98 protein-coding genes, 2 pseudogenes, 2 riboswitches and 1 other annotated feature (1 of these 103 running past the window's edge) are annotated in these 115,343 nt (G+C 31.0%); of the genes and pseudogenes, 72 read left to right on the top strand and 28 right to left on the bottom strand.

All coding sequences use genetic code 11. The features are described from left to right. On the bottom strand, window positions 1–1,630 hold the 5' portion of the coding sequence (locus tag CLHOM_RS00580; protein WP_052219728.1) for an urease accessory protein UreH domain-containing protein. Its footprint begins 197 nt before the window's first position; only the first 1,630 of its 1,827 coding nucleotides appear in the window; the start codon lies at window positions 1,628–1,630; its stop codon lies off the left edge, out of view. Window positions 1,631–1,787: 157 nt separating this feature from the next. After that, the gene (locus tag CLHOM_RS00575) at window positions 1,788–3,503 is read right to left on the bottom strand and encodes a methyl-accepting chemotaxis protein (protein WP_052219727.1); all 1,716 of its coding nucleotides are present in this window, start codon (window positions 3,501–3,503) and stop codon (window positions 1,788–1,790) included. Between the two features lie 223 nt (window positions 3,504–3,726). Between CLHOM_RS00575 and CLHOM_RS00570 the strand changes: the two genes are divergently transcribed. Continuing rightward, window positions 3,727–4,383, top strand: coding sequence for a DedA family protein (locus tag CLHOM_RS00570; protein ID WP_052219726.1), 657 nt, complete (start codon window positions 3,727–3,729; stop codon window positions 4,381–4,383). 116 nt (window positions 4,384–4,499) lie between these two features. Here the strand turns inward: CLHOM_RS00570 and CLHOM_RS00565 are convergent, their stop codons facing one another. Continuing rightward, window positions 4,500–5,495, bottom strand: a complete 996-nt coding sequence (locus CLHOM_RS00565; protein WP_052219725.1) for an aldo/keto reductase — start codon at window positions 5,493–5,495, stop codon at window positions 4,500–4,502. Window positions 5,496–5,611: 116 nt separating this feature from the next. Beyond that, on the bottom strand, window positions 5,612–6,736 hold the full coding sequence (locus CLHOM_RS00560; protein ID WP_052219724.1) for an MGDG synthase family glycosyltransferase: 1,125 nt from the start codon (window positions 6,734–6,736) through the stop codon (window positions 5,612–5,614). Window positions 6,737–6,884: 148 nt separating this feature from the next. On the opposite strand from CLHOM_RS00560, the gene CLHOM_RS00555 reads away from it, so the two are divergent. From CLHOM_RS00555 to CLHOM_RS00545, 3 genes are all read left to right on the top strand, one after another. Then, complete coding sequence (locus CLHOM_RS00555; protein ID WP_175478651.1) at window positions 6,885–8,285, top strand: MFS transporter; 1,401 nt, start codon at window positions 6,885–6,887, stop codon at window positions 8,283–8,285. 159 nt (window positions 8,286–8,444) lie between these two features. Further along, a complete protein-coding gene (locus CLHOM_RS00550; protein WP_052219723.1) occupies window positions 8,445–9,008 on the top strand; it encodes a class I SAM-dependent methyltransferase in 564 nt (187 codons plus the stop codon). A 98-nt stretch (window positions 9,009–9,106) separates the two neighbouring features. Then, window positions 9,107–9,634 (top strand): ferritin-like domain-containing protein, encoded by a 528-nt coding sequence (locus CLHOM_RS00545; RefSeq protein WP_052219722.1) that lies wholly within the window; start codon window positions 9,107–9,109, stop codon window positions 9,632–9,634. A 45-nt stretch (window positions 9,635–9,679) separates the two neighbouring features. Here CLHOM_RS00545 and CLHOM_RS00540 read toward each other — a convergent pair whose 3' ends face one another. After that, window positions 9,680–10,066, bottom strand: a complete 387-nt coding sequence (locus tag CLHOM_RS00540) for a PaaI family thioesterase (protein WP_052219721.1) — start codon at window positions 10,064–10,066, stop codon at window positions 9,680–9,682. Window positions 10,067–10,236: 170 nt separating this feature from the next. Between CLHOM_RS00540 and CLHOM_RS00535 the strand changes: the two genes are divergently transcribed. After that, a complete protein-coding gene (locus CLHOM_RS00535) occupies window positions 10,237–10,698 on the top strand; it encodes a metal-dependent transcriptional regulator (protein ID WP_052219720.1) in 462 nt (153 codons plus the stop codon). A 76-nt stretch (window positions 10,699–10,774) separates the two neighbouring features. Here the strand turns inward: CLHOM_RS00535 and CLHOM_RS00530 are convergent, their stop codons facing one another. The 3 genes from CLHOM_RS00530 to CLHOM_RS00520 form a co-directional block, all read right to left on the bottom strand. Beyond that, entirely contained in the window at window positions 10,775–12,130 is a 1,356-nt protein-coding gene (locus CLHOM_RS00530) for a GntP family permease (protein ID WP_052219719.1), read from the bottom strand. Window positions 12,131–12,194: 64 nt separating this feature from the next. Continuing rightward, complete coding sequence (locus CLHOM_RS00525) at window positions 12,195–13,325, bottom strand: glycerate kinase family protein (protein ID WP_052219718.1); 1,131 nt, start codon at window positions 13,323–13,325, stop codon at window positions 12,195–12,197. Between the two features lie 145 nt (window positions 13,326–13,470). Then, window positions 13,471–14,523, bottom strand: a complete 1,053-nt coding sequence (locus CLHOM_RS00520) for a CdaR family transcriptional regulator (protein ID WP_052219717.1) — start codon at window positions 14,521–14,523, stop codon at window positions 13,471–13,473. Window positions 14,524–14,741: 218 nt separating this feature from the next. On the opposite strand from CLHOM_RS00520, the gene CLHOM_RS00515 reads away from it, so the two are divergent. The 9 genes and pseudogenes from CLHOM_RS00515 to CLHOM_RS00490 all read left to right on the top strand — a co-directional run. Beyond that, entirely contained in the window at window positions 14,742–22,286 is a 7,545-nt protein-coding gene (locus tag CLHOM_RS00515; RefSeq protein WP_052219716.1) for an Ig-like domain-containing protein, read from the top strand. 73 nt (window positions 22,287–22,359) lie between these two features. Further along, a complete protein-coding gene (locus CLHOM_RS00510) occupies window positions 22,360–22,956 on the top strand; it encodes a class D sortase (RefSeq protein ID WP_052219715.1) in 597 nt (198 codons plus the stop codon). Further along, window positions 22,957–23,187 (top strand): integrase core domain-containing protein, encoded by a 231-nt coding sequence (locus CLHOM_RS18900; RefSeq protein WP_082204318.1) that lies wholly within the window; start codon window positions 22,957–22,959, stop codon window positions 23,185–23,187. Between the two features lie 90 nt (window positions 23,188–23,277). Next, a complete protein-coding gene (locus CLHOM_RS00505) occupies window positions 23,278–24,240 on the top strand; it encodes a P1 family peptidase (RefSeq protein ID WP_052219714.1) in 963 nt (320 codons plus the stop codon). A gap of 87 nt (window positions 24,241–24,327) precedes the next feature. Further along, window positions 24,328–25,830 carry an arylsulfotransferase family protein gene (locus tag CLHOM_RS00500; RefSeq protein ID WP_052219713.1) on the top strand — a complete coding sequence of 501 codons (1,503 nt, stop codon included), beginning with the start codon at window positions 24,328–24,330 and terminating at the stop codon, window positions 25,828–25,830. Between the two features lie 282 nt (window positions 25,831–26,112). Next, a riboswitch (Fluoride riboswitch) is annotated at window positions 26,113–26,172 on the top strand. Window positions 26,173–26,239: 67 nt separating this feature from the next. Beyond that, complete coding sequence (locus CLHOM_RS00495) at window positions 26,240–26,413, top strand: hypothetical protein (RefSeq protein ID WP_161803184.1); 174 nt, start codon at window positions 26,240–26,242, stop codon at window positions 26,411–26,413. A gap of 201 nt (window positions 26,414–26,614) precedes the next feature. Next, window positions 26,615–26,728, top strand: a complete 114-nt coding sequence (locus CLHOM_RS18895; protein WP_074782817.1) for a DUF190 domain-containing protein — start codon at window positions 26,615–26,617, stop codon at window positions 26,726–26,728. A gap of 58 nt (window positions 26,729–26,786) precedes the next feature. Then, window positions 26,787–26,848: riboswitch (Fluoride riboswitch) on the top strand. Window positions 26,849–26,916: 68 nt separating this feature from the next. Further along, window positions 26,917–27,090, top strand: a pseudogene (locus tag CLHOM_RS17745) (GGGtGRT protein); the annotation flags it as partial. A 162-nt stretch (window positions 27,091–27,252) separates the two neighbouring features. Then, window positions 27,253–27,417 (top strand): annotated as a pseudogene (locus tag CLHOM_RS00490) (DUF255 domain-containing protein); the annotation flags it as partial. 408 nt (window positions 27,418–27,825) lie between these two features. Here CLHOM_RS00490 and CLHOM_RS00485 read toward each other — a convergent pair. Continuing rightward, window positions 27,826–30,033: a multicopper oxidase family protein gene (locus tag CLHOM_RS00485; RefSeq protein WP_074782805.1), complete on the bottom strand. Its 2,208-nt coding sequence runs from the start codon at window positions 30,031–30,033 to the stop codon at window positions 27,826–27,828. 331 nt (window positions 30,034–30,364) lie between these two features. Next, on the bottom strand, window positions 30,365–31,681 hold the full coding sequence (locus tag CLHOM_RS00480) for an FAD-binding oxidoreductase (RefSeq protein ID WP_052219711.1): 1,317 nt from the start codon (window positions 31,679–31,681) through the stop codon (window positions 30,365–30,367). 254 nt (window positions 31,682–31,935) lie between these two features. Between CLHOM_RS00480 and CLHOM_RS00475 the strand changes: the two genes are divergently transcribed. The 4 genes from CLHOM_RS00475 (at window position 31,936) to CLHOM_RS00460 (ending at window position 37,457) form a co-directional block, all read left to right on the top strand. Further along, window positions 31,936–33,990: a thioredoxin domain-containing protein gene (locus CLHOM_RS00475; protein WP_052219710.1), complete on the top strand. Its 2,055-nt coding sequence runs from the start codon at window positions 31,936–31,938 to the stop codon at window positions 33,988–33,990. Between the two features lie 77 nt (window positions 33,991–34,067). Next, window positions 34,068–34,283, top strand: a binding site (T-box leader). Between the two features lie 215 nt (window positions 34,284–34,498). Then, window positions 34,499–36,190 (top strand): arginine--tRNA ligase, encoded by a 1,692-nt coding sequence (gene argS, locus CLHOM_RS00470; RefSeq protein WP_052219709.1) that lies wholly within the window; start codon window positions 34,499–34,501, stop codon window positions 36,188–36,190. Window positions 36,191–36,209: 19 nt separating this feature from the next. Next, window positions 36,210–37,004, top strand: coding sequence for a ribonuclease H-like domain-containing protein (locus CLHOM_RS00465; protein WP_052219708.1), 795 nt, complete (start codon window positions 36,210–36,212; stop codon window positions 37,002–37,004). Window positions 37,005–37,076: 72 nt separating this feature from the next. Further along, the gene (locus CLHOM_RS00460; RefSeq protein WP_052219707.1) at window positions 37,077–37,457 is read left to right on the top strand and encodes a CBS domain-containing protein; all 381 of its coding nucleotides are present in this window, start codon (window positions 37,077–37,079) and stop codon (window positions 37,455–37,457) included. A gap of 83 nt (window positions 37,458–37,540) precedes the next feature. Here CLHOM_RS00460 and CLHOM_RS17740 read toward each other — a convergent pair whose 3' ends face one another. Genes CLHOM_RS17740 through CLHOM_RS00450 form a run of 3 tightly spaced genes read right to left on the bottom strand, consistent with a single transcriptional unit; the run spans window position 37,541 to window position 39,702 of the window. Further along, on the bottom strand, window positions 37,541–37,687 hold the full coding sequence (locus tag CLHOM_RS17740) for a FeoB-associated Cys-rich membrane protein (RefSeq protein WP_074782807.1): 147 nt from the start codon (window positions 37,685–37,687) through the stop codon (window positions 37,541–37,543). A gap of 13 nt (window positions 37,688–37,700) precedes the next feature. After that, on the bottom strand, window positions 37,701–39,476 hold the full coding sequence (gene feoB, locus CLHOM_RS00455; RefSeq protein ID WP_052219706.1) for a ferrous iron transport protein B: 1,776 nt from the start codon (window positions 39,474–39,476) through the stop codon (window positions 37,701–37,703). A gap of 1 nt (window position 39,477) precedes the next feature. Further along, window positions 39,478–39,702, bottom strand: a complete 225-nt coding sequence (locus CLHOM_RS00450; RefSeq protein WP_052219705.1) for a FeoA family protein — start codon at window positions 39,700–39,702, stop codon at window positions 39,478–39,480. A gap of 239 nt (window positions 39,703–39,941) precedes the next feature. Here CLHOM_RS00450 and CLHOM_RS00445 point away from each other — a divergent pair, with 239 nt between their 5' ends. The 19 genes from CLHOM_RS00445 (at window position 39,942) to larB (ending at window position 61,819) form a co-directional block, all read left to right on the top strand. Then, window positions 39,942–40,595 (top strand): ribonuclease H-like domain-containing protein, encoded by a 654-nt coding sequence (locus CLHOM_RS00445; protein ID WP_052219704.1) that lies wholly within the window; start codon window positions 39,942–39,944, stop codon window positions 40,593–40,595. Window positions 40,596–40,847: 252 nt separating this feature from the next. Further along, entirely contained in the window at window positions 40,848–42,533 is a 1,686-nt protein-coding gene (locus tag CLHOM_RS00440; RefSeq protein WP_052219703.1) for a GspE/PulE family protein, read from the top strand. Between the two features lie 36 nt (window positions 42,534–42,569). Then, on the top strand, window positions 42,570–43,778 hold the full coding sequence (locus CLHOM_RS00435; protein ID WP_052219702.1) for a type II secretion system F family protein: 1,209 nt from the start codon (window positions 42,570–42,572) through the stop codon (window positions 43,776–43,778). A gap of 323 nt (window positions 43,779–44,101) precedes the next feature. Then, the gene (locus CLHOM_RS18775; protein WP_052219701.1) at window positions 44,102–44,545 is read left to right on the top strand and encodes a type II secretion system protein; all 444 of its coding nucleotides are present in this window, start codon (window positions 44,102–44,104) and stop codon (window positions 44,543–44,545) included. A gap of 243 nt (window positions 44,546–44,788) precedes the next feature. Next, window positions 44,789–45,361 (top strand): PilN domain-containing protein, encoded by a 573-nt coding sequence (locus CLHOM_RS00425; protein WP_052219700.1) that lies wholly within the window; start codon window positions 44,789–44,791, stop codon window positions 45,359–45,361. Window positions 45,362–45,364: 3 nt separating this feature from the next. Continuing rightward, window positions 45,365–46,666, top strand: a complete 1,302-nt coding sequence (locus CLHOM_RS00420) for a hypothetical protein (RefSeq protein WP_052219699.1) — start codon at window positions 45,365–45,367, stop codon at window positions 46,664–46,666. A 14-nt stretch (window positions 46,667–46,680) separates the two neighbouring features. Continuing rightward, window positions 46,681–47,559, top strand: coding sequence for a prepilin-type N-terminal cleavage/methylation domain-containing protein (locus CLHOM_RS00415; RefSeq protein ID WP_052219698.1), 879 nt, complete (start codon window positions 46,681–46,683; stop codon window positions 47,557–47,559). Between the two features lie 14 nt (window positions 47,560–47,573). Then, a complete protein-coding gene (locus tag CLHOM_RS00410; protein ID WP_052219697.1) occupies window positions 47,574–49,655 on the top strand; it encodes a pilus assembly PilX N-terminal domain-containing protein in 2,082 nt (693 codons plus the stop codon). A gap of 20 nt (window positions 49,656–49,675) precedes the next feature. Further along, window positions 49,676–50,242, top strand: a complete 567-nt coding sequence (locus CLHOM_RS00405) for a PilW family protein (protein ID WP_052219696.1) — start codon at window positions 49,676–49,678, stop codon at window positions 50,240–50,242. Between the two features lie 15 nt (window positions 50,243–50,257). Further along, window positions 50,258–53,380, top strand: a complete 3,123-nt coding sequence (locus tag CLHOM_RS00400) for a vWA domain-containing protein (protein ID WP_052219695.1) — start codon at window positions 50,258–50,260, stop codon at window positions 53,378–53,380. Window positions 53,381–53,449: 69 nt separating this feature from the next. Further along, window positions 53,450–54,205 (top strand): prepilin peptidase, encoded by a 756-nt coding sequence (locus CLHOM_RS00395; protein WP_052219694.1) that lies wholly within the window; start codon window positions 53,450–53,452, stop codon window positions 54,203–54,205. A 27-nt stretch (window positions 54,206–54,232) separates the two neighbouring features. Then, complete coding sequence (pilM, locus tag CLHOM_RS00390) at window positions 54,233–55,327, top strand: type IV pilus assembly protein PilM (protein ID WP_052219693.1); 1,095 nt, start codon at window positions 54,233–54,235, stop codon at window positions 55,325–55,327. Between the two features lie 114 nt (window positions 55,328–55,441). Further along, window positions 55,442–56,143: a FadR/GntR family transcriptional regulator gene (locus CLHOM_RS00385; protein WP_052219692.1), complete on the top strand. Its 702-nt coding sequence runs from the start codon at window positions 55,442–55,444 to the stop codon at window positions 56,141–56,143. Between the two features lie 304 nt (window positions 56,144–56,447). Then, window positions 56,448–57,416, top strand: a complete 969-nt coding sequence (cbiM, locus tag CLHOM_RS00380) for a cobalt transporter CbiM (protein ID WP_052219691.1) — start codon at window positions 56,448–56,450, stop codon at window positions 57,414–57,416. A gap of 10 nt (window positions 57,417–57,426) precedes the next feature. Further along, the gene (locus CLHOM_RS00375; protein WP_052219690.1) at window positions 57,427–58,218 is read left to right on the top strand and encodes an energy-coupling factor transporter transmembrane component T family protein; all 792 of its coding nucleotides are present in this window, start codon (window positions 57,427–57,429) and stop codon (window positions 58,216–58,218) included. A gap of 18 nt (window positions 58,219–58,236) precedes the next feature. Further along, window positions 58,237–58,962 (top strand): energy-coupling factor ABC transporter ATP-binding protein, encoded by a 726-nt coding sequence (locus CLHOM_RS00370; protein ID WP_052219689.1) that lies wholly within the window; start codon window positions 58,237–58,239, stop codon window positions 58,960–58,962. A gap of 19 nt (window positions 58,963–58,981) precedes the next feature. After that, complete coding sequence (larC, locus tag CLHOM_RS00365) at window positions 58,982–60,268, top strand: nickel pincer cofactor biosynthesis protein LarC (RefSeq protein ID WP_052219688.1); 1,287 nt, start codon at window positions 58,982–58,984, stop codon at window positions 60,266–60,268. Continuing rightward, complete coding sequence (larE, locus tag CLHOM_RS00360) at window positions 60,264–61,070, top strand: ATP-dependent sacrificial sulfur transferase LarE (protein WP_175478652.1); 807 nt, start codon at window positions 60,264–60,266, stop codon at window positions 61,068–61,070. The genes larC and larE overlap by 5 nt, the downstream gene beginning before the upstream one ends. A 2-nt stretch (window positions 61,071–61,072) precedes the next feature. Beyond that, a complete protein-coding gene (larB, locus tag CLHOM_RS00355; RefSeq protein ID WP_052219687.1) occupies window positions 61,073–61,819 on the top strand; it encodes a nickel pincer cofactor biosynthesis protein LarB in 747 nt (248 codons plus the stop codon). A 242-nt stretch (window positions 61,820–62,061) separates the two neighbouring features. On the opposite strand, the gene gltX is transcribed toward larB, so the two are convergent. From gltX to CLHOM_RS00330, 5 genes are all read right to left on the bottom strand, one after another. Beyond that, entirely contained in the window at window positions 62,062–63,513 is a 1,452-nt protein-coding gene (gene gltX / locus CLHOM_RS00350; RefSeq protein WP_052219686.1) for a glutamate--tRNA ligase, read from the bottom strand. Between the two features lie 115 nt (window positions 63,514–63,628). Then, complete coding sequence (locus CLHOM_RS00345; protein ID WP_052219685.1) at window positions 63,629–64,288, bottom strand: ABC-2 transporter permease; 660 nt, start codon at window positions 64,286–64,288, stop codon at window positions 63,629–63,631. Window positions 64,289–64,303: 15 nt separating this feature from the next. Next, the gene (locus CLHOM_RS00340; protein WP_052219684.1) at window positions 64,304–64,957 is read right to left on the bottom strand and encodes an ABC-2 transporter permease; all 654 of its coding nucleotides are present in this window, start codon (window positions 64,955–64,957) and stop codon (window positions 64,304–64,306) included. A 4-nt stretch (window positions 64,958–64,961) separates the two neighbouring features. Next, the gene (locus CLHOM_RS00335; protein ID WP_052219683.1) at window positions 64,962–65,816 is read right to left on the bottom strand and encodes an ABC transporter ATP-binding protein; all 855 of its coding nucleotides are present in this window, start codon (window positions 65,814–65,816) and stop codon (window positions 64,962–64,964) included. Between the two features lie 14 nt (window positions 65,817–65,830). Continuing rightward, on the bottom strand, window positions 65,831–66,205 hold the full coding sequence (locus tag CLHOM_RS00330; RefSeq protein WP_052219682.1) for a GntR family transcriptional regulator: 375 nt from the start codon (window positions 66,203–66,205) through the stop codon (window positions 65,831–65,833). Window positions 66,206–66,380: 175 nt separating this feature from the next. Here CLHOM_RS00330 and CLHOM_RS00325 point away from each other — a divergent pair, with 175 nt between their 5' ends. The 3 genes from CLHOM_RS00325 (at window position 66,381) to CLHOM_RS00315 (ending at window position 69,180) form a co-directional block, all read left to right on the top strand. Continuing rightward, on the top strand, window positions 66,381–67,625 hold the full coding sequence (locus tag CLHOM_RS00325; protein ID WP_052219681.1) for a M48 family metallopeptidase: 1,245 nt from the start codon (window positions 66,381–66,383) through the stop codon (window positions 67,623–67,625). A gap of 23 nt (window positions 67,626–67,648) precedes the next feature. Next, complete coding sequence (locus tag CLHOM_RS00320; protein ID WP_052219680.1) at window positions 67,649–68,350, top strand: phosphatase PAP2 family protein; 702 nt, start codon at window positions 67,649–67,651, stop codon at window positions 68,348–68,350. 155 nt (window positions 68,351–68,505) lie between these two features. After that, the gene (locus tag CLHOM_RS00315) at window positions 68,506–69,180 is read left to right on the top strand and encodes a hypothetical protein (RefSeq protein WP_052219679.1); all 675 of its coding nucleotides are present in this window, start codon (window positions 68,506–68,508) and stop codon (window positions 69,178–69,180) included. A gap of 94 nt (window positions 69,181–69,274) precedes the next feature. On the opposite strand, the gene CLHOM_RS00310 is transcribed toward CLHOM_RS00315, so the two are convergent. Then, window positions 69,275–69,907, bottom strand: a complete 633-nt coding sequence (locus CLHOM_RS00310) for a DUF4397 domain-containing protein (protein ID WP_052219678.1) — start codon at window positions 69,905–69,907, stop codon at window positions 69,275–69,277. 211 nt (window positions 69,908–70,118) lie between these two features. On the opposite strand from CLHOM_RS00310, the gene CLHOM_RS00305 reads away from it, so the two are divergent. Both CLHOM_RS00305 and CLHOM_RS00300 read left to right on the top strand, forming a co-directional pair. Beyond that, entirely contained in the window at window positions 70,119–70,478 is a 360-nt protein-coding gene (locus CLHOM_RS00305) for a response regulator (protein WP_052219677.1), read from the top strand. A 36-nt stretch (window positions 70,479–70,514) separates the two neighbouring features. Then, complete coding sequence (locus CLHOM_RS00300) at window positions 70,515–71,618, top strand: aminopeptidase (protein ID WP_052219676.1); 1,104 nt, start codon at window positions 70,515–70,517, stop codon at window positions 71,616–71,618. A 69-nt stretch (window positions 71,619–71,687) separates the two neighbouring features. On the opposite strand, the gene CLHOM_RS00295 is transcribed toward CLHOM_RS00300, so the two are convergent. From CLHOM_RS00295 to CLHOM_RS00280, 4 genes are all read right to left on the bottom strand, one after another. Then, window positions 71,688–73,046 carry an FAD-dependent oxidoreductase gene (locus CLHOM_RS00295; RefSeq protein ID WP_052219675.1) on the bottom strand — a complete coding sequence of 453 codons (1,359 nt, stop codon included), beginning with the start codon at window positions 73,044–73,046 and terminating at the stop codon, window positions 71,688–71,690. A gap of 115 nt (window positions 73,047–73,161) precedes the next feature. Further along, window positions 73,162–75,618 carry an FAD-dependent oxidoreductase gene (locus CLHOM_RS00290; protein ID WP_052219674.1) on the bottom strand — a complete coding sequence of 819 codons (2,457 nt, stop codon included), beginning with the start codon at window positions 75,616–75,618 and terminating at the stop codon, window positions 73,162–73,164. 78 nt (window positions 75,619–75,696) lie between these two features. Beyond that, on the bottom strand, window positions 75,697–75,975 hold the full coding sequence (locus CLHOM_RS00285; RefSeq protein ID WP_074782809.1) for an ArsR/SmtB family transcription factor: 279 nt from the start codon (window positions 75,973–75,975) through the stop codon (window positions 75,697–75,699). Window positions 75,976–76,200: 225 nt separating this feature from the next. After that, window positions 76,201–77,541, bottom strand: coding sequence for a D-alanyl-D-alanine carboxypeptidase family protein (locus CLHOM_RS00280; RefSeq protein ID WP_052219673.1), 1,341 nt, complete (start codon window positions 77,539–77,541; stop codon window positions 76,201–76,203). 169 nt (window positions 77,542–77,710) lie between these two features. On the opposite strand from CLHOM_RS00280, the gene CLHOM_RS00275 reads away from it, so the two are divergent. Together CLHOM_RS00275 and CLHOM_RS00270 are read left to right on the top strand one after the other, a co-directional pair. Continuing rightward, window positions 77,711–78,322, top strand: a complete 612-nt coding sequence (locus CLHOM_RS00275) for an NUDIX hydrolase (RefSeq protein WP_052219672.1) — start codon at window positions 77,711–77,713, stop codon at window positions 78,320–78,322. Window positions 78,323–78,388: 66 nt separating this feature from the next. Further along, the gene (locus CLHOM_RS00270) at window positions 78,389–79,615 is read left to right on the top strand and encodes a serine hydrolase (RefSeq protein WP_074782811.1); all 1,227 of its coding nucleotides are present in this window, start codon (window positions 78,389–78,391) and stop codon (window positions 79,613–79,615) included. Between the two features lie 10 nt (window positions 79,616–79,625). On the opposite strand, the gene CLHOM_RS00265 is transcribed toward CLHOM_RS00270, so the two are convergent. Further along, window positions 79,626–79,982, bottom strand: a complete 357-nt coding sequence (locus CLHOM_RS00265; protein WP_052219671.1) for a hypothetical protein — start codon at window positions 79,980–79,982, stop codon at window positions 79,626–79,628. Between the two features lie 164 nt (window positions 79,983–80,146). Between CLHOM_RS00265 and CLHOM_RS00260 the strand changes: the two genes are divergently transcribed. Together CLHOM_RS00260 and CLHOM_RS00255 are read left to right on the top strand one after the other, a co-directional pair. Continuing rightward, on the top strand, window positions 80,147–80,788 hold the full coding sequence (locus CLHOM_RS00260; protein ID WP_082204324.1) for a lactate utilization protein: 642 nt from the start codon (window positions 80,147–80,149) through the stop codon (window positions 80,786–80,788). A gap of 116 nt (window positions 80,789–80,904) precedes the next feature. After that, window positions 80,905–81,150 (top strand): hypothetical protein, encoded by a 246-nt coding sequence (locus CLHOM_RS00255; protein WP_052219669.1) that lies wholly within the window; start codon window positions 80,905–80,907, stop codon window positions 81,148–81,150. Between the two features lie 65 nt (window positions 81,151–81,215). On the opposite strand, the gene CLHOM_RS00250 is transcribed toward CLHOM_RS00255, so the two are convergent. Further along, the gene (locus CLHOM_RS00250; RefSeq protein ID WP_052219668.1) at window positions 81,216–82,688 is read right to left on the bottom strand and encodes a nicotinate phosphoribosyltransferase; all 1,473 of its coding nucleotides are present in this window, start codon (window positions 82,686–82,688) and stop codon (window positions 81,216–81,218) included. A gap of 171 nt (window positions 82,689–82,859) precedes the next feature. On the opposite strand from CLHOM_RS00250, the gene CLHOM_RS00245 reads away from it, so the two are divergent. The 5 genes from CLHOM_RS00245 (at window position 82,860) to CLHOM_RS00225 (ending at window position 91,124) form a co-directional block, all read left to right on the top strand. After that, a complete protein-coding gene (locus tag CLHOM_RS00245; RefSeq protein WP_423230619.1) occupies window positions 82,860–85,034 on the top strand; it encodes an ATP-dependent helicase in 2,175 nt (724 codons plus the stop codon). 113 nt (window positions 85,035–85,147) lie between these two features. After that, window positions 85,148–87,217: a cell division protein FtsA gene (locus CLHOM_RS00240; protein ID WP_052219666.1), complete on the top strand. Its 2,070-nt coding sequence runs from the start codon at window positions 85,148–85,150 to the stop codon at window positions 87,215–87,217. A gap of 14 nt (window positions 87,218–87,231) precedes the next feature. Further along, the gene (locus tag CLHOM_RS00235; RefSeq protein ID WP_052219665.1) at window positions 87,232–88,401 is read left to right on the top strand and encodes a M20 metallopeptidase family protein; all 1,170 of its coding nucleotides are present in this window, start codon (window positions 87,232–87,234) and stop codon (window positions 88,399–88,401) included. Window positions 88,402–88,535: 134 nt separating this feature from the next. Continuing rightward, window positions 88,536–89,498 carry an RluA family pseudouridine synthase gene (locus CLHOM_RS00230; protein ID WP_052219664.1) on the top strand — a complete coding sequence of 321 codons (963 nt, stop codon included), beginning with the start codon at window positions 88,536–88,538 and terminating at the stop codon, window positions 89,496–89,498. Between the two features lie 12 nt (window positions 89,499–89,510). Next, a complete protein-coding gene (locus tag CLHOM_RS00225; RefSeq protein WP_052219663.1) occupies window positions 89,511–91,124 on the top strand; it encodes a putative polysaccharide biosynthesis protein in 1,614 nt (537 codons plus the stop codon). Between the two features lie 33 nt (window positions 91,125–91,157). Here CLHOM_RS00225 and spoVB read toward each other — a convergent pair whose 3' ends face one another. Further along, window positions 91,158–92,681 carry a stage V sporulation protein B gene (spoVB, locus tag CLHOM_RS00220; protein ID WP_074782813.1) on the bottom strand — a complete coding sequence of 508 codons (1,524 nt, stop codon included), beginning with the start codon at window positions 92,679–92,681 and terminating at the stop codon, window positions 91,158–91,160. A gap of 188 nt (window positions 92,682–92,869) precedes the next feature. Between spoVB and CLHOM_RS00215 the strand changes: the two genes are divergently transcribed. Beyond that, entirely contained in the window at window positions 92,870–93,181 is a 312-nt protein-coding gene (locus CLHOM_RS00215; protein WP_052219662.1) for a hypothetical protein, read from the top strand. 36 nt (window positions 93,182–93,217) lie between these two features. Next, the gene (locus tag CLHOM_RS00210; RefSeq protein ID WP_052219661.1) at window positions 93,218–94,036 is read left to right on the top strand and encodes a hypothetical protein; all 819 of its coding nucleotides are present in this window, start codon (window positions 93,218–93,220) and stop codon (window positions 94,034–94,036) included. An 89-nt stretch (window positions 94,037–94,125) separates the two neighbouring features. Here the strand turns inward: CLHOM_RS00210 and CLHOM_RS00205 are convergent, their stop codons facing one another. Next, the gene (locus tag CLHOM_RS00205) at window positions 94,126–95,139 is read right to left on the bottom strand and encodes a LysM peptidoglycan-binding domain-containing protein (protein ID WP_052219660.1); all 1,014 of its coding nucleotides are present in this window, start codon (window positions 95,137–95,139) and stop codon (window positions 94,126–94,128) included. A 173-nt stretch (window positions 95,140–95,312) separates the two neighbouring features. On the opposite strand from CLHOM_RS00205, the gene CLHOM_RS00200 reads away from it, so the two are divergent. From CLHOM_RS00200 to CLHOM_RS00110, 19 genes are all read left to right on the top strand, one after another. Continuing rightward, entirely contained in the window at window positions 95,313–95,870 is a 558-nt protein-coding gene (locus CLHOM_RS00200) for a ferritin family protein (RefSeq protein ID WP_052219659.1), read from the top strand. Between the two features lie 89 nt (window positions 95,871–95,959). Then, the gene (locus tag CLHOM_RS00195) at window positions 95,960–97,162 is read left to right on the top strand and encodes a PQQ-dependent sugar dehydrogenase family protein (RefSeq protein ID WP_052219658.1); all 1,203 of its coding nucleotides are present in this window, start codon (window positions 95,960–95,962) and stop codon (window positions 97,160–97,162) included. 43 nt (window positions 97,163–97,205) lie between these two features. Further along, window positions 97,206–97,919 (top strand): zinc dependent phospholipase C family protein, encoded by a 714-nt coding sequence (locus tag CLHOM_RS00190; protein WP_052219657.1) that lies wholly within the window; start codon window positions 97,206–97,208, stop codon window positions 97,917–97,919. Between the two features lie 112 nt (window positions 97,920–98,031). Then, on the top strand, window positions 98,032–98,577 hold the full coding sequence (locus CLHOM_RS00185) for a hypothetical protein (RefSeq protein WP_074782815.1): 546 nt from the start codon (window positions 98,032–98,034) through the stop codon (window positions 98,575–98,577). Beyond that, complete coding sequence (locus CLHOM_RS00180; protein WP_052219656.1) at window positions 98,543–100,273, top strand: B12-binding domain-containing radical SAM protein; 1,731 nt, start codon at window positions 98,543–98,545, stop codon at window positions 100,271–100,273. Before CLHOM_RS00185 ends, CLHOM_RS00180 begins: the two co-directional genes overlap by 35 nt. 226 nt (window positions 100,274–100,499) lie before the next feature. Continuing rightward, window positions 100,500–100,826 (top strand): ATPase, encoded by a 327-nt coding sequence (locus CLHOM_RS00175; protein WP_052219655.1) that lies wholly within the window; start codon window positions 100,500–100,502, stop codon window positions 100,824–100,826. Further along, window positions 100,813–102,762: a V-type ATP synthase subunit I gene (locus CLHOM_RS00170; protein ID WP_052219654.1), complete on the top strand. Its 1,950-nt coding sequence runs from the start codon at window positions 100,813–100,815 to the stop codon at window positions 102,760–102,762. Before CLHOM_RS00175 ends, CLHOM_RS00170 begins: the two co-directional genes overlap by 14 nt. Before the next feature lie 44 nt (window positions 102,763–102,806). Next, a complete protein-coding gene (locus CLHOM_RS00165) occupies window positions 102,807–103,304 on the top strand; it encodes a V-type ATP synthase subunit K (RefSeq protein WP_052219653.1) in 498 nt (165 codons plus the stop codon). 22 nt (window positions 103,305–103,326) lie between these two features. Beyond that, complete coding sequence (locus CLHOM_RS00160) at window positions 103,327–103,917, top strand: V-type ATP synthase subunit E (RefSeq protein WP_052219652.1); 591 nt, start codon at window positions 103,327–103,329, stop codon at window positions 103,915–103,917. 13 nt (window positions 103,918–103,930) lie between these two features. Next, a complete protein-coding gene (locus CLHOM_RS00155) occupies window positions 103,931–104,932 on the top strand; it encodes a V-type ATP synthase subunit C (RefSeq protein ID WP_052219651.1) in 1,002 nt (333 codons plus the stop codon). Then, window positions 104,919–105,233 (top strand): V-type ATP synthase subunit F, encoded by a 315-nt coding sequence (locus tag CLHOM_RS00150; RefSeq protein WP_175478653.1) that lies wholly within the window; start codon window positions 104,919–104,921, stop codon window positions 105,231–105,233. Before CLHOM_RS00155 ends, CLHOM_RS00150 begins: the two co-directional genes overlap by 14 nt. A gap of 18 nt (window positions 105,234–105,251) precedes the next feature. Continuing rightward, window positions 105,252–107,027 (top strand): V-type ATP synthase subunit A, encoded by a 1,776-nt coding sequence (locus CLHOM_RS00145; RefSeq protein WP_052219650.1) that lies wholly within the window; start codon window positions 105,252–105,254, stop codon window positions 107,025–107,027. Then, window positions 107,020–108,405 carry a V-type ATP synthase subunit B gene (locus tag CLHOM_RS00140; RefSeq protein WP_052219649.1) on the top strand — a complete coding sequence of 462 codons (1,386 nt, stop codon included), beginning with the start codon at window positions 107,020–107,022 and terminating at the stop codon, window positions 108,403–108,405. The genes CLHOM_RS00145 and CLHOM_RS00140 overlap by 8 nt, the downstream gene beginning before the upstream one ends. A gap of 2 nt (window positions 108,406–108,407) precedes the next feature. Further along, window positions 108,408–109,088, top strand: a complete 681-nt coding sequence (locus CLHOM_RS00135) for a V-type ATP synthase subunit D (RefSeq protein ID WP_052219648.1) — start codon at window positions 108,408–108,410, stop codon at window positions 109,086–109,088. Window positions 109,089–109,327: 239 nt separating this feature from the next. Further along, window positions 109,328–109,834, top strand: coding sequence for a hypothetical protein (locus CLHOM_RS00130; RefSeq protein ID WP_052219647.1), 507 nt, complete (start codon window positions 109,328–109,330; stop codon window positions 109,832–109,834). A 137-nt stretch (window positions 109,835–109,971) separates the two neighbouring features. Next, window positions 109,972–110,310 (top strand): hypothetical protein, encoded by a 339-nt coding sequence (locus CLHOM_RS00125; protein ID WP_242846715.1) that lies wholly within the window; start codon window positions 109,972–109,974, stop codon window positions 110,308–110,310. Window positions 110,311–110,391: 81 nt separating this feature from the next. Then, a complete protein-coding gene (helD, locus tag CLHOM_RS00120) occupies window positions 110,392–112,674 on the top strand; it encodes an RNA polymerase recycling motor HelD (RefSeq protein WP_052219646.1) in 2,283 nt (760 codons plus the stop codon). A gap of 143 nt (window positions 112,675–112,817) precedes the next feature. Then, a complete protein-coding gene (locus tag CLHOM_RS00115; RefSeq protein ID WP_052219645.1) occupies window positions 112,818–113,999 on the top strand; it encodes an FprA family A-type flavoprotein in 1,182 nt (393 codons plus the stop codon). Between the two features lie 198 nt (window positions 114,000–114,197). After that, window positions 114,198–114,587, top strand: coding sequence for a hypothetical protein (locus CLHOM_RS00110; protein ID WP_052219644.1), 390 nt, complete (start codon window positions 114,198–114,200; stop codon window positions 114,585–114,587). A gap of 41 nt (window positions 114,588–114,628) precedes the next feature. Here the strand turns inward: CLHOM_RS00110 and CLHOM_RS00105 are convergent, their stop codons facing one another. Further along, complete coding sequence (locus CLHOM_RS00105; RefSeq protein WP_052219643.1) at window positions 114,629–114,820, bottom strand: aspartyl-phosphate phosphatase Spo0E family protein; 192 nt, start codon at window positions 114,818–114,820, stop codon at window positions 114,629–114,631. Window positions 114,821–115,343: the final 523 nt, after the last annotated feature.

The following is a 115,343-nucleotide window of genomic DNA, read 5'->3' as shown; positions in this document are numbered from 1 at the left end:
CAAATTTACCTTCTGCATTATCAAAGGAATTTAAATCAAAATTTACCTTTGTTTTGAGACTTGTTCCCGTTACAATAATTAATGGTTTAAATTCATAACCAATACCTTTAAATACTGAGTTATAATATTTTTCGCTTGGAGAGGCTTTATTTATTAAGGTTTCTGTTGGAACCTTTGTAATATCGCTTCCATAAATACTTTCTTGTGTAGAAGCTCCAGAATCAGAACTTTCATCTAAAGGTACCGCACAGCAGCTTGGGCCATTACTAGCAGGAGGTAAAGAAGAATCTGCTTTTGAAGTATCGACAGAGTCAAGCTTATCTACTACTTTTATAACTCCTCTTATCATTCCCATCCAGCAGCTAAAATTTATATCTTTATCACCTGGTGTGAATTCAATAATGTTTTCACCTTTATTCAGTTTTTTTTCAAGATTAAGAGATTGAGCTACAATAGCATTATTACAGGAGTTTAATTCTTTTCCGTCAATTATCCATTTAACGGGGATTCCCTTTTGAACGTAAAAAGCATTAGGTGTATAACCATTATTATCAGCAGTCATGTTTATTATTTGGATCCCTTCTTTTAATGTAGCCTTAGAAACATTCGCACTTGAAGAATTATTAGAAGCTTTACCTAATAAGTCCTTTGAAGTACTAGCCAATGCTGTTAACGGATTTATATTTATTCCAGCTAATGCAAGGCCTCTATTTTCCATAATTAGACCAAGAACAATAATAAGAACTCCGCTAAATTTAAGAATTTTTTGTGTGTAACCTTTGCTGAGTAATCCTGATACTGCACCGAAAGTAAGCATTAAGGGTATTGTTCCAACTGAAAACATAAACATGGATAAGGCACCTTTAAAAGCACTGCCTGTACCAAGGGCAAAAAGCTGCATAGTTTGAAGAGGTCCGCAAGGCATTAGACCATTTAAAACTCCTACAAAAAAAGGTGAACCAGATTTATTTTTGATTTTACAAGCTGAAATTGGAAGTTTAATACTAAGCTTTCTTAAAGCACTAAAACCAGCCATATTAAAGCCCATAATAATCATAAATATTCCAGCAAACATTTGAAGAGCTGCCTTTGCGGTAATTGAGAGATAAAAAACTGAACCAAGAGCACCAATTATACCGCCTAGGATAGTATAGGATACAACTCTTCCTAAGTTATATAAAATTGATGGTATTAGGGCTTCAAATTTACTGTTACTTTCTTTTGATAGACTTTGAGAAAGCATTATTCCACCGCACATTCCCACACAGTGTAGAGAGGTGAGAACCCCTACTACAAAAAGAATTGCATATGATGCATTAGTGAGTTTTGCCTCCATATCGAAGCCACTGGTTTTCATTCCAAGAAGTACTACTGCAGCTACTATTATAAGTATGCCCATAATTTTATAGTCATTAGAATTTTCAGTACTGTAACCAGCATTATTAATGGCAGATTTAATATTTTCTAATGTACATTTTTCAGAGTCCAATTCAATCTCTGCACACTGCTTGTTATAACTAGCTTTTACACTTATAATTCCAGACAAGTTTTTAATAGCCTTTTCAACTCGATTTTCACATGAGGAGCAAGTCATATTATACACTTTTAATCTTATTTTTTTAATTTTCATAAATTTCCTCCTACTTAAACTTAAAAGAACATTAAATTAATTATATGTAGAGTATATGATATAGATATGTGGATTTTATGAAGATTTAGATTTGAAAATTATTTTTCATGAAAAAAATATCCTAAGATAGAATTTAACTTAGGATATTTAGAGTTAACTAGATTTTAAATTTTTTTACTAATACTACAAGCTTATCAGATAGGGCGGATTGTACCTGAATGGATTTTGAAATCTCTTCCATAGCAACTGTAGTTTCTTCTATACTGCTTAATATTTCTTCTGTGCTGGCAGAGGATTCTTCAGCAGTAGCTGATACATTTTGAATTGCTTGACTTACTTCCCCAATAGTATTTAACATAGTTGATGAGGAGGATGCAATATTTTCAGATATACTATTTACGAATTGGGCATCTTTTTCATATTGTACTCCAGTATTTATTAATAAATCATAATCAGATTTTACATTAGTAGTTAAGTAATTTAACATATCTCGAGCATTTTCTGAAAGCTGCTTGAAAGCCTCTTCTATTTCAGTAATTACACTTTGTATTTCAGAAACTGCACCAGAAGACTCTTCAGCTAATTTTCTAACTTCATCAGCTACAACGGCAAAGCCTTTTCCTTGTTCTCCAGCTCTTGCAGCCTCTATTGCAGCATTTAGAGCTAAAAGATTTGTTTGCTCAGCTATAGATGCTATTGTTTCGGACATAACTCTTACTTGACTAACTACTTTTCCTGTTTCAATTGCTTTTTCTATATTAGCTTCCTTTTCCTCATGTATTGCCGCAGAAGTTTTACTTGAGTTAGAACCTTGCTCTTTAATTTGAGCAGCTCTGGTTTTTATTTCATTTGAGGAAGTAGCACTGTTACCTGCCATATTAGAAAGCTCATTTGAAGAAGTAGAAATTTCTTCTGTAGAGGCTGTAATTTCTGCTATAGTTGAAGAAAGGTCTTCCGAAGCTTTGGAAATTTGTTTTGTAGATTCATTTATTAATTCCATTTTGGAGGTGATTTCTTCAACGGTAGCAGATACTTCTTCGCTAGTGGAACTCAATTCTCCAGTGCTAGAGATTATTTCTGAAATTAGGTGCCTTATGTTATCAGTAGATTTATTAAGAGCCGATGCTAATAAACCTATTTCATCCTTAGATTGAAGATCAAATTTTTGAGTAAAATCTCCTTCGCCCAGTTTTTCAGCATAAACTAAAGCCTTATTAATTTGTTTTTTAATTAAAGTAGATATAATAATTCCAAATAAAAGTGAGAGTATAAAACTGACAAATAGAGTTATAGTAATAAGATTTTTTGTACTTGTATATGTATTATTGTTATTTACATTTGTTTGAGCTGAAAGCTGTTCATGGGTTGTAATTATAGCGTTTATTGAATTAGTAAGCTTAGCTCTTGCATCAGCAACCTTATTACTTAGAATTAATGCTTCGTCAAATTTCCCTTCCTTTGACAAGGCCAGTATATTATCAGTTTGCTTACGGAATTCAGCTAAATTTGTTTTTACTTCAGCAAAAGGATCTGTTTGATCACCTGAACCCATATCTTTTGCTTCAAGGGATTTTAAAATTTCATCATTTGTGGTTCTTAGTGCTTTAATTGCATTTTCTGTTTCAGAAGTCTTATTGGCATTTTTACTATTAATTAATTCAAGTACATCTAATCTTATTTGTAAAGTATTAGTATTTACTTTTTGAAGTCCAACTAAAGTTGATAAACCCATGTTGTATAGTGCATTAGAATTTGTATTGATTTTTGACATTCCATAAATTCCAAAGGCACCCATACAAGCAATGAAAATTGAACTAATAATAAATGCAGAAATAAGTTTTTGAGATATTTTTAGATTGTGAAACCACTTCATTGAATTAGACCTCCTTTAATTTTGATAATATTTAATAATGTTATATAATTTCCAAAAACCGTACTAATTTTATTTATTACTAAAATTATACTATAAAAAAATTGATTGTTAAAGTCGAAAAAAACTTTGTGTCTTTTAAGCTAAATTTAATATATAATATTTATAATGTATATATAGTCATAGGATGGCTTAAAAATACATTGAAAAATAAGGAGATAAAAGAATGGACATTTTAATAAAGTTTATAAACGTGATACTGCATATTGATACATATTTAAATTTAATAGTGCAACAATATGGAGTATTAACCTATGCTGTTTTATTTTTGATTATATTCTTAGAAACAGGACTAGTAATTACACCATTTTTGCCAGGAGATTCGATGTTGTTTGCCGCAGGAGCATTAGCGGCAATAAGCTCACTAAATATAGCTACCTTATTAATTATTATTTTTTTAGCAGCATTTCTTGGAGATACAGCAAATTATCATATAGGTAAAAAAATTGGAGTAAAGATATTAGAGAGAGAGCATACGAGATTTATTAATAAGGAACATTTAATAGAAGCTCAAAACTTTTATAAAAAACATGGATCAATGACTATAGTTATAGCAAGATTTATTCCTATTATAAGAACCTTTGCACCATTCGTAGCTGGAATTGGGAAAATGAAATATAAGAAATTTATTTCCTACAATATGGTTGGCGGAGCATTATGGGTAACATTATTTTTAAGTGGCGGTTATTTCTTTGGAAATTTACCTTTCATTAAAGAAAATTTTTCTTATGTATTGATTGCTATAATATTAATTTCTCTAATGCCTGGAGTTATAGTTTTTATAAATGAAAAGAGAAATGGTAGAGGTAATGAAGCGTTTTAGATAAGTACAATTATTTTTGTTTAATAGTAGTCATAAAAAGGCATGGTTTATCAAGAAAGCTTCTTGTCAAGCCATGCCTTAAATATTTCATTATTTATTAATAAAAATCCTTATTTTTAAGCATTAGAAGCAGAAATAGCTTCATTAGCATCTCTAGTCATTCTCTTAATATCAGATGCTTGTAAATAAATATTAGCTGCCTTAACATTCTCCTCAACCTGATGGATCTTTCTTGCACCACATAATACGTTGATATTATTGCTTTGAAGCATTGTCCATTTAATAACAAGGTTTCCTAAGGTGCAGTTGTACTTTTCAGTTAAATCAGTCCATTTTGAAAGCATTTCAATTGCAAGCTTTCTGTTTTCAGGAAGCCACCATTTCTTATTTTCTCTTACCTCACCGGGTTTTATTTCATAATCTGCTTTTATTTTTCCAGTTAAAAGTCCCTGCTCAATAGGAGAATAGGTTTGTAGAGTTATACCATTTTTTTCGCAAAAAGGCAATAGTTCTTTTTCAATCCTTCTATCAAGAATACTATATTTTTCTTGTATAACATCTAGCTGGCCGTATTTTACGTATTCTTTTAAGTTGTCAAGTGAAACGTTAGATGTACCGATGGCACGAATTTTACCCTCTTTTTTCATTTTCATTAACTCATTCATTGTATCTTCAATAGGCACAAATACTGGAGCGGCACTTTGCCAATGGGTATAATAAACATCTATATAATCAGTGTCCAAACGTTTTAAGCTGTACTCTAAATCTCTTCTTATGCCTTCAGGGGATAAGTCACGATAAACCTCATGGCCATCTCTAGTAAAGTGTTTTGAACCTTTTTTATTATACCATTGTAAACCGCATTTGGTTGAAAGGATTGCTTTATCTCTTTTGCCCTTTAATGCTTTACCTACAATCTCTTCACTGTGACCAAATCCGTATACAGGGGCTGTATCAATCCAGTTAACACCATATTCTAATGATTTGTGGATTGCTTTAATCGACATTTCGTCATCATTTTCTCCCCACCAGGATCCACCACCTATTGCCCATGAACCCATTGATAATACAGATGCATCTAATTGAGATTTTCCAATCTTACGTGTTTCCATTTGAATTCCATCCTTCCATAACAGAATACTTTAACAAGATTATGTATTTTCATATTATTATACAACCTGTTTGTTAAATATACAAATTATACAATACTGCACTAGTAATTTTATAACTAGTGCAGCTTAGTATTATCAATATTCAAAAGAAAGTTCACGATGTTTTCAGCAATGTATGGGTTGCTGTATGATTTTTGAGAGCTTTTAATTTTATTTAATTTTTCACCATTATTTGAGATTAGGCTATTTATAATATTTTTAATTTCATTTACATCAGTGCATACTACTCCAAGATTATATTTTTCAGCATATTCAGGATTTTCTTTTTCTTGACCAGGTAGGGCTCCAGTAATGATTAAAGGGACATTACATGCAATAGCTTCCATCATAACATTTGGGCTTCCTCTAGTAAAAGCAATATCAGAAGCTTGCATTAGATCCTGTATATTTCTTGTAAAACCATAAATTTCTACCCTGTCCCCATATTTTTCTGCTAAGGTTTCTTGAAGCTTTATTTTCAGTGATGTATTTCTTCCTGCAACAATTTTTACCGTACTGTTAAAGTTATCAAGAAGAGTTTCAGCAATTCTATGCATATTTCCCACACCTTCACCTCCACTCATTATTAAACAATTCAAAGGCTTATATGTATTGTAATATTTATTATCAATATCATTTATATTAGGACTATAAAATCTTGATCGTACTGGAAAACCTAGAATTTCTACGTTCTTGTCTGGAATACCAAAATCAATGCATCTTTCTTTAGCTTCTTTGGTTGGACTTATAATGAAACTATCTCTAGGGTCAACCCATAATGGAGATATACTTACTAAATCAGCAATAAGTGTAACCACAGGTATTTTAATATGATACTTTTCAAGTATATTTAAAATAGACCCATTAAAATTAGGATGTATAGTCAATATTAAATCTGGTTTTACTTTATTTAAAAGCTCTAAAAAGTTATTTCTAATTTTCAATTCGATAATTTCATTAATAAGTGATGGCTTTGCAACCGATATATCCCATATTAGCTCCCATAAGCTTTCTGCCTTTCTAGTAATAGGTCCATAGGCTTTACCCACTTTTAATAGTGTGTTTCCGCCTAAAGAAAATCCATCAACTATATGAATTTTAACATTTTTATTCTCTTTAAATTTTTCTAATAAAGATTCCGAGATGCTTTTGTGCCCATGACCTGTAAAATCTGATGAGATAATAAGTATGTTATTGATCATAGTATAATTCCTTTCAATAATTAAGTTCTAAATATTAGGATGTATTTTTTATATAAATATATACATTTTTATGTGAAACATATAATTACATATAAATAAATGGTTAGAATATATTACATCAAACTTAACAAGGGAGCTGAAATAATTTATGAGTATATCTAATGTGAAAATGGCGTATACAATTTTTATTTTTGTTGCTTTGGCGGCATTTGACAATATAATAATTGGTTTATTTCCACCACTTTTTTCATCAATAGCAAAAGAGATAAAAGTACCTATTTCTTCATTAGGAATTGTTTCAGCTGCCAATATACTGGTTACTGCTTTATCAGCTATTCTTTGGGGTTACCTTGCTGGAAAATTCAATAGGAAGAGACTTATTATTATAGGTACTATCTTCTGGTCTGTATCAGTATTTCTGACAGCACATTGCAGCAGCTATATTCAGTTGTTTATTTTTCAAGTTTTCACCGGTATTGGTCTTGGATGTATATCTTCAATAGGATTTAGTGTTTTAACTGATTATATACCTCATAAATTTCGTGGAATGTTATTAAGTCTTTGGGGCATGTCGCAGGGATTTGGAGGAATAGCAGGAGCGCTAATCGCATCACTTCTTGCTACTTCTACTAGTTGGAGAACCCCTTTTGAAATTGTTAGCTTTATAGGATTATTATTAGCTGTTTTATACTTTTTTATTAAGGAACCTACATTAGGTGAGTCAGAGCCGGAATTGCAGGAACTTCTTAATAGAGGTTTTGAATATAATTACAACATCCAATTAAAAAATATATATAACATTATTTCTAGAAAGAGTAATATTTTATTGTTTTTACAGGCATTTTTTATGAATATTACAACGGGAACTTTAATATGGCTTCCAACAATGTATATTTCAAAAATTCAGCATGAAGGATATAGTTTAAAGATCGCAATTATAGCCTCAGGATATCTTTTTGCTTTGTTTCAGCTTGGTGGGCTAACATCTACAATTTTTGGTTATCTGGGAGATTTAGTTCAAAATAAAACCTATAAAGGCAGGGCCATACTTACATCTTTTTTTGTATTTGCTATGATGCCTCTTTATATAGTAATGTTCACGATTCCTATGAATAAATTGGTACTTTCTAGCAGCGATAATGCAGCTTTAGTATTTTTAGAGTTGTTAAAGCAAATTATTACAAATCCTTGGATATTTGCAATATTCATTTTATCGTTACTTGCGAGCGCAGCACAATCGGCAAATACACCTAATTGGCTAGCATTAATAACAGATGTAAACCTTCCAGAAAATAGGGGTGCAGCTTTTAGTATAGCTAATCTTGCCAATGGTTTAGGAAGAACTATTGGTAATGCAGGAGTTAGTATATTGCTTTCCTATATTTCTGTAAAGAGTGGAGAACCTGAAAATTACATAATTACTTTAGCTATATTCCAATTATTTCTAATACCTTCATCTCTGTTATATATTAAGATGGCAAAAAACAATGAGGAAGATATTAATGAAGTCAAGTGCATATTAAATAAAAGGGCTAAAAGTATACGCTAATATAAATACCAAGTATATATAGATTAAATTAAAATTATAGAAACAATACTTTTCATATATACCCCTACATAGTATACTGTTATTATTTAGGTAGAGTGTGAAAAGTTGATTGTAATATGAAAATTTTAATTAATGGATAATGAAAAAAGGAGAGATAAAATGCATAAGTTTAATATTAAAAGTATTGAAAAACTAGATAATCCAGAGAGAAGGAGAATTATGCCACCAGAAGAGACTTTAGCAAAGTTCAATATTAAAGATGATGGTACTCTATTAGACATAGGGTGCGGAATAGGATATTTTACAATACCAGCTGTAAATCTTGTTAAAAATCATAAAGTTATTGGAATTGACATAGTAAGAGAGATTTTAGAGGTAGCAGAAGAGAGAGCCAAAGGAATAAGTAATATTGAATTTAGACAGAGTGAAGAGTACTCTTTTCCCGTGGAAAACAATTCTATTAAATATTCATTTATCTGTAATGTTATTCATGAAATAGAAGATAAAGAAATGTATCTTAATGAAATAGAAAGAGTATTATTAGAAGGTGGATACCTTCTAATAATTGATTGGGATAAAAAAGAAATGCCTGTAGGTCCTCCAATTAATGATAGAATTTCTAAAAATGAAATGATAGAATTATGCAATAGTACAGGGTTAAAGTTTATTGGAGATATAGATGTTTCTTCTAATAATTATGGATTAATTCTAAAAAAGGTATAATGGGATATTTAAGAGTTTTGTAATAAAAAATAGAAAAACCGTAATATTTTTAATTTAATTTAATAATATATGATATATCTATTTTTTAGGAGGCAAAGATGCCAGGGGATATTTCAAAACATACAAAATATATTGTAAATGAACCTTATCCAGAGCCTAAGGTAAAAAGTCCTAATGTATATTATGCTAATATTCTTTTAAAGGATTACGCAGGAGGTATAAGCGAGCTAACGGCAATCAATCTATATATCTATCAACACATGGTAAGCGAAGGAGAACATAAAGATTATGCAGAACTTATAGGTGGAGTGTCTATGGCAGAAATGAAGCATTTAGAGCTTTTAGGAGAAACTATTAAGTTACTTGGTGTTAAGCCTATTTATATGGATAATGCTTGCCCACCAGGACGAATTTGGACACCTTGTTTTGTTAATTTCACTACCTATATAAAAGATATGCTTATTGAAGATATTAAATCTGAACAGAAAGCTATAGACAATTATAAGTATCATATTACTTTAATAGATGATATTTATATAAAGAAACTTCTTGAGAGAATAATTGTTGATGAAGAACTTCACCTTAAGTTATTTAAAAAGTTATATGATAAATATTTTAGTAGATAATTATATATGTATAACATCCTAAGGATTTTTCCTAGGATGTTTTATTTATCTTTTAATAAAGCCTGTTGAAGAGAGAGTTGCTATTAAAGTATTGTCTTCATCAAATACATCAATATTATATATACATATACTTTTGCTAGAAGATATTTCTTTAGCTTCAGCAGTTAATATTTTACCTATTGGCGACTTCAAGAAGGAGATATTTGTATTTATACTTACCGTAGCAAAGCCTTTTGAATTTGAAGCAGCTGCAAAGGCATAATCTGCAAGGGTAAATATTGCACCGCCTTGAACTAAATTTAATCCATTTAAATGATTCTCTGTAATTTCCATTTGAGCTATCGCATATGCTGGTCGAACTTCAATAAGCTTTATTCCGATAAATTTAGCAAATCTATCATTTTCTACGAATTTAAGCATATCAGTGTTCATTATTAAACCCTTCTTTCTAAAATTATATAGTAATATTATAATATATATTATATTACTATAATTTAAGTAACCACAAATAAATCTTTATTATTATCTAAAAGTAATTTTTTGCCTGATTTATACATAAAATTTACTATGCATCTATGAACTTAAAGAGCAGGTGAATAATTATGAATAATAACGATTTTCGTACTTTTAGCGAATATATGAAAAATGATGAAAATATTCTTACAGCTTCCATGGAGGACTACCTTGAAATGATATATAGATTATCAATGAATACAGGTTTTACAAGAGTTCATGAATTGTCTAAAGCACTTAATGTTCATCCACCATCTGCTACCAGAATGGTACAAAAGCTAGGTGAACTTGACCTCTTACAATATGAAAAGTACGGTGTAATCATTTTAAAAGAAAGTGGAAGAAAACTTGGGGAATTACTATTAAAACGACATTATATTATAGAATCTTTTTTAAGATTGCTTGGAATACCAGAAGATAAGATTTTAAAGGAAACAGAAAAAGTTGAGCATACAATAAGTGATGAAACCACTAAATGCTTTGAAAAGTATATTTACTTTATAAAAGATAACCCTGATGTGGCTAGAAGATTTAATGCTTATAGAAAGTAAAATATAAAGGTATATTCTCACTTGGGGGAATATACCTTTTTTGTAGTTTATTTATGAGCTTGAGCTAGTTTTTTATTTATAAAAGGAATAGTGATAATATAAATATAGTTAATATAGTTGCAAGGCCTTGAAGAAGAGTTGCCACAGTTTGAGTTTTATAAGCTGTTTTTACATCCATGCCTCCAAATTGAGAAACTACCCAGAAGAAACTATCGTTAGCATGAGAAACGGTCATTGCACCTGCTCCAATTGCAGCAACTACAAGTACCTTTGCTATTTCTGTAGTAAATCCAAAGGCAGGAAGAAGTGGAAGCATTAAAGCTGAAGTTGTAACAAGTGAAACTGTTGAGGAACCTTGAGCAGTTTTTAAAGCAGCTGCTATTATAAATGGTACGAAGATACCTAGATTTAAACTTTGTAAGCTTTGACCTAAATAATCTCCTACCTTAATTTCTTTTATTACAGCACCTAAAGCTCCACCTGCTGCAGTTACTACTAATATTGTGGCTGCATCCTTTAGAGCTATCCCTACCCAACCACTTAAAGTTTCTTCATTTAACTTTGGAACTAAAAGGAAAGCAAAGAATACGCCTATTATAAGTGCATTAACTGGAGTTCCAACAAATACAGATAACTTTTGTGCAAAGCCAGTACCAAATGGATTTCCTGGGAATTTTGCAACTGAGCCAAGTGCCATTAGAAGTATTGGTACTACTATTGGACTAAATGCTTTCCAACCAGAAGGTAATGTTCCATATTTTTTTATTTCTTCTTCATAGGATAACCCACTTTCTGCTGCCTCGGCTACTGGAGCAAATTTTGAAGCATATTTAGTTGCAAAGATATTTCCAACTAAAGCTCCAGGAATTGCTACAAGTGCTCCAATTATAATAACTAGAAGTAAATTATCTAGTTTAAGGTTAGCAGCTGCAGCAATAGGACCTGGAGTTGGAGGAACTAGTGTATGAGTAGCATAAAGACCTGTGGCAAGTGCTACGGATAGTGCAACTAAAGAAGTCTTAGTTTTTTTAGCTATTGTTTTGTTTAATGACGACAAAATTATAAAGCCTGAATCACAAAATACAGGAATTGATACAATGTATCCTATGATACTCATTGCTAAAGTAGGTCTTTTTTCACCTACTAAGTTGATAATAACCTCTGCCATTTTAATAGCGGCTCCTGATTTTTCAAGAATTGTACCTATAATGCACCCTGCAAGTATTACTATACCTATACTTGTTAAGGTACCTCCAAATCCACCTGTTATAACAGTGGATATTTTATCAGCAGGAACACCTGCTGCAAAAGCAAGACCATATGCAGCCAGTATTAATGATAAAAATGGATGAAGTTTAAGCTTTGATGTAGTCAGTACAATAAATATGATTGCTAAAATTAATACTACTACTAACATTGGACCTTGAAGCATAAATAATCCCCCTTTAATTAAATAATTTATATAAAATACTTGAAGAGTATCTTATAACTAAGTTTTATAATAAATTTAACAATCTTACTATATTTTCAGATGTTCTTTCTACATTCTCCTTACCTTCAGATAGTGCTTCTTCTATAGATGCTGCACCTTTCATAATTCCGAATATAGAGTCTATTCCCTTTTCATATAAAACTTCTATATCAGCACCAATTCTGCCTGCTAGAGCAATTACTGGTTTATTGTATTTCTTTGCAATCTGGGCAACACCTAAAGGAGTTTTACCATACTGCGTTTGAAAATCTATACTTCCTTCACCAGTCCAAACCATGTCACAATCTTTAATTTTTTCTTCTAAACCTGCATATTCAATTACCATCTTAATACCTTTTTTCAAAGTACCATTTAAGAATACCATTAACCCTGCCCCTAGACCTCCAGCTGCCCCAGCACCAGGTATATTAAGTACTTTTTTATTAAATTGTTTTTCAATTATATGTGCATAATGAGCTAAATTTTTATCTAATATTCTAATCGTTTCTGGAGTTGCTCCCTTTTGGGGGCCAAAAACGTTAGAGGCACCTTTTTCTCCACAAAGAGGATTTGATACATCACAAGCTACTTCTACAATAATATTTTCTAGACGTTTATCAAGATTACTTAAATCTATATAATCTAGCTTATCTAATTCTCCTCCACCAAAGCTCAGTTCATTTCCATTCTTGTCAAGAAATCTTCCTCCAAGGGCTTGAATAGCGCCAACCCCTCCATCATTAGTGGCACTGCCTCCAATACCAATTAGCAGCTTTTTTATCCCATGATCAAGACAAGCCTTAATTAGTTGTCCTGTTCCGTATGTGGTTGACTTAAGGGGATTTCTTTCTTCTGGTGATATTAACTGAATTCCACTGGCACTGGCCATTTCAAGTATTCCAGTATCATTATCTCCAAGTATGCCATACATTGCATCAACTTCTCTGCCAAGAGGTCCAACAACCTTTAAAGAATATATCTTTCCATTGGTAGCATCTATAAGTGACTGCATTGTACCTTCGCCTCCATCAGCCATTGGGACATGAATACAGTCTACTTCACTATTTGCTTTTTTAATGCCTTTTTCCATTGCTTGACACACTTCTTTGGCTGTCATACTTTCCTTAAATGAATCTGGTGCTAAAACAAATTTCATAGGCTTTTCCTCCTCTAAAAATATTTTTAATCTATATATTAAAACAGATGAATACGATTACTAACTGTATTATATAACAGTCATAAAATCATTTTCATCGGCTGTTTGTTTAAAATTAATTAAATATTATTGTGCAATTGCACAGTTAGTTTAATTTATATAAAATACATGCTGAAAAAATCTCTAGTAAGTCTACTAAATTTCTTGGATTTTTGCCTGTAATATTTTTTATTTTATTAAGTCTATAATTTAAACTATTTCTATGTATATGTAGTTCATTGGCTACAGTAGTCGTTTCTCCGTTATGTATAATATAAGCTATTAGTGTATCAATTAAATCCAAACCTTTTCCTTCATCCTTAAGCTTATTAATTAAAGAATAAAACTTTTCTTTATCTAGGGTATTTGTTATTGAATCTATAAAAGCTAAGTCTCCATAATTACAAATAGCTCTGTCTATTCCAAGCTTTTCTACAATTTCAATTGCTCTTAAGGCTTGCTGAACAGATTTTGATAATATATCTTCATCACTTCCAACGCCTATTTTTGATACATTCTCTAAGGTGTCGTAAATATTTAAAATTCTTTTTTGAAGATTTATATTGGACTTCATAATTATTAGTACCTTATTAAGATTTATCCTTAAAATATACTCATCTACATGTAAAAACTTATTAAGCTTATCTTTTATATCTTTTCCATTACTGTTTATAATTACCGCAGTTCTCTTTAAATTTAAATCAATATGAAGTACCTCTGCCATACGTATAAAATTTGCATCAGAGTTTTCGTTGTAAGTCCATTGATATAAGAATTCTTCTTTCATTCTCTCTCTTACTCTTTTCTCATTAAAAGCATATTCCTGGTTAATAAGAAGCTCTGCAGTTACTTTCACAATGGAGGCAAAGGCTTCAACAATCATAGGGTCGCCGCTTATTCCTATAACTCCCATGATATTATTGTTTAAGTATATTGGCATATTAACCCCAGGTTTTGCTCCACCGGAAATTTCATGAATGGCAATAAGCCTATCTTCAATGATAGCCTTAACAGCACCTTGATGAAGTTGGCCGATTCTATTTTTATCTCCACTGCCAATTATTATACCTTCGTTGTTCATGATGTTTACATTATAAGGTATTACATTCATCATTTTATCAACTATATTTTGGGCAAGTTGGTTTGTTAAAATAATCATATTAGTAGCTCCTCTTATACTATTATTGTATGTTACTATTTACTATATAATAACATAAAATACTGATACTAGTGGTTTATAAATTTTATATAAATTATAAAGCTTAAGTTTCTAAAATTAAAAACTTAAGCTTTTTTGTGAGAATTTTGAGAGATATATATATTAAAATTTAAATACAATTTGGAAAGTTTATATAGAAATATGAAAGGATGAGTGTATTGCTTAGAAAGAAAATTAAGATTATGGGGTTAGTTGCCATTTGCTCTGTAATATACGGTACGACTAATAAAGATAATATAGCTATGGCAGCTGGAGGAGGCAGCGTTACTGTTATTGATAAAACTACTGAAACAAGTGAAGTACCTTGGCCAACAACATTTTATTCATATACTAAGGTTGATGGAACGTTGATTTTAGATCCTTATGAGAAGTATAACAGTGGAACAGATATTGTAAGCAGTAATACAAATATTAATGGTGTTGCAGGAATGCTTCCATCTGTGTATGTAGCTTCAGACGAAACAACACTTTTTATTAGACTAAGACTTGATAATGATCCAAGAGATGCCAGTGCTGGTGGATTTGGTTCATCAGCATGGCTATTAGATATAGCTGCAGAAGAATTAACACAAGGTAATCCTAATTATGGTAAATACATGCATAGGGTATCTATTGGTATTGATGGAAAAGATCCTGCTAAAGATTACGTGTATATTACTGATGCTCAAGGTTCTTATGTTTATAAGTTATTTCAAACAACAGGAGCGAAAGGAAGTCAATCAGTACCTGGTACAAGAATAGTACCAGCTGAAGGTAATTCTGGCTTTAATAGTGGAACAGTTGGTACCGGTCCTTGTTTTTTAGATATTCAGGTTCCCATAAGCCTTGTAACGCAACTTGAAAAAAATGAATTAAAAATAGCATCACCTATTATGGGAAGCACATCGGTTAAATTATATTTTGGAACAAGCCAAGCAGCAAATCTTGCTGTAATAAATAAGGATTATATGTCTGGTAATGCTGTAAGTTTTGATGGATTATCGATAGTAAAGCTAGATAGTATTTCTGAAACTGTAGCAACAATCAGTATAGATGGTGGCAGCAGCGTAACGGTTAATACTTGGACACCAACTATAACAGGAACTACAAATGCAGAAAATGGAAGCAGTGTCATTGTTACTGTTGATGGAAAAACTTATACAACAACTGCTAATAATGGAGTGTGGATTGTAAATGTCACTAATCCACTTTCAAATGGGACATATACTGTAACAGCTCAAGTAACAAATACCTTAGGAAACTCTGCTACTTCAATGCAATCTTTAACAATATTTAACACAGCACCAACAGCAACAGGAGTAAATATAAGTGGAACAACCCAGGTAGGGTCAACATTAACAGGAAGCTACACATACGGAGATGTGGATAGCGACGAAGAAGCAGGAAGCAGCTTCAAGTGGTATCGTTCAGATGATGCAGAGGGAACAAATAAAATAGAAATAGCAGGAGCAACAAGTATAAGTTATATATTAACATCAGAAGACAAAGGAAAATATATAAGCTTTAAAGTTACGCCAAAAGCAGCCGCAGGAGTGACCACAGGAACAGCAGTAGAAAGTGCAAGAGTAGGTGCTGTAGCGGCAGCGCCAGTGGTGAATACAGCACCAACAGCAACAATTGGAGTCTTAACAGTAAATGAAGATGAAACAGAAAATGGAACACTTCAAGGAAATGACGTAGATGGAGATGCATTAACTTATATTATAGTAAGCGGGCCTAGCCATGGGAAAGTGGAACTTGGGGTTAATGGAGCATACACATATACACCAGAGGCAAATTATAATGGAGAAGACAGCTTCACTTACAAATTAAATGATGGAAAAGAAGATTCAAATACAGCGCAAATTAGTATAACGGTAAAAGCAGTAAATGATGCACCAACAGCTACAGGAGTAAGTATGAATGGAACAGCACAGGTAGGCTCAACTCTTACAGGAAGCTACACATACGGAGATGTAGATAGCGACGAAGAAGCAGGAAGCAGTTACAAGTGGTACCGCTCGGATGATGCAGATGGAACAAATAAGGCAGAAATATCAGGAGCAACAAGTATAAGCTATATCTTAACATCAGAAGACAAAGGAAAGTATATAAGTTTTGAAGTAACACCAAGAGCTGCCACAGGAGTAACTACAGGAACAGCAGTAGAAAGTGCAAGAGTAGGAGCAGTAGAGGCAGCACCAGTAGTAAATACACCGCCAACAGCAGCAAGTGGAATCTTAACAGTAAATGAAGATGAAACAGGAAATGGAACACTTCAAGGAAGTGACGTAGATGGAGATGAATTAACTTATACTATTGTAAGCGTACCTAGTCATGGAAAAGTGAAACTCGGGGTTGATGGAGCATACACATATACACCAGAGGCAAATTATAATGGAGAAGATAGCTTCACTTACAAAGTTAATGATGGGAAAGTAGATTCAAATACAGCACAAGTTAGCATAACAGTAAAAGCAGTAAATGATGCACCAACAGCTACAAACGGAGACTTAACAGTAAATGAAGATGAAGCAGGTAGTGGAACATTACAAGGAAATGATGTAGATGGAGATGACTTAAATTATATTATAGTAAGCGGCCCTAGCCATGGGAAAGTAGAACTTGGAGTTAATGGAGCATACACATATACACCAACGGCAAATTACAATGGAGAAGATAGCTTCACTTACAAAGTGAATGATGGAAAAGCAGATTCTAATACAGCGCAAATTAGTATAACAGTAAAAGCGGTAAATGATGCGCCAACAGCAGAAGGAGTAAGTATAAGTGGAACAGCCCAGGTAGGCTCAACTCTTACAGGAAGTTACACATACGGAGATGTGGATAGTGACGAAGAAGCAGGAAGCAGTTACAAGTGGTATCGTTCAGATGATGCAGAGGGAACAAATAAAATAGAAATAGCAGGAGCAACAAGTATAAGTTATATATTAACATCAGAAGACAAAGGAAAATATATAAGCTTTGAAGTAACACCAAAGGCAGCTACAGGAGTAACTACAGGAATAGCAGTAGAAAGTGCAAGAGTAGGAGCAGTAGCTACAGCACCAGTGGTGAATACTTCACCAACAGCAGCAATTGGAGACTTAACAGTAAATGAAGATGAAACAGGAAATGGAACACTTCAAGGAAGTGATGTAGATGGAGATGAATTAATTTATACTATAGTAAGCGGCCCTAGCCATGGAACAGTGAATCTTGGAGTTAATGGAGAATACACATATACACCAGTATCAAATTACAATGGAGAAGACAGTTTTACTTACAAAGTGAATGATGGGAAAGTAGATTCAAATACAGCACAAGTTAGCATAACGGTAAAAGAGGTGAATGATGCACCAACAGCCACAAACGGAGCTTTAACAGTAAATGAAGATGAAATAGAAAATGGAACCCTTCAAGGAAATGATGTAGATGGAGATGAATTAACTTATGCTATAGTAAGCGGTCCTAGTCATGGAACAGTGAATCTTGGGGTTAATGGAGCATACACATATACACCAACATCAAATTATAATGGAGAAGACAACTTCATTTACAAAGTAAATGATGGAAAAGAAGATTCAAATACAGGGCAAGTTAGTATAACAATAAAGGCAGTAAATGATGCACCTATAGCAACAGAATTAAGTATAAGTGGAACAACCCAGGTAGGATCAACATTAATAGGAAGCTACACATATGGAGATGCAGATAGTGACCAAGAAGCAGGAAGCAGCTACAAGTGGTATCGCGCAGATGATGCAGAGGGAACAAATAAAACAGAAATAACAGGATCAACAAGTATAAGCTATACCTTAACATCAGAAGACAAAGGAAAATATATAAGCTTTGAAGTAACACCAAAGGCAGCTACAGGAGTAACTACAGGAACAGCAGTGGAAAGTGCAAGAGTAGGTGCGGTAGCGGCAGCGCCAGTAGTGAACACAGTGCCAACAGCAATAAGCGGAAGCTTGACACTAAATGAAGATGAAGCAGGAAACGGAACACTTCAAGGAAGTGATGTAGATGGAGATGAATTAACTTATAGTATAGTAAGCGGCCCTAGCCATGGAAAAGTGGAACTTGGAGTTAATGGAGAATACACATATACACCAGCAGCAAATTACAATGGAGAAGATAGCTTCACATATAAAGTGAATGATGGAAAAGAAGATTCGAATACAGCACAAATTAGTATAACGGTGAAAGCTATAAATGATGCACCAACAGCCACAGAAGTAAGTATAAGTGGAACAGCCCAGGTAGGATTAACCTTAACAGGAAGTTACACATACGGAGATGTGGATAGTGACCAAGAATCAGGAAGCAGCTTCAAATGGTATCGTTCAGATGATGTAAATGGAACAAACAAGACAGAAATTGTTGGAGCAACAAGTATAAGCTATATATTAACGTCAGAAGACAAAGGGAAATATATAAGCTTTGAAGTAACACCAAGAGCGGCAGCAGGAGTGACCACAGGGATAGCAGTGGAAAGTGCAAGAGTTGGAGCCGTAGTAGCAGCGCCAGTGGTTAATACTCCACCAACAGCTACAAGCGGAGTCTTAACAATAAATGAAGATGAAGAAGGAAATGGAGCACTTCAAGGAAGTGACGTAGATGGAGATGACTTAAATTATATTATAGTAAGCGGCCCTAGCCATGGGAAAGTAGAACTTGGAGTTAATGGAGCATACACATATATACCAACGGCAAATTACAATGGAGAAGATAGCTTCACTTACAAAGTGAATGATGGAAAAGAAGATTCAAACACAGCACAAATTAGTATAACTGTAAAAGCAGTAAATGATGCGCCAACAGCCACAGAAGTAAGTATAAGTGGAACTGTTCAAGTAGGGTCAACATTAACAGGAAGCTACACATATGGAGATGTAGATAGCGACGAAGAAGCAGGAAGCAGCTACAAGTGGTATCGTTCAGATGATGAAGAGGGAACAAATAAAACAGAAATTTCAGGAGCAATAAATATAAGCTATATCTTAACATCAGAAGACAAAAGGAAATATATAAGCTTTGAAGTAACACCAAGAGCGGCAGCAGGAGTAACCACAGGAACAGCAGTAGAAAGTGCAAGAGTAGGAGCAGTAGCAGCAGTACCAGTAGTAAATATGCCTCCAACAGTAGAAAACTACAATGTGGAAACAGATTATAATAAGCAAGTATCAGGTACAGTAGTTGGAAGTGATCCAAATAAGGATACACTAACATACTCAGTATCAGAAGCAAATAAACCTGTACACGGGACAGTAACAATAAGTGAGAGCACAGGAGCTTGGGTATATACACCTTCAGATGGCTATAGTGGAAGTGACAGCTTTAAAGTAATAGTAAGTGATGGAAAAGGTGGAAATGCGACCTCAACAATAAATATAAAAGTAAATCCTCAGACAACCATTAACGTAATTGGTACAATCACAAATGAGAAAACTGGACAAATAATACCTGGCTGTAATGTAACTCTAAAGGATTTAAGTGGTAAATTAATAAAACAAACTACTACTGATGATAGTGGAAACTATAGTTTTGATAATGTGATTCTTGGAAAATATATAATAGTTGTTGAAAATCCAAAGTATACAACAAAAATCACAGAACTTAATGCACAAGTTGAAAATGCTCAGAATTCAACAGTTAAACAGGATATTCAGTTAGTAGACTACAAAATTGAATTGATTGCAAATCCAAGTACAATAGTAGGAGATGGGAAATCAAAAACTAATTTAACAGCAACAGTATTAGACAAAAACGGAGTGCCAGTTGAAGGTGTGACAGTACACTTTAGTTCTGATGTTGTACTTGACAGTAATTTCAGCAGTACCACTGCTATAACAGATAAAATGGGAAAAGCCACAGTAGAGCTTAGATCAGATGATGTAAGCGGAATAGATTCTAAAGTGATTTATGTTAGAGCAGAGGTAGATGATAAAGTTAGAGATCTTAAGGCGTTATCTCAGATTTTAATAACTTTTGAACCAGCCAGTATACAAGGTATTGTAACAGATAATCTTGGGAATCCAATTGCAGGTGCTAAAGTAGTGGTATCCAAGGATTTCAATATGGATGGAATTGTAGATTTCTATGGCAAGGCAGTTACAGGAGCAGATGGTTACTATAAAATAGCTATTCCTAAGGGAAATACAAGTTATGATGTAGCAATTACAAAGCCTGTACAAATTGGGAATAGCGTAGTAGAAAAAACTTTTGAACAGACAGCTACTATAGGAAATGTAACTGGTACTGGAGATGAAGTTTTTAATACAGATAAAACTGCAACTGGCTTGATTTTAGGGAAAGGATCAGATGGAAATATAGATGTTCTTAATAATTATTTAGGATATAATATGGATGTTTATCCTGCTGATAATTTAGGGAACATTGTTTCTCAAAATGCAATTGATAATGCAAATGCCAGTATTGTAAGCAATGGAGATAATAAAGGAGTTTTTAAAGTTGATGGACTTCAAAAGGGGCAAAGCTATGCACTTGCAGTAACTTATGAAATGGTTAATCCTGTTACCAAAGCTACTGAAAAAATAATTGTAGGAAAATTGCATGTAATTGTAAATAATGATGGACAGATAAACATTGGAGATGCTCTTATAGATCCATATGGAATAGTTAATGATGCATCTACTGGTAAACCATTGAACGGTGCTACCACAGTTTTATATTATTCAGATACACCTGGTAATATTGCAGCTGGTAAAACACCAAATACACAAGTAAATCTGCCTACAATACCTGGATTTGCACCAAATGATAATGTAAATCCTCAAAGCACAAATACAGCTGGAGAATATGCTTATATGGTTTATCCAAATACAGATTATTATATAGTAGTATCAAAACCAGGGTATAATTCTTACACAACAGGTAATATACATGTAGGTATGATAATTGTTCATAATGATCCTATTAATTTAGTTCCTATTGTTCAGGGGGGCGGCGGTTCAAGCCCAAGTCCAAGTAATACTACGCAAAATAACAATGTACCTACTACTAGAGATTACAACGTAGAAGTGCTAAAAGACTCATCCACATCAGGTAAGATTGAAGCAGAAGATAAGGATAAAGACAAATTATCATTTACGTTAGTTACTTCTTCAAGTCATGGTTCACTTTGGCTTAAAGATGATGGAACTTGGATATATGTTCCTAATAATAGTTATGTTGGGACTGATGCATTTGTAGTTAGAATTGAAGATGGAAAAGGTGGATCAAGTATATCTTTAGTAAATATATTAATAAAAGAAATTCCTATAGTAGTGCCTAATTATAATGCAAACACAAAACTTAATGAAGAAGTAAGTGGAAAAATTGAAGTTGAAGAGAAGATAAATGATGAATTGGATTATACTCTAGAAAATAGTCCTACTCATGGAAACGTAATTGTAAACCAAGATGGAACTTGGAATTACAAACCTAGTACAGACTATATTGGAATAGACAGTTTCAGTGTAAAGATAGCAAATAGTAGTGGTCAAGAGGCATATACAACAATAAATATTAATATAAAAGAAATCCAGAAAACAAATACAGTTGAAAATAATACTGAATCACAAAGCAAGAACACTGAAAAAACAGTTAATAAACTTCCTAAAACAGGGGGAACATTAGACTTCACAGTATTAAACACCTTAGGCGGCGCATTGATGGGTATCGGATATATTTTAACGGGAAGAAGAAAAAAGAAATAAAAAAGAAATATTAAGGTTAGCTTTGCTAGCCTTAATACTTTAAACCTAATGTATATTATATAAGAGGTAATTTATGAAAAGAGTTATTGGAATTATTATGATATTAGCAGGAGCTTGTTTAATAATTACTATTAATTATACAAAATATAGAGTAGATAAAAATCAAAAAGAAATGATAAATGCTTTTGAAAATATTATTAAGGATGAAGTTAATAATGATAAACCAGTTAATAAAGTTGAAATAAAAGTACCTGAAAATAAACTAGAAATTAACACAAAAGACACCATTGGCATATTGTATATTCCAAAAATAGACATAAAAGTTGCTATTGCTGAAGGTGTAGATAATGAAACATTAAAATATGCAGTTGGACATTTTAAAGGGACTCCGTTACCAGATAATAAAGGTAATTTTTGTATAGCTGGTCATAGAAGTTATGCATATGGAGAGTTTTTTAATAGATTAGATGAACTACAAATTGATGATGAAATTACTGTTGAAACAAAAGTTAGGCAATATAAATATAGAGTATACGAAAAAAAGGTAGTAGAGCCCTCTGAAATTTCTGTTTTAGATAATACAAAAGACCCTATTATTACATTAGTGACTTGCACACCTGTAAGAATAGCAACACACAGATTAATAATTAAAGGAAAGCTAGAGGAATAGCTGTCTGAAAGAATACCTGTAAAAACGCCTAACAAAAACGCACACGTGGAATCTTTCTACAGAATATTTGAAGACGAATGTTTAAAAATTAATGAGTTTCAAAATTATGCAGAAACATATAAAACAGTAAACGAGTTCATAGAATTTTATAACAATATAAGGATGTATTTTATTGTTATCTTAATTGGCACAAATTATCTTGAGCAACATAATATATACTACGAATATTGAATACATCAACTATAGATAAATAGAGAGATATGTTTGACTATGTAAAAAAAACCTTCTTGTTCTAAATTTTTAATGATAAAGGTGAGATAATTGAGTGAAAAAAAATACCAAGAAGTGAAAGCAACAACTATGGGAGGACTTACTGATGTCCCTGGTATCTTAGTTGGAAACGCTGAGGACAAAAGCGGTCGTACAGGATGCACAGTGATTCTCTGCCCTGATGGTGCAATCCCTGGTGTATCCGTAGTGGGAGGTAATCCTGGTACTCAGCAGACAGATAGCATCCGCCCAGGTACCAAAGAGGAACCTGTAAAGGCCGTTCTCATTACTGGTGGCAGTAATTTTGGACTGGCAGCGGCCAGTGGGGTAACGCGCTGGTTATTTGATCAAGGTATTGACCTAGTACCTATCGTACCAACAGCGGTTATTTTCGATCTAGTCTTTGCCAAGGGTTCAATCCCGCCTAATGGAGATCTGGGTTATGCTGCCTGCCAAGCTGCAAATACTGGTCAAATAGCGGAAGGAAATGTGGGTGCTGGTGCAGGAGCGACTGTGGGGAAATTCTATGGTAGGCCGATGAAGGGCGGACTGGGCACTGCATCTCTTCGCATTCCTGGTGGACCTGTAGTGGCGGCACTGGCAGTGGTCAATCCCCTCGGAGATGTATGGGATCAAGGGCGTATCGTCGTCGGAGCGTTACGTCCTAATGGGACCTTCGTCAATCAAACCCGGGCGATGCTAGATGGTGTGCCATCACCGCTGTTCAGCCAGACCATGAACACAACAATCGCCGTAGTGGCTACCACTGAACGTTTGAACAAAGCAGAGGCTAGCCGGGTGGCAACACTTGCCCAAGATGGAATGGCTCGGGCCATATCACCAGTGCACACCCAGTGGGACGGTGACACGGTATTCTGTCTCGCCCTAGGTTCAGAACCTAGTAACCTTACGGGCGACGCTGCTGTTACGGTGGTGGGCACAGCTGCTGCGGTAGTACTGGAGAGGGCCATTATACGTGGAGCATTGGCGGCGCAATGTGTCAAACACAAATAAAATAATTATTAATTAATTTCAATCAAAAACTAATTTTTAACAGTTATCTTATATAACATGTAACAATAATAGGAGATGATAATTGATATGGATAACTTTAAATTAGGAGAACCATTACAAAAATCCGCAAATAATTCAGGCTCACAAGTGTGGAACTTTGTTTCGTCACCAGGCTTGCATCCCATGAAAGTTACTATTAATATGAATAAAGGGGGAACAGCTCCCGGCTTAATATTCGTTGCGCCATATACTGCGTATGGTGAAAATATGATTGGACAAACAGGCGCACTAATCATGGATCAAGCTGGTAACCCAATCTGGTTTAGACCCCTTAATAGTAGATATATACAAAATTCGGATTTTAGAGTACAATCCTATAAAGATAAACCAGTTCTTACCATGTGGCAAGGAACCATATCAGGAACTCAGTCTGCAAACCCTAATCTTCCAGCAGGGGATCCTGAGCCCGGCGCTTATTTCCAAATTATAAATCAGAATTATAAGATTATTAAGAAACTTACTGCCCAAAAAGGGTATACTGCTGACGTTCACGAGTTTACTATTACAAATCGAAATACTGCTTTGTTTACTGCAGTGAAACAAGTTCCGGCAGATCTAACACTTTATGGAGGACCAGCAGATGGATATTTTGATGATTACTCCATTCAAGAAGTTGATCTTGAGACTGGTAAGCTGCTTTTCTTTTGGAATGTACTTGCTCATGTCGATCCAGCAGACTCAATGATACCCGCATCATCTGCAGCTAACTCTAATAATATTTGGGACTGTTTCCACGTGAATTCAGTTGAAGAGGGTCCAAATAATACACTTCTAATTAGCATGCGTAACATGTGGGCCATTTATAATATTGATAAAAAAACTGGAAATATAATTTGGCAGCTTGGTGGAAAACAAAGTGATTTTACTTTTGGACCAAAAGCTACATTTTCTTGGCAGCATGATGCCCGTTATAGACCTGGAAAAAGAATAAGTTTATTCGATGATGGCTGTTGTGCTTCTACAAGCTCTCCGCCTGAGAGCAAAGCACATGGCTTAATCCTTAAATTGGACTTCCAAAATATGACTGCAAATGTAGATCGAGCATATTATCATGATCCAATGCTATATGTTCCAAGTCAAGGAAATCTTCAAAAATTATCTAATGGAAATCAATTAGTTGGGTGGGGCCAGGAACCATATGTTTCTGAATTTGCAAATGCTGGTAACACTGAAAGAAATCCTTCATTAAACTTTTTATATGATATGCAATTTCCTAATCAAAATTTATCTTATAGGGCCTTTAAGAATAAATGGAGGGGGGTGCCGCTTTATCCACCTAGTATTGCTGTAGAGACATTTCGTGAAGATGCGGTGATTGTTTATGCATCATGGAACGGTTCAACTGAAACTGTAGCTTGGCAGGTGCTAGCCGGTCTAAACCCTGATAGATTGTCAGTAGTTGTAGATAGCATCCCTCGCACCGGATTTGAGACAGATATTTATGTTAATTCAGATAGACCATATTTTCAGGTAAATGCATTGAATTCATGTGGTCATGTTATTGGTACGTCACGGATTGTCCATTTATAAGAATTTTACGACGTAAAATTCTTAGTGACCAGTAACCAATTCCCAGTAACCAGTTTTATTAATCCTACTGGCAACTGGTCACTGGTTACTGGTTACTAAAGAAAAATGCATAGCATTTTTCTTAAATTATACCCCTCATTAGAAAATATTATGGAGAAGATAAAAAGTAGATAAAACAGAGTACTAAGAAAGGATTATTAAGCTGTGAAGCATAGTGGATTTTACCAATCATCCTAGGGTTTTTATAATGTATTATAGAATATTTTGAAATTATATGATAAAATTAATATAGGTGATGGAGTTTACCTTAACTGCTATAAAGCTAATGACTCCTACAAGTAATATGATAGTATTATTTGTAGGAGTTTTATTATTATATTCTAGCATTATTTTAGGAGGAGCAATGATAATGAGAAAATATATATTTATTGGTGCAGGAGGAATTTTTGCTACGATGTTAAGGAACTATATAAAAAATATACACATATATCATTATAAAGAAATTATCCCTTTAAATACCCTTTTTATTAATATTATTGGAAGCCTTAGTATTGACTACAACCTTAGCAGTATGGGAGTTTAGCTTAAATTTAATGCTAGGAATAGCTACTGGGCTTCTTGGAACCTATACAACCTTTTCAACATTTATGCACGAAGGCTTTAATTTTTTTCAAGTTAAAGAGAAATTAAATGCGTATATATATTTTAGGATCTTTGATTTTAGGAGTTATAGGATATGCACTAGGAACTAGTATATTGTTATTAGTAAAATAAAATTTAAAATATTGAAAAATATGTTAATGAGGATGCCATATATAAGGGGCATAATCTCTACCATGCAGTAGTTTTAAAGCTTAAGGAAATAGGTATGGCTGGTGTGACAGTCATTAGAATATAGTTAAATTCTTGACACAAATACGTTGTTATAACTATAATAATTTTAAGTTTTCATAATTAACTAAATAGGTGATGAAGTTCGCCATAATCATCCTCATGGATTAATGACTTCTACAATAAGTACTTTTATTGTGGAGTCGTTTTTGTTTTATAAATTTATTGGAAATTTAAATATTTATAAAGTTAAATAGAGGTGTAGATGTTTATAATACTGTAAAAGGAATACAACCTATCTGTTTTGAAAATGTTTGTTGGGCATATATTCTTGGAGCGGAAGGTGCAATAGGTATAGCTAAATCTGCTAATAAGGTAAGAAAAGAGCCATTAAAGGTTATCCTTAATGGTCTTGATAAAGATGCAGCCTAGATAATCTCAAGAGTTAATGGATTTACTTTATAGAATTAGAGTATATAAAAATTAGTATTTAAGCATTAATAGCCAATTGATTCAAATCATATGTTTTTGAATGAAGGGAACACTAAGAAAAACATATGAGAGGAGAGTGATATTATGCCAAATGAAACTATGCATAAACATGTAAATAAATTGGTGAATGAAAAATCACCGTACTTGTTACAACATGCATATAACCCTGTAGACTGGTATCCATGGTCTGAGGAAGCCTTTTCAAAAGCAAAAGCAGAAGATAAGCCGATATTTTTAAGTATAGGCTATAGTACTTGTCATTGGGGGTACTCTAGTTACTGAAACCAAAGTATTATTAATATAATGATGCTTGCAAATCAATTATTATTATCATGCCACTGATGTCAATAATTATTTGTATCGATAAAAGTGTTTTTTAGCCATTAAAATAAAAAAACGAAAATTTACCAATACTAAGGATCAAGGCACTACACATATTGAATTCGCAGAAGATTTGTGGGCAATTGATGTTTACACAAACTTATTGACAGAGTTAGTTGTTGAAGAAACTTTAAGTTTGGCGATAAACTAATAATAATTGAAGTGTTCATGATATTAAAGAGGTACTTACTTTTCGGTAAATACCTCTTTAAACTAATATTTATCTTATTTTTTATTACTAAAGTTTTAATTTAATGAAAATCCGCTACTGCTTAGTGCGATTTAGTTCTATTAATTTTTTCTGATACAAACTTTTACAATATCCTTTTCTGTAAAGTTATAAGCTAGTGGCTTATCAGTAAGAGGCTGTGTTCCAAAATTTCTAGTGTGAGCAAAAATCTCACATAATATAGTTGAACCAGTAATACTAAATTCATCGCCTTCATTAGCATCTTCACGACAAATTAAACATTGGAAAGGAATATCATCTATAATTTCTTTTTCTTGTTCAAGTCCAGTATCCAAAACAGCTGTATATCTGATAGTCCTACGAATAAAACCGCCGATAACAACATTTTCAGGACACACATCTTCGATATTTGCATAAACAGTATTATTATGAATAACAGGTGCATCTCTTAGTGCAGGAGGAACCAATTGGGTACTTCCTTCCACTATAACCTGGCAACAAGTCTGAGGATTGGCTACAGGGATAGGGCAGGAGGTAACTTTAAGAGGTCTCATCATTTCATTGTCTTCATGATCTAAGATATGACAATGCCACACATATCCAGGACCTGAAGTAGGATCAAATGGAAATAAATTAACCCCCGGCTTAACTATTTTAGGATTTGCATCTTGAGGTGCAAATCGAAGTTTAAGTCTAGTAACTTTTCCTGGTAATGCAATGACAGTATCTTTCCATCCACGTTCATTTAAAGCAGGGTCAATAGGATTGCCTGTTAGGAAAGGTTCTACAGGCAGTGAAATTGTTGGATGCTGCAGAGGTGGCTCCCCATTAAGTTTAATCCACTCTTGACTGTATTTTGTCTTATCAAAATCCTGACGATTTTCGATTTGAAATTGTATTAAGTGTACGTGGATAGGATGAGCCCCATTTGTAAGGTTAACAATTTCCCATTCTACTGTTGATCCAACTATTGGTAATTCGGAAATTGGAGCATCCCACATCTGTCCATCTAATAGTAATTCAGTTGGAGCGGTTGCTCCACCAACTACATTCAGAGTTAAGATTTTCTTTGGTACATCTGGTGTCAATATAGGTATTTTATTCAATTCAGCCGGAAGCTTAGTTGGCGAAACCACAGGTGTATCAAGTACAGTAAACTGCATAATTTGCCCTACAGTATTTTGGTCTGGCGCACTGCCATTAGGATAAGGAGTATTAGCATTATTATTAAGAATAACAGTTGTTTTAGGTTTTAGCATAGAAAAATCCACCAAAATCTCGGCACGCTCTCCTGGTGAAAGTAATAGTTCAGTTAACGTTACAGGAAAAGGAAGGAAGCCTCCATCAGAACCAATCTGAATAAAGCTCTGATTACTTGAAAGCTTTAAATTGTAGGTTCTGTTATTCGACCCGTTTAGAATCCTAAATCTATACTGTCTACGCTCTACATTTAAATTAGGCCATACTCTTCCATTGACCATAATAGTATTACCTACAAACGCTGGCCTCCAATAAGGATGAACATCAGGATCTACACCATTACTTGGAAATAATAATGAACCATCCTCATTAAATGAACGATCTTGAATTGCAATAGGAATATCATATGGGCCGCTTGGAAGAAGCGGAGATACTTTATTGTTTGGATCTTCTATTAAATAGAATCCGGCAAGACCAGCATAAACATTGAGACGTGTAGTTCCTAGTGCATGGTCATGATACCAAAGTGTAGTTGGCTCCTGTTTGTTTGGATAGGTATAACGAGTCTTTGAAAATCCTGGCCCCGTTTTTTCCTCCCCAGCCGTAAACCAAGTATCTGGTCCTCCATCAGAATCAGATTGAACCTCTCCTCCATGCAGGTGCGTAACAAGAGGAACTGGACTCTGGGCTAAAAGATATCCTGATGGAAAAGGTAAAAATGGTGGTGTTGGCGTCGGCATATTATTGGGATTCGCCCAATGTATAGTGGGATCTACTGCAAAAAGATTCGGTTCAGCGATATTATTTATCCACTGTACATTGCTTGGAATTCCACGAACTGCTTTAAAAGTAGGGCCTGGTGAGCTACGGAAGCAATGAATTTCACCTGTACTTGGGTCCTCAACATTACCTTCATACCCCCAGACAGTTGTCTTAGGGAATGTTGGTGGAAGAATCTGTTGCTTAAATTGAGTCATACCGATAGTATAATTATAACTTATCTCCTCACCTGTAACTGGATCTTTTACAATTACGGGCTTATATACTAGAGGAATAAACAATTGATTTACATATTTAGGAATAGAGTTTGGATCTAATGGTTTTACCATATCTATAATCTCCTTTTTTATATAATTATAAAAGGATGTTCATTTATAGCTCTCTTATATTTTTAATATGCTTGTTCATATTTTCTAGCAAAAGAACATATAATTTTACCTGATAATTCTTTTACTCCAACAGAATTACCTTACTGTCAGTATAATATATGATTGTTAAATTGTACGGTTACAATTTTATTATATTGCTCTCAAAATTGTTCTTGAAAAACGGGGAATCCGTACTGAATTCTTTTTTAAGGTGCATAAAGTGTAATTAATAACAAAAATGACCTGCTAATGTAAAATACGATTAGCAGGCATTTTCTATTTATGAAGCAAATCAAGGTTTTATTGACTGCTGGAATTTAAATATATTATCTGGATCATAGAGTGTTTTTACTTTCTTAAGTTTTTGGTAGTTTTTACCATAATACTCATATCCATAGTTTTCAAGTTCAGCATAAGGAAAGTTTACATAAGATCCATTAGTTAGGGGCTTAACATATTGAAAAACCTCTGAAACCCAGTCCTTATAGAGTTTCGCATCATCATCCTTTTCCCAATCAGCTGTTATACCGATAATATACTTTGCATTTCTATAATAATATGCTGAGCAATTACTAGATACTTCTTTTATTGCACCACCCAAAGAATATAGTCTGATATAACAATTGTCTTTTCCTGGGCTATTGTCCACGTATTCAATCAAATTTTTAATGTTTATTTCAGATAAAGTTCTATATACAAACCTTCCAGTAGCTTTAAACCTATCTGGTGGTCCATAAAAAGAACCAATAGCTCGTACAGCATCAATAAAAGAAACATATTTTATTGATGAACTTTTCAATAAACCAGGAAGCAATAAAAAACTTTTCAAAATCTCTTCTGCCTCTGATTTAGTTCCATAGAAAAATCCATTTAGATATATGCCTTCCTTGTTAAAACCAGCGAAACAGCTAATTCTTCTATCAGCAGTTCTTAACCAAGATTGCCATAACTCAAAGAACTTATTTCTCGAAACTTCATTCCACCTAAGTTGTATAACAGTAATTTTATCCACTTTATAAACTTTAAATATATAGCTTACTACTACTCCGAAATTTCCGCCACCAGCTCCCATGCAAGCCCAGAATAGTTCCGAATTAGTACATTTGTTTGCTGTTATTAGATTACCTTTATCATTTATCATTTGTATTTCCAAAAGATTATCTGTTACTAACCCAAAATTTCTACCTGATAAACCTATTCCTCCACCTAATACCAAACCAGAAATTCCAACTGAAGGACATGTTCCACCAACAAAAGCATAACCTTTTTGGGCAAGTTTTGAGTATATACTCTCTAACCTTGCTCCAGCTTGAATTTTTACAATATTCCGCTTAGTATCAATATCAATTTTGTTCATATAAGTTGTATCTATTACTAAAACAGCTGTATCTGTTGAATAACCCTCATAATTGTGACCTCCAGTACGAATGCGGATTTCTACATGATTACTTCTGCACCATTTTATAGCATTTGATACATCTGTAGGGTCATAACAATAAACAATAGCTAATGGAAATTTGTTTATATCTAGGTTGTATTCAAGTCTTAAAATAGCATATTCCTTGTTAAAAGGAGTTATAACTTTACCTGTTAATCCATGAAGATTCATATTTTCACTCCTTTGTAAAATTACTATTTAGTAGTATATAAATATGCAGTAAATATAATAAAGTGACAAAGGGTGAAAGGAAAGGCTATGGGAAATCACCTATTTTATTACACATGATTACAAAAAACAAAATATAAAAAATGCACAGCTTTCAATGTTTTCTTAGTGCAAGGTTACAATCTTTCAAAATCTCATATACAATAGCTTTTTTGGGTATAGTAATAAAGATAAAAATATGAAAGGAGAGTGATATTATGCCAAATGAAACTATGCATAAACATGTAAATAAATTGGTGAATGAAAAATCACCGTACTTGTTACAACATGCATATAACCCTGTAGACTGGTATCCATGGTCTGAGGAAGCCTTTTCAAAAGCAAAAGCAGAAGATAAGCCGATATTTTTAAGTATAGGCTATAGTACTTGCCATTGGTGCCACGTGATGGAAAGGGAATCCTTTGAGGATGAAGAAGTAGCAAAAATTTTAAATGAGAAATTTATTTCTATAAAAGTAGATAGAGAAGAAAGACCTGATGTAGACTCTGTATATATGAATGTGTGTCAGGCTATAACTGGCAGTGGAGGCTGGCCACTTACAATAATAATGACTCCAGATAGAAAGCCTTTCTTTGCTGCAACATATATTCCAAAGGAAAGTAAATATGGAATGGCTGGAATAAAAGCTATACTAAATAATATAAGTAAAGCATGGAGTGAAAAAAGAGATAAGATTATAGATAATAGCAACGAAATAGTAGGGGAGATAAAACAAGCATATCAAGGGAAAAGGGGTGAAGAGGAAATTGGAATTGAAAGTGTTCACAAGGCTTTTAGTGATTTTTCATACTTTTTTCAAGAAAGATATGGTGGCTTTAATAATGCACCTAAGTTTCCAACACCACAAAACCTATTTTTCTTACTTAGATACTGGAAATACAGCAACTCTAAAAAAGCTTTAGATATGGTTACTAAAACTCTTGATTCAATGTATAAGGGAGGTATTTTTGACCATGTAGGCTTCGGATTTTCTAGATACTCCACAGATGAGAAGTGGCTTGTGCCACATTTTGAAAAGATGCTTTATGATAATGCTTTATTAACCTTAGCTTATACTGAAGCCTATACGGCTACTGGAAAATCATTATATAAGGAAATAGCTGAAAAAACTATTTCTTATATACTAAGAGATATGAAGCATGAAAATGGAGGTTTTTTCTCAGCAGAGGATGCAGATTCAGAGGGAGTAGAAGGAAAGTTTTATGTGTGGGATTATAAAGAAATCATTAAAGAACTGGGAAAAGAAGATGGAGAGTTATATTGCAAATATTACGGTATAACTGAAAATGGAAATTTTGAAGGGAAAAATATACCTAATCTTTTAAATACAAAGATTGAAGAAATAGAGAATAATAAAGATCTAAAGGATTCTTTAGAGGATTTAAACAAAAGACTATATATCAAAAGAGAAAAAAGAATTCATCCATATAAAGATGATAAAATACTAACATCCTGGAATGGACTTATGATTGCTGCTTTGGCTTATGCAGGCAGAATTTTTGATGATTCCATGTATATACAAGAAGCTAAAGAAGCTGTAGATTTTATTTATGAAAACTTATTTAGAGAAGATGGAAGATTACTGGCTAGATTTAGAGAAGGAGATTCTGCATACCTTGCTTATTCTGAGGATTATGCATTTCTAATAAAGGGATTAATTGAATTATACCAAGCCACCTTTGAAGCAGATTATTTAAAGAAAGCAATAGATCTTAATAATGATATGTTTAAGTATTTTTGGGATAAGGATGAAGGAGGCTTCTTCTTATATGGAGAAGATAGTGAAGAGCTTATCTGGAGACCTAAGGAAGTTTACGATGGAGCCATACCTTCTTCAAACTCTGTAGCTGCGCTAAATATGCTGAGATTAGGAAGTCTAACAGGCAATTTAGATTTGATTGATGAATGCAGAAAAATCTTCAGAACCTTTGCAGGGAAAGTTAAAGATGTACCTATTGGGCATGCTTATTTTATGATGGCAGTGTTATTTGATAATATACCTACTAAGGAGATTGTAATAGCAGGAGATAAAAAAAGTGACGAGGTAATAAAATTCCTAAAAGAAATAAATAAAACTTTTTCTCCATTTACTGCAATAGTTTTAAATGATAATAGCACGATACTAAAAGAAGTAAATCCGAGCATAATAGATAAAGCCCTTGTAAATGGAAAGCCAGCAGTATATATATGCGAAAACTTTTCATGTCAAAAACCAATAACGAATTTTAGTGAGGCTGTTATAAAAGTATAAATAATCATGCTCCCTAAAAGGAGACTTGACAAGGACAAAATTATAATACTATAATATCTTGTAAATAATAAGTTAAAATAATTTCATTGAAGAGAAGAGTATCCATTTAAATACTCGAAGCGAGCAGGAGAGGGTGTAAGTCCTGTAGTGTTTTATTGGAGAATAGAGTCTTGGAGAAGCTGCTAAGTTGTATTTAATTAAATACAATGAGGTTTGCCGTTAACTGCGTTAAAGTTTTGAGTGAGCTAAACTTAGCTAACTAGAGTGGTACCGCGGATATATCCGTCTCTGTTTTACTATAGAGGCGGTTTTTATTTTTTTGAACAATATAAGAAAAATGCGACGCATTTTTCTTTAGTAACCAGTAACCAGTGACCAGTTGCCAGTTGCCAGTAGGATTAATAAAACTGGTTACTGGGAATTGGTTACTGGTCACTAAGAATTTTACGTCGTAAAATTCTTCAAATATAAAACAATAGATAATTAAATAATCGGGAGGATAATATAAATGGATTATAAAAAGGTAATTGCAGAGAGAATAAAGGAACATATAGATTTAGAATTAGAAGTTATTGAGGGACTTATTGAAATACCTCCAAAGCCTGATATGGGAGATTATGCTTTCCCTTGCTTTCAATTAGCAAAAAGCTTTAGAAAGGCTCCTAATATGATAGCAGCAGAATTAAAAACTAAAATTAATGGAGAAGGCTTTGAAAAAATTGAAGCTTTAGGGCCTTATTTAAACTTTTTTATGGATAAAGGGGCTTTTGCAAAAGTTACCATTGATAAGATTTTACTTGAAGGAGATAGTTACGGTACTTCAGAAATAGGAAAAGGCAAGAATATAACAATAGACTTTTCTTCCCCTAATATAGCTAAGCCTTTCCATGTTGGACATTTATTTAGTACAGCTATAGGTAATGCTCTTTATAAAATGTTCAATTCGCAAGGGTATAATTCCATAGGTATAAATCATCTTGGAGATTGGGGAACACAATTTGGTAAGTTAATATCAGCTTATAAAAGATGGGTAGATGAAGATGCATTAGAAAAAGAGCCAATAAAAGAGCTATTAAGAATATATGTAAAATTCCATGATGAGGCGGAGAAAGATCCTGTTCTTGAAGATGAAGGAAGAATGTACTTTAAAAAATTAGAAGATGGAAGCCCAGAAGAAGTAGCACTATGGGAAAAGTTTAAGAATCAAAGCTTAAGAGAATTTGAAAGTGTATATAAACTTTTAGATGTTAAATTTGATTCCTATGCAGGAGAAAGCTTCTATAATGATAAAATGGATTCTGTAGTAAAGGAATTAGAAGAAAAGAATCTTTTGGTTGAAAGTAATGGTGCTAAGGTTGTAATGCTTGAAGAAGAAAATATGCCGCCTTGTATTATATTAAAAGGCGATGGAGCAACTATTTACGCAACTCGTGACCTGGCAGCAGCTTTTTACAGAAAGAAAACTTATGACTTTTATAAAAGCATTTATGTAGTTGGATCTCCTCAAGCTTTGCACTTTAAACAAGTATTTAAAACTATCGAAAAAATGGGTTATGATTGGGCAAAGAACTGTGAGCATGTTGGTTTTGGACTTGTTAAGTTCGCAGATAGAAAGTTATCTACAAGAAAAGGAGAAGTTATATTCCTTGAAGAATTATTAAATGAATCTATTTCAAAAACTTTAGAAATAATAAATGAAAAAAATCCAGAGCTTGAAAATAAGAAAGAAGTAGCTGAAAAAGTTGGTATAGGAGCAGTTATTTTCACTTATCTAAAGAACAAAAGAGAAAAGGATATTGTATTTAATTGGGATGAAATGTTAAACTTTGATGGAGAAACAGGACCTTATGTTCAATATACTTATGCTAGAGGTAAGAGTATACTAAGGAAAGCTGAAAACTTTGAGGGAGAGGCAGATTATTCAGCTCTTTACTCAGTAGAAGAATTCGAACTTGTTAAAACACTTTCAAATTTCAATGAGGCAATTTTATATGGACTAGATAAGTTAGAGCCATCAATACTTACTAGATATATAATAGATGTAGCTAAAGCCTTTAACAAATTCTATAATGCTCATAATATAATGGCAACAGAAGATGAAAAGGTAAAGGTAGCAAGACTTAAAATGGTTGCAGCTACTTGTCAGGTAATTAAGAATGGGTTGGCTTTAATTGGAATAAAGGTAGTTGAAAAGATGTAAAATATTTTGGAGGAGCTAAATGTTTATTCAGGAACATATTCAGCAGCTTTCCCTTCCAGAAAGCTTAAATGAAAAATATAATATAGAAAACATAATGTTTTATGATATAGAGACTACAGGCTTTGATAAAGTAAAATCTAATATTATTTTAATATCTGGTGGATGGTTTATTAATAAAGATTCTTTTATTGTAAAGCAATTCTTCGCAGAAAACCTAAAAGAGGAAAGTGAAATTTTATTAGAGTTTAAAGAAGAGCTAAATAGATTTGATACTTGGTGTTCATATAACGGGATTGCCTTTGATGAACCTTTTATAAATAGCAAGATGAATTTAAATAGTATAGAATTTTCAAAGCCTGATACTCACATAGATCTATATAGGATGATTAGACCTTATTATAAGCAATTAGGAATGGAAAGATGTAACCTTAAAACAGTTGAAAAATATTTGGGTATAGAAAGAAAAGATAAGATTGACGGAGGTTTAAGCGTAGAGCTGTATTTTGAATTTTTAAATACAGAGAGTGAAGAATTAAAAAAGCTAATAATGTTACATAATTTTGAAGACGTATTAAACCTTCCGAAAATATTTAAGCTTATTCATGAAATAGAAAATAATGATTTGAAAAGAGAAAATTCAATTACGGAAAAGCAATTAAGCTATTTGAAATTTTTGTTAAGGAAGAATAAAATAGAAATTAATAGAGATATTGAAAAAATATCTAAAAAGGCAGCATCAAGAATTATTGATAATATCCTTAAAGGAAATATGAATTTAGACGATTTTAATAGTATAATAAATAATAGCTATTAATTTAAAATAAATTATTTAATTTTAATTTTGAATAAAGTAGTACTATAATTTAATGTTTAGGAGGGTTAGAACATGAAACTTGGTGATGTAATGCAATACAACATCATTATGCTAGATCCTGAAGACACTATTAAAAAAACTCTAGATCTTATGAATGAAAATCATATAAATGGTGCTCCTATAGTGGACAAAGATAAAAGACTTTTAGGAATAGTAGTTAAAGCGGATATATACAGATTTTTAATAGAAGAAGGTCACTACGATACTTATCCAATTTCTAGTATTATGACTAAAAACGTTGTTAGTGCGAATTTACAGGAAGATGTAATTGATGCGGCAAAAAAACTAATAGATAATGAAATTGTTGCTATACCTATAGTAGATAGGGACAAGGTAGTTGGAATAGTATCTATGGAAAATATAATAAAATACCTAGTTAGTAAAGGAGAATAAAAATAGTTAGAGATATTAAAATAGTGCCAGGCACCGGAGAAAGGAGTTTTTATAAAAACTCCTTTCTCCGGTGCCTGGCACCTTTATTTTTGTTTTTTATCTTTATACATAGGGCACTGAGAAGAACAACTTCCACAATCACATTGTCCAGAAGCTTTCTTTTTTGCACTTTTAACTAGTACAACTACTGCAAAAGTAGCAATAGCAATTGTTATTAATATTTCAAACATAAAATTCACCTCTTTATGCTAATATTAAAGAACTTAAATTAAATACTATGAAAGATACAATCCAAGCTAATACAAATTGATATAATAGTGAAAATATAGCCATCTTATTTCCATACTCTTTTTTCATAGTAACTAATGCAGTTACACATGGAGTATATAGAAGTACAAAAACTAGAAAACTATATGAAGATATTTGATTAAAATACTGAGGAAGCAAGCTATCTAAATTTGCTCCAAAAATTACTCCCATAGTACTTACAACTACTTCTTTTGCCATAAGTCCTGTAAGTAAAGATACTGAAGCCTCCCAGCTTCCAAAGCCTAAAGGTTTAAAAATAGGGGCTAAAGCTTTGCCAATGGCAGCGAATAAACTATTGTTAATTTCAGTCATTCCACTTAAGTTAAAGTTAGATAAAAACCATACAATGATAGAAATAGATAATATTATTGTACCAGCTTTTTTAAGGAATCCCTTTCCTTTATCCCAAGTATGTAGAGCTAAGTTTTGTAGCTCAGGCATTTTGTATTCAGGAAGTTCTATAATAAATGGTTCCTCATCCTTTTTAAATATTGTATTTTTAAATAACAATCCAATTATGAATGCAACTACTATACCCAATAAATAAAGGGAAAAAACTACAATAATTTCTTTGCCTTTAAAGAAGATGGATGCAAATAAAGCGTACACAGGTAGTCTAGCATTACAGGACATTAAAGGTATAATTAAAGCTGCAAGCTTTCTATCTTTTTCACTTTCAAGAGTTCTAGTTGACATTATAGCAGGTACAGAACAACCGAATCCAACCACTAAAGGAATAAACGCTTTCCCTGAAAGTCCCATTTTTCTCATTATTTTGTCCATTAGAAAAGCAGCTCTAGCCATATAGCCACTATCCTCTAAAAAGGAAATACCTAAAAATAATGCTAAAATCACTGGTAAAAATACTATAATAGATCCAACTCCACCAACAATTCCGTCTACCAGTAAAGATTTAAACCAAGGGCTGCTATTTTCAAGCAGTGTATTTAAGTTAGGTATCAAAACATTTTGTAAGGCTTCATCCATCAAGTCAGCTAAAGGTTGTCCTACCCAAGAGAAGGTAAATTTAAATATAAGATACATAATGATAAAAAACATTGGGTAAGCAAAAAACTTATTTAGTAAAATGCCATCTATTTTATCCTTAGTATTAATTCTATCATTAGAAGAATGAGTAATAGATCTTTTTATAATATCTTCAATATATTTATATGTTTCTTTTTCATTATCGAAGTCTTGATATTGAAATTCATTATCAATAGGAAGTTTAAAAAAATCATTTCTTAATAGAAATTCTCTTATGTGCTCTATACCTGTTCCTTTTGAAGCAGATATAGGAATTATAAACATTTTAAGTTCTTTAGACAATTTATCTATATCAATGTTAATTCCCTTTGATTCAGCAACATCCATCATGTTAAGAACTAATACAATTGGCTTTTTAAATTGCTTCAATTGAGTTGTAAGATATAAGTTTCTCTCTAAATTAGAAGCATCAACTATATTTATTATCAAATCCACAGGCTCATTAAGCAAAAAGTTTTTAGCTACCTTTTCTTCATTTGAAAAGGTATCCATAGCATAAATCCCAGGAAGATCAACTATTTTTATAGATTTATTTAGATATCCTTCTTTTTTTTCTACAGTGACCCCAGCCCAATTCCCAACATATTGATTAGAACCTGTTAAGGAATTAAACAAAGTAGTTTTTCCTACGTTAGGGTTACCGATAAGTGCAACAGTTTTCATTTTAGTCCTCCTTAAGCTTGATGTTTGAAGCATCTCTTTTTCTTATAGCTAAGTCAAAGCCTCTAACATTTATTATTACAGGGTCCCCTAAAGGCGCTGAGTTTTTTAATGTTACTTTAGTTCCCTCTATACAACCTAAGGCCAATAGACGCTTACATAATTTTTCGTTTCCTAAAATAGTATCTATATAACCTTTTTCACCAGGTCTTAAATCAATAACGCTCATAGTATTATCCTCCTTGTATAATTATGAAAATCATTCTCAATTAAAATATAACATCATTGAGAATGCTTGTCAATAGGAAAGTAGATAAAAATACTAAACATTTTTGTAAAGAATAATCTTATGTTATCTCTAAATAAAGTAATTTAGAATAGTTCACAAAGAGAGAAAAGTGTGAGATAATATAAGGGCAAATAAGACGAAATAAATTGATATTCGCCTGACTAGAAAAGAGTGATTAAGTGATTAAGAGGGAAAATAGTATCAAGATAGAAGAATGTTCTGAGGAATTCACCTTAGATATTGAAGGCAACTGCCATATTTTTAAAGATGCAATATTTTTTGATTTAGAACATTATCTATACAAAAAACCAATATGTATTGGAGTATTTGGATGTGCTTATTATGATAGTGACGCTGGGGAGCTTAAGATTACTCAGTATATGATAGAAGAAAAGAAAGATGCACTGCCTATACTAAACTTAGCAAAAGAATATTTTGAAGATATGCATAATAATTTTAATAAGAGATATATTGTTACTTTTTCAGGCAACAATGACTTTACTGTAATTGACTATCTTTTTAATAAAAATAACATCCAATGTAATATTGATGATTTATTTAAAAAAGTGGACTTGCAAAGGGAATATGAAAAAGCCACGGGAGAAAATATAGGGCTAAAAAATTTAGAAAAGAAGTTTGGAATAGAGAGAGAAGGAGAACTCATAAGTGGTGGTAATCTTTCTAAAACCTTCTGCAAGGTTATGAAGGATTTTGATTATATGAATAGAATGCCTGAGGAAAAGAGGCAGAGGATATTATTATATAATGAACAAGATGTAACAAGTCTTTTTAGGATGATAGTAGATTGGAAAAAGTATATGAAAAGTGAATAATATAAAAATGGCTTCCTAGTATTCATATACTAGGGGGCTATTTATTTTATAAATTTTAGGTGTATTTTTTAATTTAAATTAATATTGTATTTAAATTTTAATTAGAACTTAATATTCTGAAAAAATATATCAATTATATGTAAAATAGATGTAAAATTAATAAAGCTTTATGTTGGAAAAATGGATAAGTTGATATATAATTATCTTAAAGATAATTACTATTATATTACCAATAAATGGTAGGAGAGAAAAATGAGTGTTTTAAATAAAAAAAGACTAGGAGATTTATTGGTTGAGGCTGGAAAAATAACGGAACAGCAGCTGAAAACAGAGCTTGATAGACAGAGGCAAACAGGTATAAAACTTGGAGAACTACTTGTAAAGGATAAAATCTTAAGTGAAGAAGATATAATTGATGTTCTAGAATTTCAGCTGGGAATAAAAAGAGTTTATCTTGATATGCTTAAGCTGGATAGAAAGGCTGTACGAGCTATACCAGAGGGATTAGCTAAGAAATACAGCCTTATTGCTATAGGCTATGAAGGAAATAAAATTAAGGTTGCCATGTCTGATCCTCTAAATCTTTTTGCTATTGATGATGTAAGTATTGCAACAGGTAGAGAAGTAATTTTATTTATTGATACTAAATCAAATATCGACAAAGTTATTGATAGATACTATTCAACTGAATATGTTGAAAAGGCTGCAGAAGAACTTAGTAAATCTACATATAAAGAGGAAGTAAAAGAAGGATTAGGAGACACAGATGATGTTAAAAATGCTCCAATTGTAAAGCTGATAGATTCAATAATTAATAACGCAGTTAAAGCTAAGGCAAGCGATATTCATATAGAACCCTTCGAAAACTACATTAAGATAAGGTTTAGAGTAGACGGAAGTCTTCAAGAGGTATTAAAGGCTCCAAAGGAAACCTTAGGTTCCTTAATTGCCCGTATTAAAATACTTGCAAGCTTGGATATAGCAGAAAAGAGAATTCCTCAAGATGGAAGGATAATTACTAAAATAGATAATGAACCTATAGATCTTAGAGTATCTTCCTTACCTACAGTTTTTGGTGAAAAAATAGTTATAAGAATACTTAAGAGAAGTAATTTTCTTTTAGGTAAAGAACAATTAGGTATGTCTAAAGATGATATGGAAATAATGGAGAGAATTATAAAAAGCCCTTATGGAATAATTCTTGTTACAGGGCCTACAGGCAGCGGAAAATCTACAACCCTTTATTCTATGTTAAATGAGCTAAATGGGATAAAGTCTAACATTATTACTGTTGAAGACCCGGTAGAATACATGATGGAGGGAATAAATCAGGTAAATGTTAACACCAAAGCAGGATTAACCTTTGCCACTGGACTGAGAGCTATTTTAAGACAAGACCCTGATATAATAATGATTGGAGAAATTAGAGATAATGAGACTGCTGAAATAGCAGTAAGAGCTGCTATTACTGGTCACTTAGTTCTAAGTACCATCCATACAAATGATGCTGCATCAGCTATAGTTAGACTTGAGGATATGGGAATAGAACAATACCTAGTAGCAGCATCTTTAACTGGAGTCATAGCACAAAGACTTGTTAAGAAAATTTGTCCAAAATGTAAGGAAGCATATGATGCAAATGAGGCTGAGAAAAATCTACTTGGTGAAGAACCTGAAAATCCTTTAAAACTCTATAGAGGAGTAGGCTGTAATTATTGCAATAATACAGGTTACTATGGCAGAACAGGTATTTATGAAATCATGGAGATTACAAGAGAACATAGAGTAATTATGCAAGGAAGCCATGATCTGGATGAGATTAGAAAAATAAGTATTGAGAATGGTGCAAAAACATTGAAAATGTCTTGTGTGGACTTAGTTTTAAGGGGAGAGACAACTATTGATGAATTGACTACAGTTGCCTTCTTAAAGGATTAATATATAAGCAAAAGAATAACAAGAAGGTGATAAAAAATGCCTTTATTTAAATATAGTGCAATAAATAGTGCAGGTAAAAAAGTACAAGGAGAATATACTGCCAATAGTGAAAATGAAGTATTAAGTATGATTAGGGAAAATGACTATTATCCAATTAAAATAAATTTGATAGAGGGCAGTCCTAAAGTGAGTTTAGGAAAGTCCTTGCACAAAGTAAAAGCAAAAGATCTAGCCTTATTTTGCAGACAAACTGCTACACTAATTGATGCTGGCACAGATATATTAACAGCAGTAAATCTTCTAAGAAAACAAGCAGAAAATAAAACTTTAAAGAAAAGCTTAAATGAAGTATATGAAGAAATTCAAAAGGGTGTTACCTTGTCTAGTGCACTAAGTATGCATGGAAACACCTACCCAAGATTATTAATTAATATGATAGAGTCTGGGGAAGAAACAGGTCAATTAGGTTCTGTAATGACTAAAATGGCTGAACAATATGAGAGAGAAAGTAGAATTAATGGAAAAATAAAAGGTGCCTTTGTGTATCCTGTTGCCTTAACCTTTATAAGTATCGGAGTGGTAATTTTCCTATTAACTTTTGTAATGCCTACTTTTGTAGGAATGTTTCAAGGTAGTGGAGTAGAACTGCCAGCACCTACTAGGTTTGTAATGTCTTTAAGTAATGGCATGAAAAAATATTGGTATTTAATTATAGGAGCTATAATTTTAATAGCTTTTGCCGTTTCAAAAGCTATTAAAACAGAAAAAGGAAGCATATTAATAGACAAGCTGAAATTAAATATTCCAATAATTAAAGCAACCTCAAGAAAGGTAATAACCATGAGGTTTGCAAGAGGACTCTCTATTACTTTATACAGTGGAGTTACCATGATTAAATCCATAGAAATAGTTTCAAAAATTGTAGATAACAAGCTAATTGAATCAAAGCTAAAGGGAGTAAGGGAGAGAGTTATTAAGGGAGATATGCTAAATGAGGCATTACAGGATATTTCAGAATTTCCACCAATGTTAATAGCCATGATTAAGATTGGAGAAGAAGCTGGAGCCATTGACAGCATACTTGAAAAAACTGCAGAATACTACGAACAAGAAGTAGAAGCATCTCTACAAAAGCTTACTACCTTAATAGAACCAGTATTAATTTTACTAATGGGACTTCTAGTAGGAGGAATAGTTATAGCTATGATAATGCCAATGTTTGATATGTTCCAGACAGTTGCATAAATAGGTACTAGGTGCTAGGTACGAGGTACTAGAAGCGAGGTGCTAAAACGGATTTTGGGGAGTCAGATTAATCACTAGTGGCTAATCGCTAGTCTCTAGGTTTCTGTGTAGAGCTGAAGCTTGGTGTATAGAGAAGGCCTTGTAGTATAGAAGAGTTAGGGCAGAAAAATCGCTAAACTTTAGCATTATATGAAAACAAAATAGCGACTAGCGATTAGAGATTAGCGGCTCTATTCTACATACGGTCTACAACTTATCATAAAAAAGGTGTTAATAATTAACTTAAAATAAATTATTAAAAAATAAAAAGGGAGGGTTTTTAAATGATTAAAAATTTAAAAAAGAAAAGAGGATTTACGCTTATTGAACTTATTATTGTTATTGCAATTTTGGGTATTTTGGCAGCTATAGCAATACCGAAGTTTAGCGATGTACAATCAAGTGCGAGAAAGAAGGCTGATATTTCTAGTGCAAAAACGATTGCAGATACTGCAGCTATGCTAATTGCAGACGAACAAATAGCACCTGGTACAGCCAATGTAACTGCAGCAAGTGGAGCAGCTGGTGCAGGAACAAATATTTCTTTAGCAGATGCAGGGGGAAGCGGAAAGCTTATAGCAGATGCATTGAATAGTGTGCCAGCTCCTAAAGTAAAAGGAACAGCATTTGTTGTGACAATTACTTCAGGGGGAGTTGTAAGTGTTAGTGTTAAAGACGGAACAAATTACTACGATATTTATCCGGCTCAACATTCAGATTGGCAATAAGTATTACGCGATTTTATATAAGAGTACATTTATAATATATTGAACAGTAAAATTAGTTTAAATTAATAATCTCTAGTCCTCTAGTCGCTAGTCTATGAAAGATCTAGCGACTAGTGACTAGCTATTAGCGATTTATTTTGCTTCTACTCATCAAAACCACTATAATACAAATTGAAGTACACTTTAAAATAAACACAAACACTATATTAAAATACTACATCAAAACACTAAGCAGGTGAAGAAATGAAAGACTTCAATTTTTTTGAACCATTTTCACAAAAGAATAAAAATCGTAATAAAAAGGCTGCATATATCGGTGCTGCTGTATTTTTTATTTTGGGGATAATGATTGGAATTTATTGCATAAACATTTATAGAATGAATAAATTAGAAAAAAGCATTGCAGAAATGCAAGTTAATATAAATTCTAAAGAGTTAACCTCTGCTTATGCAGAAAAGGCTAAGCTTGAAGAAAAGTTAAAAATTTTGAATGAGTACTATAAGTCTGTTTCAGGCATAAATGATACAGTAAAGAAACAGGATTATATTAATACTACACTTATTAAAGAGATTTCAAGTGTAGTACCAGAAAGTGTGTCCTTTCAAAGTATGAGTATCTCAAATAAGCTTATTACCATGAATGGTACTGCAGAAACTAGAGTCGCAATTGGAGAAATGGAGTACAATTTAAAGCAGTTGGATACTTTTGAAAACATTCATGTGTCAATTATTTCGGGAAGCGGAACGAGTGCAACAGCCGATGAAAATTCTTCTTTCATTTTCAATTTAACTTTTAAATTGAAGGAGGAGAATTAAATTATGAAGTTAAACTTAAAGAAAAAAATTAAAATAAATATGATCATAAGCAAAAGAGAAAAAATAATGCTGATTATCCTTGGAATAGCGATTATTTTTCTTGGATATTACAAATTAATATACTCAAAGCAAAGTGTTAAAGTAAATCAGCTTAAAGCTCAAAAGGAAGAGTACAATACTAAGCTTCAAGGCTTGCAAGCCAATATAACCTTAAATAAAAAACTAAATCAAGATTTAAAAATAGAAAATGCAAAGGTACTGGAAGTATCTAAGGACTTTTTTCCTTCAATATTAGAGGAAAAGATTATTGTAATTATGGATGAAATGATCAATAAAAACAATATAATCTGCGATTCCATAGGTATTTCAGATGTAAGTATTGAGACAGTTGCAGAAGAAAAGGCTCAAGAACAAAAGAAAACTAGCCTTATTGAAGAAATGGTTAAAAAATATATGGAATTAATGAAAGGTAGTATTCCTACTGAAAGTAGTAGTACTATAAATAAAACACAGAATACTAGTAAAGATGCTGCTAAAGAACAAACTTCCTTAGAGGCTAAAAAAATTACCTTAACACTTAATTTTAGAGGAACTCATGAGGATGTAATGAGTTTTATTGATGAAATAACTGGCTTCTATAAAAGAATAATAATAAATAACATAAATCTATCTGCTTATGGAGAAGGGTTAAGTGGAAGTATGGTATTGGATTTCTATGCAGTACCTAAGCTGGAAGAGGAAGATATTGATTATAACAAGTGGCAGTATGATGGTAACTATGGTAAAGATAATATGTTTAAAGATAACTCTGGTAGCTTGTCAGGAAATATTATTACTGGAAGCTTAACTCAGAATAATACTGTAGCTCAGGAAGCAAAAAAAGAGGAAGAATATGATTTTACTATGAGTGTAAGACCTACCTCCTCAGACCTTCCAACAGTTATGGTTGGCAAAGAAGGGGATAGTAATTCCTATGTGTTTGCAGATAATCAGGGAATAGAAAATGTGGATTTTTATTTAAGTGAAATTAATGGACAGTATTATTTTAAGTACAATACTTCTAAGGATTTTTATCCAAAGGATTCTAAGGGAGCGGGAGTAGCTTTCAATCCAAAGGGAGATAACATAAATTTAAAAGTGTTTTCTAGATGGAGAAATTCAGACAAGGATATGTCAGGTGTTAATATCAGGGTATATAATAAAACAAATAAGAATTTTAATATTTATATAGAAGATGATGATAAAGAGAGAAACAGGGTGTCAGTAACTAAAGGTGAAGGTAATATAAATATTACTAGAAATTAATTAGGAGAGATAATATGGAAAAATTCTTTAGAGTTTACTCCAAAAAAGCTAAAAGAGGCTTCACTTTACTGGAGATAATAATAGCTATAGGCATTCTCTCTATAATACTAGTTCCTTTTTCAAATCTTGTGTTAAATTCCTTCAAGGTAGCTCATGAGGCAAAGACAAAACAAGAAGCAGTTAATATAGCTCAAAAATATATGGAAAAGATAAAATCTGATAACAGTATTGAATTAGATAAAATTATTGATAATGGAGCTAGCTTTAGTCAGTATGGATATCCATCCTCAGAAAATGATTTTAGCATAAGCTATACTGTAGAGAGGGATGGGAATTTTTTAATTCCACCACCAACTAGTGGAACAGATACAAATGTCTATGATTATAGATTTGAAATATCTGATGAAGGAGATTGGGTCAAGGTTTATGATAAGACTGTAATAGTTAATTCAGAACAAAAGATAGTTCCTAATTTCCAGATTGCTAATAATGCAGATAATATTATTTATAAAATAAATGATGAAGAAAATACCATAAGTAAAACAAAGGTAGAAAATGAAGATATAATCATAAGAGTTGATATAAACAGAAATTTTTCTGATGGGCTACCAGAAGGAGCACCTTCAAAACAGCCTGATAATACATTGACTGTTACAGCAGAAAATAAATGCTCAGGACAGCTTATTTTCTATTTTGTAAAATCAGCTACTCTCCAGCAAGATGTAAAATGCCAAATTATAAATCTTGGAGGAAGCATAAAAAGGTATGACAATATAATAAAGGTAAATAGCAGTACAGGCTACGGAGCTCTTTCAAGAATATACAAAATAACTATTGAGGTTGAAAAAAACGGACAGAAAATAATAAATGAATCCTACAAGACATTTTATTAATAAGGGATGATGTTATGAAATTGAAGAAGGTAAAAAAAGGTTCTTCATTTGTTATGATTGTTATGGTTATGGCTGTTTTAAGTATTTTAGGAATAGCTATTAGTTCCTTAGCTGTTACTAGTTATAGGGCTAGAAGCCTTAATGAAGTCTCTAAAAAGAATTTTTATATTACTGAATCAGGTTTAGATAAGGCTTATGCAATTATAGGTAAACTAGTTGACGGAGCTATAGCTTCTGGGAATTCATATGTAGAATCAGCTATGAATGATTTAAATTTAAATGATGAGAAGGTAATTGAGGCAAATAAAGAACCAGGAACTGAAGGGAGTCTTTTTATAAAGGACGATGGTTCTGTAGATGAGGCTTATATAAAGGTATATCAAAACAGTGTTTTTAGGTCAGCATATACTAGTTTTATTGAAGGTTCTATAAGAACTAGTGTGGAAAGTGGAAACTATGAATTGTCAGAAAATGGGTCTAATCCTCAAGTGTCTGTATTATCAAGTAATGATGAGCTGAAATTTGCTCCAGATAAAATGCTTATAAAGCTAGAATCCAAATTTAAAGAAAAAGACTTAGAAAAAGTTATTCATGTTAATTATGAAATAGGTATTCCAGAGTATAATTCAGTTTATTATGTTAAAAGTGATGTTACAAAGCTGCCTCCAAGCAATATAACTTTTTTAAACTCTATTTCAATTGATGGCGATATGATAGTTCAAGGGAATGATGTAGATATTACTGGAAATATATTTGTGAAGGGAAATGAGAGTAGTTCCAATAAGGACACTAAAGGAGTAATTCTACAAAATAATAATAGTAATCTAAAGATAACTGGTGAAATGATAACTCCAAGCAATATAGTATTTAATGGTAACGACAATAAATTTACAAGCAAAGGTAATGTATATGTAAACAATACTAGAGTTTTAAAGGTATCAGAAGGAACAAAGATAGACATTACTGGGGACTTGAATACAAATGATGATTTGGAAATAAGTGGTAAAAAATCTCAGGTAGATATTAAAGGCGGATTATACGCAGTCAATGAGGGCTCAGGTGATCCAAATCCAGATAAATCAAGTTCCATAATTATTAATTCTGACGATCTTGGGAGTGGTACTAGCCTTAATATAACTAGTGATGTTATGGTTGCTGGGTCTTCTTATATAAATTTAAATAATAATGTAAAATATCAAACTGGTGAATCACTTTCCATAAAAGGAAACTACAAAGCTTATGCAATGCCATTACCGGAAGGACCTTATAGTGAAGATAAAATGATATTTGAATTTTTAGAACCACTAAATTTAGTTACTGGATTCTTAGATGGAAGTCAATTTTTAATAAAGGAAAAAAGTGAGTATTTTACTGAATTTAATAGATTATTTCCAGGACAACTTACTTTAGGTGGTAATGGAATAAGAATAGGTGGTACAATTAAATTTAATACAGGTGCTTTAGTTCATGATGGAGTAATAAAGAGTTGGGACGTAATAAATGAACAAGATTTAAAGGAGAAAACCATTGAACTAAAAAGAAAAATATATTACATGGGAGAAACCACTGAATCAAATGACAATGTTTATAATCAAAACAGTGTACAAGTTAAAGTAGCTAATCGAATTAATTTTAATGAAATGGAAAATGTTAGGATTATTAATCAAGGCTCTAATGAAAAGGAATTATTATTATTAAATAAGGATGAAAATAAGTCTTTGGTGATATTGGGTAAAGATGGAAATGATGGAAGTTCTATTCTAGGTGACAAAGATATAATTGATTTGAATAAAGATAAGGCAAAAGGTGTTATTGTTACAAAAGGAAATGTTTATTTTTGTGGAGACATTGATTTTAGCGGAACCATTATATGCGGAGGAAATTTTGTGCTTATGGATGGAGCAAAAGATAAAATATTGTACAATAAAAATTATGTAGATGATTTAGTAAATAAATATCCCGATTATTTCGATAATATATTAAATGCTGACTTGATTACTAATACGGACTATGAAGTTGGAGTGGATAACAGCGTAGTTACTGATATTGAAAGAGATAAGCTGATTATAAGAAAAGGATGGGAATTGATGAAATAACAGGTTTGAGGTGTTAATTAATGATAAAAAAGAAAAAAGGGTTTACATTAATGGAACTACTGATTACTTTAGCCTTAATGGGAATTGTTGCTGCAGCTATTTCTACATTCTTTTTTAGTAACTATAATACATTGTTTAAAGTCAGTAAGGAATTAGATTTGCAAAGAGAAGGTGAAAGGGCAATAGACTTTATTAGTAAGAAAGCCATGGAATCTAAGGGAATTGGAGAAATTCAGCCAGGTATTAATACGCTTGATCAAAACAGTATAACTGATGTAACTAAATTTGTATTTAAAATTCCAAATCAAGATGTTGATGATACTACTATAAAGGGAAATATATTTTGGCTTGAGACAGTAGAGGGAAAAGTACAGCTGAATTATAGTGAAGGAAATTTTGATTCAGTAAATAATTCTTATATAGCAACTGGAAAAACAGTAATTTCTACAGGAATAAAGTCAATAGAATTAAAATCTAGTAATTTTTTTAAAGATGCGAGCAATGTTGAAGTAACTATTCAGCTGGAAGAGGGACAAGAAGAAAAAACTATAAATAGTATTATATATTTTAGAAATAAAGTGGATTAGAGGGGGGGATAAACATTGAAAAAACATCAAGGAATAACTAGATTTTTAAGTATTAGTGCAATAATAATTTTTTTATTTTCTCAAATGAATTTTACAATTGTAAAAGCATCTTCTAATGGTAACTCAGGAAATAACAATGCAAGTTTATCTAATGGAGAAGCTGCACCAAGTAATATTGTAAGAGAAGCAGAGCAGGAATTTACAATTAATTTTGCTGTTCAACCTGAAGAAATCAGGGCAAAGGATGTGACAGTCAATACAGGAGCTTATAAAGAAATAGTATTAGTGATGGATACATCCGGAAGTATGGGAGATAAGCTGGACAAGGAACAAAAGCTTACTACATTAAAAAAAATTGCATCAAATTTTATAGATAAATTTTCTTCAGATAGTAAGGCCAGTATAGCTGCAGTAGGATACAATGTGTCAGCAGAGATTTTAGGAGAAGGTTTAGTAAATAGTAGTAAATTTCAGGATTTAAAAAACAGAATTAATTCTCTTTCAGCAGAAGGAAGCACAAACACTGGAGACGGACTTAGAAAGGCTTACTATTTACTGAATAATGGAAGAGCAGATGCTAAAAAATATATAATTCTTATTACAGACGGGGCACCTACTGCTTATACAGCAAAAAGTGGAACTGTAAACTATACAGAAAGTTTTTTATATAAGCAAGGGGTAATTACAGATTCAAATGAAGAAACTGAATTTAGCAGTATAACATCTAAAAAATTTGAAACTTCAGATGCTCCTGTAGGAACTTACGTTTCATATTATGGGGACAGAGCTCAAATAGATGCTATGAATTACGTTCAAAATATAGGAAATTTGATTAAAGCTAAAGAAAGCATAAAATCTTTTGTTGTGGGCTTCGGATATGGAATTAACTCGCCAGAGCTTTCAGAAATTGCAAGGGCAATTAACGGTAAAAAAGTAAAAGCTAATAACAAGAATCAAATAAATAAAATATATGAAGAAATAGCAAAAGCCATATCTTCAACAATTTCTACGGAAGCAAATTTCTATCTTACTGTTCCAAATGGGATTGAAGTTACAAATCTTCCTGAAGGCTTAGAATATAATGATGGAGCTATTAGTGGAACTGTAAAAACTATAAACTATTCTATAGAAGATGATGGAAACAATGGTGGAGGAAATGATTATTATAAGGCTGAGCCTGTTAACTTTTCCATAAGTTTTAAAGGAAAAATCACAAATACTTCATTGATACAGCAAGATTATAAAATAACTGGGGAAAGCACATATTTAAGCTATGTTGTATCTGATAAGGAATATAAACACTATTTTAATGATGTTGATATTAAAATAAATAATAAAGTAACTTTAAAAGCACCAATAAAGACTACCCAAGCTTTAGCTAGCGGAGTAGATAAGGATAAGCTTAAGGTTAATGATAGCTTTAATATTAACTATACAATTGACCCTTCAGAGGGAATAGAAAAAATAAAAAATGATAGCTTATATAAAAAGAATAAAGAAATTATTTTGGTAGTTGATACTTCTGGAAGTATGGCTTGGGATATTAACGGCAATAATGTAACGGGAAATAGAGTGTACTGTAGTGAAGAAGAAGCTAAAAAACATACAAATTGGGGAAGAGAAAGGGTTTGGACATTTTGGCCATACTATTATGAATGGAGATATTATTATATTAATTCACAAGATTCAAGGCTTAATTTAGCAAAGGACGCAATTGATATATTTTTAAATAAGTTTCAAAATGATTCAAAAACAAATATTGGATTAGTAACCTATAGTGATAAGGCTTATATTAAAAAAGATTTTGGAGATAATATTTCATCACAAGATGTAGGAGATGCTGAAGGTGGAACAAATACAGGAGATGGACTAAGGAAAGCATATTATATGCTTAAAAATAGTAATGATGCAGATAAATATATTGTATTATTAACAGACGGAGCTCCGACTTCTTATAGTGTTGGCAGGAATGATAGCTATTATAATTACAATTATATATTAGATAATAGTGAAAATTATAAAGTTTTTGGAGGCTATTCTTATGATAAGCCAGAAGCCACTGAATATGCTAAAGAAATGATGGAAAAGATAAACAATGATACTTCTACAAAAATAAATACTTTTTTAGTAGGTTTTACTTCAGGAGCTGATAGCAGTGCCTTAAATGAAATAGCTAATGCTTCAGAAAATGTTAAAGTAATACAAGCAACAAGTTCAAGTGAAATACAACAGGTTTATAATGGAATAGCAGAAGAAATAAAGCTTCCAACTGTAAAAGATATTAAGTTTCAGGTTAAGCTGCCTGAAGGCTTAATTGCACAAGAAGTAAAATATATAAATTCACAAACTCCAGTAGAAAATTTATCTATTGAAGAAGGTGGAAAAGTAATAGTAGGCTCTTTAGACAATATAAACTATAATTTGATAAAGAAAATAAATAATATTGATTATTACACTGTAGATGATTCTATACTTGAGAAGCTTAAATTCACAGTTAAAGTGAAAGCTACAAAGGCTGGGGACTATTTACTTGGAAATGAAGAAAATGCTTCCTCCATTAGCTATACTGATGTAGATGGAAGTAGTTATGTAAATAGATTTACACCTGAAATAAGCTTAAAGGTTATAGATGAGCAGGCACCAATAAGTATTACAAAATTTGGAATCTTTACAAGTAAAGTAGCTGCAGGTCAAGAAGGAACTATAGAAAGCTATATTAAATCTGGAGAAGCTCAGGTTATAAGTGGATTTACCTATACTCTTGGGTCTTTATTAGATATAGGTTATGCAAAAGAGGATGATATAGGTAAACCTCTTGGTGAGGATCTTACACTGAATATAAGCACTAACGGTATAGATTTTAGGGGTAACAGTACCTTTATGTTATATACTATAGTTAATGGTAAGCTTACTCTTATGGAAAACTGGAAAAATATATCAAATGGCCAGATAAGTATAAGTGGAAATAAACTTAATATGGGTCAAAAATATATTATTACTCAAAACTTTGTTCCGTATATATTTGATTCTAACCAGAGTGAGATAGATATTTATAATAGTATTACAATAAATAGTGTAGTAAATACAATAAATAGCATAAAGCTTTTAAGCAATACAGAGTTACCAGACTTAGATTAGCATATTTTTAGTCGTATAAATAGCCATGCTATTTATACGACATTTTCATAGTACATAAGGAGATATTAAATGATAGAGTTAATAGTGTTTCTTTTAGGACTTTCCATAGGAAGCTTCCTGAATGTATGTATATATAGAATACCTAGAGGGGAGTCCATATCTTTTCCGCCATCGCATTGTACAAATTGTAATAAAAGTATTAAAGCTTATGATTTAGTTCCTGTAGTAAGCTACATATTTTTAAAAGGAAGATGTAGATATTGCGGAGAAAAGATATCTATTAAATATCCTTTAATAGAGCTTATAACAGGAATAGTATTTGTGGTGATATATATTAAATATGGATTAACTATAGAATGTCTTAAGTTTTTCTTTTTAGTGAGCTTTTTAATTTTAGTAGGAATTATAGATTATAATTCAATGGATGTTTACGCTGTAACAATTCACAGTGCTTTGATTTGTGGTTTGTTTTTTCTAGGTGTTAATATGTATATGAACCTACCAGTTAAAACTTATATTATAGGTGCTATAATAGGAGGAGGAGTTATTGCCATTATAATCATTTTATTTGGTGGAATGGGATGGGGAGATGCAGAAATGTGCGCTTTCTGCGGTCTTTATATAGGTGTAAAGTTAACTTTACTTATGCTCTTCTTATCGGTTAATATTGGAGCTATAGTTGCAGTTACTAACATATTGTTGAAGCGAAAAACCAGAAAAGATCCAATGCCTTTATGCCCTTCTATTGCTTTTGGAACTTTTATTTGCATTATTTGGGGTGAAAAGATTTTAACTTGGTATTTTAATAACTTATTATTTTTTTAATGGATAAGCCTTGTGGGGGTGATAGCATTGTTCAGCAAGAAAGCTGTATCAATAGATATTGGCAGCAAAAATATTAAAATAGTTGAAGGAAAATATGAAGGAGATAAAGTAATTGTTTCAAAAATGACTACTTTTGAAACTCCCAAGGATTCTTTTAATGATGGTGAAATAATTAATTTAGAGGAAATAAAGAATTCCATTTCTGAGAAACTAAAAGAAAGCAATATAAAAAGCAAAAATATAGTCTTTTCTTCAAAGAGCACCTCTATTATTACTAGAATTATTGAGGTCCCATGGGTAAAAGGAAAGGAATTAGATTCATTAATAAAATATGAAATAGAGCAGTATCTTCCTATAGATTTTCAGGAGTACGTTACTAAATATAAGCTTCTTGAAGAATTTACTAAAGATCAAGTTAAAATGGTTAGAGCAAATGTTGCAGTATACCCAAAAGCAATGGCAAAGGCTTATTGGGATTTAGCAAAGGAATTAAAGTTAAACCCTTTTGCTTTGGATTTAAGCTCTAACGCTGTTAATAAGTTAGTAACAAGAAAGAATACATTTATAAATTTAGAGGAACTAGAAAAACAAGACACTATTTGTATGATTGATTTTGGCTATGACCAGATAGAGTTTAATATAATATCTAAAGGGATACTTGAATTTACTAGAATTATTACTGGTGGAGGAAGCTATCTTGATGCCAATATAGGAAGTGAATTTTCTGTAGGAGAAAAAGAAGCTGAGGACAAAAAAATTATGCTTGGAAATTTAAGTGATGATATAGAGCTTTTTAAAGAGGGGCTTACAGTTAATGAGAACTTTTTAGAAGCACAAACAATTAATGCATCCATTAGATTAGTTATAGATAGATGGAATAATGAAATTAATAGGATGTTAGAATACTTCAGAAATAGGTTTAAAGATAGAAATATTAGTAAAATACTGATTTATGGTGGTACTAGTGAGCTAAAAGGCATGGATAAATATATGCAATCTGTTCTAGGGGTTACTGTTGAAAAAGTTCAAAACATAAGCAGTATTGTTTTAGAAGGCTCATTGAAAGAAACATCAATAGTAAGTTATATAAATGCTATTGGTGGAATAATAAGAATAAAATAAATTTTTAAATTATTAAAAATTACCATCAATATTGACCAAAAAGTTTTATGATTATATAATAAAAAAAGTGGCTAAAGAAGATTTCGTAGGTTTTGAAGAGAGGAGAGTAGCACTATGTTTACTCCAATAAAGAACACTAAGGTATATGAACAGGTTATAGATCAAATTAAGGAAATGATAAAGAACGGAACTTTAAAAAAAGGTGATAAGCTGCCTTCTGAAAGAGATTTAGTGGAGCAATTAGGCGTGAGCAGGGCATCAATTAGAGAAGCCTTAAGAGTTCTTGAAATTATAGGTTTACTTGATTGTAGACAGGGTGAAGGGAATTTTATTAAGCATAATTTTGATAATGGATTATTCGAACCTCTTTCAGTAATGTTTATGTTAAATGAAAGCAAACCAGAGGAAATATTTGAATTAAGAAAAGTAATTGAAATTGAAACAGCAGCCTTAGCAGCAAAGAGAATAACAGAAGAAGAACTAAAGGAATTATACAAATTAATAGAAGAAATGAAAAGCTCAGAAAGTGAAGATGATAGAACTAAAATAGATAAGAAATTTCACTATACAATCGCCTACGCTTCAAGGAATTTTCTTATTTTAAATATTTTAAATACTGTATCTACTTTAATGGATTCATTTATAAAAAATGCAAGAGAAGAAATTCTTAAAAAGCATTACGATAAAGATATAATAAATAGTCAACATAAAAGCATTTGCGATGCCTTATCATTACATAATCCATCTGAAGCTGCTTTGGCAATGCGTAAGCATATGGATTTAATAAATGAAAATTTAAATTTTATACTTAAATAAATACATTCAGGCATACAAGCATCTATAGATAGCTGGTATGTTTTTATTTTCATTTAATAAGAATTAGAAATCACTATTTAACCTAGAAAATAGTGATTAAAAAATGATTGTACTGGTATGACAACTTACTATTAAATAAATCCAGGGAAAGTTTGTCAGTAACTTAAAAACTAGTGGAACCCTCCTCCACTAGTTTTTTTATATATAATTATTTTATCTTACTTAATTTAAGATGGATTTTGCCTTTCAACAGGATAATTGCTATAATTGTATTGTTCTAAAAAATTATAAAGGGGACAAATTAATGCATATACCAGATAATTTTTTAAGCCCAACTACTTGTGCTGTTATAGGTACAACTATGCTTCCAATTTGGAAACGGGCAGCTGCCAAGGTAAAAAAAGAAATGTCTAGAAAGAAGATGCCTCTATTAGGAATATGTGCTGCATTTTCATTTTTAATTATGATGTTTAATCTTCCTCTTCCAGGAGGAACTACAGGACATGCAGTAGGAGCAACACTTATTGCTATTTTAGTAGGACCTTATGGAGCTACTATAGCTGTAACTATTGCCCTGGCAATACAGGCATTATTTTTCGGAGATGGTGGTGTACTTGCTTTAGGTGCAAATAGTTTCAATATGGCATTTGTTATGCCTTTCACTGGATATTACATTTACAATTTAATTAGCAGTAGAATAAAGGGAGAAAAGGGGAAATATCTAGCTGCCTTTATAGCGGCCTATATATCTTTAAATTTTGCTGCACTTTTTACTGCAATTGAATTTGGAATACAACCATTATTATTTAAAGATTCAGTGGGAAATCCTATTTACTGTCCTTATGGTCTCAATGTTTCAATTCCTGCTATGATGATACCTCATTTACTATTAGCCGGCTTTATAGAAGGTGCATTTACTGCAGGTATCTTAGCATATATTAAAAAACTATCTCCATCCATAATAGAGGAAAATATAAAAGAAAATAATAAACCTATATATGTTTTATTGATATTTATGATAATATTAGTTCCTATAGGGCTTTTAGCTTCAGGTACAGCTTGGGGGGAGTGGGGAATTACAGAAATAAAAGAAAGAATAGGTTTCATTCCACAGGGAATGAAAGAAGGGTTTGATTTTAGATCTTTAATACCAGAATATTATGTATCAGGAATACCAGAAATTTTAGGATATATAATTTCGGCTGTTATTGGAGTAATATTAATTTTTATTTCAGTTAAGCTAATAGTAACTATAAAAAATAAAAGAGCATAAAGGTGATAATTTGGATGCGGAATGGCTTTTTAAAAAAGAAGATTATATACCTGTTAAAGATAAAGAGAAATTTATAAATAAAACTATTTTAGGTATTATTAATGTGCTAGGATTGATTAGAAGAAAAGAGAGTTATAGTAATAAGATTTACTATAGAACAAACAGTACTGTAAAAGTAATTTTTACTTTTTTAAATATAATTTTATTATCTCTCTCAAGAAATGCTACATTTCTCTTAGCAATTGATTTATATTTGATAATTTCTACTTTATTTATTGAAAAAGAGGATAGAATAAAAATTTTTATTATAAGTTTAATGGTGCCAGTTTTTACTTTAATAATGCTTATCCCTTCATTCTTAATGGGGAATAGATTAAACAGCATTCTGATTTTATTTAAGGTAATTGGAACTATTCTTTTTATAAATATTCTATCCTATACAACAAAATGGACACAAATTACAAGAGCTTTGAAATTACTATTTATACCTGATTTATTTATATGGATTATGGAGATTACCATTAAGTACATTGTAATTTTAGGAGATTATTCTTTAAATCTTCTATATGCTTTAAAGCTTAGGTCAATAGGGAAAAATAATAGTAAATATAGTTCCATATCCTCTATAGCAGGAACCTTGTTTTTAAAATCTAAGGACATGGGAGAAGAAATGTTTTCTGCTATGGAGTGTAGAGGATTTACCGGTGAATATAAAGGATACATAAATACTAAAGTTACAAAGTTTGATATCATATATATTATAATAAATGTATTTATATTAGTTGTTTTTTTACTAAGTTAGATTAAGAAAGGACATGCAATGATTGAATTAATTAATGTTTCTTTTAGTTATAAAGGAAAAACTGCTTTAGAAGATATAAATATTAAAATAAATGAAGGCGAGGCTGTTGCTCTTATTGGACCCAATGGAAGCGGCAAGTCAACCTTAATGAAGCTTATTAATGGAATTATTTCTCCTAATAAAGGGGAGTATTTATTAGATAAAAAAATTATTACTGAAAAACAGCTAAACAATAATATATTTTCAAAAGCTTTTCATAAAAAAATAGGTTTTGTTTTTCAAAATTCTGATACTCAGCTTTTTTGCTCTACAGTTTATGAAGAGATAGCCTTTGGCCCAAGGCAAATGGGGATTCTGGAGGAAGAAGTAAAAAAAAGAGTGTATGATTGTTTAAGACTTTTAAACATTGAGAAGTTGAAGCATGAAGCTCCCTATAATTTAAGTGAAGGGGAGAAGAAAAGAGTCGCTATAGCCTCAGTTCTCTCCATGAATCCAGAAATCTTAACTCTAGATGAACCTATGAATGGAATAGACCCAAAGGGAAAGAAATTTTTAAAAGAGCTTCTACTAAAACTAAATGCTTCTGGGAAAACAATAATATGTTCAACTCACGATTTTGATTATGTAGAAGGAATATTTAAAAGGGCAATTGTATTTTCAGAAAAACACAGGATAATAAGAGATGAAGATTACGGAACAGTTATAAAGGATGAAAAATTTTTAATAGAAAATAACATTAAGTAGAAAGTGGGAAGGTGAACAAATGAGAATACTTTATTATGATTGTTTCAGCGGCATAAGTGGAGATATGAATTTAGGAGCAATGCTGGATTTAGGAGTAAATCAGGATTATCTGATAAAGGAACTAGAAAAGCTAAATTTAAATGGAGAGTATGAAATAAAAGTAACAAAAGACAGCAGAAAAGGAATTCATGGCACTAAAGTAGATGTAGTTTTATTAAATGAAATACATGAACACCATAATGAACAAACTTGCTCCCATGAACATGAGCATAATCATGACCATGAATATTCTCATGAACATGAGTATCACCATGAGCATGAGCACAGAAACTTAAAAGATATTGAGAAGATCATTGGGTCTAGCAGCTTAAGTGAAAATGTAAAAGAGTTAAGTCTTAATATATTTATGAAGGTAGCAGAGGCAGAGGCTAAGGTTCATGGGAAATCATTATATGAAGTTCATTTTCATGAGGTAGGGGCAATAGATTCAATTGTAGACATTGTAGGAGCAGCAATTTGCCTAGATTATTTAAAGGTCGATAGAATACTATCTTCTTCAGTAGAGCTAGGAGGAGGCTTTGTAAAATGTGCACATGGGCTAATCCCTGTGCCGGCACCAGCTACAATAGAAATATTAAAAGGCGTAGCTGTTAAAACTGGTGCAGTTCCTTTTGAAACAACAACCCCAACGGGAGCCGCTATTCTTGCTTCAGCTGTAGATGAGTATACGGATTTAAAGAATTTTAAGATAGATAAAATTGGATATGGAATCGGAGGGAGAGACACAGAGATTCCAAATGTATTAAGAGTTTATTTAGAGGAAAAAGCTGAAGAATTACAAAATGATTCAAATGATAAGGATGAAGTTGTTATATTAAGCTGCAATATTGATGATATGAACCCAGAGATATTTAGCTATGTTATGGAAAGACTATTTAAAGAAGGAGCTTTAGATGTTTATAGAATTCCAATTCTAATGAAAAAAGATAGAATGGGCTTTATTCTTAATGTAATCTCAAAAGAAAATGACCTTAAAACCATAAAAGATATTATTTTTAAAGAAACCACTACTATTGGAATAAGGCAAGTAAAGGTTCAAAGGGAAAAATTAAAAAGAGAATTTGAAATAGTAGAAACAGAGTATGGAAAGATTAATGTAAAGAAGAGTTATTTTGAAGGAAAAATAATAAAATGGAAGCCAGAATATGAAGATTGCAAAAGGTTAGCTATTGAAAATAATCTTCCAATCATTAAAATCTATAATAAAATTAATAAGCTTATGGAGGATCAGATTGATAATGATTAATGACAAATACAAAACTCTAATTAGTTATCTGAAAGCTTTAGGAAGTGTAGTTGTTGCTTTTTCAGGAGGAGTGGACAGTACATTTCTATTAAAGGCAGCAAAAGAGGCATTAGGTGAAAAAACAGCAGCTCTTACAGTGGTTTCTCCATATATTCCTAAATGGGAAATTGAAGAAGCAAAGGAACTAGTAAAAACTATAGGAGTAAGACATGAGTTTTTACAGGTGCCTGTAATTATGGATGAGATTAAGTTTAATCCTGAGGATAGATGTTATTTATGTAAAAAGGCTATATTTACAAAAATAAGCAGCTTTGCAAAGGAAAATGGATACAAATATGTAGTAGATGGAACAAACTTTGATGATATAAAGGATTATAGACCGGGTCTTAGAGCCTTAAAGGAATTAGATATTAAAAGCCCACTTCTTCAAAATGAGTTAACTAAAGAGGAAATTAGAAAATTATCTAAGGAATTAGGATTAAAAACTTGGGATAAGCCGCCATATGCATGTTTATTATCAAGAATTCCATATGGAACCGAAATAAAGGAAGAAGAACTGAGAAAAATTGAAAAATCCGAAAGATATTTAATGGATATAGGATTAAAAGCTGTTAGAGTAAGGGCACATGGGGATTTAGCAAGAATTGAAGTTCCAAAGGAAGATTTAGATAAGTTATTTAACAAAGAGCTACTATCTGAAGTTACACAAAAGCTTAAGAGTTTTGGCTTTAAATACGTATCTTTAGATATGGAAGGATATAGAACAGGAAGTCTAAATGAAACTATAGAAAAGGGGAAATAAAAATGAACTCTGAAGAAATTAAGATGCTTTTAGAGGGAGTTAAAGCTGGGACCTTGGAAATAGATCTTGCTGCAAAGAAACTGGAGGAATTACCTTATAAAGATTTAGGTTTCGCTAAAATAGATAATCATAGAGAATTAAGAGTTGGATATCCAGAAATAATTTACTGTGCTGGTAAAACAGTAGAACAGGTAAAAACTATAGTAGCATATATGAATACAAAGGATAGCAATATTCTAGGAACAAGAGCAACAAAAGGAATGTATCTGGCAATAAAAGAAGAATGCCCCAATGCTGAATATAATGAAGTTGCAAGAACTATTACAGTTAAGAAAAAAGAAATAAAGCTTACAGAGTCATACATTGCTGTTGTAACTGCAGGGACCTCTGATTTACCTGTAGCAGAAGAAGCAGCCATTACAGCAGAAATTTTAGGAAATAAAGTAGAAAGAATAACTGATGTAGGAGTTGCAGGGATACATAGATTATTTAGTAAATTAGAAGTTATAAGAGGGGCAAAGGTAGTTATTGCCGTAGCAGGAATGGAAGGGGCTCTTTCCAGTGTAGTTGGTGGACTTATAGATAAGCCATTAATCGCTGTCCCAACCAGTGTTGGGTATGGAGCAAACTTTGGAGGGCTATCAGCACTGCTTACAATGTTAAATAGCTGTGCCAGTGGTACAAGTGTAGTTAATATTGACAATGGTTTTGGAGCAGGGTATTTGGCTAGTATGATTAATAAGTTGTAGTTAACAGTTTTTAGTAGCCAGTAGCCAGTGAACGGTGTCCAGTAACCAGTTTAGAAAAATAATCGCTAGTCTCTAGTCGCTTGAAAAAATAATTGACAATTGACAATGGACAATGATTGAAGTAATTAAGCTGAGCTTAATTACCCAATTTAACAATTGAAGTAAGTATATAATGTAGTTTTGCATTAGCAAAACATCCTATATTGTCAATTGTGCATTGTCAATTATTTATTTAAATAACTTTACTTTAGTTTTTCAATTCCAATTCTAATTCTTCTTAAAGACTCTTCTTTTCCCATGATTTCAGCTAGTTCAAAGGCACCACCTGGTGAAGAAGGCTGACCTGATAGAGCAGTTCTTAGAGGCCATAAGACAATACCATTTTTAACTCCCATTTCTCCTATTAGTGCGAAAATAGCATCATGAATAGAAGTAAAACTCCAGTCCTCTAAGGATTCTAATACAGGTAGAGCTTTTTCTAGACTTACTAAGGAATTTTCAGAATTAGTCTTCATCTTTTTATGAGAGTATAAATCAATATCATGTTCAGGTAATTCTTTAAAGAAAACTACCATTTCAGGGATCTCATTTAACACTTCAACTCTTGTTTGGAGTAACTCACTTATTTTTAAAGTATTAAGTAACGCTAATTCATCACTAGAAAATACTTTTTCATAATATGGAGTTGCTAATTTATGAAATTCGTCCAGAGTAAGTTTTTTAATATATTCTCCATTCATCCATCTCAATTTTACTGAATCGAAAATAGATGGAGCCTTGTGTATGTTCTTATAATCAAATTGCTCAACTAATTCAGGTAGGGTGAAAATTTCCTGCTCAGTTCCAGGATTCCAACCAAGCAAAGCTATAAAGTTCAGCACAGCTTCTTTTAAATATCCTTTTTCAAGTAAATCACCAAAGGAAGCATCGCCGTTTCTTTTGCTTAGCTTATTGTGAGCATCCTTCATTATAGGAGGACAGTGTATATAGGTTGGTACATCCCATCCAAAAGCATTATAAAGTCTGTTATACTTTGGAGCTGAAGATAGATACTCATTTCCACGAACTACATGAGTAATTCCCATTAGATGGTCGTCTACAACATTTGCAAAGTTATAAGTAGGAAGCCCATCTGATTTCATCAAAATCATGTCTTCTAGCTCTGAGTTATCAACAGAAATAGTTCCATAAATTTCATCTTCAAAGGTTGTAACCCCTTCAGTAGGATTTTTCTGTCTTATAACATACGGTTTTCCTTCAGAAAGATTTTTCTCTACATCTTCTTTAGAGAGATTTCTACAGTGGCCATCATATTTAAATATTTCTGAGCCATCTTTAAGAGAATCAAGTCTTTCTTTATCACAGAAGCAATAGTATGCTTCACCTTTTTCAACTAATTCTTTAGCATATTGAAGGTAAATACCCCGTCTTTCACTTTGAACATAAGGACCAACTGAACCTCCAATATCTGGACCTTCATCATGATTTAACCCAGTCATTTTTAAAGTATCAAATATTACTTTAACAGCATCGGGTACATATCTTTCTTGGTCTGTATCTTCGATTCTTAAAATAAATTTTCCATTTGAATGCTTTGCTATTAAGTATGTGTATAAAGCTGTTCTCAAGTTTCCAACATGCATGTATCCTGTTGGACTTGGGGCAAATCTTGTTCTTACTTCTTTAACTGACATATAATTTCACTCCCATTTATATATTTAAAAGCCTTTCGCTAAATTTGCGAAAGGCATATAAAATCCTCTTTTTATCATATACTAAGGGAAATTCTATGTCAATATAAGGGGAAAACTAAAACTCTTTCTTTGAGTAAATTCTTATAGATATAAGAAAGGATACTATTAAAAGAAATATTGATAAAATTAATATTATTAAAGATAAAGCATTTGTATTATTAAAGGTAGATAGGTATTTTATTAAATTAGTACCTGAATCTGATTTTAGGAATTTTGTTATATAGTTTGGAGCTACTAAGAGCATAAGATATAGCCCAATATTAAGTATTCTAAGCTTTGAACTTTCAAATTTATAATAAATAGGATAGTATATGGAATAGAAGATGCCCAGTATATTAAAAGCTATTATCATGTCCCAGATGTTAGCTGTTCTTGCTGAGGTTTTTAAACCAAGGATACTTAATATTAAGGTAAAGATTATTATAACACCTGAAATTAGAAAAATGTGTAATATAAAAGAAAGATATTTTGCTAAAACAATTTCATGTTTCTTTATGGGCAAACTATTAAGAGCAACATGAATTTTATATTTTTCATCATATCCATTAGAATATAGTATAGAAATATATACAATAATAATGATAGAAAGAGTATAAAATACTCCAGGACTATGATTGTTTTTCAAACCAGCTACAGATAAAAACATTCCATAAATTAATATAAAAAAGTTATATTTACTGGATAATTTAAAATCTTTCAAGGCTAAAGTAAGCATTGTATTTCCCCCAATTTAAATGTCTTTATTTTCATAAAATTTTAATGATATAGTAATAGAAATTATTAGAATAAAAATAATTCCCAACAGACAAATAAGTTTAGTTTTAAATAAATTATCGTCTAAAAAGGCTTTATATGTGATTACAAAATCAGAACCGATAATATTAGATGCTGTATTTATTAAGGTATAAAAACCTAAATATAATAGTATATTGATTACCTTAGTTTTTCGATAATTATACTTGAAAAGCAGTGGAAAACTTATTGAAACCATTGCTATTGTAGCAATAAGTACAAGCTTTATAACTCTAAGATTAATAAAGGTAAGTCCACTAAATATTTTTAGTGAAGCTATTATACCACCTAATAATGAAGTGAAAAATAGTGCAACTATGATATAGATTCCTATACTTAAATATTTGGATAGAACAACTTCTTTCCTTGTTAAAGGTAGAGAATTAATAATATACTCTCCTTTAGTTTTATCATCATAAATAAAGCTTTCAGTAGAGATAAAGTAGGCTATGGTAGTGATAGTCAATATATACTTATTATCTGAAGGTAAAGCATCAGCAATGGTAATTAAGAAAATAAAGTAGAGGGTAAATATAAATAAAGTTTTAAAGTTGAAAGTAAGTGCAAAATCTTTCTTAATTAAGTTCAGCATTTGGTTACCCCCTTACACTATAAACCATAATATCTTCTAGAGTTGGTCTTTCAATAAGTACATTACTACTGAACTGTCTCCGTATCTTTTGGATGTTATCTGTTAGAGCTTCAAAACCAAAAGAGTTTTGATGAATACCTATAAATTCTTTTTTTGTATTATAATCTAAAAGTTCATTTGAACCTTTTACTATTCCATAATTATCCAATATATCATCCTTTGGCATTGAAAAAACTATGTTTCCGTTATTAATAAAAGTAATATAATCAGCAATCTTTTCGAGGTCAGTAGTTATATGAGTTGAAAAAAATACGCTTTTATTTTCATCTTGGATTAGAGAGTATAATATATCTAGTATTTCTCTTCTAAAGACTGGATCAAGCCCTGAGGTTGGCTCATCCATCAATATAAGTTGGGCATTATGAGACAAAGCTATGGCTAAGGAAAACTTCATTTTCATTCCTTTTGAAAGGGTCTTAATCTTCTTTTTAGGATCTAGATTAAACTCTTTTAAATATCTTTTAAAGATATTTTCATCCCATTCCGTATAGAAGGGAGAAATAATTTTCTTCATAGATTCAATACTTAATTCTTCATAATAATAGTTTTCATCGTAAACAAAACCAATTCTATTTTTAACTTCTTTTTCATTTTGAATATTATCTAATTCAAATATTTTTATTTCTCCTTGATTTCTTTTAACTAAGTTCATAATTAATTTAATTGTAGTGCTCTTTCCTGAACCATTTGGGCCAATGAAACCCATGATATAACCTTTCTGTAAATCAAAACTAATATTGTTTAATAAAAAATCCTTGTATTCCTTTCTAAGGTTTTTAACTTCTAAAATTTTATCCATAAGAAATAACCTCCTTAATTTTCATCATATAGAATCGTTAACATTTGAATTATTTCATCAATATTCAAATTTAACATTTTACTTTCAAATACTACTTGTTGAAGCTTTTCTTCAATAATCTTCAATTTTTCTTCACGTAAGAGCTCTTTATTTTGAGGTGCTACGAAGGAACCTTTTCCAGCTACGGTTACTATAAAACCTTCTTTTTCCAATTCTTCATAAGCTCTTTTAGTTGTTATTACGCTTATCTGAAGCTCTTTTGCCAGATTGCGAATTGAAGGAAGAGAATCTCCAGAATTTATTTCACCATTAATTATTAATGCTTTAAGTTGTGTTACTATCTGTTCATAAATTGGTTCTCCTGAGGAGTTAGAAATTATAATCTTCATGATTCATCTCCTTTAAAAATGTATATACTGTATATAATGTATATATACAGTATATACATATCTGCTATATTATGTCAACAATAATTTTGCTTATTTTTATGATTTTTTTTTAAAAGTAATAGTATAATAGTAAAAGATATTTAAAAACAAATTACTAGGAGGATGTTTTTTTAACATGAAAAAAAGCAATATTATTAAACTATTATTGTTTGTACTAGTTTTCGTTGTAGTTATACTTGTGATAAATAATGAAGCATTAAAATATGCAAAACAAATAGATTTAAATTTATTCCACAATAATTTTGAAGCTAGAGAAAAGCTTGGTCAAAAATTTTATGAAAGTGACAGAATATATCAATTAGCCAAGGTAATCTTAAGCTTAATTATTCCGGTACTTTTTCTAATAACAGGTTTTTCTGCAAAGTTAAGAAATTTTTCTAAGGGGATTAGTAAAAGGTTTTTCATAGTAGTTGGTGTTTATGGAGTAATTTATACTTTAATAGAGAATATACTTACATTTCCTTTTATATATTATGGAGGGTATGTTCAGAGAAAAATTTTCGGATTATCTCACCAAAGCTTTTTAATGTGGCTAAAAAATTATTCAATAGAACTGTTAATAAATTTTATAATGATATTTTTAATTCTTTGGATACCTTATAAAATAATTTCTAAGAGTCCAAAAAGATGGTGGATTTATACAGGTATTTTATCTATACCATTATCAGCATTTTTGTTCTTTGCACATCCTATAATAATAGATCCATTGTTTAATGATTTTAAAGCAATAGAAAATAAGTCAGTGGAAACACAACTTGTAGAACTTACTAAAAAGGCTGGAATAGAGAATTGCAATATTTTAGTAATTGATAAAAGCAAAGAAACCTCTATGATAAATGCGTATATGACTGGAATTGGAGATACTAGGAGAATAGTTTTATGGGATACGGCATTGAAAAGTCTTAATGTTTCTGAATTAAAGTTTATTACTGCTCATGAAATGGGACATTACGTTCTAGGGCATATTAAGAAGTTTATGATTTTTGAAATAATTGCTACTTTTATATTATTATATATTGTATCTGTTGCTGCACCATATTTAATTAATAAATATAAAAATAAATTTAGGGTTAAGGACTTAAAGGATATAGCTTCCTTACCGCTTATATTCTTAATATTAAATTTATGTTTTATAATAACTACTCCGGTATTTAACGTTTATTCTTGTTATATAGAGAAGCAAGCAGATATTTACGCCTTAGAAATTACTAAAGATAATAAAGCAGGAAGTTCTTCCTTTAAAAAGTTATCTGAAAATGGTATAGTAATTCCATACCCAGATCCAGTTTATAAGTTATGGAAGTTTGATCATCCTCCAATAAAGGAGAGAATAGAGTTTTTTGAAAAGTATGTACCTTAAGATAAAAGAGAGGAGAAAGATTAATGTATCTAATGAAGACAAAACCCGATAAGGTAAATAATCCGGTGTATTATATATATCTAGTTCTAATAATGTCTATAGGATGGATAGGATTATTTATAGTAAAGCTTAGGGATAGCTTTGTAGAGGGTGGAGGAGAAGTTGACAGAGCTGTAATTAGCTATGTGTCAGGAATCAGAAATGAATACTTAAATAAAATTTTTGTTATTATTAGTAGAAGTGGAGATACTGTTGTTGCCATTATACTTACTCTTCTTATTGTGATATTTTTATTTAAAGTACAAAAGAAAAGAGAAGCAAAATTTTATGCAATAAACATATTTGTAATTGCTGCACTTAGTCAAGGTTTAAAATATTTATCTAAAAGACCTAGACCTGTAGGTCAATGGTTAGTAGATATTAGCGGATATACTAATGTTGGTGGATATAGTTTCCCAAGCGGTCATTCTACTATTTCCATGGCAGGAGCACTTGTAGTTATATATTTTATACTTGATAATTTTAGAAATAGAATTCTTGCTCATATATTAAGTATTATAATATTTGTATATGCAGCTTTAGTTGGAATAAGTAGAGTTTATGTAGGAGTACACTATTTTAGCGATGTTATAGGGGCTTGGGCAATTGCTTCCTTATGGGTGTTAATCATTTTAATAGTTTTTAGAAGAGAAAGCAAGAGAAAAGATTACAGTTACTTAAGGTAAAAAAAGAAAAAAAGGGGGCAGACTCCTTGGTATAAATCCCAGGGGTCTGCCCCCTTTTTTACCTTTTTTTATTTTTAGGAAATAAAGTAGTTTACAAAATGTAAAAATATGGTAATATATTAATAGTAGAATTGAATCCTTAGGGAGGTAGCTTTATGTCAGATAAATTACAGATAATTGACAACTTAACATTTTATGCATCTATAAGCAAACATAAAGAACGGTGGTTAAGTAAAATAATTAAGAAAGGAATATTGTGGAGTTTTATTTTTTATGTCTTCAGAGCAATATTTATTTTCCCACTTTTTATATTCAATGAATTTAAGACAAGCTATTTTAACTTATATTTAACTAGGTTTGCTTTTGATGGTCCTAGCTATGAGGAGATTTGGAATAATTTTAAAAAATCCTATAGCTTAGTTTTTGATAATAGTGATTTTTTTATTAAGTATTTAATAATTAGCTTTATTTTACTTAGCATTATATTAGTGTATTTCATTAAATCACCTAGTGGAATTTTAATAAGTTTTGTTGTATCAGCAATTTCACCTTATATAATAAGCAATGTGTTTATTCCTTTAGTGTCAGTACTTTATGTGTTTTTTAATATAGTTGCATTATTTATTGACAATTTGCTTCCCTTTATTCCAAATATTTTTGCTTGGGGAATAGTTGGAGCTTTATTTGGAATTGCGGGAGCCATAAAACAAAATAATACTACATATAGAGTATTGCTAGTAGGATTTTTAAGTGCAGTATTTATAATTTCAAAAGTAAGTTTTACTATTAATGATGCAGTACAGTTGAAAACTTTTTTTAACAATCGCTAATCACTAATCACTAGTAAATGATTTATTACGGAGTCTAGCGACTAGAGAATAGAGATTAGCGATTAATAATAAAGTTGCACAGAAACTTTATTATTTAAAATTCTATATAAGAATTGCCATCGAGCGGTAGTAAAACTTGAAGTGGAGCCCTTTCATTAGGGAAACCAACTAAATAGACAGAGTAAAATCTGCCTGGTTTGATAATCACATTAGGAACGTTTAAAATTATACTATTTGTTCCAGTAGGACTTACTTGAAAGGTGTATGTTCCACTGGCTAATGGAGTATAATTGCTACTTCCTCCAAAACTAATATTTCTAGCTATAACTTTTCCCATTTGATCAGTTAAATTAGAAGTAGGAGTATTAGGAGACAAGTGAATAAATCTTACATAAGAGCTTCCAGGTATGGAAGGAAGTTTAGGTTCTTCGTAGGAAAAAAGACTGATGTTAGACAAACCTCCACCTGCTGCTAATGTAAGAATTGTATCTGGCTTAAAGTTGTAATTAGTATTTATTAAAGGGTTTGTAATTCTGCCTGCAGGGTATATTCTCAAATTATATAATCCTGGAGCTACAGAAATATAAGGAGTAAACTGTTTATAAGATAAGTTTCTAGCGATAATTTTATCATTTAAATATACATCTACTGGTGGGGCATCAGGAGAGGCATGAAGTATTCTTACAAAGGATTTTTCGGGAGTTCTAAAAAATGGACAAAAGAACATATTCAAATCACCTTTCAAAAATTCTATTCATAATAAAGTATGTGCATGCTAGTATTAATGTGAAATATATATTGACTTGAAAACGTTAAAATTGTATAATTTACCTTATGACAGTTAATTCTAATGCAAATATTACAAAAATAGCCAATGCACGTTTGTATTTACTGTATTGGTTTTTTAATTGTAAACTTGTTTGTGTAGGAGAGATAAAATGAATGTATTAGTTGTAGATGATTCAAATTTTATTAGATTAAATATAGTAAATTATTTGAAAAACAATAATATTACTGTAGTTGGTGAGGCATCTAATGGAAATGAGGCAATAGAGTTATATAAAAAATTAAGACCTGATATAGTGACAATGGATATTACTATGCCAGACATGGATGGTGTTGAAGCTGTTAAGAAGATTATGGAAATAGACTCTAACGCTAAAATAATAATATGTTCAGCTGTAGGACAACAGGTTAAAGTCATTGAAGCAATAAAGGCTGGTGCTAAAAGTTTTCTTTTAAAACCTTTAAATGAAGAAAAGATGATAATAGAAATAAATAAGGTTATAAGTTTTTAGATAGAAAATTATAATTAAATTTGGGGGGGAATATGTATGTCAGATCCAAGATTAAATAAACTTGCAAAGCTTCTTGTGAACTATTCAACAAAGATTAAAAAGGGAGACTTCGTACTAGTTCAAAGTGATAGTGTAGCAGAACCCTGGATGGTTGAAGTGGTTAAGGAAGCTATACTAGCAGGTGCTCATGTTGAGACAAGATTAACCTCACATGAAGCAGATCAAGTTAAGTTAAGATACAGCACAGAGGAACAATTACTTGAGGAAAATTACATCTTAAAGACAGCCTTAGAAAAGGCAGATGTATGGCTTACTGCATGGGGAACAAGAAATACAAAAGCTAATACAACCATAGATTCAAAAAGGATTCAGTTAACATCAAAAGGTGCCACTAGCTGGAGAAAGGTTTATTCAGAAAAGATGGGAAATGGCTCTTTAAGATGGTGTGGTACACAATTCCCTACTTATGCTGATGCTCAAGAAGGAAATATGAGTCTTTCTGAGTATGAGGATTTTGTTTATGGTGCTGGACTTTTAGATAAAGATGACCCAGTGGCAGAATGGGAAAAGGTAAGCGAATATCAAGAGAAATGGATAAAATATTTAGATACTAAAAAGGAATTACATATAGTTTCTGAAGGAACAGATATAAAAGTGAATATTGATGGCAGAAAGTGGATTAATTGTGATGGTAGAGTTAATTTCCCTGATGGTGAAGTTTTCACATCACCAGTAGAAGATGGAATAGATGGAGTTATAACTTTTAGTTTTCCAGGAATATATATGGGGAAGGAGATCCAAGGAATTAAACTTGAAGTAAAGGATGGAAAAGTAGTAAAAGCTACTGCCGAAAAAGGTGAAGAGCTTTTAAAGGCATTACTTGAGACCGATGAGGGAGCATCAAGCTTTGGTGAAGTTGCCATTGGAACAAACTATGGAATTAAACAGTTTACTAAAAACATGCTGTTTGATGAAAAGATAGGTGGAACTATTCACATGGCCATAGGAGATTCAATGCCAGAAGCTGGTGGAAAAAACAGATCAACAATTCACTGGGATATGCTTTGTGACATGAGAAACGGTGGAAAAATATATGCTGATGGTGAACTTTTCTATGAAAATGGAAAGTTTATAGACTAAGTATTAGCATAGAAACGAGATAAATTTAAGGATATGGTATTTATTTCAAACCATATCCTTTTTATATTCTTAAAAATTTTTAGATTTGAGTTTTTTTGAGGCTTTTAAACCCACTATATTTATAATATCAGTTGGTGTTGAGTAAGGAGGAGCGTAAGCTAATTGAAGCTTAGCGGCATCAAAAACTGTACCTCCAAGACTTATTAAAGTGGCAATGATATCTGTTCTTTTATCAACACCAGCTTCTCCTAATATTTGGGCACCAAGAATTTTACCATTTTCACTAAATATAAGCTTGAATTTTATTACTTTACTTCCAGGGTATGCTGAAGCACTAGAATGACCTTCAGTATAAATTACTTTATAAGGTATATTGTATTTTTTAAGATTTTTTTCGTTATCTCCTGTACAACCACAAGTTAATTCAAAAACCTTTATTAGAGCTGAGCCTAAAGAGCCTTTATAGAAGTCTTCTATTCCCATAATATTATTTGCCACTATGTCAGCTTGCCTTGCAGCAGGGCTTGCTAAAGCTATATTGGTTTTAAATCCACTTACTAAATCTAAAGTTTCTACTGCATCTCCTAAGGCAAATACATTATTAAAATTAGTTTGCATTTTGCTGTTTACTAAAATATGTCCTTTTTCACCTAATTCTATTCCAGAGCCATTTAAAAAGCTTATATCGGGTTTAATGCCTATTGATAAAATAACAATATCACTATTAAGCTTTACACCGCTGGTTAAGGTGGTTTCTATAATATCACCATTATCGTAAAAGGCTTTTACTGGGTCACTTAGAATTAGTTTCACTTCATTAGATTTTAATTCTTCTTCTATTAGCTCTACCATATCAAAATCAAAAGGAGGAAGTATATGAGCACTTGATTGAACCACAGTAACTCTTATACCAAGATTCTTAAGATTTTCAGCCATTTCAATACCAATATATCCTCCACCAACAATTGCCACAGACTTTACATAAGCTTTGTTAATATACTGCTTAATTTTATCAGCATCGGGAACATTCCTTAAGGTAAATATTTTAGGGCTTTCAATTCCGGGAAAGTCCGGTTTTGAAGGTTTTGCACCAGGAGATATTACTAAGTAATCATAATCATTTGTGTAAATTGAATCCTTATCTTTAACAGTAATTAGATTATTCATAGTGTCAATTGAGATGATTTCACTATTAATTTTTACTTTAATATTATTTTCTTCTTCCATTTCAGTTGGGGTTTTTACAAAGATTTTTCGCCTATCTTCCACCAAGTTACCAATGAAGTAGGGAAGAGCGCAGCTAGAGTAAGAAATGTACGGAGTTTTCTCGTAAATAATTATCTCAGCAGTAGGATCAATTCGTTTAAGCCTTGTAGCAGTAGCGGCACCACCGGCAGAACCTCCAACTATTAAGATCTTTTTACCCATTTTTGACCCCCCTTAAACTATACTAATTAATTATCGTACTCTATAATGTTATTTTAAATCATTATTTTGCAGAATAAAATGGCTTGTAATAAAAACAAGCCATTTTATTAAGTGATTATATGAATAAGTTTACTCCAGCATCATTTGCTTCTCCTAGGTAGTAACCAACTCCACCTATCTTAACCCCATCTATTAGCTCTTCTTGTTTAAAACCTAAAAGATCCATAGACATTTGACAAGCAACTATTTCAACTCCACCTGCCATAGCAGATTTCATTAAAGCTTCAAGAGATTCAACATTTTTGCTTTTCATTATCCCTCTAATCATTTTTGGTCCTATTCCTGCCATGTTCATTTGAGATAGTTTTAATTTTTTAGAACCCTGTGGCATCATCATACCAAACATTTTCTCTATAAAGGATTTTTTAGTAGGTATACTTTGAGCTTTTCTTAAAATGTTTATTCCCCAGAAGGTAAAAAACATTGTAACCTTTTTGCCCATAGCAGCAGCACCGTTTGCAATTATGAAGGATGCTATAGCTTTATCTAAATCTCCACTAAATACAACCATTGTTTGAGCATTTTTAGATGAAGAAACAATAGGTTGGTCACATGATGCAGCTACTTGATCAGGGCTTTTTTTTAAAGTAGCTTTGATTATGCCTTTTTCCTTGCATAAATTAACTAGTTCGTTATTTGTTGTTTTACACCAAGATTTTATATCCTCATAGAAACCTGGGTCTGAAGCAGAAACATTTAAAACATCACCAGGATTAATTTCATCTATAGCAGCCTTTACTCTCATTAGTGGTCCTGGGCAGCTTAAGCCACAAGCATCAAGATTTTTAACTATCCCATTATTTACATTTGGATTTTTTACATTTTCTACTTTATTACAACAACCAGTATTATTATCTAATTTTTTTGGAGTGAATTTTGAGGACATATATAATTTAAATCCTCCAGTTACGTTTTTAACATTATATCCCTTTTGCTTTAACAATCTTTCAGCATAATAACCTCTTTGACCAATCATACAGTAAACCCAAATTTCTTTTGACTTGTCTACTTCATCTAAGCGGTTTCTAAGTTGTTGAAGAGGAATATGAAGTGATCCTGCTATAGTACCCATTTCTTGTTCTAAGTCAGTTCTTATATCTAATAGAATTATTTTATCTCTATCTCTTGAATCTAAATCACGAGGAAGTACAACTTCGGATCTGCCAGCTATTATATTTTCAGCAACAAAACCTGCCATATTTACTGGATCTTTTGCTGAAGAATAAGGAGGAGCATAGCATAATTCAAGTTCTGTAAGGTCTGTAACAGTACCACCTAGTCTAATTACTGTAGCAATGTCATCAATTCTCTTGTCAACACCTTCATAACCAATAGCTTGGGCACCAAATATCTTACCTTCCTTGTTAAATATTAATTTTAAGGTAATAGGAGTTGCTCCAGGATAATAAGATGCATGGCTTTGAGGGAATACATAAATTACTTCATAAGGTATATTTAATCTTTGTAGAGTTCTTTCATTATTTCCTGTAGCTGCACAAGTCATTTCACATACTTTAATAATTGATGAGCCTTGAGATCCCTTGAAAGTAGTTTTTAAGCCAGCTACATTATCAGCCGCAATTCTTCCTTGTTTATTTGCAGGTCCTGCTAGCGGTATAGCAGTTACTTGACCATTTACAAAATCAATAACTTCAACTGCATCGCCTACAGCATATACATCTTTTATATTTGTTTCCATATGCTCATTTACAACGATATGACCTTTTGGACCAAATTTAAGCTTTGTATCTTTTATAAAGTTAACGTCAGGAGATACACCTATTGCAAGAATTACAATATCAGCAGAGATGTTTTGACCATCACCTAACTCAACATTAAGCATATTACAATTTTCTTTAAAAGATTTAACTCCATTATTTAAAACTAATTGAATATTGTTATCTTGAAGCTCTTTTTCAGCAATAGTAACCATATCAGTATCAAAAGGAGCTAAAATATGAGGTGCAGCTTCTACTAGGGTAACTTTAATTCCTAAAGCATTTAAATTTTCAGCCATTTCAATACCTATGAAGCCTCCGCCTATAACTACAGCTGAGTTCAATTTGTTTTTGCAAACGTATTCTTTAATTTTATCTGTGTCACTCATATTTCTTAATGAAAATATCTTTTCATTTTCTATTCCAGGGATAGGTGGTTTTATTGGTTTTGCACCAGGAGATAAAATTAAAGCATCATAATTTTCAGTATAAGTTCCTTTATCTTTAGAAACAACAGTAACTATTTTTTTATCTGTGTCAACTTTAGTAACTTCACTGTTTGTTCTTACGTCAATATTAAATTTTTCATTCATGTCTTGAGAGGTTGTTACTAATAAATTATCTCTTTCCTGAATGGTTCCTCCAATATAGTATGGTAAACCACAATTTGCAAAGGAAATATAATCTCCTCTTTCAAATAATATTATTTCTGCATTTTCATCTAATCTTCTAAGTCTTGCAGCAGCAGAAGCTCCACCAGCTACTCCACCAACAATTAAAACTTTTTTACTCATTAAAAATCCCTCCAATATTAAAATTAAATAATCAGTTTGTATATTAAAAAATAAATTCGTTAAAATAAGTTATATTTATCATTTAACTAGTAAATTAATTATATCAATTACCCTCGGATCTACTACTTTGTAATGTATTTCTAGTCCATTTCTTTCACCTTCAATGATTCCAAGGCTTTTTAACTTTTGAAGGTGTCTTGAAACTGTAGGTTGAGGTATCTCTAAGCAGCTTTGCATGGTTGTTACATTGCAGCATCCCTTCTCTAATAGACCAGCAATAATACAAAGTCTGACAGGGTGTGCTATTGCTTTTAAAAGCTCAGAGGCTTCAAAAAAACTTTCCATATCATTATCCAAATATTTCACCTCGCAAATATTAATTTATTAATATATTTATATATTACAATATATGAATATAGTTGTCAAAGGGTTAACGATATTTTGTGAAAAAATAATCATTTTTATTAAAAAATAAATCACTAATTTCTAGTCGCTAATCCCTATGATTTATTGAATCTAATAGAGACTAGCGATTAGTGACTAGTGATTTACTTTATATATAAGACAAAAGATTTCTTATAATTAATATCTTCTTCTGTTTCTACCTCTTCTTCTTGCTCCTTTAGTAATTAAAGCGACAATTGCTAATATTAAAGCTGCAGCTATTGCAATTCCTAATATTCCACCCGCATAAAGAAGAATATTTCCTTTCATAACGTCCTTTGAGGAAAGAGTAGGGTAAAGATCGTATGTTTTAGTAGCATCTCTTTCTTTTAATACTAATTTTCCTATACTAGTATTCTTACTTAATTTACTTGCTTTTATATTATCAGAAAGCTGAAATTCAGTTTTTATTTCCGCTTTATTTACTTCATTTTCATAGTAGGTAGCATCTTCCTTTAAAGTAACTGGAACATTTACTTCTTTTTCTGGCCCAAAGAATATTAAAGGCTTATATTTTAGTGCAATTGTTTTAAGCTCAGTATCTGCCTTATAAAGAGGAGTCTTTTTAGCTGCATAGCTCCAGTTTATTATTTTGGCCATGTCATTGAAAACATATGTATCAGCAGCATCATAAATAGATTTTAAAACAACACCAATTAGTATTCTGCCGTCCTTATCGTAAACAGCTGTAAGGCATCTGCCAGCTTTTGCAGTGTAACCAGTTTTACCGCCTATGGCTACTGCATTAGAAGCAGGAACTTGGTCTAAATTAATACCTATTTTATCTGCAAAAGCGGTGTCAATCTTTTGACCAAGCAATTTATTTCTATTTTCTACGTAGGCAATGGCACCACTAGATACTTCAATTTTGTCCTTCTGAGTACCCATTACTTTTTTGACCCAAGGATTTTTAAAAGCTTCTTTTGTGATTATTCCTAGGTCATAAGCAGAAGTATAATGGTTGTCAATATTATTATCTAGTCCATTTGGAGTTACAAAATGAGTGTTTTTCAATCCTAGCTTTTGGATTTTATCATTCATCATATTTGCAAATTCTGCAGGACTACCAGCTAAATTATCTGCAATCATATAAGCTGAATCATTTGCTGAAAATAAAAGTAATGCCTTCATTACATCTTCAGCTGTCATTGTGTCATTAACTCTAAGCTTGCTTCTGCCTATAATGTTATATAAGGAATATTCAGGTTGATTATAGGCATTTTGTGTATATGTAAGCTTGTCGGTAGGTTTTTTGTTTTCTGCAAGTAACAATGCAGTTAATAGTTTAGTTGTACTTGCTGGATACATTGGAGATGCATCTATATCCTTTGCATATATTATTTCCCCTGTACTAGCATCAATAACAATTGCTGACTTACCGCTTATATTTGGTAAATCTGCATTAGCAGCGAAAACTGAAGTAGAAAAAGAAAATACGAAAAATAATGAAAGTAATAAAGTAGAAAATTTACGTCTCAAGATTCATCTCTCCCAATTTTTAAATTTTAGTTCTAGATTTAAATATGATTTTAGTATAACATTTTAGTATAATTAGAACAAGGTTTTTAAGGTGTCACTTTATTGACTTAAAGGTGACAATTAAAGTGTCTAATTAATTATACGGGGCACGGTCGAAAGGAGAATAGACTTGAAAAAAATAGAAATTGAAAGAGTAGAAAAAACATTTAAAAATAGAAGACCTAAGCCAATAGGCAGTTTTAGCAGAAGTGCTGTAATGATTCTATTAATGGAAGAAAAAGGAGAGATATATATTTTATTTGAAAGAAGGGCTTTGACTTTGAGAAGACAGCCTGGAGACATATCTCTACCTGGAGGAGCTATAGAAGAGGGGGAAACTCCTAGGGAAGCAGCAGTTAGAGAAACAATGGAAGAGTTGAATTTAAATAGAGAAGACATTGAAGTAATTGGGGATATGGATTATTTTGTTTCTCCTTATAATTCAATTATATTTCCGTTTATAGGTAAAATTAGATCTATGGAAATTTATCCAAATACAGAAGAAGTAGATCATTTATTTAAAGTACCTATTAAATTTTTTACTGATAATATACCATTAATTTATCCAGTAGAGTTGATTCCGAATTTTACGGAGGATTATCCATTTCATCTGATTTATGGAGGAAAGGATTATAAATTTTCCACAAGGAAGTACAATCAATATTTTTATATTTATGGAGATTACGTCATTTGGGGATTTACTGCACAGGTAATTAAAAGTTTTATAGAATTGCTTGAATAATTGATAGGATATTGGGGGCACATTATACTTGTAATTACTTTATATTATGAGGGATGTGCTTTTAATATGAAAAACTTAGGAAAAGGCAGATATAAAGCTTTTAAAATATTAATAATTGGAATATTAGTTTCTAACTTAATTTTATGTTATCCTGCTAAGGCTCTTGATAATAGTAATAATTTAATTGAAAATATACTAAAAAGTAATAGTCAGATTTTTGGAGAAATATTAAAAAATCCAGAAAAGTATGAAGTACAAATTATTTATACTCAAATAAGTAGGGATGAAAATAAAATACCTTCATTCATTACACACACCTATAGGGTAAACAAAGAGAAGTATTTTTATCCAGGTAGTTCAGTGAAGCTTTCAGCTTGTGCATTAGCTTTAGAAAAATTAAATAATCTTAATATAGATAAGGATACTCCACTTAAAATCGAAAAAGGAAGGCCTTCTCAAAGCTCAGTAAATTTTGATAGGAGTTCAGAAAATAAGCTTCCATCTATAGCACAGTATATTAAAAAAGTTTTAGTTGTAAGTGATAATGATGGATTTGATAGACTTTACGAGTTTTTAGGTCAAGAGTGCTATAATGAAACACTATGGAAAAAAGGGTATAAGGATACTTTAATTCTTCACAGACTTGGAAATCCAATGAATAACGAAGAAAATAAATATACAAATCCTATGACTTTTTATAAGGATAATAAGGAAATATATAAACAGCCTTTAGTGTATAATTTTAAAAATTATAGCAGTAATTTAAAGAATATTATAAAAGGTAAGGGGTATTATAGTGGTAAAAGTTTAATAGAAAATCCAAAGGATTTTTCAAAAAGTAATTATTTTTCTTTAGAAGCTTTGCACGGAATTCTAAAAGCGATAATATTTCCAGAGAATGTTGAAGAAAAACAAAGATTTAATTTAACTAAGGAAGATTACGAATTTCTAAGGAAGTACATGTCAATATATCCAAGGCAGTGTTCAAATCCTAAGTATAATTATAAAGATAGCCATGTAAAATATTTTATGTTTGGAGATTCAAATAAGCCGATTCCTGAAAACATTAAAATATATAATAAAATTGGATGTGCTTATGGATATTTGATAGATAATGCTTATATAACTGATGAGGAGAAGAATATAGAATTTATGCTTACTAGTGTAATTTATGTAAATGATAATGAGATTTTCAATGACAATAAATATGAATATGAAAAGATTGGCATGCCATTTTTATCAAGTCTTGGAAGAGTAATTTATGAATATGAATTGAAAGATAAAAAAATATAAGCTAACCCAGTTATGGATTAGCTTTTTTTGGTGACTTTCTTATGGAGGAGAAATATACTACAGAAATAACCTCAATAGCTAAGTATATAAAGAAATAAATCATTGAAATTAAGCCAGCCTTATAAAAAAATTTCAAATAAATAAAAACGCCTAAGGATACTATTGCCCAAAAAATTGATAGATTGGACATCATAGAATTTTTATACCGCCAGGTATCTGGGTCTTTCATGGTACCTATTATTTTATCCCTAGTAGAACTATTAGGGGTAGTTTTTACAACTAATGATTTAAAATATAAAAAAAATGCAAAAGCAATTAAAGACATAGATAAAAAAATATAAGAAAGAGAACTACTTGTAAAATACACTTATAACACCCCTTACTTTTTTAATAATAGTATTTCACTAAATGAGAACTATATGCTTTAAAAAGTTGATAAAAATATTGAGAGAGTCTAAAATATACTTAGAGTAATAAAATATGAGCTTAAATAAATATGTTTTAAGATTAATTTTATACGAGGGAGGTAGCATAATGAATATTGAAAAATGGCATAAATATACCTTAGGAGAAAAGGTAGTTGAAGCTTTAAAGAAAAATTGGTTCAATGCGGTATATTTAGAGAATAAAGAAGAAGCAGTAAAATATATTTTAGAAAATATAAAAGAGGGAGATAAAGTTGGATTTGGTGGTTCAGCTACTATTAAGGAACTAGGTATAGCTGAAGAAGCAAAAAAATTAGGGGCAATAGTGCTTGATCATGGTATGCCAAATTTGACAGCAGAAGAAAAAATGGAGATAAGGAGAGCACAATTAACTAGTGATTTATTTTTATGCAGTAGTAATGCAATTACATTAAATGGAGAGTTAGTAAATGTTGATGGAGCAGGAAATAGAGTGGCTGCTATGACCTTTGGTCCTAAAAAAGTAATAGTGGCTGTTGGTATAAATAAAATTTGTATAGATGAGAAAGCTGCTTTAGAAAGAATTAAGATGATAGCTGCCCCTATGAACAGTAAGAGATTAGGATTAAGTACTCCTTGTGCACAAACAGGAGTATGCATGGATTGTAAAAATGAAAGCAGAATATGTAGAAGTTATAATGTATTAAAGAAGAAACCTATGGCAACTGATTTGACGGTGTTAGTTATAGGAGAAAATATTGGATATTAATTCTTTATATTTATTAATTCAATCTCAAAACAAGGTTATAATTGAAAAAACTATTTAATTTTTACATTATATGGTATATAATATACTTACTAAATTTCGTACTAGGAGGTATATTTATGTCCAGTTGTCCATTTTTGTCAAATCACTTAAATGAAGTATCCTGCTTTCATGAGTGTGCATTTTATGAACATATAGAAACAAATGGTTTGTGCCCTTTTCGAGCACATATGAAGGACAAGGTACTTGAAGTAGGTTCATTTTATGAGTACGATTTATTCAGAAGTGAGGGTGCTCAACTATTGGAAGATTTATATGATGATAACCGATATTATAGAATTTTTAAAATGAAGAGCATTGTGTAAAAATTAAATACATAGTATAAGGGCTACATTGAAGTAGCCCTTTAATATTAGTAAATTATTCTTAATTATTCATATAAACTAGCATATTTATTAAGCAAATCGTGTTTTAAGTCCCAAAGCTGATTAGAAAGATCAACATAATAATTATGAGGATTTTCAAACCTCAGTACTTCTTCCCATAACTTGTTAGTTTCTGATTTTGCATATTCTTGAATTTCCTTTACACTTGGGCTTTCGTAGCAAGGAATACCTTTATCAAATATTTTTACCATTAATTCCTTTGCATAGTAATTGTTTAATTTTTTCTTTTTCCAAGTAAATACTGGATCAAATATTTCTAGAGGCTTACTATTATCTATTGTTTCGCTATTTAGACAAATTAAATCTGCGATAGCCTTATCAGTAGTTTTATCAAATAATCTATATATTTTCTTAAATCCAGGGTTTGTGATTTTTTCTTCGTTTTCACTTATTTTAATTTTAGCTATTATTTTACCCTTATGTTCAATAGCAACTAGCTTGTATACACCACCAAAAACCGGTTCGGATTTAGCAGTGATAAGTCTTTCACCAACACCAAAGCTATCAATTTTTGCCCCTTGGCTTAGAACATGAGTAATTATATGTTCATCTAAGGAATTAGATACGATTATTTTAACATCAGGATAGCCTGCTTCGTCAAGTAAAGTCCTGCATTTCTTTGTTAAATAAGTAATATCACCACTGTCAATTCTAATTCCCTTAGGCTTTACACCCATAGGTGTTAATATTTCATCAAATACCTTAATTGCATTTGGAATACCAGATTTTAATACATTATAGGTATCAACTAATAGAACACAATTATTAGGATAAGTTTCTGCCCAAGTTTTAAAAGCCTCGAATTCTGTTGGGAAAAGTTGTACCCAGCTGTGAGCCATTGTGCCAGAGGCAGGAACATTAAACATTTGTTCAGCTATTGTACATGCTGTTGAAGTGCACCCTCCAATAATAGCAGATCTTGCACCATAAATAGCACCATCATAACCTTGAGCACGTCTTGAACCAAATTCCATTACTGGTCTGCCATCAGCTGCTCTACAAATTCTATTAGCTTTTGTAGCTATTAATGTTTGGTGATTTATTGTTAGCAATATCATAGTTTCTACAAATTGTGCCTGCATAATTGGACCTCTAACGGTTACAAGAGGTTCTCCTGGAAATACTGGATTTCCCTCAGGTATTGCCCAAACATCACATTGAAATTTAAAGTTTCTTAAATATTCAAGAAACTTATCTGAAAAATAGTTCTTTGATTTTAAGTAATCGATATCTTCATCAGTAAATTTTAAGTTGGAGAGATATTCTATTAGTTGTTCAACTCCTGACATTATGCAATATCCTCCACCATCAGGAATTCTTCTAAAGAACATATCAAAATATGCAATAGTATCAGATAAATCTGATTCCAGATAGCCGTTGCCCATAGTTAATTCATAAAAGTCAACAAGCATAGTAAGATTTCTTCCGTTTTTAATATTAAACAAATTATTATCCATTGGTTTCCCCTTTTATTATCAAATTGTGTCGTTTTATATTAAAATAGTTATTATTATTTTAATACCATATTAAGATTATTACAACAATTATTATGTGTAAAAATAATCAAAAAAGTTTATAATGAATAAATAATATATTACCTAATAACCCTAGGAAAAGGTGAAATAATGATGAAGAATCTGAAAGATGAATTTTGCAGTTTGAGAGATTTAATAATAGAAAAGAGATATTGTAATTTAAATAATCAGCAAAAGGAAGCAGTGTTAAGCAATCAAGATAATTTGGCACTTATTGCTTGCCCTGGAGCTGGGAAAACTACTACACTAATTAATAGATTAGATTATTTAGTAAACTTCGGGAATACTTATAAATCAGATATTTACCCAGAAAATATTACAGAGGAAGACATATATTTATTAAAGGAATTTTTAAAGGATAATAGCTGTTGTAATACTAGATTAGAATATATCTTAAAATACAGAGCTGAAAACCCTGAAAATATTGTAGTAATAACTTTCACTAGAGCTGCAGCTTTGAACATGAAAAATAGATATAATGCTTTGAATAATTCAAATAGAAGAGCTCCATTTTTCGGGACGTTTCACGGACTTTTTTATAAAATTTTAAGTAGGCATTATAATAATATTAATATAATTAATACATCTGAAGCTTATAGAGTGATAAAAAGTATCTTAAGCTTATACTTAGATGAAGTAAGTGAAGATAAGATGAAAGAAATTCTAAACTATATTTCTCTATTCAAAACTAGTGGAGAAACCTTAGAGGAATTTTCTGTAGAAATAGATAAAGGAATATTTAAAGAATGTTATAAGGCTTATGAGGATTACAAATCAGAAAAAAATCTACTGGATTTTGATGATTTACAGATTAAGTGCAAAGAAATTTTTACAAAAAACCCTACCCTGCTAGAAGGGTATAGAAAAATATTTAAATATATTCTAGTGGACGAGTTTCAAGATTGTGACTTAATGCAAATTAGCATTTTAAAATTATTAAATGAAGGTAATTCGCTATTTGCCGTTGGAGATGAGGACCAGTGCATTTACAGCTTTAGAGGTGCAGAGCCAGAATGTTTAGTTAATTTTAGTGATCATTTTAAAAATGGTAAAAAGCTTTACTTGTCAATAAACTATAGATGCCCTAAAAGTGTAATAGAAATATCAAATAATTTAATAAAAAATAATCTTGTACGAAATGATAAGATAATGGAGTCATACAAAAATAGTGCACCAATTATAAATATATTTAATTATTTCAATGAAGGAAAACAGGCTGAAGGTATTACAACAAATATAGTAAAATTAATGGCTTCTTCTGCATATGAGTATGAAGATAATGCTGTTTTATATAGAACTAATGTAGAGTCTAGGAGCATTATTGATTCCTTTATAAGAAATAAAATTCCTTTTAGATTATTAGATAAGGAATACAACTTCTTTGAGCACTTTATATGCAAGGATATTTTGGCATATTTAAAGCTTAGTTTAGACGCAAATGACAGGGAAAGCTTTTTAAGAGTTATAAATAGACCCTTTAGATATATAAGCAAAATTAATATAGACAAGGTAAAGAAACATCCATTTAAAGAGGATTGTTTTGAGATTCTTAAGTCTATTGAAAGTATACCCGTTTTTCAATTAAAGACAATTGATAAAATTAAGAAGGATATTCAAAGCTTAAATAAAATGTCTTTAGCAGGAGCAATAAATTTTATATTAACAGGAATAGGATACTTTGATTACTTAAAGGAATACGGTACTAAATATAAAATGGACTTTAGTGAATTAGAGGAAATTGTGGAGGAGTTTATTGCATCTTCAGAAGGCTATACGAGTATAATTACTTTTCTTGCACATGTATCTGAAGTAGAGGAAAAGTTAATGGAAAATAAAGATATAAAAAAAGGAGTTATTTTAAGTACAATTCACGGAGTAAAAGGTATGGAGTTTAAAAATATATTCATTATAAACTGTAACGAAGAAATAATTCCTCATGGAAACAGCATAGAATCTAACTTAGAAGAGGAAAGAAGACTTTTCTACGTAGGAATTACCAGAGCAATTGAAAATCTAACCTTAAGCATTTCTAATGAAATCCGCGGTAAAAGCAAAGAAATTTCTAGGTTTATCAAGGAATGTAATCTGTCAGCAGAGATTCAAAGAGAATATAATGTAGGAGACTACATAATGCATAAGAGTTTTGGAAAAGGCAGAGTTGAGTTCTTTGACAGTAATAGAATTGAGATTAGCTTCGAGAATGAAATAAAAAGAAGTTTTGACCCAGTAATAGTAGTGAATAATGGGTTAATAAAAAAGATAGGGTAATATAAGTTATTAAGTAGTTTGTTGAATAAAGTAAAAGTATAATATATAATTTTAGTAAGCTCATATTGTAATAATATGAGCCTTTATATAGTGGTTATAAGAGGAGATAAAGTATGGTAAAACTTTTAGATATTAACCCAAAAGATATAATTTTTGCTTTAGATATTGGAACACGTTCAATTATAGGAACTGTTGGAGTAGTAAGAGATAAAAAGTTTCATGTTTTAAGTGAAAAATATTTAGAACATGAAGAAAGAGCTATGGTAGATGGTCAAATTCATGATGTTAGTCTAGTAGCAAGTACTGTAAGCACTGTAAAAAAGGATTTAGAGGAAGAGCTGGGCTTTAAGTTAAAAGAAGTATCTATTGCTGCAGCGGGAAGATTTTTAAGAACTGCTGAAGTAAAAGTTGAGATGGAAACAGATGAAGATAAAGAAATAGATAAAGATACTATAAGAAGCCTTGAACTTAATGCAGTAAAAAAAGCAGAAGAAGATATAAATAAACAAACTCAAGGAAAGCTTTATTGTGTTGGATATAGCGTAAAAAACTATTATTTAAATGGATACGTAATAGGAAATCTACTTTCACAAAAAGGAGAAAAAATAGCTGTAGAAGTAATTTCAACTTTCCTTCCTAGGTCAGTTGTGGATAGCCTTTATGCAGTAATGAATAAAGTATTTTTAACTGTAACAAATCTAACCTTGGAGCCTATAGCTGCAATAGAGGCTGTAGTTCCTAAAAAGCTAAGATTACTTAACATTGCCCTTGTTGATGTGGGTGCAGGAACTTCAGATATAGCTATAAGCAGCAATGAAAGTATAAGTGCTTATGGAATGGTACCTATGGCTGGAGATGAAGTAACAGAGGCAATTGTACAAGCGTATTTAGTTGACTTTATAACAGCTGAAAGAATGAAAAGGGAAATTAGCGTAAAAGAAAAAATATCTTATGTAGATATCTTAGGATTAGAAAATGAGGTTACCTCAGCTGAGCTTATAAAAATAACAAATCCAATTGTTGATAAAATCACAAAGGAAGTTGGGGATAAAATTATTGAGCTTAATGGTGGAAAATCCCCTAATGCAATATTTTTAGTAGGTGGTGGAGCACACACACCAAACTTTAAAGAGTTATTAGCTGAGAAGCTAAATTTACCTATTCAAAGAATTGCAATCAAAGGAAGAGATGCAGTTATTGACGCATCTAATTGTGATGAGAGTCTTGGCAGCACTGGAGTTACTGTACTTGGTATTGCAATAGTTGCAATAAAAAAATCGGGTAATGATTTTATAGATGTAATATTAAATAATGAAGTAATAAGTCTTTTTAATTCTCATAGACATACAGTAATGGATGTAATGGTGCAGGCATCTATAAACCACAAAATGCTTGTAGGGAAAAATGGCAAGAATATCAGGTTTACTCTTAATGGAATTAAGAGGGTTGCCTTCGGCACTTTGGCTCAAAATGCTGAAATTAAAGTAAACAATAAAATTTCAAGCATGGATACAGAAGTAAAAGAAGGAGACTCAATAAATATAATCTTCGCAAAGGATGGAAAGGATGCAGCTCCAAGAATAATAGATTTTGTAAAAAAGATATATTCTATAGGCTTTTACTTTAATGATATTATTCAAAACCTTGAGCCTGTGGCATTTATAAATAAAAAGATGATTTCACTTGAAGAATTAATAAAAGAAGATGAAGAGGTTGAGGTTGTATTTCCGTCTAAGCTTGGTGAATACTTGAAATATAATGATTTGATGAAAGAAAATACTACTTATTTCTTGAGAGATGAGCAGATTTCTGAAGAATATGTTATAAAAGAGGGAGATAGAATATATAGTAGAGTAGAGGAAAAAATGGATTCTCACGAAAGTATAGAAGCAGCTGAAGAGGAGAATTATATAAATGAGGAGTCTTCTCAAAGCAAAGAAGGAGTTACAAAAGAAGAAGCTGTTACAGAAAATCACAAAGGAATAAATGTAATAGTTAATGATGATAAAATATTATTAACAGGAAAGGATAAATATATATTTATTGATATTTTTAATTATATAAATTTTGATTTAACTAGTATAAGGGGAATCTTAAGATTAATATTAAATGGTGAAAAAGCAGGATATTATGATGAATTAAAAGAAGGAGATATTATTAAAGTATTTTGGGATAAATTTTAAGGGGGCTGTTTTTAATGAATTTCTTAAATAGGGCTAAGGATATACAAAATGAGTTAATAGATATAAGACGTGAATTTCATCAAAATCCTGAACTGGATTTTAATCTTTCTTGGACTGTTGTAAGAATAAAGAAGTTTCTAGAAGCAGAGGGGATTGAATACAAGGAAACTTCTCGTAATGGAATTTGTGGACTTATAAAAGGTAAAGGGGAAAAAACAATTGGAATTAGAGCAGATATTGATGCTCTTCCAATGGAAGATAAAAAGAGTTGTGAGTATTCTTCAAAAACAAAAGGAAGAATGCATGCTTGCGGACACGATGTGCATACTACAATTCTTTTAGGAGCAGCTAAAATATTAAATAGTATTAAAGAACAACTAAATGGAAATGTAAAACTGATTTTTGAACCTGCAGAAGAAACTACTGGCGGAGCAATACATATGGTTGAAGAAGGTGTTCTTGAAAATCCAAGAGTAGATGCTATTATTGGACTTCATGTGGAGCCTTACATTGAAGTTGGAAAGATAGGCATAAAAAGAGATGTTGTAAATGCAGCTTCTAATCCTTTTGATCTTAAGATTATAGGCAAAGGCGGCCATGGTGCATATCCTCATAGTAATATTGATCCAATAGTAATTTCCGCTAATGTTATTACAGCATTTCAGAATATTATTAGCAGAGAAATTCCACCAACTGATCCTGCAGTTATAAGCATTTGCACAATACATGGAGGAACTGCATCTAACATTATTCCAGATGAAGTTGAGCTATCAGGGATTATAAGAACAATGACCCTTGAGCATAGAGAATATGTAACAAGAAGATTTAAGGAGATTGCTGAAGGCATAAGCTCTTCCATGAGAGGCAGATGTGAAATAGATATTACTGAAGGATATCCTTGTCTTTACAATGATGATAATATGGTAGACGTATTAAAGAAATCAGCAGAAGAAGTTATTGGAGACGAGAATATAGTGAAGCTTCAAAAGCCAGCCATGGGAGTAGAAAGCTTTGCGTATTTTTCTTTAGAAAGACCCTCTGCATTTTACTTCTTAGGAATTAGGAATGAGAAAAAGGGAATAGTTAATCCTCTTCACAGCAATCTTTTTGACGTAGATGAAGATTGTATTCCAGTTGGTGTTGCAATTCAATGTGAAACAGCTTTTAATTTTTTAAATAACTAAATGTGTAAATTAAAATACTTTTTAAATAATTTACTATTGCATTGTAAACAATAACTTATTAGTATATAATTTTCAGTGTTGCGTCAAAGAGTCTTAATAATTAAGTAAGAGGCAATAGTATTTGGAGGTATATAATGAAAATAGAAATTGGGCAAAATGAAGCTGGACAGAGAGTGGATAAATTTTGCAGAAAGTGGCTAAGTGACGTTCCTTTAGGAGCTATCTTTAAAGGCATAAGAAAAGGGGATATTAAGGTTAATAATAAGAAGGTAAAAGGAGAATATTACTTAGTAGAAGGGGATTGCGTTGAGGCTAAGTATATTCAATCTATAAAAAAAGATCAACCAAAGCAATTTATCGAGGTAGATTTTAGTGCTTTAAAGGTTACCTATGAGGATGAAAATATATTAGTTGTAGAAAAGTGGCCTGGGGTACTGGTTCATTCTGATAAAGAAAATGGAGAAGCTACCTTGACGGATTATGTATTATCTTACCTTAAAGAGAAGGGTGACTATATACCTGAAAATGAAATAACCTTTACTCCAGCTCCTTGCAATAGATTAGATAGAAATACATCAGGCCTTGTTATTTTTGGTAAGAACTTTAAAAGTTTAAAGCTTGCAAATGAAATGATTAGAGAGAGAAAGATTAAGAAATATTACAATGCTTTAGTTAAAGGAAAATTAAATGAAGGATATTATGAAGCATTTATATTGAAAAATGAAGTAAATAATATCTCAGAGGTGTATACAGAAGAAAAACCCGAATCTAAGAAGATCGCTATGGAAGTAAAAGTTCTAGACACTGTAGGTTCTTATTCACTATTAGAATTGAATTTAATTACTGGAAGAAGTCATCAATTAAGAGCACATTTAGCTTTTTTGGGGAATCCTATAGTAGGAGATGACAAGTATGGAGATAGAAAGCTTAACAGTTTCTTTAATAATAAATATGGTTTAGAATTTCAATTTCTTTATGCGTATAAATTAGTTTTTAAAGATTGTCCTGAGGAACTTTCTTATTTAGAGAACAAAGTGGTTGTAGAAACATTACCGCCAATTTTTAAAAAGGTTAAAAAGGACGTTTTAAAATTTTAGGGGAGTTTTAGAATGAAAGAGCAGTCAACTACTAAAGGTTTTGCCATATTATCTGCAGCAGGGATAATTGTTAAATTATTATCCCTTTTATACATACCTTTTTTAAAATACATAATTACTTTAAATGGTTTTGGTATTTATCAAGCATCCTATAAAATTTATGTTTGGATTTATGTAATTGCAAACGCTGGTATACCAGCTGCTATTTCTAAGCTTGTTTCAGAATATATGGCTTTACAGGATTATAAGGATGCGGTTAAAAGCTTTAAAATTGCTAGATTTATGATGCTTATAATTGGTACTGTAATGAGTTTATTTATGTTCATATTTGCAGGTCCGCTTGCTCGTTTAATTGAATATGAAAATGCAAAGCTAGCAATTATGGCATTAGCTCCTACAATATTTTTTACGTCAATTGTGTCATCCTATAGGGGTTATTTTCAAGGAAGGGGCAATATGACTCCTACTGCAGTTTCACAAATATTAGAGCAAATAGTAAATACCATAGGTACTCTTGTATTTGCAGCAATGTTTATGAAATATGGAGTTGATGCAGGATGTGCCGGTGGAACACTAGGAACTTCTCTAGGATCATTAATTGCAGCTATATATTTGATAATTGTGTATGAAAAAAATAAAATAATTAGAGTTCCAAAGGGATACACTGAAAAAAATAAGATAAGAAAAACAAATAAGCAGTTAGTAATGAGAATAATTCAATATGGAGTTCCATTAGTAATATGCGTAGGACTTCAGTATTCTGGAGATATTATTGACCTTGCCATTGTTAAGAGAAGATTGTTGTATTCAGGTCTTACTGATTTTGAGAGTAATGAAAAGTTTGGTCTTTTTAGTATGTATAGAACCCTTTTAAGTGTTCCTATAACTTTAATTTCAGCCTTAGCAGCGTCTGTACTTCCCGCCATTTCAGGATCCTATTCTTTAAAAGATAAGGAGAGTGTGCAGTCAAAAATTAATTATGCTCTTAGATTTTGCTTTTTAGTTGCAGTTCCTTCAGCTGTTGGACTTGCAGTTTTAAACGATGGTATATTTGAACTTTTATTTAAAGAAAAGCAAGGTGGTGTAATGCTGCTTTATGGTTCAGTTGTACTTGTATTAAATTCAATAGTGCTAATACAAACCTCTATTTTACAAAGTATCGGAAAGCTTTATACTTCAACCTTGTTTATAATGCTAGGTGTCTTTGGGAAAATAATAACTAATTATATATTAGTAGGTATACCGAGCATTAATATAATAGGAGCTATCTTTGGAAATATGGTATTTTTCCTTATACCATTGATACTAAATTACAACCTAATAAATAGAAAGCTTAAAATTAAAATAAAATTATTTACTCACTTTAAAAAACCGTTTTTAGCTTCAGCATTAATGGGAATAGTTGTATATGGATTAAATTTAAGTTTAATAATAATACTATCAAAGTATTCAATCTCAGGATATGTTGCTAATGCTATAGCTACAGTAATTCCAATATTTATAGCTATATTTATTTACATATTAGGATTAGCAATTACAGGAGGAATTTCTCAAGAAGATTTAAAAGAGTTACCTTCAAAATTTACTAAGTTAATACCTAAAACAATTTTGAAACTAATAAAATAAGTGTTTATAAAAAAGACCTAGTTTTTAAAGCAACTAGGTCTTAACTTTATTTAAATATCTACTTACAAATAGCATGCTAAATAGAAAAAGGCTAAAGCCACAAACTAGCATAGTAATTGTTTTAAATTTGAAAAATGTGTCTGGAATTAAATTGTTCATAATGCTAAGCAAGAAATAAATTAACAGGCTTAGGAGTATATCTATAAAAAAGTTTTCTAAGGATAAATCTATATAGCATTTCTTTTTTATATCCTGTAAATTGATAATTACACTGGTTAGGGAGGTTATCATTAAGCTTAAACCGTAGCCTAAAATATTTATGCTTGGTATAGAAGTAAGTACATAAAGTAAAATAAGTTCTTCTACAGCAACAATAATTGAATTTCTTAGCAACACACCTTGTCTGCCAAGACCATTTAGTATGCTGAAGGTAGTAGCTGATAAATAGGTAAAAGGAGCTGAGAGCGCCGCAAACTTTATATAAGTTCCTAAATCATCTCTTCCGAAAAATAGCTTACCTAGTGAATTTGGCATACTAAAGCATATGATTAAGGTTGCAATACCTAATAATAAGGATAACCTCAATACCTGATGAATTCTCTCTTCTAAATTAATATAGTCTTTCTTTTCTATGCTTTCCGCAATGTCTGGAATTAGAACAATAGATATGGAAAAAATAATTACTAGAGGAAACATAATTATTGATAATGCCATACCAGAGAATTTTCCTATCATTCCTAGAGAAGTACTGTGGTCAAATCCTGCCAATAGTAAACGTCTTGGTAGGATTAAAGTTGATACAGTAGAAATTGAAGTAGTTAAAAAACCATTAATACACAATGGAACTGACATAACCAATATATCAAACAGCAGCTGATGACTGCTTTCAGAAGGATAATTAAGTTCAATGTTATGTATATCTCTAGATTTATAGATTCTATAGAAAACATAAAGTAATATAAAACTAGCAATTTCGCCGGCAGCTAAGGCTCCATAAACTGCAGTTACAGTATTTTCAATTTCTTTTACAGGCATTATTTTAATTATATATACTGTAACAAATATTCTGATAATTTTCTCAAAAATATCTATAATTGCTGGAGTATTTACATTTGAAGTCCCATAAAAGTAACCTTTAATTATTGAGGATAGGGCTACAAATACTAGAGCAATGCAAACTAATATCAAGCTATTTATACTTCTAGCATCTTTAATAATGCTTAAGCTAATATATTTTGAATTTAATAGGACAAAAGAGGCAATAATTAATGCCCAGATCAAATCAAAAACTATGGTTACATAAATGGATTTATGTAAATTATTGTAATCCTTTTTAGCTAAAAAAGAGGAGGCTTGCTTTGATATTGCTGTCATCATTCCACCACAAACAAGGCAGGAAAATAAATCATATATAGGCATAATCAAAGCAAAAAGCCCCATTCCTTCAGCACCTAATTCTCTAGATAATATTATTGAAAAAACAAATTTTAAAATGTTCATCGTTGAATTTGAAAGAGTCAACATTAAAGAATTCCTAAAAAATTTATCTTTTTTCAATTAAGTCCTGCTCCTTATAATTAATAACAATAATAATTATGAAAATAAAATTAATTATATTCTAAAATTGTCAAATTTAAAAATCAACTGCTTATACAATCTGTTGTTGTAAAAAATGTACACAACAAAATGGACAAGCATTCATATAATGTTATGGGGAAACCCGATAACAATTAAAGGACAAGCATATGGTTAAAACATTTGATAATAAAACTACCAAGGAAGTAATTGAAGAAGTAAAGAATGAGAAAGGAAATAATAGTTTAAAAAGAGGGGTAAGTTATATGGAAAGATATAGAAGATCAAAGTTGAAATGTACAGGCAGTGCAAATGCTTTTGCTGAGGGGGATACTTTTAGCCAGAGTGAAACAGAGCTTAATAAAGATTCAGCTGCAGCTTTTGCAAGGGCACAAGGGTCGGAGTTTGCACTTTCAGCATCTTTAAGCATTTTAAAATGTAAATGTGAGAAGAAACACTGCTGTGATGACTGGTGTTTTTAATTCTAATAATAAATTAAATTAAGGAGTGGCTGTATCTTGAATAGATTAAAAACTAATCTAAATAAAAATGAAGAAATGATAACAAAGAAAATAGAAAATTTAAAAGGAAAAATTCAGCAACTAACTAATGAAATTAAAATAGAAATTGAAAAGTTAAATAAAGAAGATGCAAAAGATTTGGCACAGTCTAAAGTAGAAAATAAGAATTCAGAAAATAAGGATGCAAGGGGCAGGGAGGCTAACTGTGTTAGTGGTGCCGGTGCATCAGGAAGTGGTGATATTATAAATATTTCCGTCAGTGCTAGTGATAATTTAGCAACGTATTTTGCTTTAACTATTAATTTTGGAGAAGGAAGTGCACAAGCAAGCGGAAGCGCAGGAAGTGAATGTCATTGCAATGGAGCTCCAGAAAGAGGAATTTATAGCATTGCTGAAATAGATGGAGTATTAGAGAAGTTTAAAAATGAAGAAATAGTAATTGAAGATAAGGTATTAAAAGCTTATGAAGCAAACAGTGAAATCTTAAATCTAATAAAAGCTAAGGTAAGGGAAGTAAAAGAAAACGCAGTTGAAATTATGAAATTACAAAAGCAAATGGCTTTACTAAAACAAAGTGAAGAAGAAGCAGATAGATATCCTTACAAAAGCAGAAATTCATGGGTAAATTCAAATGATGTTAAACCTCAATGTTTTGGAATATCAGTAGCAATTGCCTTTGGAGATGACGAAAGTGAAACTGAAACAGAAGTGGAAGAAAATTCTGCACAATCTGCTGCTAGTGCAACTGGTGATTTTATAGCTATAGTTTTTGGGTTTACTTTTTTAAAATGCAAATGTAAGAGATGTGGATGTTAGTTAGAATTTAATTAATAGCTACAAAAGTGTATATTGCTTCCCAAGGAGGGATTACTCCCTCCTTGGGAAGCTTATAAAAATAGTGTTATTTACTGACCATTTGCTTTGAGGATATTTTGCTGGTGAGTTGGATTAAGCTCATTAGAAACATGGCTTGTACTATTATAAAAATACATATCAAAATGTCCGTTAATTCCATTTTGCTCGTACATATCTGTAGTAGAATGAGGCATACCTGTAACGCTTACAGCCATTTTATAATAAGTGCCACCTTGAGTAAAGGTAAGCAGCATAGGTCTCATGGCAGACCAAGACCAGGTAGGATAAATTTGTTTCATTTTATCTGAATCTGAAAAGGTTAAAGGAACTATATCAGAGTGGTTTGAGCCACCGTAATATTTCATTTGAAAACTAATGCCTGTATATAAATCTGTTAAAGTACCCTTTTCACCAACAGTAAATAATCTTCTCCCGTTTTCCCATGTATAGATATCACCAAAATTATTATTCAATCTTGCTTTATACATAGTTATACCAACTGGCTTTACAATTTGTGTAGAGTTAACTGGTACAGTAATAGTTTGACCAGGCATGAAAACTGGTTCTGCAAGCATATTACTTTTTACTATTGCATCCATGGAAGTGTTAAATTTCTGAGCTACTCCCCAAACTGTATCCCCAGCTGCAACTGTATAATTTACTGTTTGTACTTGAGAAGTTTGTATAGTAGAAGCTAGTGGGATGCGAAGAACTTGTCCAATATAAATTGTTGTAGAAGCCAAATTATTAAATTTTAAAATATTATCTACAGTAGTATTAAATTTTACTGATATTTTCCATAGAGTATCTCCTGAAATTACTGTGTAAGATGTATATCTATTATCTTCAATCTTTAGAGTTTGTCCAACATAAATATAATTAGTTGATGTTAGATTATTTAAAGAAGTTATTTTATCTACAGTGGTATTATAGGCTTGAGAAATTTTCCACAAAGAATCACCGCTCTTTACCGAATAATCAATAATTGTGGAAGCTTTTACGATTGAAGAATTGCACGCAAGAAGTAGCCCAGTTAGAATGAATGTAAACCTTTTCAGCTTCATTTTTAAATCCCCCTTTAATACTGCATTATTTATGTTTGATAAATTAATTCTACTTACTATTATCCATAAATATCACATAAAGTAATTAGGAGATTGGAGGAAACAGAGGAAATTATATTTAGAAAATGACAAAATACTAATTTTCTATTAAAATGAATTATGAGGTGAAAAAAATGAATGGACTAAAATGTGTAATTTGTGGGATGAATATAAATGATAAAAATTATAATTTAAATAACTATGCTTTTTTTAATACAAATTCAAAAGAAGAGATTTTGTACTGCCCTTTTTGTGGAGCCGGAAAAAAATATTTAATTGAAGAAGAATCTATTGAAATAAGAAATATTCTATTAGATGAATATACAAAAAAAGTATTAGAAAATGCAATGAAGCTTGAAACCTTTAATGGAGATTTTTATTCAGAGGCAGCTCAAATGGCTAAAGATGAAAGGACATCAAAAATATTTAGAGATTTAAGTAAAATTGAATACATGCATGCTAGAGTACATAAAAGTTTAGGTGGTTTTAAGGAAAGCCCGAAGTTAATAAAAGTTGATTACAGCAAATATAATAATGACGAGTTACTTTTTAAATTGGCAAAGCAAAAAGAAGAACATGCTGTTGCTTTCTATAATAAATATTATTCTAATGTATGTAGTGATTATATAAGAGAAATTTTTGAAGCTCTTATAGAAGTTGAAGAAGAACATATAGAATTAACTTCATTTTAAAATCTTACAATTATATATATTATTTTATTCATAACCTTTTATCTATTGAAATATATCTTTAGATAAGAGGAATTTTTTTTGGAGGAATTATGAAAAAATTTTTTATAGCTATACTTATAATTGTAGTTTTTACTATTATTATTGCTTTTTTCGAAAAATATAAAATTAAAGAGCCTAATATACAATTAAAAGATAAAAATGTTACTGAGAAAATATTATTTAAAGGATTAATAGGGGCAGTAGATTTTTCGTCAGATGAAGAGGGGAATTTTTATATAGCCTATAATAATAGAATTCAATTCATTGATAGTTTAGGAAAGAGTTATAATATATTTTATGATAGAAAAATGAATATAACTAGTATAGAATATTATAATAAGAAGATATATTTTGCCAGTGGAAATTCTATTTACACTTATGATTTACATAAAAAGATAAATACAGAGATAATAAATAATCTTCCTAATTTCGGTGATTACAGTAAAAGTTTAATAAAAATTAATAAAGATTATTTATATATAACCATAGGTGCTGCCACTAATTCTGGTGTTGTTGGTTTAGATAATAATTGGATTAAAGAATATCCTTTTAGCCATGATATTTCTCCATTTAAAATAACTCTAAAAGGAAGGAATTTTAATGGAGACAAAACAGGTTCTTTTACAAGCTACAACACAAAAAATATTGCTGGACAGATTGTTTCTGGACATTTTCCAGGAAATGCTTCAATTATAATATATAACTTACAAAATGGAGTTACTGCAACCTTTGCTTGGGGCATTAGAAATGTAAAGGGATTTGATTTTGACAGTAGGGGTAGATTGATAGCTTCTGTTGGGGGGATGGAAGACAGAGGGTTAAGAGGCATAAAAGGTGATACTGACTATATTTACGTAATTAATTCAAAAGGGTGGTATGGATGGCCTGATTATAGTGGTGGAGATCCAATTAATTCACCAAGATTTAAGGATAGTAGTAATAATACAGTAGGTTTTATTATGGACAATCACCCCACTACTAATCCAAGTGCTCCAATTTATATTCATAATAGTGTATCTTCTTTAAAAAGTATAGCCATTGATACTAGTGGTCAGTTAGGGGAAGCAGATACAATTTATTTTTATGATGAAAAGGAAAGAAAAATATATTCTTTAAATGCAAAAGGAGTTTTAAATGAAAAAATAGAATTTAATATTAATAGTAAAATTTCTAGTATTAAATATTTAAAAAATCAAATTATAGTATTAGATGCTAATAAGGGTGCAATATATTCTTTGGGGAAAAATGAATAGTAAACTACAAAGAAAAATTGAGTTTTGGAGATGAAATAATCTTATGAAGACAAAAACTGAAAGGGTATTTGGAAAAACAGCTAGAAAATTTATGATAATTATAAATCCTATAAAAAAATTACTAATAAATACTCACTGTCTTGCTCACAGATATATTAATCATAAAGCTTTTGAATTATTAAAAAAAGAAGGATTTATAGATGAATATAATTGTTTGAGTAAATATATAAACAATATAGATGCTGGAGCGACTTGGGCAGATCAAGATTTTAAAAGCACTAATCATTTTTACCATTTCAGTGAAAGAAAAGGACTGTATGGTTTTTCTAATGCATTAACTGAGTGCCAAAGTTATTATGAGTTATCTTTAAAATACTTAGAATTAGGTGACTTACCATTAAGTTGTTTTTATTTTGGAGCAGCATGTCATTTAATTCAGGATACAACAGTTCCTCATCATGTTAATAACAAACTTTTAAAAAACCACAGGAAGTTTGAACTTTGGATAATTGAAAAAATTTTACTCGGACATCATTTTGAAGCGAAAAAAGGCATAAAAAGATTTAACAGTATAAAAGAATACATTGATAATAATGCAACAATTGCAAATCAAGCTTATTATAAGTATTGCAATATAAAAAATAGAGAAGATAGATATTTGAAAGTAGCATGTATGATTATCCAGGAAGCTCAAATTTCTACAGCTGGATTCATGATAGACTACTGCAAACACTTAAAAAGAAAAGTTGAATGTTAAATATAAAACAATAAGAAAAGGAATTTACAATATTTCTTCCATTAATTGGAGGAAATATTTTTTTATTGTAGAAGTTTATTATCAAGAGAATAGTATAGGGGAGGAACAAATTGTGCAGAAGGAAATAATTCTAAATTTGATAGAACAAAAATTTAATGGAAATATTTTAGACATTGGCTTCTTTAATTATGGAATAGTTTATAATATAATTAAGAATACCCAAGATTCTTATTCTTTAGAATATTTTCATAATGAAAGTAAAAACATAAATATAGATGAAAATTTCTATGACAGCAGTGTGCTGTTTTTCTCATTTAGTGAAATATTATTTAAAGTTAATAGAAGAAACCTTTTGCTAAAAATATATGATGGATTAAAAGAAGAAGGAATTTTACATATATGGGATAAAAATAAGGGTTTCGGTAAGACATATAATAATAAGTTGAAGATACTTCTTCCACAGGGAAAGATTAAGGAAATAATCATAAAGGATTATAATATTTTTAAGGATGTTTCTAATAAAAGCGCAAAAAATCTATTATGCAATAAATTTGATATAATTGAAGAAATAGATGAAGGTGAAATATATTATATTAAGGCACAGAAGAGAAGGAGAAAAAATAATGAAGAAACTAAAGGTAGTTCTAGTGGGGATTAATTCCAAATATACCCATTTAAATTTAGCTATAAGATATTTAAAAGCTTACACTAAAGATTTAGACTTTCAATGTACTATTAGGGAATTTTCTGTAAATGATAGGATGGAAAAGCTATTAGAAGAAATTATTTCTGAAAATCCTGAAATAATTGGTTTTTCTTGTTATATATGGAATAAGGAAATTGTTAAGAGCTTATCGGAGCTAATAAAGATAGTTAATAATAATATAGAAATTATTTATGGAGGACCAGAAGTAAGTTTTAATGGAAGTGAATTTTTAGAAGAAAGCAGAGGAGATTTTTTAATAGAAGGCGAAGGAGAGGAAGTCTTTAAGGATTTTATTCAATATAAGATATACGAAAAAGAAAAAAAACCTACATATTATAATGGGATAAATTTAGATGAAATTAAAGGTTTATATTATAAAAAAAATGGGGAAATATATTATGGGGGCAAGAAAAAAAATATGGATATAAATGATGTAATTTTCCCTTACATATATGAGGAAGATTTAGATAATAAAATAGTTTATTATGAGGCATCCAGAGGATGTCCTTATGGATGTAAATATTGTCTTTCATCTGTTGATAGGAATTTAAGATTTAGAGATATAGAAATGGTAAAAAAAGAATTAAAAATTCTTATGGATAAAAAGGTTAGGCTAGTAAAGTTTGTTGATAGAACTTTCAATTGTAACGAAAAGTTTTCAATAGAAATATGGGAATTTCTAATAAATCAAAATACGGATACAAGATTTCACTTTGAAATTTCTGCTAATATTTTAACAAGTAAGCAGGTTAAAATTTTATCAAAAGCGCCTAAGGGAAGACTTCAATTTGAAGTTGGCGTTCAAACCACAAATAATGAAATTCTGCACAATATTAATAGAAGTGCTGATTTTAAAAATGTAGAATCAAAAGTAAGAAAGATTAAGGCATTAAAAAATATAAGCCAGCATCTAGATTTAATTGCTGGGCTGCCAGGAGAAGATTTTAATTCTTTTAAAAAATCTTTTAACGAAGTATTTGCCATTGAGCCTGAAGAAATTCAGCTTGGGTTTTTAAAAATTTTAAAAGGATCTCCAATGGAATCGGAAAAAGAAAAATGGGGAATGAAGAATTCACCTTATCCGCCATATGAGATATTAAAAACAAAAGACATATCCTATGAAGAATTATTGACTCTGAAAAAAGTAGAAGCTATGGTAGACAAATATTATAATTCAAATAAGTTTTCTAGTATTTTAAAGTATTTTAATTTAAAATTTCAAGACTACTTTGAATTCTATAGAGAGCTTGGAGTATTTTTTCATGAAAAAGGATATTTTGATAGAAATATATCATCAGCTGATTATTATAAAGTATTTTTGGAATTCAATAGTGAGAAACTAAAGGAAGATAATTTTGCTCTAAGGGAGATAATAAAGTATGATTATCTGATGTTTAATAAAAAGAGATGGCTTCCTGACTTTTTAGAAAGAGATTTAGATAAAAAATGGAAAAAATTGATTATTGATAAGGTATCATCCTGCAATAATCTGAATATTAATAAAAGTAAGATTCATATAGAAAAATTCAGTATTGATATTTTATTATTTATCAAGGATGGAGATGTAGCAAGGGATAATAGGTATATAGCTTTTTCAGAAGAAAATAATTGTGAAGTGCAAGATGTTACAAAAATAATTTCACAATAGAGGTTTAAGATATTTTGAGTATAGTTTATAAATAGAGTGAATTTTCAAGAAAAATAGTGCTAAATGTATCATAATTATTTAAATTTTCCGAAAATGATGAATTTTTATTTTGATATTTTTACTGTAGGGGTAGTATAATAAGTTGTAATAAATACTATATAAAGCATTAGTAGTTATAGTATATTAATTTGAGGCTATTATATTATTATATAAAGGTGGTGATAACTTGGCATTAGAAGCAATAAAAGAAATTAAGGCTGCAGAAGAAAAAGCCAGTGAAGCAATAAAAAATGCTCAAAATCAGAAAATGCAAATAATCAAAAATGCAGAATCTCAAGCTATTGCTGAATTTAAAAAAGCAATTGAAGGTGCAAAAGGTGAGGCTACAAATTTAATTAACAGTGCCATTGAGGCTGCACAAAAAAAAGCCGAGCCATTAATCCAAGAGGGAAGTAAAGAAAAAGAAGATATATTAAATATATCTAAGGAAAAATTTGATAAGGCAGTAAATTTAGTAATTGAGAGGATAGTGAACATCAATGGCAATAGTTAAAATGAATAAATTTACTTTATATGCCTTTGAATCTGAAAAAGAAGTCCTTTTAAAAGAACTTCAAAAGTTTGAAGGAGCTCAATTTACTAATCTGCAAGAAAATTTAGATGATGAGGAAATGAGTTTTCTAAGTACCGCATCCGATGAGAAGCAAATTATGGACAATGAAACTCAATTATCTAAAATTAAATTTGCTTTAGACTTTTTAGGAAGATATGTAGAGAAGGAAAGCGGATTAAAGTCATTAATTGAGGGTAGAAAGGCAATTTCTTTTGATGAACTGGAAAGCAATATGGAAAATAATGATTGGGCTATTGCTTACCAGGATATAAAGGCAAAAGAAGAAAAATTAATTTCTCAAAATAATGAGATATCTAAGTTAGAAACAGAAATAGAAACCTTAGAGCCTTGGAGAAAATTTGATGCTCCGTTTAGTCTTATAAAAAACTCTAGTTTATTTAGTTTTAATTTAGGTTCTATACCTAATGAGCTTAAAGAGAATTTTTATAAAGAAATTAAGGAAAAAATTGATTATAGCTATATCGAAGTGATAAACCAAGGGAAAAAAGAAGAATATATTTTAGTTGTGACCCTAAAGGAGCAGGAAGAAAGACTAGTTGATATTATCAAAAATAATAGCTTTTCTAAGGTCTATTTTGATTTTGAGGATACTCCAGAGGATGTAATAAAAACTAATGAGGCAAAAATTAAATTAATTAAAGAAGAAGGAAAACAAGTTGAGGAGGAACTAGTTGCTTTAACAGGAAAGATAACTCAATTCCAAGAGGCATATGAATACTATGCAAATAAAGCGGCTAGATTGAAGGCTTGTTATAATTTTCTTAAAAGTGATAGCATTGTTGCTATACAAGGATGGAATACCTACGAATCAAATGGAATGTTAGAAAAAACTATTGAAAAGGCAGTTGGAGATAACCATTTCTTGGAGTTTAAAGAAGTAGAAGATGATGACATTGTTCCTGTAAAGTTGAAAAACAATATACTTGCAGAACCACTTGAAAGTGTAGTAGAAATGTATTCCTTACCAAATTATAAGGAAACGGATCCTACTTTTATAATATCTCTATTCTATATTTGCTTTTTTGGGATGATGCTTTCAGATGCAGCTTATGGTGTAATTCTAACGATTGCTACATTTGTAGCTTTGAGATTTTTTAATCTTGAAAAGGGTATGAGAAGTTTCATTACACTCTTCTTTTATTGTGGAATTTCAACAATATTCTGGGGAGCTATATATGGCGGGTGGTTTGGTGATGCACCGTTTAGATTCTTAGGAAAGAAAATAACACCATTAATTGATCCTGCCAGTGACATAATGCTGGTTCTTGAAATTGCTGTGGTAATGGGTGTTATCCATATATTCATTGGACTTGGAATAAAAGCTTTTAATTTAATTAAAGGTGGTCAGATACTTGATGCAGTATACGATGTACTTTTATGGTATATAGCTTTAATAGGTCTTGGCCTTTGGATTGCAGGAGTAGGGGCACCAGTTGGAAAGATAATGTCTATTGTTGGTATTGTTGGTCTACTATTAACTCAGGGAAGAAGTGCAGAAACTATTGCTGGTAAAATAGGCTCAGGATTATACGGAGTTTATGGAATAACATCATATGTTGGAGATGTAGTTTCATATTCAAGATTATTAGCGTTAGGATTAGCTACTGGATTTATAGCTAATGCTTTCAATTTGATGATTACATTAATTCCAGCAGGACCACTAAGATGGATATTTGGAACAATATTATTTGTTGGAGGTCATTTATTTAACTTGGGAATTAATGCTCTTGGAGCATATGTTCATTCAAGCAGACTTCAGTATTTAGAGTTTTTCAACAAATTCTATGAAGGTGGGGGAAAACCATTTAGACCACTTAAATCAGAAAGCAAATTTATCAATGTAGTAAATAAATAATTAAAAATTAAAAATTAATAACAACTTGTTAGGAGGAATATTAAATGAATTTTGCAACTTTTATGGCTTTTTTATCAGAAAACGGAGGATTAATGTTTGCCCTTTGTGGTGGAGCATTAGCTACACTACTTTCAGGAATAGGTTCAGCAAAAGGTATAGGTATAGTTGGTCAAGCTGCTACAGGGCTTGTAAATGAAGATCCAGACAAATTTGGTAAGTCACTTATTCTTCAATTATTACCAGGTACTCAAGGATTATACGGTTTCGTTACAACTATTATTATATTAACTAAAGTTGGTTTATTAGGTGGAACAACACCAAGCCTTGCAACAGGATTATATATATTTATGGCAGCTCTACCAGTTGGTTTTGTAGGATTATTATCAGCTATAGCACAAGGTAAAACTGCAGCAGCAGGTATTTCAATATTAGCTAAGAGACCAGAACATGTAATGAAGGGCGTTTTATATGCAGTAATGGTTGAAACATACGCTTTATTAGGATTCGTAGCATCATTATTAATGATTTTATTCATAAAATAACAAAGTTGGGATGTGAAGGTTCGTGTCTAATATAGAGAGTTTAACATCAAAAATTTTAGAAGATTCTGATATTAAGGCAAAAGCTTTAATAGAAGAAGCTAAGCAAGAAGAAAAAAGTATTTTGGATAAAAAGAAGCGTGAAGCTGAAATAGAGAGCAAAATTATTATAGATAAAGCTGAGGCAGAAGCAAAGATTAGGGCTGAAAGAGTTATTTCAAATGCTGAAATTCAAGTAAGAAATATGAAGCTAGAAGCAAAGCAAATAGTTCTAGACAGGGTTTTTACAGAAGCTCTAGAAAGATTATCACTAATATCTAAGGATGATACTCTTGAATTTATTAAGAAAAGTTTATTATCCTCAGAAATTCTAGGTAATGAAGAATTAATTCTAGATGAAAATATTGCTTCTGATGACTTCGTTGCTAAAATAAATTCTTATTTAAAAGAATTAGGCAGAAAAGGTGAATTGAAGCTAAGCACTGAAAAGAGAGATATAAAAGGTGGATATATCTTGGCTAAAAATGGAATTGAAATTAACTATACATTTGAAGCATTAGTTAAGTTGATGAGAGATGAACTAGAAGCCGAAGTTGCTGGAATATTATTCAGCTAAAGGAGGATAGCTAATGAATGATGTTAACTACGCTCATGCTGTTTCAAGGCTAAGAGCAATAGAAACTAAACTCCTTGATAGAGCAAAAATTGATAGAATGATAGATAGCAATTCTGCAGAAGAAGTATTTAAAATGTTACAGGAAACTGATTTTAATACTTTAATGGGAAATGTTAAAAGACCTGAGGATTATGAAATAATACTAAGTGAAGATTTAAAAAGACTTTACTCACTAATGTATTATGTTTCCCCTAATAAAACCTTAATTGATGTTATGAGTGTGAGATATGACTATCATAATATTAAAGTAATTATTAAGGGAGCTGCATTAAAGAAGGACTTAGACTATCTTTTAATACCTGTAGGAACAGTCGAAATTGATAAGCTTAAAAGCTTCATAGCAGAAAAAAATTATTATGATTTGGAGCCTATTATGAGGGAAGCTATTGAAACAGTTGATGCTGCTTTTGATGTTGATAAGGATCCACAAAAAATTGATATAATTTTGGATTACTACATGTATAAAGATATGCTATCTAAAGCTAATACCATAGGAGAAGAATACTTATTAAAGTTCTTAAAGATTAATATAGATCTATCAAATTTAAAATCTTTGCTTAGAGTAAAGAAGCAAAATAAGACTAAAGAATTTTTAGATTCAGTACTCCTTGATGGAGGAACAATTGATAGAGATAATTTAATTTCTATGTTAAATGAGTCTAATGAAAGCATAATTAATAAGCTTGCATTTACAGACTATAGTGAAATAGTAAAAGCTGGAATAGAAGAGTTTGTAACTTCAGGAAGACTAAATACTTTCGAAAAGCTTTCAGATAATTTTATTATGAAATTCATTAAAGATGCAAAATATATAAGCTTTGGAGTAGAACCATTACTTGCGTTTATGTTTGCAAAGGAAAATGAAATTAAACTTGTTAGAATTATTATGGTTGGAAAGCTAAATAATATTAACGCTGAAGTTATAAGAGAAAGGCTGCGTGATATTTATGTATAAAATTGGAGTTGTTGGTGATAAAGATTCTGTATTGGCTTTCAAAGCAATTGGAATTGATGTATATCCAGTAATTGAACCAGCTGAAGCCCAAAAAACCATTGATAGAATGGCAATGGATAAATATGCAGTCATATTTGTAACTGAGCAAGTTGCAGTAAATATTCAAGAAACTATCGAAAGATATAATAGGCAAACGCTTCCGGCAGTTATATTGATTCCAAGCAATCAGGGTTCATTGAATATAGGTATGCAAAGAATTAAAGATAATGTGGAAAAAGCCGTAGGAGTTAATATTTTATAAGGAAGGCAGGTAGAGAACTTGAGAATTGGAAGAGTTGTTAAAGTTTCAGGACCTTTAGTTGTTGCTGAAGGTATGGATGAAGCTAGTATATATGACCTAGTAAAGGTTGGAGAACGCCGTCTCATTGGTGAAATAATTGAGATGAGAGGTGATAAGGCTTCTATCCAAGTATATGAAGATACCACAGGCCTTGGACCAGGTGCCCCTGTTGAAACTACAGGAGAACCTTTAAGTGTTGAACTTGGACCAGGACTTATTGAATCAATTTACGATGGAATTCAAAGACCACTTGAAGCTATCGCAAAAATAGCAGGAAGTAATTTAACAAAAGGTATAGAAGTTCCTTCATTAAGCAGAGAAAAGAAATGGCATTTTGAACCTAAAGTAAAAACTGGAGATGAAGTAAAGGCAGGATATATTATAGGTACTGTACAAGAAACATCTGTTGTTACACATAAAGTAATGGTTCCTTTTGGAATCGAAGGTAAAGTAAAATCAATTAAAGAAGGAGATTTTACTGTAGAAGAAGTAATAGCTGAAATAGAAACTGCAAAGGGAATAAAGGAAGTTACTTTATTACAAAAATGGCCGGTAAGAAAAGGAAGACCATATGCACAAAAATTAAATCCTGTGGCACCTTTGATAACAGGTCAAAGAATTGTAGATACTTTCTTTCCAGTAGCTAAAGGCGGAGCAGCTTGTGTTCCAGGTCCTTTTGGAAGTGGTAAAACTGTTGTTCAACATCAACTTGCAAAATGGGGAGATGCAGAAATAGTTGTTTATATAGGTTGTGGTGAACGTGGAAACGAAATGACTGACGTTCTTAACGAGTTCCCTGAACTTAAGGACCCTAGAACAGGGGAAAGCTTAATGAAGAGAACTGTTCTAATTGCAAATACATCAAACATGCCAGTTGCTGCCCGTGAAGCATCTATATATACTGGTATTACAATAGCAGAGTATTTTAGAGATATGGGATATTCAGTTGCTCTTATGGCAGACTCAACTTCTCGTTGGGCAGAAGCCTTAAGAGAAATGTCAGGAAGACTTGAAGAAATGCCTGGTGACGAAGGATATCCAGCTTACCTTGGTTCTAGACTTGCCGACTTCTATGAAAGAGCAGGAAAGGTTATATGTCTTGGAGAAGATGGGAGAGAAGGAGCATTAACAGCCATTGGAGCAGTTTCTCCTCCAGGAGGAGACTTATCGGAACCAGTTACTCAATCTACTTTAAGAATTGTTAAGGTATTCTGGGGACTTGATGCTCAACTAGCTTATAAGAGACACTTCCCTGCAATAAACTGGTTAAGTTCTTATTCTCTATATTTAGATAGTATTGGACAATGGATGAATGAAAATGTATCTGATGAATGGGTTGCTTTAAGAACTAGAGCAATGGCACTTTTACAAGAAGAAGCTAACTTACAAGAAATCGTAAGACTTGTTGGTATAGATGCTCTTTCAGAAGGTGATAGATTAAAGCTTGAAGTTGCAAAGTCACTTAGAGAAGACTATTTAATGCAAAATGCTTTCCATGATATAGATACTTATGCATCACTAGATAAACAATTCAAAATGTTAAAGCTTGTTCTAGCATTCCAGGATGAGGCAGAACGTGCATTAAAAGCTGGAGTTTATCTAAAGAAGATTATAGATTTAGGCGAAATTAAGGATAAAATAGCTAGATCAAAATACATTGCAGAAGCTGATATTAATAAAATTGATGATATAAGAGAAGAATTAAAGACAGTAATTGATAAGTTGATAGCGGAAGAAGGTGTGGTAATTGCTTAAGGAATATAAAACAGTTAGAGAAGTAGTCGGACCTTTAATGCTAGTAGATGGTGTTAGTGGAGTAACTTTCGATGAACTTGTTGAAATAGAACTTCAGACTGGTGAAATTAGAAATGGTAGAGTTCTTGAAATAAATGGAGATAAAGCATTACTTCAATTGTTTGAAGGTTCTACAGGAATCAATCTTAATGGAACAAAAGCTAGATTCTTAGGTAGGCCTCTAGAGGTAGGTTTATCAGAAGATATGCTAGGTAGAGTCTTCGATGGACTTGGAAGACCAAAGGATGGAGGGCCAAAGATTATACCTGAAGAAAAAAGGGATATCAATGGTGAACCTTTAAATCCTTTCTCAAGAGACTATCCATCAGAATTTATCCAAACAGGAGTATCAGCTATAGATGGTCTTAACACATTAGTTAGAGGTCAAAAGCTTCCTGTGTTCTCTGGTTCAGGTCTACCACACGCTGAACTAGCTGCGCAGATAGCAAGGCAGGCTAGAGTGTTATCATCTGATGGAAGTAAATTCGTTGTTGTTTTTGCTGCAATGGGTATTACATTTGAAGAAGCTGAATTCTTTATTCAAGACTTCACAAAAACTGGTGCAATAGATAGAACAGTTCTATTTATGAACCTAGCTAATGACCCAGCAGTCGAAAGAATAGCTACTCCAAGAATAGCTCTAACAACTGCAGAATATTTAGCCTATGAGAAAGGAATGCACGTTCTAGTTATTTTAACAGACTTAACTAACTACTGTGAAGCTCTTCGTGAAGTTTCTGCAGCTAGAAAAGAAGTTCCAGGTAGACGTGGATATCCAGGATACTTATATACTGACCTTTCTACTTTATATGAAAGAGCAGGAAGAGTTAAGGGAAAACCTGGTTCAATAACACAGATACCAATACTAACAATGCCTGAAGACGATAAAACTCATCCAATTCCTGACTTAACAGGATATATAACTGAGGGTCAAATAATTCTATCAAGAGAATTATATAAAAAGGGTATTATGCCTCCAATAGATGTTTTACCTTCACTTTCAAGACTTAAAGATAAAGGTATAGGTAAAGGTAAGACAAGAGAAGATCATGCAGATACAATGAACCAATTATTTGCAGGGTATGCTCAAGGTAAACAAGCAAAAGAACTTGCAGTTATCTTAGGAGAATCTGCGTTATCAGAAACAGACAGAGCTTTTGCAAAATTTGCTGAGGAATTCGAAAAAGAATATGTATCACAAGGCTTTAATACAAATAGAAGTATAGAAGAAACATTAGCTCTTGGATGGAAATTGCTTAGAATTCTTCCAAGAACTGAACTTAAGAGAATTAGAGATGAATATTTAGAGAAATATTTAGACCAAGAAGAAGGTGAATAACCATGGCTAGGTTGAATGTAAATCCAACCAGAATGGAGCTTACTAATCTTAAAAAAAGATTAACTACTGCTACAAGAGGACATAAATTGCTCAAGGATAAGCAAGATGAGCTTATGAGGAGATTTATAGAACTTGTAAAGTATAATAATCAATTAAGAAAGAGTGTAGAAGACCAATTGGGAGCTTCATTTAAAGAATTTGTTATGGCTAGAGCACTCATGTCTTCTGAATTATTAGAGGAAGCAATAGCTTACCCAAAAGAGCACATTTCTGTTAGCATAAATACTAAGAATATTATGAGTGTTAATGTTCCAGAAATGCAGTTTAAAAGACAGTTAGAGGATGATGAGGGAAGTATATACCCTTATGGTTTTGCTAATACTTCTGCAGAACTTGATGGAGCTATTGAAAAGCTTTATGGAATATTACCTAAGCTTCTTGAATTGGCTGAGGTAGAAAAGTCATGTCAGTTAATGGCAGATGAAATTGAAAAAACAAGAAGAAGAGTTAATGCGTTAGAATACATGACAATTCCTCAACTTCAAGAAACAACTAGATATATTAGAATGAAGCTTGAAGAAAATGAAAGATCAGCTTTGACAAGATTAATGAAAGTTAAGAGTATGCTTGAAAAGCAGAATGTACCAGCTGAGTCAGGTAGTGCAGCTGCTTCTATGGCATAAAAAAAGTTCTAGGCTTGTAGAGACATTAATATTCTCTTAGGTCTAGAACTTTTTTGCATCCTTTAAAGCAGAAGTATCAATAATAATCATAGATTACCATCCTCCTACTTTTCTATAATAATTATAACGATAATTATTATTAATTGTCAAATTTAGCTATGATAGAAAAAGTTACTATTTACAATATTAAAGAAAAGTTGTATACTACTGTATATACATTAGCATACGGAGGTGTAAAAATGAGAAGCAACGTAAGAAAATTAACATTTACAGCCTTATTAACAGCATTTGCAATAATCATCCCATTATATTTTGGATTTTTGAGAATTAATTTAGGACCATTTACAGCAACCTTGGCATCACATGTGCCATTATTTATATCTATGTTTTTTGGACCATATGCTGCAATTGCAGTAGGCTTAGGTTCAACAATAGGATTTTTAATGACAACTCCTTTAGTTGTTGTTGCAAGAGCATTTATGCATGTTTTTGTAGGTGCAATAGGAGCAATATTAATTAAAAGAGGAGCTAGTTTTAGAAAAGTTGTATTGATAACAGCTCCAATTCATGGAATTCTTGAAGCTATAGCAGTAATACCTTTTGGTTTTACAGTATACAAAGTATTAGTAGTAGTTGGTGTTGGTACAATATTACATCACTTAGCTGATGGAGTAATATCTTTTGCTTTAGTTAAGGCATTAGAAAAATCAGGTAAAAGTGAATTTATTCCTAAAACATCAATTTAAGAAATAAAAGAGTAAAAGTATTTAATGCTTTTGCTCTTTTTTTATTCTAATTTATAAACAGTATGAAAAATATGCTATAATATAATTATAAAGTAAATAAGATAAATTTTTTTACATACTAGGGAGAGTGATTATTTTTGGATAACAATAATGTCTCAATTAATATGAAAACAATAGAAAAAATAATAAATGAACTTAAGGAAATACAAAATTTAACTCCTGAAGATGCTGTTAAGTATAGAGTTAATAATTTAATCGAAATCTTAGCTGAAGTAACAAATTTCAATAGTGAAGAATCCATAGAAGATATTATATATTTAAAAATGAAAGAAGCCATGTCTAAAAATCCTGATTTGCATGTAAAATTATATATGCTATATAGAGGATTAAATGATGGAAAAATATCTAAAGAGGAAGCAAAGGAGATGTACCAAAATTATGTGCAAATGTATCCCTTTGATTCAATGATATATTAGAATAGTACTAAATTTTGAAGGTGCCTAAAGGTACCTTTTTATATTCCCCATATAAATTTGATATGAAAGGAGATGAAAGTTATGTCTATAGAAGATAAAGAGTTTACTTTAGAAAAAACTAATTTAGAAAATGCAAATAGATGGTTATCAGAAGAACTAATATCAATTGAAGAAGAGAAAGAAAAACAAAAAGAAAATATAAGTAAAATTCGCAAGGAATCAAAAACTTATAATGTAGAGCTAGAAATAGCTAAACAGAGATATAGTAAGATATCAAAAGATTATGATACATATGTGGAAGCTAAAAAAATTCCTTACTTTGCAAGAATAGATTTTAAAGAAGAAAGAGGAGAAATAAATAATTATTATATAGGTAAATTCGGTATTTATGATAAAAGAGAAGAAAAAGAGCTGATTATAGATTGGAGAGCACCAATAGCTGATTTATACTATAGTGCTACGAAAGGGCAGGTTAGTTATACTGCTCCAATAGGAGAAATTAACGGGGAGCTGTTATTAAAAAGAAAGCTATTAGTAAAAGAAGGTAAGCTAATTGATGCTTTTGATGAAGGTATTAATGATATTATTTTAAAAATGGGAGAAGAAATTGAAGGTAATTCCCTAATTGATGAATTTTTGAAGATAAATTTGGAACAAAGCTTAAGTAGTAAGCTTAAAGATATTGTAGCTACTATTCAAAGAGAACAAAATGAGATTATTAGAGGAGAAATAAAAAGACCAACAATAGTTCAAGGGTCTGCAGGATCAGGAAAAACCACTATTGCCTTACATAGATTAGCATATATTTTATATAGATATAAAAATAAAATTGAGGGCAAAGATATTTTAGTAGTAGCCCCTAATAGGCTATTTTTGGACTATATATCAGATGTGCTTCCTAGTCTTGGAGTTGGAGAAGTAACACAGACTACTTTTGAAGATTTTGCATTAAATTTATTAAAAATGAAAGTAAAGTTAATTTCTAAGGATGAAAAACTAGCGTATTTATTAGAAGCTAAAGACCTAGAAAAGAAAAAACTGTTATTTAATTCTAGTAAATTAAAGGGTGACAAAACATATAAAACGATACTTGACAGGTATGTACTTTATATAGAAAAGTTAGATTTAAATATACAGGATATAAAGTTGGATGAATATGCATTATTTGAAAAGAATCAAATAAAAAGATTGTATTCAAAGGATTTATCACATCTGCCATTAAATAAAAGAAAACAAGAAATAAAGAGGTATTGTGAAGGAAAAGTAAAAGAAAAATCTAAAGTAATAGAAGATAGTTTAGAAGTTAAATATGCAAATCAAATAAATCAAGTTAAAAGAAATATGACTGACTGTGAAGGTAGAAGAAATATCTTGATAGATCTATATGATAAGAGAGATAAAGAGATAGCAGAAGTTAAATCTAAAATTAAAAATGCTATAAATGAATATTTTACTCAATGGATTAATAAGGATATTTTTAAATTATATCATGAGATGTTCAAAGAAATATTTTATATAATAACTGAAGGAAAGATTCCTCAAGCTTTTATTAATTATATGGAAAGAGAAATTGCAGAAAATATTAAAAATAAGTGTATTGATGCTGATGATTTAGCAGCATTGGTTTATTTGCACTTTAAAATAAATGGTAAAGAATATAACTATAAACATATAGTAATTGATGAAGCACAGGATTATAGCTTATTGCAACTAGAAGTACTTAAGCAAGTAAGTTTAAACAATTCCATGACAATAGTTGGAGATGTGGGACAGGGAATCTATTATTATAAGGGAATAAATGACTGGAATAAGGCAATAAAAAAGGTTTTTGAAAATAAAGTAAATTATGCAACAGTAACTCAAAGTTATCGTTCAACTGTAGAAATTATAAATTTTGCTAACAAAGTATTAATGAAACAAGAAAATAATTTAAAACCTGCAGAGCCAGTTTTAAGGCATGGTGAAGAACCGAAAATTATTAACATAAATAGTGATGAAGATTTCATAAAAGAGCTTAATTATATATTGAAATATTTAGAAAATAAAGGCAGATTTAATATTGCTATTATAGGAAAGAATAAAAAAGAATGCAAAGATATATATGAGCTCCTAAATAAAAAATATAAAGGTCAGTGGAAGTTAATTGGAGATAATGAAAGTGAAATGACTTTAGGTAAAATTATAATACCATCTTATATGACAAAGGGATTAGAATTTGATTGTTCTATAATATATAATTGCAATGCGGAAAATTATAGAAATAATGAACTGGATAAAAAAATACTATATGTAGCTTTAACTCGAGCACTTCATTTTGAGTATATATTTTATAAAGAGAAAAGATCTATGTTAATAGATCAATGATAAAATAGATTTAATAACCAGTTTAAAAAATCATAAAATTTATATAAACAACATTATTATTTGGGGAAAAAACAATGTTGTGGTAAAATATAAATAAATTTATCGAATTTTTTGAAATTAATATAGCTTAGGAGGAGTAATAAATGGCTGTTGTAAGTTTGAAAAAAGATATATATTGGGTTGGAGTTAAGGATCCAGGACTAGAAGTTTTCGATATAATTATGGCAACAAAAAAGGGTACTACATATAATTCATATTTAATTAATGATGATAAGGTAGTAGTAATAGATAGTGTAAAGGACGGTTTTTGGGAAGAATCTTATAAAGAAATAAAAGAAGTAATAGGAAACAAAAAAATTGATTATATTATTGTACAACATACAGAACTTGACCACAGCGGATCTGTGGAAAAGTTTTTAGAAGTATATCCTGAAGCAACAATAATAGGCACAACTGCTGCACTTAATTATTTAAAAGAAATTTTAAATAAGGACTTTAAGGGAGAAAATATAACTAATTTAAAAGAATTAAATACAGGTAAAAATACTTTAAAGTTTATTGCGGCTCCGAATTTGCATTGGCCAGATACTATGTTTACCTATGTGCCTGAAAAGGATATATTGTTCAGTTGTGATTTTACTGGTGCTCATTATTGCCCAGAAAAGATTATACAAGACGAAATTAAGGAAGATTATTTTCATGAATATAAGTATTATTTTGATTGCATAATGGCACCATTTAAAAAATTTGTTTTAGCTGGATTAGATAAAATTAAAGGATTAAAATTTGATATGATTGCTCCAAGCCATGGACCAATGCACTCAGGAGATAATGCAAAAAAGGCATTAGAAAATTATAGAGAAATGGCTACTGAAAAACCCCTAAAAGAAAATATCCAAGTGTTTTATATTTCAGCATATCACAATACAGAGAAAATGGCTAAATATATATGCACTAAGTTGAATGAAAGAGGAATAAAAGCTGAATCTCATGAAATAACTGAAATGGATATAAATGATGCTTTAGAGCTAGTAAATAAGTCTACTGGATTTTTAGTGGGTTCTCCTACTATAAATCAGGATGCAGTGGAACCAGCTTGGAAATTATTAACCTCTATATCTGTAATTCCCAATAGAGGTAAAGCTGCTGCGGCCTTTGGTTCATATGGTTGGAGTGGTGAAGGTGTTGGAATGATGACTGAGAGATTAAAATCTATGAAATTTAAAACTTTAGATGAAGGATTTAGATTTAAACTTGTTCCTGGAGAAAAGGATTTTGCAGCTGCTGATGAATTTATAGAGAAATTTGTTCAATTGCTAAAATAATGCAATTTCTCATTAGTACGTTATGGCTATTTTTAAGATTGTTGAGTTAATTATAATACGAAGTCAACAATCTCTTAAAATATAGCCTATTTTTTTTAAAAAGGGAAAATATGTGGAATAAAATGATTTTTCGAAAATAATAATAATTTAAAAGATTTATAATTATGATTAATTTATTTTAAAAAAGGAGTGGCTAATATGAAAAAGAGGGATATACTTGAGTTTCTAGAGAATAACGGAATAGATGAGGTAGAAGAAATAAGTTCAAAAAATAAGATGTATGTAATTAAGTTTTTTTATGATTTTGATGAAGATGAATTGAAGGCGGCTATAGGTTATGCAAATGATGAAAGTGATGATGAGGAAAACGGAGATATATGGACCAGAGATTACTATATTCCATACTTGAATGATATTGCTTCAGATAATGTAAACGAAATAATTGAAGAAATAATGGATGAGTTAGAAATAAATGCACAATATATTTCTTATGATTTTGATGAAGAAGAAGAGAAATGTGAATATATTGCGGTATTTTCTACTGAGGATTTTGAAATAGAAGAAGTCCTAGAAGATTTAGATATATAATTTAAAAGAAAAAAAGCATGTAGATTGAAATACATGCTTTTTTATATTGCTTCTTTATGGTCGCTATTTAAAATTTCCATTTTTACTTGTTCATATTTATTAAGGAGCATATCTAAATGTCTACTACAATCTAATACTCTGTCATCTGTTGGAGAATTATAATTTAAAAGTGCATGTAATACAGTACGAGTATGTGTAATTTTCCCATAAAGTGCATCTAATTTATTACTCATAAAAGACAATCCTCCCTTCAAAATAGAGTCGTAAGTATATATTAGCAAATTTTTGCAGAAATGTGAAGCTATTTCATGTGACATTATATGTCAAGAAAAGATTTACATTATAAATTTCTAAAATAATAATACTAAAATTATAAGTGAAATAAAAAATATATAAAAAAAAGCAAATAGTATACTACATTTTTAAGAATTTTGAAATAATATAGAGTAATCTTGTATAAACCCTCATATATGTTATAATAATTATCAGGTGCGAGCTGCGAAGCAACACGCGAAAGCGTGAAGCTTCCTCTTGAAATGGAAGAAATTCTATTTCATTAGTAAGTTATTAATATATAGTGGGAAAATCCCATCAGGTAATACCTAACCAGTAGCCTGTACCTAGTTCCTTATAATATAGAAAAGTCTAGGTTAGATGGTAAAGTTCAAAATCTTGCGATTTATATCAATGAAGATAATTTAAGTACTATTCACAAAGAAATGAATAGGAAGAAGGCTAAAGGCATTGATGGAATAT

The sequence above is a fragment of the Clostridium homopropionicum DSM 5847 genome (assembly GCF_001263795.1).
Classification (GTDB): domain Bacteria; phylum Bacillota; class Clostridia; order Clostridiales; family Clostridiaceae; genus Clostridium_H; species Clostridium_H homopropionicum.
Note: the sequence above shows the minus strand (reverse complement) of the source record. Positions and strands in the feature narration are given on the sequence as shown.

Excerpts from the sequence above, each read along its gene's own strand:
- CLHOM_RS00575 (WP_052219727.1), bottom strand. The coding sequence starts at position 3,503 with ATGAAGTGGTTTCACAATCTAAAAATATCTCAAAAACTTATTTCTGCA.
- CLHOM_RS00570 (WP_052219726.1), top strand. The coding sequence starts at position 3,727 with ATGGACATTTTAATAAAGTTTATAAACGTGATACTGCATATTGATACA.
- CLHOM_RS00565 (WP_052219725.1), bottom strand. The coding sequence starts at position 5,495 with ATGGAAACACGTAAGATTGGAAAATCTCAATTAGATGCATCTGTATTA.
- CLHOM_RS00560 (WP_052219724.1), bottom strand. The coding sequence starts at position 6,736 with ATGATCAATAACATACTTATTATCTCATCAGATTTTACAGGTCATGGG.
- CLHOM_RS00555 (WP_175478651.1), top strand. The coding sequence starts at position 6,885 with ATGAGTATATCTAATGTGAAAATGGCGTATACAATTTTTATTTTTGTT.
- CLHOM_RS00550 (WP_052219723.1), top strand. The coding sequence starts at position 8,445 with ATGCATAAGTTTAATATTAAAAGTATTGAAAAACTAGATAATCCAGAG.
- CLHOM_RS00545 (WP_052219722.1), top strand. The coding sequence starts at position 9,107 with ATGCCAGGGGATATTTCAAAACATACAAAATATATTGTAAATGAACCT.
- CLHOM_RS00540 (WP_052219721.1), bottom strand. The coding sequence starts at position 10,066 with ATGAACACTGATATGCTTAAATTCGTAGAAAATGATAGATTTGCTAAA.
- CLHOM_RS00535 (WP_052219720.1), top strand. The coding sequence starts at position 10,237 with ATGAATAATAACGATTTTCGTACTTTTAGCGAATATATGAAAAATGAT.
- CLHOM_RS00530 (WP_052219719.1), bottom strand. The coding sequence starts at position 12,130 with ATGCTTCAAGGTCCAATGTTAGTAGTAGTATTAATTTTAGCAATCATA.
- CLHOM_RS00525 (WP_052219718.1), bottom strand. The coding sequence starts at position 13,325 with ATGAAATTTGTTTTAGCACCAGATTCATTTAAGGAAAGTATGACAGCC.
- CLHOM_RS00520 (WP_052219717.1), bottom strand. The coding sequence starts at position 14,523 with ATGATTATTTTAACAAACCAACTTGCCCAAAATATAGTTGATAAAATG.
- CLHOM_RS00510 (WP_052219715.1), top strand. The coding sequence starts at position 22,360 with ATGAAAAGAGTTATTGGAATTATTATGATATTAGCAGGAGCTTGTTTA.
- CLHOM_RS00500 (WP_052219713.1), top strand. The coding sequence starts at position 24,328 with ATGGATAACTTTAAATTAGGAGAACCATTACAAAAATCCGCAAATAAT.
- CLHOM_RS00495 (WP_161803184.1), top strand. The coding sequence starts at position 26,240 with ATGAGAAAATATATATTTATTGGTGCAGGAGGAATTTTTGCTACGATG.
- CLHOM_RS00485 (WP_074782805.1), bottom strand. The coding sequence starts at position 30,033 with ATGGTAAAACCATTAGATCCAAACTCTATTCCTAAATATGTAAATCAA.
- CLHOM_RS00480 (WP_052219711.1), bottom strand. The coding sequence starts at position 31,681 with ATGAATCTTCATGGATTAACAGGTAAAGTTATAACTCCTTTTAACAAG.
- CLHOM_RS00475 (WP_052219710.1), top strand. The coding sequence starts at position 31,936 with ATGCCAAATGAAACTATGCATAAACATGTAAATAAATTGGTGAATGAA.
- argS (WP_052219709.1), top strand. The coding sequence starts at position 34,499 with ATGGATTATAAAAAGGTAATTGCAGAGAGAATAAAGGAACATATAGAT.
- CLHOM_RS00465 (WP_052219708.1), top strand. The coding sequence starts at position 36,210 with ATGTTTATTCAGGAACATATTCAGCAGCTTTCCCTTCCAGAAAGCTTA.
- CLHOM_RS00460 (WP_052219707.1), top strand. The coding sequence starts at position 37,077 with ATGAAACTTGGTGATGTAATGCAATACAACATCATTATGCTAGATCCT.
- CLHOM_RS17740 (WP_074782807.1), bottom strand. The coding sequence starts at position 37,687 with ATGTTTGAAATATTAATAACAATTGCTATTGCTACTTTTGCAGTAGTT.
- feoB (WP_052219706.1), bottom strand. The coding sequence starts at position 39,476 with ATGAAAACTGTTGCACTTATCGGTAACCCTAACGTAGGAAAAACTACT.
- CLHOM_RS00450 (WP_052219705.1), bottom strand. The coding sequence starts at position 39,702 with ATGAGCGTTATTGATTTAAGACCTGGTGAAAAAGGTTATATAGATACT.
- CLHOM_RS00440 (WP_052219703.1), top strand. The coding sequence starts at position 40,848 with ATGAGTGTTTTAAATAAAAAAAGACTAGGAGATTTATTGGTTGAGGCT.
- CLHOM_RS00435 (WP_052219702.1), top strand. The coding sequence starts at position 42,570 with ATGCCTTTATTTAAATATAGTGCAATAAATAGTGCAGGTAAAAAAGTA.
- CLHOM_RS18775 (WP_052219701.1), top strand. The coding sequence starts at position 44,102 with ATGATTAAAAATTTAAAAAAGAAAAGAGGATTTACGCTTATTGAACTT.
- CLHOM_RS00425 (WP_052219700.1), top strand. The coding sequence starts at position 44,789 with ATGAAAGACTTCAATTTTTTTGAACCATTTTCACAAAAGAATAAAAAT.
- CLHOM_RS00420 (WP_052219699.1), top strand. The coding sequence starts at position 45,365 with ATGAAGTTAAACTTAAAGAAAAAAATTAAAATAAATATGATCATAAGC.
- CLHOM_RS00415 (WP_052219698.1), top strand. The coding sequence starts at position 46,681 with ATGGAAAAATTCTTTAGAGTTTACTCCAAAAAAGCTAAAAGAGGCTTC.
- CLHOM_RS00410 (WP_052219697.1), top strand. The coding sequence starts at position 47,574 with ATGAAATTGAAGAAGGTAAAAAAAGGTTCTTCATTTGTTATGATTGTT.
- CLHOM_RS00405 (WP_052219696.1), top strand. The coding sequence starts at position 49,676 with ATGATAAAAAAGAAAAAAGGGTTTACATTAATGGAACTACTGATTACT.
- CLHOM_RS00395 (WP_052219694.1), top strand. The coding sequence starts at position 53,450 with ATGATAGAGTTAATAGTGTTTCTTTTAGGACTTTCCATAGGAAGCTTC.
- CLHOM_RS00385 (WP_052219692.1), top strand. The coding sequence starts at position 55,442 with ATGTTTACTCCAATAAAGAACACTAAGGTATATGAACAGGTTATAGAT.
- cbiM (WP_052219691.1), top strand. The coding sequence starts at position 56,448 with ATGCATATACCAGATAATTTTTTAAGCCCAACTACTTGTGCTGTTATA.
- CLHOM_RS00370 (WP_052219689.1), top strand. The coding sequence starts at position 58,237 with ATGATTGAATTAATTAATGTTTCTTTTAGTTATAAAGGAAAAACTGCT.
- larC (WP_052219688.1), top strand. The coding sequence starts at position 58,982 with ATGAGAATACTTTATTATGATTGTTTCAGCGGCATAAGTGGAGATATG.
- larB (WP_052219687.1), top strand. The coding sequence starts at position 61,073 with ATGAACTCTGAAGAAATTAAGATGCTTTTAGAGGGAGTTAAAGCTGGG.
- gltX (WP_052219686.1), bottom strand. The coding sequence starts at position 63,513 with ATGTCAGTTAAAGAAGTAAGAACAAGATTTGCCCCAAGTCCAACAGGA.
- CLHOM_RS00345 (WP_052219685.1), bottom strand. The coding sequence starts at position 64,288 with ATGCTTACTTTAGCCTTGAAAGATTTTAAATTATCCAGTAAATATAAC.
- CLHOM_RS00340 (WP_052219684.1), bottom strand. The coding sequence starts at position 64,957 with ATGCTGAACTTAATTAAGAAAGATTTTGCACTTACTTTCAACTTTAAA.
- CLHOM_RS00335 (WP_052219683.1), bottom strand. The coding sequence starts at position 65,816 with ATGGATAAAATTTTAGAAGTTAAAAACCTTAGAAAGGAATACAAGGAT.
- CLHOM_RS00330 (WP_052219682.1), bottom strand. The coding sequence starts at position 66,205 with ATGAAGATTATAATTTCTAACTCCTCAGGAGAACCAATTTATGAACAG.
- CLHOM_RS00325 (WP_052219681.1), top strand. The coding sequence starts at position 66,381 with ATGAAAAAAAGCAATATTATTAAACTATTATTGTTTGTACTAGTTTTC.
- CLHOM_RS00320 (WP_052219680.1), top strand. The coding sequence starts at position 67,649 with ATGTATCTAATGAAGACAAAACCCGATAAGGTAAATAATCCGGTGTAT.
- CLHOM_RS00315 (WP_052219679.1), top strand. The coding sequence starts at position 68,506 with ATGTCAGATAAATTACAGATAATTGACAACTTAACATTTTATGCATCT.
- CLHOM_RS00310 (WP_052219678.1), bottom strand. The coding sequence starts at position 69,907 with ATGTTCTTTTGTCCATTTTTTAGAACTCCCGAAAAATCCTTTGTAAGA.
- CLHOM_RS00305 (WP_052219677.1), top strand. The coding sequence starts at position 70,119 with ATGAATGTATTAGTTGTAGATGATTCAAATTTTATTAGATTAAATATA.
- CLHOM_RS00300 (WP_052219676.1), top strand. The coding sequence starts at position 70,515 with ATGTCAGATCCAAGATTAAATAAACTTGCAAAGCTTCTTGTGAACTAT.
- CLHOM_RS00295 (WP_052219675.1), bottom strand. The coding sequence starts at position 73,046 with ATGGGTAAAAAGATCTTAATAGTTGGAGGTTCTGCCGGTGGTGCCGCT.
- CLHOM_RS00290 (WP_052219674.1), bottom strand. The coding sequence starts at position 75,618 with ATGAGTAAAAAAGTTTTAATTGTTGGTGGAGTAGCTGGTGGAGCTTCT.
- CLHOM_RS00270 (WP_074782811.1), top strand. The coding sequence starts at position 78,389 with ATGAAAAACTTAGGAAAAGGCAGATATAAAGCTTTTAAAATATTAATA.
- CLHOM_RS00255 (WP_052219669.1), top strand. The coding sequence starts at position 80,905 with ATGTCCAGTTGTCCATTTTTGTCAAATCACTTAAATGAAGTATCCTGC.
- CLHOM_RS00250 (WP_052219668.1), bottom strand. The coding sequence starts at position 82,688 with ATGGATAATAATTTGTTTAATATTAAAAACGGAAGAAATCTTACTATG.
- CLHOM_RS00245 (WP_423230619.1), top strand. The coding sequence starts at position 82,860 with ATGAAGAATCTGAAAGATGAATTTTGCAGTTTGAGAGATTTAATAATA.
- CLHOM_RS00240 (WP_052219666.1), top strand. The coding sequence starts at position 85,148 with ATGGTAAAACTTTTAGATATTAACCCAAAAGATATAATTTTTGCTTTA.
- CLHOM_RS00235 (WP_052219665.1), top strand. The coding sequence starts at position 87,232 with ATGAATTTCTTAAATAGGGCTAAGGATATACAAAATGAGTTAATAGAT.
- CLHOM_RS00230 (WP_052219664.1), top strand. The coding sequence starts at position 88,536 with ATGAAAATAGAAATTGGGCAAAATGAAGCTGGACAGAGAGTGGATAAA.
- CLHOM_RS00225 (WP_052219663.1), top strand. The coding sequence starts at position 89,511 with ATGAAAGAGCAGTCAACTACTAAAGGTTTTGCCATATTATCTGCAGCA.
- CLHOM_RS00215 (WP_052219662.1), top strand. The coding sequence starts at position 92,870 with ATGGTTAAAACATTTGATAATAAAACTACCAAGGAAGTAATTGAAGAA.
- CLHOM_RS00205 (WP_052219660.1), bottom strand. The coding sequence starts at position 95,139 with ATGAAGCTGAAAAGGTTTACATTCATTCTAACTGGGCTACTTCTTGCG.
- CLHOM_RS00200 (WP_052219659.1), top strand. The coding sequence starts at position 95,313 with ATGAATGGACTAAAATGTGTAATTTGTGGGATGAATATAAATGATAAA.
- CLHOM_RS00195 (WP_052219658.1), top strand. The coding sequence starts at position 95,960 with ATGAAAAAATTTTTTATAGCTATACTTATAATTGTAGTTTTTACTATT.
- CLHOM_RS00190 (WP_052219657.1), top strand. The coding sequence starts at position 97,206 with ATGAAGACAAAAACTGAAAGGGTATTTGGAAAAACAGCTAGAAAATTT.
- CLHOM_RS00180 (WP_052219656.1), top strand. The coding sequence starts at position 98,543 with ATGAAGAAACTAAAGGTAGTTCTAGTGGGGATTAATTCCAAATATACC.
- CLHOM_RS00170 (WP_052219654.1), top strand. The coding sequence starts at position 100,813 with ATGGCAATAGTTAAAATGAATAAATTTACTTTATATGCCTTTGAATCT.
- CLHOM_RS00165 (WP_052219653.1), top strand. The coding sequence starts at position 102,807 with ATGAATTTTGCAACTTTTATGGCTTTTTTATCAGAAAACGGAGGATTA.
- CLHOM_RS00155 (WP_052219651.1), top strand. The coding sequence starts at position 103,931 with ATGAATGATGTTAACTACGCTCATGCTGTTTCAAGGCTAAGAGCAATA.
- CLHOM_RS00135 (WP_052219648.1), top strand. The coding sequence starts at position 108,408 with ATGGCTAGGTTGAATGTAAATCCAACCAGAATGGAGCTTACTAATCTT.
- CLHOM_RS00130 (WP_052219647.1), top strand. The coding sequence starts at position 109,328 with ATGAGAAGCAACGTAAGAAAATTAACATTTACAGCCTTATTAACAGCA.
- helD (WP_052219646.1), top strand. The coding sequence starts at position 110,392 with ATGTCTATAGAAGATAAAGAGTTTACTTTAGAAAAAACTAATTTAGAA.
- CLHOM_RS00115 (WP_052219645.1), top strand. The coding sequence starts at position 112,818 with ATGGCTGTTGTAAGTTTGAAAAAAGATATATATTGGGTTGGAGTTAAG.
- CLHOM_RS00110 (WP_052219644.1), top strand. The coding sequence starts at position 114,198 with ATGAAAAAGAGGGATATACTTGAGTTTCTAGAGAATAACGGAATAGAT.
- CLHOM_RS00105 (WP_052219643.1), bottom strand. The coding sequence starts at position 114,820 with ATGAGTAATAAATTAGATGCACTTTATGGGAAAATTACACATACTCGT.